At 58.4% G+C, this 91,064-nt stretch carries 77 protein-coding genes, 7 tRNA genes and 1 riboswitch (1 of these 85 running past the window's edge); of the genes, 63 read left to right on the top strand and 21 right to left on the bottom strand.

Features of this window, described 5'->3' with window-relative positions; translation table 11 throughout:
- The 5 genes from EKL15_RS08850 to nagE form a co-directional block, all read right to left on the bottom strand.
- A partial coding sequence (locus tag EKL15_RS08850) for a carbohydate-binding domain-containing protein (protein WP_203089262.1) occupies positions 1-401 on the bottom strand: 401 nt, incomplete at its 3' end.
- Positions 402-414: 13 nt separating this feature from the next.
- Positions 415-741 (bottom strand): ChiQ/YbfN family lipoprotein, encoded by a 327-nt coding sequence (chiQ, locus tag EKL15_RS08845; RefSeq protein ID WP_004939944.1) that lies wholly within the window; start codon positions 739-741, stop codon positions 415-417.
- A 46-nt stretch (positions 742-787) separates the two neighbouring features.
- Entirely contained in the window at positions 788-2,191 is a 1,404-nt protein-coding gene (locus EKL15_RS08840; protein WP_019454060.1) for an OprD family outer membrane porin, read from the bottom strand.
- A 578-nt stretch (positions 2,192-2,769) separates the two neighbouring features.
- Positions 2,770-4,434 (bottom strand): glutamine--tRNA ligase, encoded by a 1,665-nt coding sequence (gene glnS / locus EKL15_RS08835; protein ID WP_060440515.1) that lies wholly within the window; start codon positions 4,432-4,434, stop codon positions 2,770-2,772.
- Positions 4,435-4,674: 240 nt separating this feature from the next.
- Complete coding sequence (gene nagE / locus EKL15_RS08830) at positions 4,675-6,711, bottom strand: N-acetylglucosamine-specific PTS transporter subunit IIBC (RefSeq protein WP_060423598.1); 2,037 nt, start codon at positions 6,709-6,711, stop codon at positions 4,675-4,677.
- Between the two features lie 334 nt (positions 6,712-7,045).
- Here nagE and nagB point away from each other — a divergent pair, with 334 nt between their 5' ends.
- The 12 genes from nagB (at position 7,046) to EKL15_RS08770 (ending at position 15,465) form a co-directional block, all read left to right on the top strand.
- Positions 7,046-7,846 (top strand): glucosamine-6-phosphate deaminase, encoded by an 801-nt coding sequence (nagB, locus tag EKL15_RS08825; RefSeq protein WP_004939952.1) that lies wholly within the window; start codon positions 7,046-7,048, stop codon positions 7,844-7,846.
- A gap of 18 nt (positions 7,847-7,864) precedes the next feature.
- Positions 7,865-9,004: an N-acetylglucosamine-6-phosphate deacetylase gene (gene nagA, locus EKL15_RS08820; protein ID WP_060440516.1), complete on the top strand. Its 1,140-nt coding sequence runs from the start codon at positions 7,865-7,867 to the stop codon at positions 9,002-9,004.
- A gap of 27 nt (positions 9,005-9,031) precedes the next feature.
- On the top strand, positions 9,032-10,252 hold the full coding sequence (locus tag EKL15_RS08815) for an N-acetylglucosamine repressor (protein WP_004939956.1): 1,221 nt from the start codon (positions 9,032-9,034) through the stop codon (positions 10,250-10,252).
- Between the two features lie 67 nt (positions 10,253-10,319).
- Positions 10,320-11,072 carry an HAD-IIA family hydrolase gene (locus tag EKL15_RS08810; RefSeq protein ID WP_004939957.1) on the top strand — a complete coding sequence of 251 codons (753 nt, stop codon included), beginning with the start codon at positions 10,320-10,322 and terminating at the stop codon, positions 11,070-11,072.
- 188 nt (positions 11,073-11,260) lie between these two features.
- Positions 11,261-12,700 carry a glycosyl hydrolase family 18 protein gene (locus tag EKL15_RS08805; protein WP_087763323.1) on the top strand — a complete coding sequence of 480 codons (1,440 nt, stop codon included), beginning with the start codon at positions 11,261-11,263 and terminating at the stop codon, positions 12,698-12,700.
- A 284-nt stretch (positions 12,701-12,984) separates the two neighbouring features.
- Positions 12,985-14,649, top strand: a complete 1,665-nt coding sequence (gene asnB, locus EKL15_RS08800; protein ID WP_004939961.1) for an asparagine synthase B — start codon at positions 12,985-12,987, stop codon at positions 14,647-14,649.
- 218 nt (positions 14,650-14,867) lie between these two features.
- Positions 14,868-14,944, top strand: a tRNA-Met gene (locus EKL15_RS08795).
- Between the two features lie 15 nt (positions 14,945-14,959).
- Positions 14,960-15,044: transfer RNA gene (locus tag EKL15_RS08790), tRNA-Leu, on the top strand.
- A 30-nt stretch (positions 15,045-15,074) separates the two neighbouring features.
- Positions 15,075-15,149, top strand: a tRNA-Gln gene (locus tag EKL15_RS08785).
- 44 nt (positions 15,150-15,193) lie between these two features.
- Positions 15,194-15,268, top strand: a tRNA-Gln gene (locus tag EKL15_RS08780).
- 41 nt (positions 15,269-15,309) lie between these two features.
- Positions 15,310-15,386: transfer RNA gene (locus tag EKL15_RS08775), tRNA-Met, on the top strand.
- 4 nt (positions 15,387-15,390) lie between these two features.
- Positions 15,391-15,465, top strand: a tRNA-Gln gene (locus EKL15_RS08770).
- 87 nt (positions 15,466-15,552) lie between these two features.
- Here EKL15_RS08770 and ubiF read toward each other — a convergent pair.
- The gene (gene ubiF / locus EKL15_RS08765) at positions 15,553-16,734 is read right to left on the bottom strand and encodes a 3-demethoxyubiquinol 3-hydroxylase (protein ID WP_203089260.1); all 1,182 of its coding nucleotides are present in this window, start codon (positions 16,732-16,734) and stop codon (positions 15,553-15,555) included.
- A gap of 197 nt (positions 16,735-16,931) precedes the next feature.
- Between ubiF and miaB the strand changes: the two genes are divergently transcribed.
- The 13 genes from miaB to EKL15_RS08700 all read left to right on the top strand — a co-directional run bounded on the left by miaB (position 16,932) and on the right by EKL15_RS08700 (position 29,253).
- Positions 16,932-18,356, top strand: a complete 1,425-nt coding sequence (gene miaB, locus EKL15_RS08760; RefSeq protein WP_038877474.1) for a tRNA (N6-isopentenyl adenosine(37)-C2)-methylthiotransferase MiaB — start codon at positions 16,932-16,934, stop codon at positions 18,354-18,356.
- Positions 18,357-18,474: 118 nt separating this feature from the next.
- Positions 18,475-18,810 carry a zinc ribbon domain-containing protein YjdM gene (locus EKL15_RS08755; protein ID WP_004939967.1) on the top strand — a complete coding sequence of 112 codons (336 nt, stop codon included), beginning with the start codon at positions 18,475-18,477 and terminating at the stop codon, positions 18,808-18,810.
- Between the two features lie 234 nt (positions 18,811-19,044).
- Positions 19,045-20,100, top strand: a complete 1,056-nt coding sequence (locus EKL15_RS08750; protein WP_004939969.1) for a PhoH family protein — start codon at positions 19,045-19,047, stop codon at positions 20,098-20,100.
- Positions 20,097-20,570, top strand: a complete 474-nt coding sequence (gene ybeY / locus EKL15_RS08745) for an rRNA maturation RNase YbeY (protein WP_033637441.1) — start codon at positions 20,097-20,099, stop codon at positions 20,568-20,570. Before EKL15_RS08750 ends, ybeY begins: the two co-directional genes overlap by 4 nt.
- Positions 20,571-20,655: 85 nt before the next feature.
- Positions 20,656-21,534 (top strand): CNNM family magnesium/cobalt transport protein CorC, encoded by an 879-nt coding sequence (corC, locus tag EKL15_RS08740; protein ID WP_004939973.1) that lies wholly within the window; start codon positions 20,656-20,658, stop codon positions 21,532-21,534.
- A 7-nt stretch (positions 21,535-21,541) separates the two neighbouring features.
- A complete protein-coding gene (lnt, locus tag EKL15_RS08735) occupies positions 21,542-23,071 on the top strand; it encodes an apolipoprotein N-acyltransferase (protein ID WP_060440520.1) in 1,530 nt (509 codons plus the stop codon).
- Positions 23,072-23,463: 392 nt separating this feature from the next.
- On the top strand, positions 23,464-24,360 hold the full coding sequence (locus EKL15_RS08730; RefSeq protein ID WP_038877465.1) for an amino acid ABC transporter substrate-binding protein: 897 nt from the start codon (positions 23,464-23,466) through the stop codon (positions 24,358-24,360).
- Between the two features lie 212 nt (positions 24,361-24,572).
- A complete protein-coding gene (locus EKL15_RS08725; protein ID WP_019454074.1) occupies positions 24,573-25,313 on the top strand; it encodes an amino acid ABC transporter permease in 741 nt (246 codons plus the stop codon).
- Positions 25,313-25,987: a glutamate/aspartate ABC transporter permease GltK gene (gene gltK / locus EKL15_RS08720; RefSeq protein WP_004939982.1), complete on the top strand. Its 675-nt coding sequence runs from the start codon at positions 25,313-25,315 to the stop codon at positions 25,985-25,987. The genes EKL15_RS08725 and gltK overlap by 1 nt, the downstream gene beginning before the upstream one ends.
- Positions 25,987-26,712, top strand: coding sequence for an amino acid ABC transporter ATP-binding protein (locus EKL15_RS08715; protein WP_019454076.1), 726 nt, complete (start codon positions 25,987-25,989; stop codon positions 26,710-26,712). The genes gltK and EKL15_RS08715 overlap by 1 nt, the downstream gene beginning before the upstream one ends.
- 257 nt (positions 26,713-26,969) lie before the next feature.
- Positions 26,970-27,368: a hypothetical protein gene (locus EKL15_RS08710; RefSeq protein WP_238423670.1), complete on the top strand. Its 399-nt coding sequence runs from the start codon at positions 26,970-26,972 to the stop codon at positions 27,366-27,368.
- Positions 27,369-27,467: 99 nt separating this feature from the next.
- Positions 27,468-28,400, top strand: a complete 933-nt coding sequence (rihA, locus tag EKL15_RS08705; RefSeq protein ID WP_038877458.1) for a pyrimidine-specific ribonucleoside hydrolase RihA — start codon at positions 27,468-27,470, stop codon at positions 28,398-28,400.
- Between the two features lie 148 nt (positions 28,401-28,548).
- Positions 28,549-29,253 (top strand): FMN-dependent NADH-azoreductase, encoded by a 705-nt coding sequence (locus EKL15_RS08700; RefSeq protein ID WP_203089258.1) that lies wholly within the window; start codon positions 28,549-28,551, stop codon positions 29,251-29,253.
- A gap of 40 nt (positions 29,254-29,293) precedes the next feature.
- Here EKL15_RS08700 and EKL15_RS08695 read toward each other — a convergent pair whose 3' ends face one another.
- Complete coding sequence (locus EKL15_RS08695) at positions 29,294-29,776, bottom strand: zinc ribbon-containing protein (protein WP_203089256.1); 483 nt, start codon at positions 29,774-29,776, stop codon at positions 29,294-29,296.
- 285 nt (positions 29,777-30,061) lie between these two features.
- Between EKL15_RS08695 and leuS the strand changes: the two genes are divergently transcribed.
- The 13 genes from leuS (at position 30,062) to lipA (ending at position 43,557) form a co-directional block, all read left to right on the top strand.
- Positions 30,062-32,644 (top strand): leucine--tRNA ligase, encoded by a 2,583-nt coding sequence (leuS, locus tag EKL15_RS08690; protein WP_100396180.1) that lies wholly within the window; start codon positions 30,062-30,064, stop codon positions 32,642-32,644.
- Positions 32,645-32,658: 14 nt separating this feature from the next.
- Entirely contained in the window at positions 32,659-33,219 is a 561-nt protein-coding gene (lptE, locus tag EKL15_RS08685) for an LPS assembly lipoprotein LptE (protein ID WP_060423573.1), read from the top strand.
- A complete protein-coding gene (gene holA, locus EKL15_RS08680) occupies positions 33,216-34,250 on the top strand; it encodes a DNA polymerase III subunit delta (RefSeq protein WP_055316089.1) in 1,035 nt (344 codons plus the stop codon). The genes lptE and holA overlap by 4 nt, the downstream gene beginning before the upstream one ends.
- Positions 34,240-34,902: a nicotinate-nucleotide adenylyltransferase gene (gene nadD / locus EKL15_RS08675; protein ID WP_203089254.1), complete on the top strand. Its 663-nt coding sequence runs from the start codon at positions 34,240-34,242 to the stop codon at positions 34,900-34,902. Before holA ends, nadD begins: the two co-directional genes overlap by 11 nt.
- Before the next feature lie 194 nt (positions 34,903-35,096).
- Positions 35,097-35,414, top strand: coding sequence for a ribosome silencing factor (gene rsfS, locus EKL15_RS08670; RefSeq protein WP_016928774.1), 318 nt, complete (start codon positions 35,097-35,099; stop codon positions 35,412-35,414).
- Positions 35,415-35,417: 3 nt separating this feature from the next.
- On the top strand, positions 35,418-35,888 hold the full coding sequence (rlmH, locus tag EKL15_RS08665) for a 23S rRNA (pseudouridine(1915)-N(3))-methyltransferase RlmH (protein ID WP_004940002.1): 471 nt from the start codon (positions 35,418-35,420) through the stop codon (positions 35,886-35,888).
- 38 nt (positions 35,889-35,926) lie between these two features.
- Positions 35,927-37,822 carry a peptidoglycan DD-transpeptidase MrdA gene (gene mrdA / locus EKL15_RS08660; RefSeq protein ID WP_060423566.1) on the top strand — a complete coding sequence of 632 codons (1,896 nt, stop codon included), beginning with the start codon at positions 35,927-35,929 and terminating at the stop codon, positions 37,820-37,822.
- A gap of 8 nt (positions 37,823-37,830) precedes the next feature.
- A complete protein-coding gene (mrdB, locus tag EKL15_RS08655) occupies positions 37,831-38,943 on the top strand; it encodes a peptidoglycan glycosyltransferase MrdB (protein ID WP_004940006.1) in 1,113 nt (370 codons plus the stop codon).
- Between the two features lie 10 nt (positions 38,944-38,953).
- A complete protein-coding gene (gene rlpA / locus EKL15_RS08650; protein ID WP_060423563.1) occupies positions 38,954-40,033 on the top strand; it encodes an endolytic peptidoglycan transglycosylase RlpA in 1,080 nt (359 codons plus the stop codon).
- A 180-nt stretch (positions 40,034-40,213) separates the two neighbouring features.
- Positions 40,214-41,425, top strand: coding sequence for a D-alanyl-D-alanine carboxypeptidase DacA (gene dacA, locus EKL15_RS08645; RefSeq protein ID WP_004940010.1), 1,212 nt, complete (start codon positions 40,214-40,216; stop codon positions 41,423-41,425).
- Positions 41,426-41,529: 104 nt separating this feature from the next.
- Positions 41,530-41,796: a DUF493 family protein YbeD gene (gene ybeD / locus EKL15_RS08640; RefSeq protein ID WP_004940012.1), complete on the top strand. Its 267-nt coding sequence runs from the start codon at positions 41,530-41,532 to the stop codon at positions 41,794-41,796.
- A gap of 134 nt (positions 41,797-41,930) precedes the next feature.
- A complete protein-coding gene (gene lipB / locus EKL15_RS08635) occupies positions 41,931-42,599 on the top strand; it encodes a lipoyl(octanoyl) transferase LipB (RefSeq protein ID WP_049273643.1) in 669 nt (222 codons plus the stop codon).
- The gene (gene lipA, locus EKL15_RS08630; RefSeq protein ID WP_025301835.1) at positions 42,592-43,557 is read left to right on the top strand and encodes a lipoyl synthase; all 966 of its coding nucleotides are present in this window, start codon (positions 42,592-42,594) and stop codon (positions 43,555-43,557) included. The genes lipB and lipA overlap by 8 nt, the downstream gene beginning before the upstream one ends.
- 93 nt (positions 43,558-43,650) lie before the next feature.
- Here the strand turns inward: lipA and tatA are convergent, their stop codons facing one another.
- Complete coding sequence (gene tatA, locus EKL15_RS08625; protein ID WP_038877431.1) at positions 43,651-43,866, bottom strand: Sec-independent protein translocase subunit TatA; 216 nt, start codon at positions 43,864-43,866, stop codon at positions 43,651-43,653.
- 218 nt (positions 43,867-44,084) lie between these two features.
- Here tatA and EKL15_RS08620 point away from each other — a divergent pair, with 218 nt between their 5' ends.
- Positions 44,085-45,152 carry a diguanylate cyclase gene (locus tag EKL15_RS08620; protein WP_060423560.1) on the top strand — a complete coding sequence of 356 codons (1,068 nt, stop codon included), beginning with the start codon at positions 44,085-44,087 and terminating at the stop codon, positions 45,150-45,152.
- Between the two features lies 1 nt (position 45,153).
- Here EKL15_RS08620 and EKL15_RS08615 read toward each other — a convergent pair whose 3' ends face one another.
- On the bottom strand, positions 45,154-45,582 hold the full coding sequence (locus tag EKL15_RS08615) for a GNAT family N-acetyltransferase (RefSeq protein WP_060440525.1): 429 nt from the start codon (positions 45,580-45,582) through the stop codon (positions 45,154-45,156).
- 82 nt (positions 45,583-45,664) lie between these two features.
- A riboswitch (Fluoride riboswitch) is annotated at positions 45,665-45,727 on the top strand.
- Positions 45,728-45,806: 79 nt separating this feature from the next.
- Here EKL15_RS08615 and crcB point away from each other — a divergent pair.
- From crcB to EKL15_RS08600, 3 genes are all read left to right on the top strand, one after another.
- Positions 45,807-46,190: a fluoride efflux transporter CrcB gene (gene crcB / locus EKL15_RS08610; protein WP_004940022.1), complete on the top strand. Its 384-nt coding sequence runs from the start codon at positions 45,807-45,809 to the stop codon at positions 46,188-46,190.
- 289 nt (positions 46,191-46,479) lie between these two features.
- Positions 46,480-47,076, top strand: coding sequence for a TetR/AcrR family transcriptional regulator (locus EKL15_RS08605; RefSeq protein WP_060423553.1), 597 nt, complete (start codon positions 46,480-46,482; stop codon positions 47,074-47,076).
- 6 nt (positions 47,077-47,082) lie between these two features.
- Positions 47,083-48,273, top strand: a complete 1,191-nt coding sequence (locus EKL15_RS08600) for a multidrug effflux MFS transporter (RefSeq protein WP_203089252.1) — start codon at positions 47,083-47,085, stop codon at positions 48,271-48,273.
- Between the two features lie 57 nt (positions 48,274-48,330).
- Here the strand turns inward: EKL15_RS08600 and cspE are convergent, their stop codons facing one another.
- Positions 48,331-48,540, bottom strand: a complete 210-nt coding sequence (gene cspE, locus EKL15_RS08595) for a transcription antiterminator/RNA stability regulator CspE (RefSeq protein ID WP_004940030.1) — start codon at positions 48,538-48,540, stop codon at positions 48,331-48,333.
- Between the two features lie 346 nt (positions 48,541-48,886).
- On the opposite strand from cspE, the gene EKL15_RS08590 reads away from it, so the two are divergent.
- The 6 genes from EKL15_RS08590 (at position 48,887) to EKL15_RS08565 (ending at position 54,804) form a co-directional block, all read left to right on the top strand.
- Positions 48,887-50,050, top strand: coding sequence for a M20 peptidase aminoacylase family protein (locus tag EKL15_RS08590; protein ID WP_060440527.1), 1,164 nt, complete (start codon positions 48,887-48,889; stop codon positions 50,048-50,050).
- A 189-nt stretch (positions 50,051-50,239) separates the two neighbouring features.
- The gene (locus EKL15_RS08585; RefSeq protein WP_049199977.1) at positions 50,240-51,565 is read left to right on the top strand and encodes an LLM class flavin-dependent oxidoreductase; all 1,326 of its coding nucleotides are present in this window, start codon (positions 50,240-50,242) and stop codon (positions 51,563-51,565) included.
- A 26-nt stretch (positions 51,566-51,591) separates the two neighbouring features.
- Entirely contained in the window at positions 51,592-52,512 is a 921-nt protein-coding gene (locus EKL15_RS08580) for an ABC transporter substrate-binding protein (protein ID WP_203089250.1), read from the top strand.
- 9 nt (positions 52,513-52,521) lie between these two features.
- The gene (locus EKL15_RS08575; RefSeq protein WP_015376925.1) at positions 52,522-53,049 is read left to right on the top strand and encodes a GNAT family N-acetyltransferase; all 528 of its coding nucleotides are present in this window, start codon (positions 52,522-52,524) and stop codon (positions 53,047-53,049) included.
- A gap of 30 nt (positions 53,050-53,079) precedes the next feature.
- Complete coding sequence (locus EKL15_RS08570) at positions 53,080-53,967, top strand: amino acid ABC transporter permease (protein WP_049199974.1); 888 nt, start codon at positions 53,080-53,082, stop codon at positions 53,965-53,967.
- A 9-nt stretch (positions 53,968-53,976) separates the two neighbouring features.
- Positions 53,977-54,804 carry an amino acid ABC transporter ATP-binding protein gene (locus tag EKL15_RS08565; protein ID WP_015376924.1) on the top strand — a complete coding sequence of 276 codons (828 nt, stop codon included), beginning with the start codon at positions 53,977-53,979 and terminating at the stop codon, positions 54,802-54,804.
- A gap of 36 nt (positions 54,805-54,840) precedes the next feature.
- On the opposite strand, the gene EKL15_RS08560 is transcribed toward EKL15_RS08565, so the two are convergent.
- Positions 54,841-55,350 carry a VOC family protein gene (locus EKL15_RS08560; protein ID WP_049199972.1) on the bottom strand — a complete coding sequence of 170 codons (510 nt, stop codon included), beginning with the start codon at positions 55,348-55,350 and terminating at the stop codon, positions 54,841-54,843.
- A gap of 166 nt (positions 55,351-55,516) precedes the next feature.
- Here EKL15_RS08560 and EKL15_RS08555 point away from each other — a divergent pair, with 166 nt between their 5' ends.
- Entirely contained in the window at positions 55,517-55,996 is a 480-nt protein-coding gene (locus EKL15_RS08555) for a cold-shock protein (RefSeq protein ID WP_038877408.1), read from the top strand.
- Positions 55,997-56,020: 24 nt separating this feature from the next.
- On the opposite strand, the gene EKL15_RS08550 is transcribed toward EKL15_RS08555, so the two are convergent.
- From EKL15_RS08550 to EKL15_RS08540, 3 genes are all read right to left on the bottom strand, one after another.
- The gene (locus EKL15_RS08550) at positions 56,021-57,469 is read right to left on the bottom strand and encodes a GGDEF domain-containing protein (protein ID WP_038877558.1); all 1,449 of its coding nucleotides are present in this window, start codon (positions 57,467-57,469) and stop codon (positions 56,021-56,023) included.
- Between the two features lie 629 nt (positions 57,470-58,098).
- Positions 58,099-58,650, bottom strand: a complete 552-nt coding sequence (locus tag EKL15_RS08545; protein ID WP_041033835.1) for a flavodoxin family protein — start codon at positions 58,648-58,650, stop codon at positions 58,099-58,101.
- A 118-nt stretch (positions 58,651-58,768) separates the two neighbouring features.
- Positions 58,769-59,674, bottom strand: a complete 906-nt coding sequence (locus EKL15_RS08540) for a LysR family transcriptional regulator (RefSeq protein WP_048322376.1) — start codon at positions 59,672-59,674, stop codon at positions 58,769-58,771.
- 97 nt (positions 59,675-59,771) lie between these two features.
- On the opposite strand from EKL15_RS08540, the gene EKL15_RS08535 reads away from it, so the two are divergent.
- The 11 genes from EKL15_RS08535 to cysE all read left to right on the top strand — a co-directional run bounded on the left by EKL15_RS08535 (position 59,772) and on the right by cysE (position 84,629).
- Entirely contained in the window at positions 59,772-60,836 is a 1,065-nt protein-coding gene (locus EKL15_RS08535) for an aldo/keto reductase (RefSeq protein WP_048322375.1), read from the top strand.
- A gap of 1,045 nt (positions 60,837-61,881) precedes the next feature.
- Positions 61,882-63,105 carry an MFS transporter gene (locus EKL15_RS08530; protein ID WP_060440528.1) on the top strand — a complete coding sequence of 408 codons (1,224 nt, stop codon included), beginning with the start codon at positions 61,882-61,884 and terminating at the stop codon, positions 63,103-63,105.
- 81 nt (positions 63,106-63,186) lie between these two features.
- On the top strand, positions 63,187-63,969 hold the full coding sequence (locus tag EKL15_RS08525; protein WP_072271038.1) for a thioesterase II family protein: 783 nt from the start codon (positions 63,187-63,189) through the stop codon (positions 63,967-63,969).
- Positions 63,962-71,551 (top strand): non-ribosomal peptide synthetase/type I polyketide synthase, encoded by a 7,590-nt coding sequence (locus EKL15_RS08520; RefSeq protein WP_185741768.1) that lies wholly within the window; start codon positions 63,962-63,964, stop codon positions 71,549-71,551. The genes EKL15_RS08525 and EKL15_RS08520 overlap by 8 nt, the downstream gene beginning before the upstream one ends.
- A 13-nt stretch (positions 71,552-71,564) precedes the next feature.
- Positions 71,565-76,586 carry a non-ribosomal peptide synthetase gene (locus tag EKL15_RS08515; protein WP_080440238.1) on the top strand — a complete coding sequence of 1,674 codons (5,022 nt, stop codon included), beginning with the start codon at positions 71,565-71,567 and terminating at the stop codon, positions 76,584-76,586.
- Positions 76,587-76,604: 18 nt separating this feature from the next.
- Positions 76,605-77,183 (top strand): DUF6817 domain-containing protein, encoded by a 579-nt coding sequence (locus EKL15_RS08510; protein ID WP_060440533.1) that lies wholly within the window; start codon positions 76,605-76,607, stop codon positions 77,181-77,183.
- Between the two features lie 6 nt (positions 77,184-77,189).
- Positions 77,190-80,300, top strand: a complete 3,111-nt coding sequence (locus EKL15_RS08505; protein WP_203089248.1) for an amino acid adenylation domain-containing protein — start codon at positions 77,190-77,192, stop codon at positions 80,298-80,300.
- The gene (locus EKL15_RS08500; protein ID WP_060440535.1) at positions 80,297-81,304 is read left to right on the top strand and encodes a TauD/TfdA family dioxygenase; all 1,008 of its coding nucleotides are present in this window, start codon (positions 80,297-80,299) and stop codon (positions 81,302-81,304) included. The genes EKL15_RS08505 and EKL15_RS08500 overlap by 4 nt, the downstream gene beginning before the upstream one ends.
- Entirely contained in the window at positions 81,301-82,584 is a 1,284-nt protein-coding gene (locus tag EKL15_RS08495) for a phenylacetate--CoA ligase family protein (protein WP_060440536.1), read from the top strand. Before EKL15_RS08500 ends, EKL15_RS08495 begins: the two co-directional genes overlap by 4 nt.
- Positions 82,581-83,801, top strand: coding sequence for an aminotransferase class V-fold PLP-dependent enzyme (locus EKL15_RS08490; protein WP_060440537.1), 1,221 nt, complete (start codon positions 82,581-82,583; stop codon positions 83,799-83,801). The genes EKL15_RS08495 and EKL15_RS08490 overlap by 4 nt, the downstream gene beginning before the upstream one ends.
- 60 nt (positions 83,802-83,861) lie before the next feature.
- Entirely contained in the window at positions 83,862-84,629 is a 768-nt protein-coding gene (gene cysE, locus EKL15_RS08485) for a serine O-acetyltransferase (protein WP_197779368.1), read from the top strand.
- A gap of 75 nt (positions 84,630-84,704) precedes the next feature.
- Here the strand turns inward: cysE and EKL15_RS08480 are convergent, their stop codons facing one another.
- The 6 genes from EKL15_RS08480 to EKL15_RS08455 form a co-directional block, all read right to left on the bottom strand.
- The gene (locus EKL15_RS08480) at positions 84,705-86,246 is read right to left on the bottom strand and encodes a glycosyltransferase family 39 protein (RefSeq protein ID WP_197794138.1); all 1,542 of its coding nucleotides are present in this window, start codon (positions 86,244-86,246) and stop codon (positions 84,705-84,707) included.
- Between the two features lie 125 nt (positions 86,247-86,371).
- Positions 86,372-86,515 carry a hypothetical protein gene (locus EKL15_RS08475; RefSeq protein WP_016928795.1) on the bottom strand — a complete coding sequence of 48 codons (144 nt, stop codon included), beginning with the start codon at positions 86,513-86,515 and terminating at the stop codon, positions 86,372-86,374.
- A 108-nt stretch (positions 86,516-86,623) separates the two neighbouring features.
- Positions 86,624-86,950 (bottom strand): gamma-glutamylcyclotransferase family protein, encoded by a 327-nt coding sequence (locus tag EKL15_RS08470; protein WP_048322373.1) that lies wholly within the window; start codon positions 86,948-86,950, stop codon positions 86,624-86,626.
- Positions 86,951-87,082: 132 nt separating this feature from the next.
- Positions 87,083-87,159 (bottom strand) — tRNA-Arg (locus EKL15_RS08465).
- 96 nt (positions 87,160-87,255) lie between these two features.
- Positions 87,256-87,582 (bottom strand): hypothetical protein, encoded by a 327-nt coding sequence (locus tag EKL15_RS08460; RefSeq protein ID WP_194572609.1) that lies wholly within the window; start codon positions 87,580-87,582, stop codon positions 87,256-87,258.
- Positions 87,573-87,782: a hypothetical protein gene (locus tag EKL15_RS08455; protein ID WP_038875103.1), complete on the bottom strand. Its 210-nt coding sequence runs from the start codon at positions 87,780-87,782 to the stop codon at positions 87,573-87,575. The genes EKL15_RS08460 and EKL15_RS08455 overlap by 10 nt, the downstream gene beginning before the upstream one ends.
- Before the next feature lie 205 nt (positions 87,783-87,987).
- Between EKL15_RS08455 and folD the strand changes: the two genes are divergently transcribed.
- Together folD and ybcJ are read left to right on the top strand one after the other, a co-directional pair.
- Positions 87,988-88,854 carry a bifunctional methylenetetrahydrofolate dehydrogenase/methenyltetrahydrofolate cyclohydrolase FolD gene (gene folD, locus EKL15_RS08450; RefSeq protein ID WP_004940177.1) on the top strand — a complete coding sequence of 289 codons (867 nt, stop codon included), beginning with the start codon at positions 87,988-87,990 and terminating at the stop codon, positions 88,852-88,854.
- A gap of 10 nt (positions 88,855-88,864) precedes the next feature.
- Positions 88,865-89,077, top strand: coding sequence for a ribosome-associated protein YbcJ (gene ybcJ, locus EKL15_RS08445; RefSeq protein WP_004940179.1), 213 nt, complete (start codon positions 88,865-88,867; stop codon positions 89,075-89,077).
- 61 nt (positions 89,078-89,138) lie between these two features.
- On the opposite strand, the gene cysS is transcribed toward ybcJ, so the two are convergent.
- Positions 89,139-90,524 (bottom strand): cysteine--tRNA ligase, encoded by a 1,386-nt coding sequence (cysS, locus tag EKL15_RS08440; RefSeq protein ID WP_038875101.1) that lies wholly within the window; start codon positions 90,522-90,524, stop codon positions 89,139-89,141.
- A 309-nt stretch (positions 90,525-90,833) separates the two neighbouring features.
- Between cysS and ppiB the strand changes: the two genes are divergently transcribed.
- On the top strand, positions 90,834-91,064 hold the start of the coding sequence (gene ppiB, locus EKL15_RS08435; protein WP_004940183.1) for a peptidylprolyl isomerase B. Its footprint extends 264 nt past the window's final position; 231 of the gene's 495 nt are visible here — the first part of the coding sequence; the start codon lies at positions 90,834-90,836; its stop codon lies beyond the right edge, outside the window.

The raw sequence follows: 91,064 nt of genomic DNA, 5'->3' as shown, positions 1-91,064 counted from the left end.
ACCGGGATTTCCACCGCCTTACCGGCCGGGAAGCCGCTGAATTTGGCGGTCGGCTCCAGCTTGTACAGATCGCCGGTGAGGTGAGCAATCTTGAACTGGTCGTTGTCTACCCGCAGGGTCTGGCGCGGGCTGTGGAAATAGATGACCCAGTCTTTACCGTCGATCGCCTGGCCGTCGTTGCTGAGGGTGAACAACACCCGGTTGCATGAGGCCCAGTCGGCGCCCAGCGCCGCGCAATCCACGCCGTTTTCGCCGGCGCGGTTATCCAGCATTTTTACGTTCAGCTTCAGCTGGCTCAGCTGATCCACCAGCTGTTGATCGGCCATGGCGTTTCCCATGCCGCCCAGAAATCCCATCGTTGCCGTCAACGCGGCTAATGCGCTCAGTTTGAATGCGTTCATGTTCTTGTCCTTCTTAATTATTGTTATCGCGAATTTCTTGCCACAGCTTGCCGCACTTGGCGTCGTAAGCCTGACCGTTACCGCTGTGCACCGCCATAATGCAGTTCTGATAATCCATCACCCGCACCGTTTCCTGCGCGGCGAACTGCTGGTGCTGCTTCTCTTGTTTCAGCACGTTCAGCACCGCCTTACAGGGTTGCAGACGCTCCGGCGAACCTTCGGCGGTGTTGATGCAGGCGCTGTAAGCCTGCTTCAATTTGGCGTCTTCCGGCGGTGCGGCGGGTTGCGCACAGGCGCTCAAGGCCGCGGCGGCCGCCAACATCAGCATGATTTTTTTCATCGTTGAATTCCCTTAACTGCCCCCGGCGGCGAGGCCGGGGAACGCATCAGAAGATGGTGAATGGCGCGATGACCATGAACTTGACGTCTTTCTCGTCCTGGAAGATGTTGCCGTAACCGCCGCCCCAGCTCGGGATGTTGGTGTGGTTGTCATACTGGGTGTAGTGCAGCTTGATCAGGGTGCCCTTGGCGCGCCCTTCCTGGATGGTGTACATCGCGTCCAGGCTCCAGGCGCTCTCCTTCAGGCGCTGGCTCTGATCGTAGATCGGGTTGGTGCTCGGCTTGGCATCCCAGGCGTAAACGTAGGAGCCGCCAACCGCCATGCCCGGCAGATTCCAGTTGCTGAGGTCATACATCACGCCGGCGTACACCGCTTTCTCGCCGTTGGCGTTAAAGTCGGAGCGGTTATCCCACCACACGTCCAGACGACCGTTGGATGAGGCGTAGGTCGGGGTCATGCGCTGCAGGAAGAAGCCCTGGTTGCCTTCCGCCTTGACCATGGTGCCTTCCAGACGCCAGTTGAACTGCCCGGTGGTGTAACCGAAGGTCAGCGCCTGCAGCCAGGCCAGGCCGTCGTAGATGCTGTTCGGATCGTTCTTGTTACTGATGCGGTCTTCCGCACCGTAGAACTGGTAACTGGTGGTCAGCGGGTTGCCGAGCACATCGAATTTGTAAGACGCCTTGGTGAAGTATTGATTCACATAACCCTGCGCCTGGCCGAAGGCGGCTTCCAGCACCAGATCGTTTTTGAAATCGTACTTGGCGCCCAGCGAGTGCAGGTAGGAGACGCGCGTTTTCTTATCGTTCTGGCGGAAGTCGTCCATCTCGATATGCCACGGCGCCTTGTATTTGTCGGTCCACATGTAGGAGAAGCTCAACGCACCGGCGTCGCCGTAGTCGAACTTGGCGCCGGCTTCGGCCCCCTGATAGGTGCCCGGCATAAAGCTCCAGTGCGGCGCCAGCAGGGTTTGGCCGCTCGGCTGAATATAGCCGGCGCGCGCCCAAACCGGGCCGTATTTGAATTTGGCGGCGGCTTTGTACAGGCTGACGCCGCCTTTGTCACCGGAATAGTCTTCGTCGTAGGTACGGTTTTTCGAGGAGAACGCGATCTCGTTCGGGTGGCCGCTGGCGCTGGATTCCGCCAGCTCGATGGCGGTAAAGGCACCGACGTCCAGACCAAACATGTCCCAGGCGTAGCCCGAAGCGAAATCCAGGCTCAGGTTGGCGGTGGAGTGCGACAGGTTGGTGGTGTATTGGTTGTAATCCTTGCTGTCCGGATTGAGATCTTTACGGTCGCGCTCACGTTGCCAGTAATAAATGCCGCCGGTCAGCGTGGAATCATCGATAAACCCTGCGGCTTTCGCCTCAGGCGCCATGGCAAACCCTGTTCCCAACAGCGCGCCCGCGACTGCGAGCGCCAGCGTTTTACGCTGAGCACCGTGCGTACCCATATTGAAATTCCTCTTTGACTTAACTTAAAAGTTGCAGCCGCCTGTGTTCACCACTGCCCTGCACGACTGCCAATAAAAAACCCGAACGGGTAAAAAATATTGCCGACGAGATGTTATTCCCACAGCACTAATTGCTACAGACAGACTATTTTTCGCGACGCGAATTATCAAATGAAAAATGAGGGAGATTTGTCAAAGTATGACAAGGAGCACATATCAGTGAGAATTTGTTACGCTGGTGATCATAGAGGGTGTCGAATAAAAAATTCAATTAAATCAGAATAAATTGAGATACAAGGTCAACCAGAGACGATTAATGGTTTCAGCCTGGCTAAATTCGTCAGTCAGACGATAAAAATTGAGAGCGCTCTCCAAATGAAATTAATTCGCATCACGAATATATAAGAAAAAATGAAGACTAATAGGACCAATATAAGAGAACTAATGGGTTAATGCGTCGCCATTAATTAAACGCACCCCGGATAAAATGAGAGAGGAATAGATCGCGAGCTGAGCGCAGGCATAAAAAAGCGCGGCTTAAAGCCGCGCTGATTCATTAATTTTCGAGGCGAATAAGATTAGCCTTCGATTTTCGCCCAGGTGTCACGCAGGCCGACGGTGCGGTTAAACACCAGATGCTCGGCCGACGAGTGACGGTTGTCGGCGCAGAAGTAACCTTCTCGCTCGAACTGATAGGCTTTCTCCGGCTGTGCAGCCGCCAGGCTCGGCTCGACGAAGCCGTGCTTGATGACCAGCGATTCCGGGTTGATGGTGGAGAGGAAGTCCTCCGCCGCGCCCGGATTAGGCACGCTGAACAGGCGATCGTACAGGCGAATTTCCGCCGGCAGCGCGTGCGCCGCTGACACCCAGTGGATCACGCCCTTCACCTTGCGGCCGTCGGCAGGATCTTTGCTCAGCGTTTCCGCATCGTAGCTGCAGAAGATGGTGGTGATCTCGCCCGCTTCGTCCTTCTCGACGCGCTCGGCCTTGATCACGTACGCATTGCGCAGACGCACTTCCTTGCCCAGCACCAGACGCTTGTACTGCTTGTTGGCTTCTTCGCGGAAGTCGGCGCGATCGATATAGATCTCGCGGCTGAACGGCACATCGCGGCTGCCCATTTCCGGTTTGTTCGGGTGGTTAGGCATGGTGACCATTTCCACCGCATCGCCCATGTTCTCGATGACGATTTTCACCGGATCCAGCACCGCCATGGCGCGCGGCGCGTTCTCGTTCAGATCGTCGCGGATGCAGGATTCCAGCGCCACCATCTCGACGTTGTTGTCTTGCTTGGTCACGCCGATGCGCAGGCAGAACTCGCGGATAGAGGCGGCGGTATAACCGCGGCGGCGCAGACCGGAGACGGTTGGCATACGCGGATCGTCCCAGCCCTCGACGATCTTCTCGGCCACCAGCTGGTGCAGCTTGCGCTTCGACATGATGGCGTATTCGAGGTTGAGACGCGAAAACTCGTACTGACGCGGGTGGCAAGGAATGGTGATGTTATCCAGCACCCAGTCATACAGACGGCGGTTATCCTGGAATTCCAGGGTGCACAGCGAATGGGTGATCCCTTCCAGCGCATCGGAAATGCAGTGGGTGAAATCGTACATCGGATAGATGCACCATTTATTGCCGGTCTGGTGGTGTTCGGCGAACTTGATGCGGTACAGCACCGGATCGCGCATCACGATAAACGGCGAAGCCATATCGATCTTGGCGCGCAGGCAGGCGGCGCCTTCGGCGAACTCGCCGTTGCGCATCTTCTCGAACAGCGCCAGGTTCTCTTCCACGCTGCGGCCGCGGTACGGGCTGTCTTTGCCCGGCGCGGTCAGGGTGCCGCGATATTCACGGATCTGCTCCGGCGACAGCTCATCGACGTAGGCCAGGCCCTTGGTGATCAGCTCAACCGCATACTGGTGCAGCTGATCGAAATAGTCTGAGGAGTAACGAACGTTGCCGCTCCACTCAAAGCCCAGCCACTCCACGTCGTGCTTGATTGACTCCACGAACTCGATGTCTTCTTTCACCGGGTTGGTGTCATCGAAACGCAGGTTGCACTGGCCCTGATAGTCCTTGGCGATGCCGAAGTTCAGGCAGATGGACTTGGCGTGGCCGATATGCAGATAGCCGTTAGGCTCCGGCGGGAAGCGGGTATGTACCGACGTGTGTTTCCCCGACGCCAGATCTTCATCGACGATCTGACGGATAAAATTGGTTGGGCGGGCTTCAGCCTCACTCATTTCACTGTTCCTCAATGCAAAGCGCTACACATAACCGCCTATGATCCAACAAGCCACGTCTGGAAACAACCGTTTGTTTCACGAAAAATGCGGCGCGTTGCACCGTCGGCGCGCAGCGCACCGCCGTGGGGCGAAACGGAATAAAAAAAGCGGGAAGAGATCGCTCTCTTCCCGCCAAGTCGGGGTAAACTCCGCCATGATGCGTGGCCGGCCCCCGGTACTACTCAGGTAAAAACGGTCTTACTTTTGGATCTCGTACAGCTTGGTCTGACCGGCGACGACAGAGCCGCTGGCCAGCGCCGCCAGGCCGGCGTAGTCGTCAGAGTTGCTGACCACCACCGGGCTTATCATCGAACGCGCGTTGGCGTTCAGATAATCCAGATCCAGTTCCAGAATCGGTTGACCGGCTTTCACTTCCGCGCCCTCTTCCACCAGGCGTTTGAAGCCCTGGCCTTCCAGCGCGACGGTGTCGATCCCCATGTGCACCACGATCTCGGCGCCCTTGTCGGTTTCCAGGCAGAACGCGTGGTTGGTATTGAAGATTTTCACCACGGTGCCGTCCGCCGGCGCCACGACGATGTTGTCGGTCGGGCGAATCGCCAGGCCGTCACCTACCGCCTTGCTGGCGAAAGCTTCGTCCGGCACCTGATCGAGCGCCACGACTTCACCGGTCACCGGCGCCACCAGCGTTTCAAACGCGACTTTCGGTGCGTTCGGTACCGCCTGCGGTTTGGCTTCCGCAGCAGGAGCCGCCGCCGGGGCCGCCGCTGCCGCTACCGGGCCGGCTGCAATCACGTTGCGCATTGCGCTGGCGATAAGTTCAGCACGGGTGCCGACGATCACTTGCACGCTCTGCTTGTTCAGACGGATAACGCCGGATGCGCCGAGGCGTTTCGCCAATGCGTCGTTCACCAGCGCGGAGTCTTTCACGTTCAAACGCAGGCGAGTGATGCAGGCATCGATGCCGGTCAGGTTGTCGGAACCGCCGATCGCGCCGACGTAGCGACGGGCCAGCGTGGTAGTTTCGTTCTCGTCTTTACCGGCGTTGCTGTTGACGTTGACGTCATAACCGTCGGTTTCGTCACCGGCAACCGCCAGCTCGCGGCCTGGGGTCATCAGGTTGAACTTATTGATGGTGAAGCGGAACACCACATAGTAGATAACGAAGAACACCAGACCTTGCGGGATCAGCATGTACCAGTGGGTCGCCAACGGGTTGCGCGACGACAGCACCATATCCACCAAACCGGCGCTGAAGCCGAAACCGGCAATCCAGTGCATGCTGGCGGCGATGAAGACGGAAATCCCGGTCAAGATCGCGTGAAGCACATACAGCACCGGCGCCACAAACATGAAGGAGAATTCCAGCGGTTCGGTGATGCCGGTAAAGAAGGCAGCGAATGCCCCCGCCATCATGATCCCCAGCACTTTCGCCTTATTCTCAGGGCGCGCGCAGTGATAGATAGCCAGCGCTGCGCCCGGCAGACCAAACATCATGATCGGGAAGAAGCCCGCCTGATAACGGCCGGTGATGCCGACGACCGCTTTACCGGCTTCGATCGACTGCTGGCCGCCAAGGAAGTTAGGGATATCGTTGATGCCGGCCACGTCGAACCAGAACACCGAGTTCAGCGCGTGGTGCAGGCCGACCGGGATCAGCAGACGGTTGAAGAAGGCATAGATGCCCGCGCCGACGGAGCCCAATTTCTGGATGTGTTCGCCGAAGCTCACCAGAGCGCCGAACACCACTGGCCAGACATACATCAGGATGTAAGCGACCAGGATCATCAGGAAGGAAATGAGGATCGGCACCAGACGGCGACCGCTGAAGAACGACAGCGCCTTAGGCAGCTCGACGCCGCTGAAGCGGTTGTACACTTCGGCGGAGATGATACCCACCAGAATACCGACGAACTGGTTTTCAATTTTGCCGAACGCGGCAGGCACCTGGTCGAGGGGGATCTTCTGAATCATCGACACGGCGGCCGGTGAACAGAGGGTGGTCAGCACCAGGAAACCGACGAAGCCGGTCAGTGCGGCAGAGCCGTCCTTGTCTTTGGACATGCCGTAGGCCACACCGATGGCGAACAGCACGGCCATATGATCGATAATGGCTGAACCGGATTTGATAAATAATGCGGCAAGCGCGTTGTCGCCGCCCCAACCAACAGGGTCAATCCAGTACCCGACGCCCATCAAGATGGCGGCGGCAGGCAGCGTGGCGACCGGCACCATCAGCGCCCGTCCCACCTTTTGCAAATAACTAAGAATGTTCACCTTTTCCCCCTATGTTGTCCGCGGACGGACCCTATTAGTAGTTTATTTGGATCTCTCACTACCTTTTTAGAAACAATGCTTGGCACGTATCACTCATGCCGAGTGTAAAAAATTTATTTTGTATCGCAAATTAAAACCTCCCTTTTTGTGATAAATATCACCAAAAAGTAGTCTTTACCTCCCAGATTGCTGGCCATCACACAAAACTTATTTTATCATTCAAAAAATCAACCGGACGGACGATTCACGCGAGAATCATAAAGCTGGGTTACGCTTAGGACTCCCGCAGGCCCGTACAGTATAGCTTTAGTTTACTTATCCCAAGAGGTGTTAGATGAGACTTATCCCACTGAAAGATACCGCACAAGTCGGCAAATGGGCCGCGCGTCATATCGTTCAACGCATCAACGCATTCAAGCCAACCGCAGAGCGCCCGTTTGTCCTCGGCCTGCCCACCGGCGGCACGCCGCTGGAAGCCTACAAACATCTGATTGCGATGCACAAAGCAGGTGAAGTAAGCTTTAAGCATGTTGTGACTTTCAACATGGACGAGTACGTTGGCCTGCCGCAGGAACACCCGGAAAGCTACCACACCTTCATGTACCGCAACTTCTTTGACCACGTTGATATCCCTCGTGAAAATATCAACCTGCTGAACGGCAACGCCGCGGATGTCGACGCCGAGTGCCGCCAGTACGAAGAGAAGATCAAGTCTTACGGCAAAATTAACCTGTTCATGGGCGGCGTGGGCATCGACGGCCATATCGCGTTCAACGAGCCGGCTTCGTCCCTGGCTTCACGCACCCGCATCAAAACGCTGACCGAAGACACCCGCATCGCCAACTCGCGCTTCTTCGGCGGCGACGTCAGCCTGGTGCCGAAATATGCGTTGACCGTTGGCGTGGGCACGCTGCTGGACGCGGAAGAAGTGATGATCCTGGTGACCGGCCACGCCAAGGCGCAGGCGCTGGAAGCCGCGGTGGAAGGCAACATTAACCACATGTGGACCATCAGCTGCCTGCAGCTGCACGCCAAAGCGGTCGTGGTGTGCGACGAGCCGGCTACCATGGAGCTGAAAGTCAAAACCGTCAAATATTTCCGCGAGTTAGAAGCGGAAAGCGTGAAAAGTCTTTAATCTTTGCAGGGGGCTACGATGTTCGCTTTAACCCACGGCCGAATCTATACCGGCCACGACGTACTTGATGACCATGCAGTCATTATCGCTGATGGGCTGATCGAGAGAGTCTGCCCGGCGGCTGAATTGCCCGCCGGCATCGAAACGCGCGACCTGGGTGGCGCCATCCTGGCCCCCGGGCTTATCGACGTGCAGCTGAACGGCTGCGGCGGCGTCCAGTTCAACGATTCGCTGGAAGCGATTTCGGAAGAAACGCTGGAGATCATGCAGCGCGCCAACGAGAAATCCGGCTGCACCAGCTATCTGCCGACGCTGATCACCAGCAGCGACGAATTCATGAAGCACAGCGTCGACGTGATGCGCGCTTATCTGAAAAAGCACCAAAACCAGGCGCTGGGCCTGCACCTGGAAGGGCCGTACCTCAGCCCGGTGAAAAAAGGCACCCATAACCCGGCGTTCATTCGCAAGCCAACTCAGGACATGATCGATTACCTGTGCGCCAACGCCGACGTGATCACCAAGGTGACGCTGGCGCCGGAAATGGTTGAGCCGCACGTTATCGAGCAGCTGACCAAGGCCGGCATCGTGGTCTCCGCCGGCCACTCGAACGCCACCTACGATCAGGCGCGCACCGGCTTCGCCGCCGGCATCAGCTTCGCCACCCACCTGTACAACGCCATGCCGTATATCACCGGCCGCGAACCGGGGCTGATGGGGGCGATCTTCGATACGCCGGAGGTCTATACCGGCATCATCGCCGACGGCCATCACGTGGCCTGGGCGAGTATCCGTAACGCCAAACGCCTGAAAGGTGATAAATTGGTATTGGTCACCGACGCGACCGCACCGGCAGGTGCAGATATTGACCAATTTATTTTCGCCGGTAAAACAATATACTATCGGGATGGGCTGTGCGTGGATGAGAACGGTACCCTGAGCGGTTCCGCACTGACCATGATCGAAGCGGTGCAAAACAGCGTCGAGCATATCGGCATCGCGCTGGACGAAGCGCTGCGTATGGCGACGCTGTATCCGGCGCGCGCCATCGGCGTCGAGCAGCGTCTGGGCACCATCGAAGCCGGCAAGGTGGCTAACCTGACCGCCTTCACCCGTGATTTCAAGATCACCAAAACGCTCGTTAACGGTAACGAGGTTTAATTCAATGAACAGCGAGTAACATTATTGATGAGCACTGGCGGACAAGCACAAATAGGGAACGTTGACTTAGTCAAACAGCTTAACGGCGCGGCAGTTTACCGCCTGATCGACCAGCAGGGCCCGATCTCGCGCATTCAAATTGCCGAACTCAGCCAGCTTGCCCCCGCCAGCGTCACCAAAATTACTCGCCAGCTGCTGGAGCGCGGGCTGATCAAAGAAGTCGATCAGCAAGCCTCCACCGGCGGCCGCCGCGCGATCTCCATCGTGTCGGAAACCCGTCATTTCCATACCGTCGCGGTGCGTCTCGGCCGCCACGACGCCACCATCACCCTGTATGACATGAGCGGTAAATCGCTCAGCGAAGAACACTATCCGCTGCCGGAACGCACCCAGGAAACGCTGGAAAATGCACTGTTCGCCGCCATCGCCCAATTCATCGAAGCAAACCAGCGCCGCCTGCGCGAGCTGATCGCCATCGCGGTGATCCTGCCCGGCCTGGTGGATCCGGCGCTGGGCGTGGTGCGCTACATGCCGCACATCAGCGTCAGCAACTGGGCGCTGGTCGACAACCTGCAGCAGCGCTTCAACGTCACCAGCTTCGTCGGCCACGACATCCGCAGCCTGGCGCTGGCGGAGCACTACTTCGGCGCTACCCGCGACTGCGAAGACTCGATTCTGGTGCGCCTGCACCGCGGCACCGGCGCCGGCATCATCGTCAACGGGCAGATTTTTCTCGGCAATAACGGCAACGTCGGCGAAATCGGCCATATCCAAATCGATCCGCTGGGTGAACGCTGCCACTGCGGCAACTTCGGCTGCCTGGAAACCGTAGCCGCCAACGCGGCGATCGAACAGCGCGTGCGCCAGCTGCTGAGCCAGGGCTACCCGAGCAAACTGACGCTGGAAGACTGCGGCATCAACGCCATCTGCAAGGCCGCCAACCGCGGCGATCTGCTGGCCAGCGAAGTGATCGAACACGTCGGCCGCTATCTGGGCAAGGCGGTGGCCATCGCCATCAACCTGTTCAATCCGCAGAAGGTGGTGATCGCCGGTGAGATCACCGAAGCGGACAAGGTGCTGCTGCCGGCGATCCAGAGCTGCATCAATACCCAGGTGCTGAAGGACTTCCGCAAAAATCTGCCGGTGGTGACCTCCGAACTCAATCATCGCTCGGCGATCGGCGCTTTCGCCCTGGCCAAACGCGCGATGCTCAACGGCGTGCTCTTGCAGCGATTGCTGGAAAGCTGATCCGCCGCTTCTGGCAGGTGTGTTATCGTCACCCCTTGCCTGCCGTAATCATGAGAAACAGCGACAAATGAAAATCAAAAACGTTATATGCGATATCGACGGCGTGCTGCTGCATGACAATACGCCGGTGCCCGGCGCCGATCTGTTCCTGGCGCGCATCCAGGAACAAGGCATGCCGCTGGTGGTGCTGACCAACTACCCGTCACAGACCGCGCAGGATCTGGCGAACCGCTTCGCCGCCGCCGGGCTGGAAGTGCCGGAGAGCGCGTTCTATACCTCGGCGATGGCCACCGCCGATTTCCTGCGCCGCCAGGAAGGCAAAAAAGCCTACGTGGTCGGCGAAGGCGCTCTGATCCATGAGCTGTACAAAGCCGGTTTCACCATCACCGACATCAACCCGGATTTCGTGATCGTCGGTGAAACCCGCTCTTACAACTGGGACATGATGCACAAGGCCGCCTACTTCGTCAGTAACGGCGCACGCTTTATCGCCACCAACCCGGATAGCCACGGCCACGGCTTCTCGCCGGCCTGCGGCGCGCTGTGCGCCCCCATCGAGAAGATCACCGGCCGCAAGCCGTTTTACGTCGGCAAGCCCAGCCCGTGGATCATTCGCGCCGCATTGAACAAAATGCAGGCGCACTCGGAAGAGACGGTGATCGTCGGCGACAACCTGCGCACCGACATTCTGGCGGGCTTCCAGGCCGGTCTGGAAACCGTGCTGGTGCTGTCCGGCGTCTCCACGCTGAGCGACATCGAAACCATGCCGTTCCGCCCGAGCTACGTCTACCCTTCCGTTGCCGATATCACCATCTTCTGATGCATTATGGCGGCTGCCCGGCCGCCATTATTTCTCTCTTCCTGACCGCAGTTTGAATTTAATTCGTTCATGGCCGCAAAAGGTTTCAGCCTGCCTGCGCTAAAAATCCTCATTATAACCTTACGCCCCGCCAATAGCTGATATTGCCGGCCAGCGAAAAACCTTTACCCCTAATTAATGAGGCTACCATGAGCACAAATAACATGATTAATGCCGCCGCCGATGACGCAGCCATTATGCCGACTATCGCCAATAAAAAAATCCTGATGGGTTTTTGGCACAACTGGGCCGCCGGTGCCAGTGACGGCTATCGGCAAGGCCAGTTCGCCAATATGAACCTGACCGATATTCCCGCCGAATACAACGTGGTGGCCGTCGCCTTTATGAAAGGCCAGGGCATCCCAACCTTCAAACCGTACAACCTGTCCGACGCCGAGTTCCGCCGCCAGGTAGGCGTGCTGAACAGCCAGGGCCGCGCGGTGCTGATCTCCCTCGGCGGCGCAGACGCGCATATCGAGCTGAAAACCGGCGACGAAGATAAGCTGAAAGACGAGATTATTCGCCTGGTGGAAGTCTATGGCTTCGACGGCCTGGATATCGATTTGGAACAGGCGGCAATCGGCGCCGCCAATAATAAAACCGTCTTGCCTGCGGCATTGAAAAAAGTAAAAGACTATTACGCCGCGCAGGGGAAAAACTTTATTATCAGCATGGCGCCGGAATTCCCATATTTACGTGAGAATGGCACCTACCTGGATTATATCAACGCCCTCGAAGGCTACTACGACTTTATCGCACCACAATATTACAACCAGGGTGGCGATGGCCTTTGGGTTGAAGAAATTAAAACCTGGCTGACCCAAAACGACGACACCAAGAAGGAAGACTTCCTCTACTACCTGACGGAAAGCCTGGTCACCGGCACCCGCGGCTATGCGAAGATCCCGGCGGCGAAATTCGTCATCGGCCTGCCGAGCAACAACGACGCCGCCGCCACCGGCTACGTGATCGATAAACAGGCGGTATATAACGCTTTCTCGCGTCTCGACGCCAAGAACCTATCGATCAAGGGCCTGATGACCTGGTCAATCAACTGGGACAACGGTAAGAGCAAAGCCGGCGTGGCCTACAACTGGGAATTCAAAACCCGCTACGCGCCGCTGATTCAGGGCGGCGTTACCCCACCGCCGGGAAAACCTAATGCACCGACTGCGCTGACGGTCGCCGAGCTGGGCGCCACCTCGCTGAAGCTGAGCTGGGCCGCCGCCACCGGCGCCTTACCGATCGCCAGTTACACCGTCTACCGCAACGGCACCCCGATCGGCCAGACCGCCGGCCTGTCGCTGGCCGACAGCGGCCTGACCCCGGCCACCCAGTACAGCTACTTCGTTACCGCCACCGACAGCCAGGGCAATACCTCGCTGCCGAGCAGCGCGCTGGCGGTTAAAACCGCCAACGACGGCACGCCACCCGATCCGGGGGCGCCCGAGTGGCAAAACAACCACAGCTACAAAGCCGGCGACGTGGTGAGTTATAAAGGCAAAAAATACACCTGTATCCAGGCGCACACCTCCAACGCCGGCTGGACGCCGGACGCCGCCTTCACCCTGTGGCAGCTCATCGCCTAATCGCTAATCGATTGCCGGCCAAACCGGCCGGCAATCCCGTCATCACGCTAAAAATTGCATCATCGTTAAATTTTCCCGCCAATAACTGAAAATCCGTTAAAAATCGCAGCCACGCAAACAACTATTTCTCAGCCTATGGCTAAAACGCTTGCATCACCTGCAGCTTTAGGCGCATTTTCATAACCACAGCGCAGCAAAACCGCGTTATCGCTGATGAATCGGCAATGCTGCCCATAACAGTAAAAAACAACATCACAGTCATGAAAGCCCGTTAGGAGAGTTGTATGTGTTCTATTTTCGGTGTGCTCGATCTGAAGTCCGATCCCGTTGAACTGCGTAAGAAAGCGCTGGAGCTGTCGCGCCTGATGCGCCACCGCGGCCCGGATTGGTCCGGCGTTTATGCCAGCGACAAAGCCATTTTGGCCCACGAACGCCTGTCGATCGTCGACGTCAACAACGGCGCTCAACCGCTGTACAACGCCGCGCACACCCACGTTCTGGCGGTCAACGGCGAAATTTACAACCACCAGGCGCTGCGCCAACAGCTGAGCGACCGCTACGCGTTCCAGACCGGGTCCGACTGTGAAGTGATCCTGGCGCTGTACCAGGAGAAAGGCCCGGATTTCCTCGACGATCTGCAAGGCATGTTCGCCTTCGCCCTGTATGACACCGAAAAAGACGCTTACCTGATCGGCCGCGATCACCTGGGCATCATCCCGCTGTACATGGGCCACGACGAGCACGGCAACCTGTACGTCGCCTCGGAAATGAAAGCGCTGGTGCCGGTGTGCCGCACCATCAAGGAATTCCCGGCCGGCAGCTACCTGTGGAGCCAGGACGGTGAGATCCGCGAATACTATCGACGCGACTGGTTCGATTACGACAGCGTCAAAGACAACGTGACCGACGCCGCCGCCTTGCGCACCGCGCTGGAAGAGTCGGTGAAAAGCCACCTGATGTCCGACGTGCCTTACGGCGTGCTGCTGTCGGGCGGGCTGGATTCCTCGGTCATCTCGGCGATCACCAAGAAGTACGCCGCGCGCCGCGTGGAAGATCAGGAACGCAGCGAAGCCTGGTGGCCGCAGCTGCACTCCTTCGCCGTCGGCCTGGAAGGCTCGCCGGATCTGCGTGCCGCGCAGGAGGTCGCCAACCATCTGGGCACCGTGCACCATGAGATCCACTTCACCGTGCAGGAAGGCCTGGACGCCATCCGCGACGTGATTTACCACATCGAAACCTATGACGTCACCACCATTCGCGCCTCGACGCCAATGTACCTGATGTCGCGCAAAATCAAGGCGATGGGCATCAAGATGGTGCTCTCCGGCGAAGGCGCGGACGAAGTGTTCGGCGGCTACCTTTACTTCCATAAGGCGCCGGACGCCCGCGAATTCCACGAAGAGACCGTGCGCAAGCTGCTGGCGCTGCATATGTTCGACTGCGCGCGCGCCAACAAGGCGATGTCCGCCTGGGGCGTTGAGGCCCGCGTGCCGTTCCTGGACAAGAAATTCCTCGACGTGGCGATGCGCATCAACCCGAAAGATAAAATGTGCGGCAACGGCAAAATGGAAAAACACATCGTCCGCGAATGTTTCGAGTCCTATTTGCCGGCCAGCGTGGCCTGGCGCCAAAAAGAGCAGTTCTCCGACGGCGTCGGCTACAGCTGGATCGACACGCTAAAAGAGGTCGCTGCGCAGCAAATCAGCGATCAACAGCTCGAAACCGCGCGTTTCCGCTTCCCGTACAACACGCCGACCTCGAAAGAAGGCTACCTGTACCGCGAGATCTTCGAAGAGCTGTTCCCGCTGCCGAGCGCCGCCGAATGCGTGCCGGGCGGCCCGTCCGTCGCCTGCTCGTCCGCCAAGGCCATCGAATGGGACGAATCGTTCAAGAAGATGGACGATCCTTCCGGCCGCGCCGTCGGCGTGCACCAGGCCGCCTATAAATAATCGCGCGGCGTTTTCCCCAAGGCGGGCCTTTTGGCCCGCCTTTTTGTTGCCTTTCCCCCCCGCCAACTGCCTGAATTGCCGATTTTATCGCCATAATGTTCACAACCCAGACAAACGGCGCTTCCCGGCACTTTTTCGGGAAAAAACTTGTTGACGCAAATCGGTCATATACGCATAATGCGCCCCGCAACGCCGATGAAGGCAAAGCAAAAAAAGAGGGCTACGTAGCTCAGTTGGTTAGAGCACATCACTCATAATGATGGGGTCACAGGTTCGAATCCCGTCGTAGCCACCATCTCTTTTTTGCATTGCGGGAGTGGCGAAATTGGTAGACGCACCAGATTTAGGTTCTGGCGCCGCAAGGTGTGCGAGTTCAAGTCTCGCCTCCCGCACCATTTCTCTTCATCGTCGGCGCAGTATGTTGATGGGGTATCGCCAAGCGGTAAGGCACCGGTTTTTGATACCGGCATTCCCTGGTTCGAATCCAGGTACCCCAGCCATATTCTTTCGAGAATGGGGTTTCAACATAAGATTTGTTTGCAGGTGGGGTATCGCCAAGCGGTAAGGCACCGGTTTTTGATACCGGCATTCCCTGGTTCGAATCCAGGTACCCCAGCCATAACAAACTGCTTGCAAATCAAAGAAGTAAAAAGTAACATCGGCTACGTAGCTCAGCTGGTTAGAGCACATCACTCATAATGATGGGGTCACAGGTTCAAATCCCGTCGTAGCCACCATAATTGGGGTGTCGCCAAGCGGTAAGGCTCTGGTTTCTGATACCAGCATACCCAGGTTCGAATCCTGGCACCCCAGCCATATTTAGAAAAGCCCGCTTCGGCGGGCTTTTTGCTGTCTGGCGTTCAGCCAATCCTAACGGGCCCAGCCGCAGCTGAGCCCTGTCGGTTACAATCCCAACGCGTACTTCAACGCATGCTCTTTCAGCTTGCCCGCCCGCTGCGCGGCCATCAGCGCCAGATTGCGCGCCACGTTCAGCGGCGCCAGGTTATTGCTGAAAGCGGTATAGAACAGATCCATCCCGCTCTGCATCAGCAGATTGTCGGTACGGCGGCGGCGCTGATAACGCAGCAGTACCGCCTCGCTGCTCCAGTCCTCTCCCTGCTCCCGCGCATCGCTCAATACGTTCAGCAAGGCATCCACGTCGCGATACCCCAGATTGACGCCCTGCCCCGCCAGCGGGTTGATGGTATGTGCCGCATCCCCCAGCAGTGCCAGCCCCGGCATCACGTAGCGCTGCGCATGACGCCGCGTCAGCGGGAACGAACCGGCGGCGTGCACCTTGACCGGGCCCAGTCGCGCCGGGAAAGCGGCGGCGATCTCACGCTCCAGCTGCGCCGGCGGCATCGCCTGCAGCTGGCGAATGCGCTGCGGGCTGTCATACCACACCAGCGACGCCCAGCTGTCGTACAGCGGCAGGAAGGCGCGTGGCCCGGACGGGAAGAAACGCTGCCAGGTCACATCCTGCTGCGGCGCGCCGGTATCGACGGTGATCAACATGCACGCCTGACGATACTGCCAGCCGTTGGTGCCGATCGCCGCCAGCTTGCGCACCTGCGAGTTGGCGCCGTCGGCGCCGACAACCAGGCGCGCCTGCAGCGTCTCGCCGCCGTCCAGCGTCAGCTGCCAGGCATTGTCCGCCCGCTGCAGCGATTGCAGCCTGGCGGGGCACAGCAGCGTCAGGTTGGCGCACTGCGCGAACTGCTGCCACAGCGCCAACTGCAGAATGCGGTTTTCCACCATAAAGCCCAGCTCGGGCAGCCCCAGGGACACCGCGTCGAACGCCACGCGCGACGACGCCCATTCCCAGGTCTCCAGCCGGCGATACGGCGCCGTGCGCATCGCCGTCACGGCCTGCCAGGCGCCGAGCTGTTTCAGCAGCCCCACCGAGGTGCAGCCGATAGCGGAAATGCGCAGATCCGGCGGGCTTTGCGCCTCGAACGCCTGCGGCGCCTGATGTTCCAGCAACGCCACCGACCAGCCCGCCTGCGCCAGCCCCAGGGCCGCCGCCGCGCCGACCATGCCGCCGCCCACCACCACCGCGTCATACCGATTTTGAGATGTCTTCATATTGGCTATGTTTTCTGTGTGAATGCTCGCCATCCCACCCGGCATGGCGTTTTGCGCAGTGTACCGGATTTTCGCTCCGGCTTCAGGTCGCGTGCCATTTTCCCCCGCGCTGGTCACAACGGCGGCAAATGATTACAATACGCGCCCTGCATGTCGCGTAACGCAACTTTCGCTCCGCACTGAGTAATGGCAAGTCAATGACGAAAAAACTACATATCAAAACCTGGGGCTGCCAGATGAATGAGTATGATTCATCGAAAATGGCCGACCTGTTGAACAGCACGCACGGCTTCGAGTGGACCGAAAACGCCGAAGAGGCGGACGTGCTGCTGCTGAACACCTGCTCGATCCGTGAAAAAGCGCAGGAGAAAGTTTTCGCCATGCTGGGGCGCTGGCGCTTGCTGAAAGAAAAGAACCCGTCTGTCATCATCGGCGTCGGCGGTTGCGTGGCCTCGCAAGAAGGCGAACTGATCCGCAGCCGCGCGCCCTGCGTCGACGTGGTATTCGGCCCGCAGACCCTGCACCGCCTGCCGGAAATGATCAATCACGTTCAGGGCACCCGCAGCCCGGTGGTCGACATCAGCTTCCCGGAGATCGAAAAATTCGACCGTCTGCCGGAACCGCGCGCCGAAGGCCCGACCGCATTCGTGTCGATCATGGAAGGCTGCAACAAATACTGCACCTTCTGCGTGGTGCCTTACACCCGCGGTGAAGAAGTGAGCCGCCCGAGCGACGACGTGCTGTTCGAAATCGCCCAACTGGCGGCGCAGGGCGTGCGCGAGGTCAACCTGCTCGGCCAAAACGTCAACGCTTACCGCGGCGCCACGCATGACGGCGAGATCTGTTCGTTCGCCGAACTGCTGCGCCTGGTGGCAGCCATCGACGGCATCGATCGCATTCGCTTCACCACCAGCCACCCTATCGAGTTCACCGATGACATCATCGCGGTGTACGAAGACACGCCGGAGCTGGTCAGCTTCCTGCATCTGCCGGTGCAGAGCGGTTCGGATCGCATCCTGACCATGATGAAACGCGCGCACACCGCGCTGGAGTACAAGGCGATTATCCGCAAGCTGCGCAAGGCGCGGCCGGCCATTCAGCTCAGCTCCGATTTCATCGTCGGTTTCCCGGGCGAAAGCCAGGCCGACTTCGAACAGACCATGAACCTGATCGCCGACGTCAATTTCGACGTCAGCTTCAGCTTCATCTATTCGTCGCGCCCGGGCACCCCGGCGGCGGACATGGTCGACGACGTCAGCGAAGAAGAGAAAAAACAGCGGCTGTATATTCTGCAGGATCGCATCAACCAGCAGGCGCTGCAGTTCAGCCGCCGCATGCTCGGCACCGTCCAGCGCATTCTGGTGGAGGGCACCTCGCGCAAAAGCGTGATGGAGCTGGCCGGGCGCACGGAGTGCAACCGTGTGGTAAACTTCGAGGGCACGCCCGACATGATCGGCCAGTTCGTCGACGTGGAAATTACCGAGGTGCTGACCAACACCCTGCGTGGCGCAGTGGTGCGCACCGAACAGCAGATGGATCTGCGCGTACATGAATCCCCGCAGTCGGTGATCGCCCGTACCCGCAAAGAAAACGCGCTGGGCGTCGGCATTTACCAGCCCTGACGCCGCGGCGGCCGCCTTATCGCCGCCCATTCGCGCTACTCCTTACCGTTTCTCCGCCGGGCGCCCGCGCCCGGTGATTTTCTTTTTTATTTTTTTATTGTTGAAGAGGCGACATAACATGCAACTCCCACACTGCCCGAAGTGCAACTCCGAATACACCTACCAGGACAATGCCCTGTTCATCTGCCCTGAGTGCGCCCACGAGTGGAGCGACAGCGCCCCGGCGGAAGATCAGGACGCGCTGATCGTCAAAGACGCCAACGGCAATCTGCTGGCGGACGGCGATGCGGTCACCGTGATCAAAGACCTGAAGGTCAAAGGCAGCTCCTCGATGCTGAAGATCGGCACCAAGGTGAAAAACATTCGCCTGGTCGAAGGCGATCACAACATCGACTGCAAAATCGACGGCTTCGGCCCGATGAAGCTGAAATCCGAGTTCGTGAAAAAGAACTGATTCACGGCGGCCTTGTTCTGTGATGACGCGGCGGGCTTTGCGCCCCGCCGCGTTTTTTCCTTATCTTCCCTTGAATTCCGCCGATGGCGCACAGATAGATCAGCGGTAAACTTGCGCCGTTGCGGCGCACCATGAATAATTCAAGAAAGAGAGTATTCAGGCTCGTCCTGAACGCGCGCGTCCCGAACGCGCTATGTGACATCAACCAGGCCCGATGTGACCTAGAGGAATAGTTTGAACGTCGCAACACAAGAAATTTTGTTAGAGCCCGCAGACAACCAGCGTTTGCTCAGCCTGTGCGGCCCGTTTGATGACAACATCAAGCAACTCGAGCGCCGATTGGGCATTGAAATCAATCGCCGCGACAACCGTTTCAAGCTGGTCGGCAAAAACCTGTGCGTGGTTGCCGCCGCCGATATCCTGCGCCATCTGTACGTGGATACCGCGCCGATTCGCGGCGTGATCCCGGATATCGACCCAGAGCAAATCCACCTGGCTATCAAAGAGAGCCGGGTGTTGGAACAGGTGGCCGACAGCGTGCCGGATTATGGCAAGGCGGTCACCATTAAAACCAAGCGCGGCATGGTGAAACCGCGTACGCCTAACCAGGCGCAGTACATCGCCAACATTCTCGATCACGACATCACCTTCGGCATCGGCCCGGCGGGCACCGGCAAAACCTACCTGGCGGTCGCCGCCGCGGTGGATGCGCTGGAGCGCCAGGAAATTCGCCGCATTTTGCTGACCCGCCCTGCGGTCGAAGCCGGCGAAAAACTGGGCTTCCTGCCCGGCGATCTGAGCCAGAAGGTCGATCCTTACCTGCGCCCGCTGTACGACGCCCTGTTCGAGATGCTGGGCTTCGAGCGCGTGGAGAAGCTCATCGAGCGCAACGTGATCGAAGTCGCGCCGCTGGCCTATATGCGCGGCCGTACGCTGAACGACGCCTTTATCATTCTGGATGAGAGCCAGAACACCACCATCGAACAGATGAAGATGTTCCTGACGCGCATCGGCTTCAACTCGAAGGCGGTCATCACCGGCGACGTCACCCAGATCGACCTGCCGCGCAACCAGAAATCCGGCCTGCGCCACGCGGTGGAAGTGCTGTCGGACGTGGAAGAACTGAGCTTCAACTTCTTCCACAGCGAAGACGTGGTGCGCCATCCGGTGGTGGCCCGCGTAGTCATCGCCTATGAGGCCTGGGAAGCGGCCGAACAGAAACGCAAAGACGCGATTGCCGAACAACGTAAGCGCGAGGCGCTCGCCGCCTCCGAGCAGGAGACACCATGAGTCAGGTGATTTTGGATCTGCAGATTGCCTGTGAAAGCGGCGACGGCCTGCCGGATGAGGCCACCTTCCAGCGCTGGCTGGAAGGCGTGCTGCCGCAATTTCAGGAAGAGGCCGAGGTGACCGTGCGTCTGGTGGACGAAGCGGAAAGCCACGAGCTGAACCTGACCTACCGCGGCAAAGACAAGCCGACCAACGTGCTCTCTTTCCCGTTCGAGGCCCCGCCGGGCATCGAGCTGCCGCTGCTCGGCGACCTGATTATCTGCCGCCAGGTGGTTGAACAGGAAGCGATTGAGCAAGGCAAGGCGCTGGAGGCCCACTGGGCGCATATGGTTGTCCATGGCAGTCTTCATCTGCTAGGGTATGACCACATCGAAGACGATGAAGCCGAAGAAATGGAGTCTTTGGAAACCGAAATCATGCACGGACTGGGTTATCCTGATCCGTACCTGGCGGAAAAAGACCCCGTCTGACGTCAGCCGTTTACCCTACAGCCCCCATGCGGGGCTGTCGCTGACGCCCCTTAACTCTGACATGAGTGACAGTAACGAAAACGCCATGAGCGACGACCATTCACAAAGCAATGACAGCCCCAGTCCCAAGAAGGGGTTCTTTACTCTTATCCTTAACCAGCTGTTCCACGGCGAACCCAAAAACCGTGGCGATCTGGTCGAGCTGATCCGTGATTCCGAACAAAACGACCTGATCGATCCCGATACCCGCGACATGCTGGAAGGCGTGATGGATATCGCCGAACAGCGCGTGCGCGACATCATGATCCCCCGCTCCCAGATGGTGACGCTCAAGCGCAACCAGACGCTGGAAGAGTGCCTGGACGTGATTATCGACTCCGCCCACTCGCGCTTCCCGGTGATCAGCGAAGACAAAGATCACATCGAAGGCATCCTGATGGCCAAGGATCTGCTGCCGTTCATGCGCGCAGACTCCGAGCCGTTCAGCATCGACAAGGTGCTGCGCACCGCGGTGGTGGTGCCGGAAAGCAAGCGCGTCGACCGGATGTTGAAAGAGTTCCGCTCCCAGCGCTATCACATGGCGATTGTCATTGACGAATTCGGCGGCGTATCCGGCCTGGTCACCATCGAAGACATTCTGGAACTGATCGTCGGCGAGATCGAAGACGAATACGACGACGAAGACGATCTGGATATCCGCCAGCTCAGCCGCCACATGTACACCGTGCGCGCGCTGGCCCCGATCGAAGACTTCAACGAAGCCTTCGGCACCCATTTCAGCGACGACGAGGTCGATACCATCGGCGGTCTGGTGATGCAGGCCTTCGGTCACCTGCCGGCGCGCGGGGAAACCATTGAAATCGAAGGTTACCTATTTAAAGTTGCCATGGCCGACAGTCGACGTATTATCCAGGTTCATGTAAAAATTCCGGACGATTCTCCACCACCGAAACTGGAAGATTAAATCCAACATGGCTAAAGCCTCATTACTTGAACGCCAGCGGGTTCGCGCCCTGCTGGCGCTGTTGTCAGGTGCCGGCGGGACGCTGGCGTTCTCGCCCTACGACTTCTGGCCCGCGGCCATCGTCTCCCTGTTCGGCCTGCTGGCCGTTACCCTCAATCGCACCACCAAACAGTCTGCCCTGCTCGGCTTTGTCTGGGGCTTCGGGCTGTTCGGCAGCGGCATCAACTGGGTGTATGTCAGCATCGCCGATTTCGGCGGCATGCCTTTCGCCGTCAACGTCTTCCTGGTGGTGCTGCTCGCCGCTTACCTGTCGCTGTATACCGGGCTGTTCGCCGGGCTGCTGACGCGCCTGTGGCCGGCCACCCGCTGGTGGCGGCTGGCCATCGCCGCGCCGGCGCTGTGGCAGGTGACCGAATTCCTGCGCGGCTGGGTGCTGACCGGCTTCCCGTGGCTGCAGTTCGGCTATAGCCAGATCAACGGCCCGCTGAAGGGCATCGCGCCGCTGCTGGGCGTCGACGCCATCACCTTTGTGCTGATGGCCATCGCCGGCCTGCTGGTGTACGCCGTCAATCAGCGCCGCCTGTCGGCTGCGGTCATCGCTGCCGCGCTGCTGCTGTTGCCGTGGCCGCTGCGCCAGCTGCAGTGGTTTACACCGCAGCCGGAGAAAGCGGTGAACGTCGCCATGGTGCAAGGCAACATCGCCCAGTCGATGAAATGGGATCCGAAAGCGCTGGTCAGCACGCTGCAAACCTATCTGGACGAAACCCGTCCGTACGTGGGCAAGGCGCCGATCGTCATCTGGCCGGAGTCCGCCATCCCGGATTATGAAGCCAACCAGAACGGCTTCCTGACCATGATGGACGACCTGATGCGGGCGAAGAACAGCAGCCTGATCACCGGCATCGTCGACGTGCGCGCCACGCCACAGGGCCAGCAGATCTACAACAGCGCCATCGTGCTCGGCGAACCGACGCCATACAGCTACCCGGCCAAGGATCGCTACAACAAGCACCACCTGGTGCCGTTCGGCGAGTTCGTGCCGCTGGAAACCCTGCTGCGGCCGCTGGCGCCGTTCTTCGATCTGCCGATGTCCTCCTTCAGCCGCGGCGACTACGTGCAGCCGCAGCTCAGCGTACGCGGGTACAACCTGACGGCGGCCATCTGCTACGAAATCGTCCTGGGCCAGCAGGTACGCGATAACTTCCGCCCGGACACCAATTTCCTGCTGACCATCTCCAACGATGCCTGGTTCGGCCACTCTATCGGCCCGTGGCAGCACTTCCAGATGGCGCGCATGCGGGCGCTGGAGCTCGGCCGGCCGCTGCTGCGCAGCACCAACAACGGCGTTACCGCCGCGGTGGATGCGAACGGCGAGGTGATCGCCGAGATCCCGCAGTTTACCCGTCAGGTGCTCGAAGTGAAGGTCACGCCGACCACCGGCGTCACGCCTTACGCACGCTTCGGCGCCACGCCGCTGTGGGTGATAACCCTGCTGCTGGGCGGCTGGGCGCTGATGTTGGGCCTGCGCCGCAAATAGTCCTTCTCGCCGGGGCGCGCCCGCCGCGCCCCGCGTTCTCGTCACTGTCCCCTCCTTGGTCAGAAAACGCCGTTAAATCAACGCGGCTGGCACACTCCTTGCTTTAACTATGGTGACATCGCGCGCCGATTTACTTTTGCTGACGTTTTGTCGCACCTGTGCACATTTTGGGTGCATTGAGCGCACCACGCGGGGGCGTCAGGGTTTCGTTGCATTGATTTGGTGCGCGCGGCGTCTCAAAAAATGAAACATTTTAGTTTCAAGGTATTCACAATCGGTTATTTTTTAACGGCTATCCGTTCTAAGACTATCTTTATAACTTGAGCAATAAATAGTCGATTTAACCTGACGCTCTTTAGTCAGAGCCACCACAACAGCAAAGGAGTTGGACCATGCAAATGCGTAAATTGGCGTTATCGTTACTGCTGCTCGGTATGGCAGGTAGCGTGGCGCATGCGGAAGACCTGTCCGGTACGCTGAAGAAAATCAAAGACAACGGCGTGATCGTTGTCGGCCACCGCGAATCGTCAGTGCCCTTTTCCTACTACGACAACCAACAAAAAGTTGTGGGCTACTCTCAGGACTACTCCAACCAAATCGTTGAAGCTGTTAAGAAAAAACTTAATGCACCGAATCTGCAGGTGAAAATGCTGCCGATTACCTCGCAGAACCGCATCCCGCTGCTGCAAAACGGCACCTATGACTTCGAGTGCGGCTCCACCACCAATAACCTCGAGCGCCAAAAACAGGCCGCCTTCTCCGACACCATTTTCGTGGTCGGCACCCGTCTGCTGGTGAAAAAAGGCTCCGACATCAAAGACTTTAAAGACCTGGCCGGTAAACCGGTGGTGGTCACCTCCGGCACCACCTCCGAAGTGTTGCTGAACAAGCTGAACGACAGCGACAAAATGAACATGCGCATCATCAGCGCCAAAGACCACGGTGACTCCTTCCGCACCCTGGAAAGCGGCCGCGCGGTGGCCTTCATGATGGACGATGCCCTGCTGGCGGGCGAGCGCGCCAAGGCCAAGAAGCCGGATCAGTGGGAAATCATCGGCACGCCGCAGTCGAAAGAAGCCTACGGCTGCATGCTGCGCAAAGACGATCCTGAGTTCAAAAAGCTGGTCGATGACACCATCGCCCAGGCGCAAACCTCCGGTGAAGCGGCCAAGTGGTTTGACAAATGGTTCAAGCAGCCTATTCCACCGAAAAACCTCAACATGAACTTCGAACTGTCGGACGACATGAAACAGCTGTTCAAAGAGCCTAACGACAAAGCGTTGAACTAAATAGAACAAGAGCCGGGGCGGCCGCAGGCCAAACCGGCCCAGTTGATGACTGGGACAGACAGGTATGAGGGGGGCCGTTCCCCTCCCTCATTTTCCCCAACGCGCATCACCGATCTCCGCACACAACAAGCCAGCCAGACTGGCCGCACGGCGATCGGCGCTCATCAAGTCATCAATCTTCGGCGCCCTGCGCCCGTTTACCGGAGTTTGTTATGTCAATAGATTGGAACTGGGGTATCTTCCTGCAGCAGGCCCCGTTTGGGAACACCACTTACCTCGGCTGGATTTGGTCCGGCTTTCAGGTCACGGTGGCCCTCTCCGTCTGTGCATGGATTATCGCTTTCTTCGTCGGTTCGCTGTTCGGTATCTTGCGTACCGTGCCCAACCGCTTTCTTTCCGCCCTCGGCACCTGTTACGTCGAACTGTTCCGCAACGTGCCGCTGATCGTGCAATTCTTTACCTGGTATCTGGTGATCCCCGAGCTGTTGCCGGCCAATATCGGCACCTGGTTTAAAAGCGAGCTGGATCCCAACGTGCAGTTCTTCGTCTCCTCCATGCTCTGCCTGGGGCTGTTTACCGCCGCCCGCGTATGCGAGCAGGTGCGCGCCGCCATTCAGTCCCTGCCGCGCGGCCAGAAAGCCGCCGGGCTGGCGATGGGCCTGACGCTGCCGCAAACCTACCGCTACGTGCTGCTGCCGAACGCCTATCGGGTGATCGTGCCGCCGATGACCTCGGAAATGCTCAACCTGGTCAAAAACTCCGCCATCGCCTCCACCATCGGGCTGGTGGACATGGCCGCGCAGGCCGGCAAGCTGTTGGATTACTCCGCACACGCCTATGAATCCTTTACCGCCATCACGCTGGCTTATATCGGCATCAACGCCGTTATCATGCTGTTTATGCGTCTGGTCGAAAAGAAAGTGCAGTTGCCTGGCAACCTGGGGAGTAAATAATGTACGAATTTGACTGGGCGTCGATCGTCCCAAGCTTCCCTTATTTGCTGCAGGGCATGGTGATCACGCTGAAGATCACCGTGACCGCCATCGTGGTCGGCATTCTGTGGGGTACCGTGCTGGCGGTGATGCGTTTGTCGCCGTTCAAACCGATCAGCTGGTTCGCCACCCTGTACGTCAACCTGTTCCGCTCGGTGCCGCTGGTGATGGTGCTGCTGTGGTTCTATCTGGTGGTTCCAAGCTTATTACAACAGGTTCTAGGGTTATCGCCGAAAACCGATATTCGCCTGATCTCGGCTATGGTAGCCTTTTCCCTGTTTGAAGCGGCCTATTACTCGGAAATCATCCGCGCCGGCATTATCAGCATCTCGCGCGGCCAATCCTCCGCCGCGCTGGCGCTGGGCATGACCCATTGGCAATCCATGCGGCTGGTGATCCTGCCGCAGGCGTTTCGCGCCATGGTGCCGCTGCTGCTGACCCAGGGCATCGTACTGTTCCAGGATACCTCGCTGGTTTACGTACTGAGCCTGGCCGACTTCTTCCGCACCGCGTCGACCATCGGCGAACGCGACGGCACCCAGGTTGAAATGATCCTGTTCGCCGGCTTTGTCTATTTTGTTATCAGCCTCGCCGCCTCGGCGCTGGTAAGCTATTTGAAGAAAAGGACTGTTTGATGATATCCCTGAAAAATGTTTCTAAGTGGTACGGTCACTTTCAGGTGTTGACCGATTGCACCACCGAAGTGAAAAAAGGCGAAGTGGTCGTCGTCTGCGGTCCTTCAGGTTCCGGCAAGTCCACCCTGATCAAAACCGTCAACGGCCTCGAGCCGATCCAGCAGGGCGACATCCTGGTGAACGGCACGCCGGTCAACGACAAGAAAACCAACCTGGCGCAGCTGCGTGCCAAGGTCGGCATGGTGTTCCAACACTTCGAGCTGTTCCCGCACCTGTCTATCATCGACAACCTGACGCTGGCGCAGGTGAAAGTGCTCAAGCGCGACAAGACCGCCTCGCGCGAGAAGGGCCTGAAGCTGCTGGAGCGCGTCGGCCTCTCCGCCCATGCCAACAAGTTCCCCGGTCAGCTGTCCGGCGGCCAGCAGCAGCGCGTCGCCATCGCCCGCGCGCTGTGCATGGATCCTATCGCCATGCTGTTTGATGAACCGACCTCGGCGCTCGATCCGGAAATGATCAACGAAGTGCTGGACGTCATGGTCGAACTGGCGAACGAAGGCATGACCATGATGGTGGTGACCCACGAAATGGGCTTCGCCCGTAAGGTGGCGAATCGGGTGATATTTATGGACGAAGGCAAAATCGTCGAAGACCGCAACAAAGACGATTTCTTCAACAACCCCGAGTCCGAGCGCGCCAAGGACTTCCTGGCCAAGATCCTGCACTGATCGCGCAGTGCCCTAAACCCAAGCGCCCCAAGGGGCGCTTGTTTTTCGGCACCCATGCGCCTGAATGCCTCTCATTGCCGTCTCAACAAAGTTAGGATTTATCTTAAACTCCCCGTCGCGATGACCGTAAATAACGCGCGATCCTGCAGGCTGTCCTACCTTTGATGATTAACTCACCCACCAGAGAGGCTGGCATGATTCAACTGGTATAAGCGGAGTACAGCATCAAATCCGGTTATCCGATTGTTCGACGCACGTTGGAAGACAAGAAGAAACTGATTGAAAAACCGGGTTTCGGGCCTGAGTCCTGTTGCGCCACCATCGAATACCAGCTGCGCGGCAGCACTCGCTATGCCTTTGGCAATAGCCAGATGAAAATGGAGATGCCGCCGGATATCTACACCCATAACTGGGTCAAGCTACATGCCGAAATGGCCGCGCTGGTTGCGGCGATAAGGCGCATCGAACGCTTTGACGCCGATAAGGAGCAGGTGCCGATCACCAACGTGTATATCGAGCTGCGCCCCTGCGAGGCCAACTGCATGCAGGCACTGCAAAATATCTTGCCCGACGGCACTACCGTCTATTACTCCTTCTTGCACCCAACCGAGGTGGAAGAATGGAAACGTAGCGCTCATGAACTCTGCGGTGTCTGAACGCCTTATCCCGTCGCGCAAACGCCCGGCACTAAAAGCACTTGTTTCTCCCCGGTTTTGATCCGATGCTCGCTGGATAACAAACAGAGGAGAAAGAACATGCCCCGCCCTATTATCATCGATTGCGATCCCGGCCTCGACGACGCCATCGCGCTGGCTATGGCGCTGCGTTCGCCGGAGCTGGACGTCAAAGCCATCACCACCTCCGCCGGCAACCAGACGCCGGAGAAAACCCTGCATAACGCGCTGGGTCTGTTGACCCTGATGCAGCGCGAGGACATACCGGTCGCCGCCGGTGCCGGCGGCCCGCTAATGCGCGAACTGGTGATCGCCGACTATGTCCACGGCAAAACCGGCATGGGCAACACCCACCTGCCGACGCCGACAATCAAACCCGATCCCCGCGGCGCCGTCGAGCTGATCGCCGACCTGCTGCGCGCCAGCCCGCAGCCGATAACCCTGGTGGTGACCGGCCCAATGACCAACATCGCTCTGCTGTTGGCCCAGCATGCCGAGCTGAAAAGCCGCATCGAGCGCATCGTATTTATGGGCGGCGGCATGAACGCCGGCAATACCACGCCGGTCGCGGAGTTCAACATCTTCGTCGATCCCGAAGCCGCCGAAATGGTGCTGAAATCCGGCGTGCCGCTGACCATGGCCGGGCTGAACGTCACCCATCAGGCGCTGGTGTTGCCGCAGGATATTGAGCGCATTCGCCAGATAGACAATCCGGTCGCGCAGGCGGTCGCGGAGATGCTCGATTTTTACCTGCCGCTGTACCTCAGCCATCCGCGTGGCCTGCCCGGCGCGGCGATGCACGATCCCTGCACCATCGCCTGGCTGTTGGCGCCGCAGCTGTTTACCGGCGTAGAACGCTGGGTAGGGGTGGAAACCAAAGGGGAATACACCGTCGGCATGACGGTGGTGGACTATTTCCAGCAAACCGGCAACGCGGCCAACGTGGAAGTGCTGACCGGCATCAACCGCGAAGGCTTTATCGATCTGCTGGCCGAGCGCGTAGCGCGTTATTGATCCCATCGGGGCGCGCTCGCGCCCCTCATTCAAGTTTTTTGATTTAACTCAGCGAATTTTTGCGCTATCACTGTTCCTGGCTTGCCTCTACCATGCGTTTACACCGACTGACATCGTTACCGATTAGACTTCGCCTGGAGATAAGCCAATGAGCCGCGTACTGGTCCTGAAATCAAGCATTCTGGGTGAATATTCCCAGTCTGGAAAATTAGTCGATTTTTTTGTTGAACAATGGCGTGAAACTCACCCTGAAGACACATTCACCGTGCGCGATTTGGCCAACCCGACCCTGCCGGAGCTGGATGGCGAAGTGATGGCCGGTTTTACCGCCGGCGACAAGTCGCTGACGCCGCACCAGCAAAGCACCCTGGCGCTGTCCGATGAGCTGATTGCCGAACTGAAGTCGCACGACACGCTGATCATCAGCGCCCCAATGTACAACTTCAACATCCCGACGCAGCTGAAGATCTACTTCGATCTGATCGCCCGCGCCGGCCAGACGTTCCGCTATACCTCCGCCGGCGCCGAAGGGCTGGTGACGGGCAAGAAAGCGATCGTCATCTCCAGCCGCGGCGGCATCCACGCCGACACGCCGACGGATCTGATCACGCCGTACGTGAAGCTGTTCTTGGGCTTTATCGGCATCACCGACGTTGAGTTCGTGCTGGCGGAAGGCTTCGCCTACGGCCCGGAAGCGGCAGAGAAAGCCGCCCAGGATAGCCGCATCGCGGTCGCGCAGAAAATCCCGGCCGGCATCGCCGTAGCGGCCAGCGCACCAGCGCAGGCGCAAGCCGCCACGGTAGCCGTCAGCGGCGGTTTCCTGAGCAACCTGCTGAAGAAACTGTTCCGTTAAACGCCGGCCTTAGCGTTCCCCGCCGCAGCGGGGAACGTCATCAAGGTTCAAACGGCCGGCGCTGGAACTGGTCGTGACCGCATTTCGGGCAGAGCGGCAACACCTCCGGCGTGTAGAACGCCAGGTGGTAGTGGCACTGCTCGCACACCAGATTGCCCAGCCCCACCACTTCACCGCTGTGGTAAACGCCGTGGTGGCTGACATCCTTGAACACTTCGCGCCACTCCAGCTGGGTTTTGTCGGTGATATCCGCCAGCTCTTGCCACAGGCTCTCTTTGATCACCCGCATAAACACGCTGTCGGTAAACTCATCCCGGCTTTCCTGATAGCTGCGGGCGAACTCTTCCAGATCGCGTCGCACCGCCTGCGTCACCTGCCGCACTTCGTCGCGGGTCAGCTCTTCGGCCTCGTTCAACCGCCGCTCCGCGCTGGCCACCAGTTCGTCGATATCGCGTTCACCGTTTTTCAGGCGTTCGGTCAGCGATGCCACCAATTCGCGGTAATACTGAGCAACCTTGTTCATAGACTCTCCTCGATAAACGCTGCGCCGGACTTGGCTGTAGGGATACCCCTAAGCTACTTGTTCTTATTTTAGCCGTAAATGACTGATGTCACTTGGCAAGACGCGGGATCCGCAGGTTGTGAGCCGCGTCATGGCGGCGTTTTTTTTAAATGCGCCGAGTCAGGCGCTTGGAGTTGTTGCCGGGAGGTCTTATCAGCTATGCTATGCGGATCTACGAATACTAAATGTTCATTGCGTTGCCTCTGACCGGGGCAACGGTTTACACCTACAGGACCACCGGCCGCCATGCAAGAGCAATACCGTCCAGAAGACATAGAATCGAACGTACAGCTTCACTGGCAAGAGAAGCAGACTTTCAAAGTTACCGAAGACGACAGCAAGGAAAAGTACTACTGCCTATCCATGCTGCCTTACCCGTCCGGCCGACTGCACATGGGCCACGTTCGTAACTACACTATCGGCGACGTGATCTCGCGCTATCAGCGCATGCTGGGCAAAAACGTACTGCAGCCGATCGGCTGGGATGCGTTCGGCCTGCCGGCGGAAGGCGCGGCGGTGAAAAACAACACCGCACCGGCCCCGTGGACCTACGACAACATCGAATACATGAAGAACCAGCTGAAACTGCTGGGCTTCGGCTACGACTGGGATCGCGAAATCGCCACCTGCCAGCCGGAATACTACCGCTGGGAACAGTGGTTCTTCACCAAGCTGTATGAAAAAGGCCTGGTCTACAAGAAGACCTCGGCGGTGAACTGGTGCCCGCACGATCTGACCGTGCTGGCCAACGAACAGGTTATCGACGGCTGCTGCTGGCGCTGCGACACCAAGGTCGAGCGTAAAGAGATCCCGCAGTGGTTCATCAAAATCACCGCCTACGCCGATCAGCTGCTGAACGATCTGGACACGCTTGAAAGCTGGCCAGAGCAGGTGAAAACCATGCAGCGCAACTGGATTGGCCGCTCCGAAGGCGTGGAAATCACCTTCGACGTGGCGGACAGCGAAGAGAAGCTGACGGTTTACACTACCCGTCCCGACACCTTCATGGGCGCCACCTACGTGGCAGTCGCCGCGGGCCACCCGCTGGCGCAACAGGGCGCGCGCAATAACCCGGCGCTGACCGACTTCATCGACGAATGCCGCAACACCAAAGTTGCCGAAGCCGAAATGGCGACGATGGAGAAGAAAGGCATGCCGACCGGCCTGTTCGTTGTCCACCCGTTGAGCGGCGAGCAGCTGCCGGTGTGGGTCGCCAACTTCGTGCTGATGGAATACGGCACCGGCGCCGTGATGGCGGTACCGGCGCACGACCAGCGCGACTGGGAATTCGCCACCAAATACGATTTGCCGATCAAACCGGTGATCCTGAACCTCGACGGCAGCCAGCCTGACGTGAGCGCCGAAGCGATGACCGACAAAGGCGCGCTGTTCAACTCCGGCGAATTTGACGGCCTGGACAATGAAGCGGGCTTCAATGCCATCGCCGACAAACTGGTCGCCAAGGGCGTAGGCCAGCGCAAGGTCAACTACCGTCTGCGCGATTGGGGCGTCTCCCGTCAGCGTTACTGGGGCGCGCCAATCCCGATGGTGACGTTGGAAGACGGCACCGTGATGCCGACGCCGGAAGATCAGCTGCCGGTGATCCTGCCGGAAGACGTGGTCATGGACGGCATCACCAGCCCGATCAAGGCCGATCCTGAGTGGGCGAAGACCACCGTCGACGGCCAGCCGGCGCTGCGTGAAACCGACACCTTCGACACCTTTATGGAGTCTTCCTGGTACTACGCGCGCTACACCTGCCCGCAGTATGATCAGGGTATGCTGGATCCGGCCGCCGCCAACTACTGGCTGCCGGTCGATCAATATATCGGCGGTATCGAACACGCCATCATGCACCTGATGTACTTCCGCTTCTTCCACAAGCTGATGCGCGATGCAGGCCTGGTGGATTCCGACGAGCCGGCCAAGCGCCTGCTGTGTCAGGGCATGGTGCTGGCCGACGCCTTCTACTACACCGGCAACAGCGGCGAGCGCGTCTGGGTATCTCCGGTTGACGCCACCGTCGAGCGCGACGACAAGGGCCGCATCATCAAGGCTACCGATCCGCAAGGCCGTGAACTGGTCTATGCTGGCATGAGCAAAATGTCGAAGTCGAAGAACAACGGCATCGACCCGCAGGAGATGGTGGAAAAATACGGCGCGGACACCGTGCGTCTGTTCATGATGTTCGCTTCACCGGCAGAAATGACGCTGGAGTGGCAGGAATCCGGCGTGGAAGGGGCTAACCGCTTCCTGAAACGCGTGTGGAAACTGGCCTACGATCACGTGGAAAAAGGCGCGGTACAGCCGCTGGACGTAGCGGCGCTGACCGAAGATCAGAAAGCGCTGCGCCGCGATCTGCACAAAACCATCGCCAAGGTAACCGACGATATCGGCCGCCGTCAGACCTTCAACACCGCGATCGCCGCCGTGATGGAGCTGATGAACAAACTGGCCCGCGCGCCGCAGGAGAGCGAGCAGGATCGCGCGCTGCTGCAGGAAGCGCTGCTGGCCGTGGTTCGCATGCTGTACCCGTTCACCCCGCACGTGTGCTTCACCCTGTGGCAGGCGCTGGGCGGCGAAGGCGACGTGGACACCGCGCCATGGCCGGTTGCCGACGAACAAGCGATGGTCGAAGACTCCAAGCTGGTGGTGGTGCAGGTGAACGGCAAGGTTCGCGCTAAAATCACCGTATCTGCCGATGCGACCGAAGAGCAGGTGCGCGCGCGCGCTGCCGAAGAGCATCTGGTGGCTAAATATCTGGACGGCGTCACGATTCGCAAAGTGATCTACGTTCCGGGCAAACTGCTTAACCTGGTTGTGGGTTAACACAAGGAGGAGTTGTGCGACAACGTATTCTGACGCTGTTGCTGGGGTTGGCGGTGCTGGTCACCGCCGGCTGCGGTTTTCACCTGCGTGGCACCACGCAGGTGCCGAATGAAATGAAAACGCTGATCCTGGACAGTTCGGATCCTTACGGCCCGTTGACGCGCGCGGTGCGTGAGCAGCTGCGTCTTAACGAAGTGACTATTGTCAGCGATCCGAAACGTAAAGACGTGCCTTCCCTGCGCATCGTCGGCGCAACGGAAAGCCAGGATACCGCTTCTATCTTCCAGGACGGTAAAACCGCCGAGTACCAGCTGGTGCTGACCGTGCAGGCGCAAGTGCTGATCCCGGGCCATGACCTGTATCCGCTGTCGGTGAAAGTGTTCCGTTCCTTCTTCGATAACCCGCTGACCGCGCTGGCCAAGGACTCCGAACAGGATATCATTCGCCAGGAAATGCGTGAGCAGGCGGCGCAACAGCTGGTGCGCAAACTGCTGACCGTGCATGCGGCGGAAGAAGAGAACCGGCAGAAAGCCGCTGCCGCCGGCGAACGAGCGGCAAGCCAAACCGCACAATGATCCGCATTTATCCGGAACAACTTGCCGCGCAGCTCCGAGAGGGGCTGCGCGCTTGTTATTTATTGAGCGGCAATGAACCGCTGTTGCTGCAGGAAAGCCAGGATTTGCTCCGGCAGGCCGCGCAACAGCAGCAGTTCAGTGAGCACTACAGCATTTCCCTTGACGCCCATACCGACTGGGACGCCATCTTCGGCATCTGCCAGGCGATGAGCCTGTTCGCCAGCCGCCAGACGCTGCTGCTGATCTTCCCGGAAAACGGCCCGACGGCGCCGATCGGCGAACAGCTGACCAAACTCGCCACGCTGCTGCACGAGGATATTCTGCTGATCCTGCGCGGCCCTCGCCTCACCAAAGCGCAGGAAAACAGCGCCTGGTTCAAGGCGCTCAGCCCGCACGGTGCCCTCGTCAGTTGCCAGACGCCGGAACAGGCGCAGCTGCCGCGCTGGGTCGCCACGCGCGCCAAGGCGATGAAGCTGGAGCTGGACGATGCCGCCAATCAGCTGCTGTGCTACTGCTACGAAGGCAACCTGCTGGCGCTGTCGCAGGCGCTGGAGCGGCTGTCGCTGCTGCACCCGGACGGCAAGCTCACGCTGCCGCGCGTCGAACAGGCGGTGAACGACGCCGCCCACTTCACGCCGTTCCACTGGCTGGATGCCCTGCTGGCCGGCAAAAGCAAGCGCGCCTGGCATATCTTGCAGCAGCTGCAGCAAGAGGACGTGGAGCCGGTGATCCTGCTGCGCACTCTGCAACGCGAACTGCTGCTGCTGCTGACGCTGCAGCGCCGCATGGCTTCCGCGCCGCTGCGCACGCTGTTCGATCAGCACAAGGTCTGGCAGAATCGCCGCCCGCTGGTGACCCAGGCGTTGCAACGCCTGTCCGGCCCCCAGCTGCAGCAGGCGGTACAGCTGCTGACGCAAATCGAGCTGACCCTCAAGCAGGACTATGGCCAGTCGGTCTGGCCGGAACTGGAAACCCTGTCGATGCTGCTGTGCGGCAAACCCCTGGCCACGAGTTTTAGCGATGCCCACTAATCCGGAACACCCCACCGTTTTGCACGCGCTGTTCGGCGGCACCTTTGACCCGATCCACTACGGCCACCTGCGGCCGGTGGAAGCGTTGGCCGCCGAAGTGGGCCTGAATCGCGTCACGCTGCTGCCTAACCACGTGCCGCCGCACCGCCCGCAGCCGGAGGCCAATGCGCAGCAGCGCCTGAAGATGGTGGAGCTGGCGATCGCCGGCAACCCGCTGTTTGCGGTCGACGATCGCGAACTGCACCGCACCACCCCCTCCTACACCATCGAGACGTTGGAAACGATTCGTAAAGAGCGTGGCGCCGCCCAGCCGCTGGCGTTTATTATTGGCCAGGACTCGCTGCTGACGCTGCATAAATGGCACCGCTGGCAGGCGCTGTTGGACGTCTGCCATCTGCTGGTGCTGGCGCGCCCGGGCTATAACGATCACATGGACACGCCGGAGCTGCAGCAGTGGCTGGAACGCCATCGCACCGCCGACCCGGCGCTGCTCAGCCGTCGCCCACACGGCCATATCTATTTGGCCGATACGCCGGAGCTGGAAATTTCCGCCACCGAGATCCGCCAGCGCCGCCATCAGGGCCTTAACTGCGACGACCTGCTGCCACGCCCGGTGCAGCGCTACATCGAGTTGCAGGGTTTATATCGCTAGCGAAAGGTGCGTGATATACTGCGCCGCTATTTTTCAGGTATCCGCTGAAAACCCCGGAAACCTTAGCTGGCCGGGCAGTCACCAGTTAGCTGGCTTTCAGCGGCAGCCTGCCGAAACCATTATCCGGTTACGCCGCGGCGCGCGCATTTTGCCCGCCGCAGCCGACTGAACAGAACACACCCGAGGGGGAACCTTTGCAAGGTAAAGCGCTCCAAGATTTCGTCATCGATAAAATCGATGACCTGAAAGGCCAAGACATTATCGCTCTGGACGTCCAGGGCAAATCCAGCATCACCGATTGCATGATCATCTGCACCGGCACCTCGACTCGCCACGTGATGTCGATCGCCAGCCACGTGGTGCAGGAATCCCGTGCCGCAGGCATGGAGCTGTACGGTATGAAAGGCCAGGAAGCCTCCGACTGGATCGTGGTCGATCTGGGCGAAGTGATCGTGCACGTGATGCAGGAAGAGAGCCGTCGCCTGTACGAGCTGGAAAAACTCTGGAGCTAAGCGGTGAAACTGCAATTGGTGGCGGTCGGCACCAAAATGCCAGACTGGGTGCAAACCGGCTTTATGGATTACCTGCACCGCTTTCCCAAAGATATGCCGTTTGAGCTGACCGAGATCCCGGCGGGCAAACGCGGCAAAAACGCCGACATCAAGCGCATTCTGGACAAAGAAGGCGAACAGATGCTGGCGGCGGTGGGCAAAGGCAACCGCATCGTTACGCTGGATATCCCAGGCACGCCGTGGGAAACGCCGCAGCTGGCGCAGCAGCTTGAGCGCTGGAAGCAGGATGGCCGTAACGTCAGCTTGCTGATCGGCGGCCCGGAAGGGTTGGCGCCCGCCTGCAAAGCCGCTGCCGAGCAGAGCTGGTCACTTTCTCCGTTGACATTGCCGCATCCTTTGGTGCGCGTCCTGGTGGCCGAAAGCCTCTACCGCGCCTGGAGTATTACTACAAATCATCCTTACCACCGGGAATAGCCGGTGGTGACCGTGACAGAGTGAAATAAAGCAGCGGGATGAAAATAGAACGTAACCCTTTTCGCGACTATACGGCTGAATCCGCCCTGTTTGTACGCCGCGCCCTGGTGGCGTTCTTGGTCATCCTGGTGCTGTCCGGCATCCTGATCGCCAACCTGTATAATCTGCAAGTGGTCCGCGTCGAGGATTACCGCACCCGCTCCAACGAAAACCGCATCAAGCTGGTGCCTATCGCGCCCAGCCGCGGCATTATCTACGATCGCAACGGCACCCCGCTGGCACTCAACCGCACCATTTATCAGCTGGAGCTGATGCCGGAGAAGGTTGACGATCTCAAAGCCACGCTGCAGGCGCTGCGCACGGTGGTCGACCTGACCGACGACGACATCACCAATTTCGAAAAAGAGCGCAAGCGTTCGCGCCGTTTCGTCTCCATTCCGGTGAAAACCGCGCTGACCGAAGTGCAGGTCGCCCGCTTTGCGGTTAATCAGTTCCGCTTCCCCGGCGTGGAAGTGAAAGGCTACCAGCGCCGCTACTACCCTTACGGCTCCGCCCTCACCCACGTCACCGGCTACGTGTCGAAGATCAACGACCGCGACGTCGAACGCCTGGACAAAGACGGCAAGCTGGCCAACTACGCCGCGACCCACGACATTGGCAAGCTGGGCATCGAACGCTATTACGAAGACACGCTGCACGGCAAAACCGGCTACGAAGAGGTCGAGGTCAACAACCGCGGCCGGGTGATCCGCCAATTGCACGAGCAGCCGCCTTCCGCCGGTCAGGACGTCTACCTGACGCTCGATCTCAACCTGCAGCGCTATATCGAGCAGCTGCTGGTAGGCAGCCGCGCCGCGGTGGTGGTGAGCGATCCGCGCACCGGCGCCATTCTGGCGATGGTGTCCAACCCGAGTTACGATCCGAACCTGTTCGTGGACGGCATTTCCAGCAAGGACTATCAGGGGCTGCTGAACGATCCGAATCGCCCACTGATCAACCGCGCCACGCAGGGGGTTTACCCGCCCGCGTCGACGGTGAAGCCTTACATCGCGGTGTCGGCGCTCAGCGCCGGGGTGATCACCAAAAACACCGTGGTGTTCGATCCCGGCTGGTGGCAGCTGCCCGGCTCGGAAAAACGCTTCCGCGACTGGAAAAAATGGGGCCACGGCCGGCTGAACGTCACCAAGGCGCTGGAAGAGTCCGCAGATACCTATTTCTATCAGGTCGCCTATGACATGGGGATCGATCGGCTGTCGACCTGGCTGACCAAATTCGGTTACGGCCAGTACACCGGCATCGATCTGTCCGAAGAGCGCTCCGGCCTGATGCCGACACGCGAATGGAAGCTGAAGCGCTATAAAAAGCCGTGGTATCAGGGCGACACCATTCCGGTGGGCATCGGCCAGGGTTACTGGACCGCCACGCCGATCCAGATGGCCAAGGCGCTGAACACCCTGATCAACGACGGCACCGTCAAAACGCCGCACCTGCTGCAGAGCACCCGCGTCAACGGCGCGCTGGTGCCGTTCAAACAGGAAGAAGACACGCAGATCGGCGATATTCACTCCGGCTTCTGGGAAATCGCCAAAGACGGCATGTACGGGGTGGCCAACCGTCCGAACGGGACGGCGCGCAAATACTTTGCGGACGCCCCTTACAAAGCCGCGGCGAAATCGGGTACCGCACAGGTATTCGGCTACGAAACTTACAACGCCCATAAACTGGCGGAGCACCTGCGCGATCACAAGCTGATGACCGCCTTCGCGCCGTTCAACAATCCGACGGTGTCGGTCGCCATCATTCTGGAAAACGGCGGCGCCGGTCCGGCGGTGGGCACCATCACCCGCCAGATCCTCGACCATATTCTGCTGGGCGACAACAATACGCAATTGCCAAGCGAGGCCCCACTGCCGCCTGGCGTAGAAGGTGACTAAGGTAGAACATGACTGAAAGCCAACAAAAAGGCTCGATCTGGACCAAAATCCACATCGACCCGACGTTCCTGCTGCTGATCCTGGCCCTGCTGGTCTACAGCGCCTTCGTGATGTGGAGCGCCAGCGGCCAGGACATCGGCATGATGGAGCGCAAGATCGGGCAGATCGTCATGGGGCTGATCGTGATGGCCGTCATGGCGCAAATCCCGCCGCGCGTATACGAAAGCTGGGCGCCCTATCTGTATATCTTCTGCGTGATTTTGCTGATCCTGGTGGACGCCTTCGGGCAGATCAGTAAAGGCGCGCAGCGCTGGCTGGATCTCGGCGTGGTGCGCTTCCAGCCGTCGGAAATCGCCAAGATCGCCGTGCCGCTGATGGTAGCGCGCTTTATGAACCGCGACGTCTGCCCGCCTTCGCTGAAAAACACCGCCATCGCCCTGGTGCTGATCTTCCTGCCGACGCTGCTGGTGGCCGCGCAGCCGGATCTGGGCACCTCGATCCTGATCGCCGCCTCCGGCCTGTTCGTGCTGTTCCTTTCGGGCATGAGCTGGAAACTGATCGCCGTCGCCGCCGTCGCGCTGGCGGCCTTTATCCCGGTGCTGTGGTTCTTCCTGATGCACGGTTATCAACGCGACCGCGTGATGATGCTGCTCGATCCGGAAAGCGACCCGCTCGGCGCCGGCTACCATATCATTCAATCCAAGATTGCCATCGGCTCCGGCGGCCTGTCCGGCAAGGGCTGGCTGCACGGCACCCAGTCGCAGCTGGAGTTCCTGCCGGAACGCCATACCGACTTTATCTTCGCCGTGTTGGCCGAAGAGCTGGGGCTGATCGGGGTGTTGGTTCTGCTGGCGCTTTACCTGCTGGTGATCATTCGCGGGCTGATGATCGCCGCCAAGGCGCAAACCACCTTCGGCCGCGTGATGGTCGGCGGCTTGATGCTGATTTTGTTCGTTTATGTCTTTGTTAACATCGGTATGGTCAGTGGCATTTTGCCGGTAGTTGGCGTACCTTTGCCTCTGGTCAGTTACGGGGGTTCGGCGCTGATAGTGTTGATGGCCGGTTTCGGCATCATCATGTCGATCCACACGCATCGGAAAATGCTGTCTAAAAGTTTATAAGAGGTGAGTAATGCGTAAGGAATGGCTTTGGATCGGCGTCGCGGCGGTATTGCTCTCCGCCTGTACCGCCCCGACCACGGAACAGCAGGCGCCACAGCAGCCGTACAACGGCCCGGTGGTGGAAATCGGTGGCGTCGAGCCTCAATATGAACCCTATAACCCTAATAACATGCAGGATTATAAGGTTAATGGCGATACTTACCGCATCGTAAAAGATCCGCAGAACTTCTCGCAGACCGGCCTGGCGGCCTGGTATGGCGAAGAAGCCAACGGCAATACCACCGCCCTGGGCGAGCAGTTCGATCCGAACGGCCTGACCGCGGCGCACCCGACCTTGCCGATCCCTAGCTATGTACGTGTCACCAACCTGGCCAACGGCCGTCAGTTGGTGGTGCGCGTCAACGATCGCGGGCCTTACACCAAGGGCCGCATCATCGATCTGTCGAAAGCCGCCGCCGATCGCCTCAACCTGTCCAACAACACCAAGGTCAAAGTCGATTTCATCAACGTGGCGCCGGACGGTACGCTGAGCGGCCCGGGCACCATCGGCACCATCGTGGCGAAACAGAGCTACGCCCTACCGGCACGCCCGGATCTCGGCTCCAGCGGCATGGGCACCCCGATCCAACAGGACGTGCCGGTCGCCAGCGGCGCGGCGGTGCGCCCGATCGATAACAGCACCCTGCGCACCGACGACAACAACGCGCCAGCCGCCGGCGGCAACGCAACCGGCGGCCGCAGCGGTTTCCTCGGCGCGCCAAGCGCTGTACCGGCCGGCGTGCTGGAAGGATCAGAACCTGAAGCCGTGGCCGCACCGGTCGCGGCCGGCGCCGCGGCTGCCGGCATGGCTGCCGCGTCTTCCTCCGGCGGCTATGTGGTGCAGGTCGGTGCGCTGAGCAGCGCCGAGCGCGCCCAAAGCTGGCAGCAAAGCCTGAGCCAGCAGTTTGGCGTGCCGGGCAAAGTGGCGGCTAACGGCAACGTTTATCGCGTCCAGCTCGGCCCGTTCAGCAGCCGTCAGCAGGCGGCCCAGCTGCAGCAACGCCTGGCCAGCGAAGCGCAACAACAGTCTTTCGTTACTGCTGCACCCTAAGCGTTAAGCCCGGCGGGCATTCGCGGCTGATAAGCGGTTATTTAGCTGAAACATTTTCTTGCAGCTAAAAGTTCTCTAACCGCAATTAGTCAGATGAATGGGTAATGCCTGCCGGGATCGCATCTGCTATAGTGTGGCTCGTTTTTTAACTTTACTTTCACGGATGTTGTAGTCCCGATCATGAAACAAGTAACTTCTTTTCGCTTAATCAAAAGCATCGCACTCGGCACCGTTATCGCAATGAGCGCAGCCTCCGTTGCACATGCCGATGACGTTAACATCAAAACCATGATCCCAGGTGTCCCGCAGATCGATGCGGAAGCGTACATCCTGATTGATTACAACTCCGGCAAGGTGCTGGCCGAGATGAACGCCGACGCGCGTCGCGATCCGGCCAGTCTGACCAAAATGATGACCAGCTACGTCATCGGCCAGGCGCTGAAAGCGGGCAAAATCGGCCAGGACGATCTGGTGACCGTCGGTCAGGACGCTTGGGCGACCGGCAACCCGGTGTTCAAAGGCTCCTCGCTGATGTTCCTGAAGCCGGGCGATCGCGTGCCGGTCTCCAAACTGACCCGCGGCATCAACCTGCAATCCGGTAACGACGCCTGCGTGGCGATGGCCGACTACGTCGCCGGCAGCCAGGACGCGTTCGTTAACCTGATGAACACCTACGTCAGCAAGCTGGGCCTGCAGAACACCCACTTCCAGACGGTACACGGCCTGGATGCCCAGGGCCAGTACAGCTCGGCGCGCGACATGGCGCTGATCGGCCAGGCGCTGATCCGCGACGTGCCGGAAGAGTACGCGATTTACAAAGAAAAAGAGTTCACCTTCAACAACATCCGCCAGATGAACCGCAACGGTCTGCTGTGGGATAACAGCCTGAACGTCGACGGCATCAAAACCGGCCACACCGATGCGGCGGGTTACAACCTGGTGGCTTCGGCGACCGAAGGCCAGATGCGTCTGATCTCCGCCGTGATGGGCGGCCGCACTTACAAAGGCCGCGAAGCCGAGAGCAAGAAACTGCTGACCTGGGGCTTCCGCTTCTTCGAAACCGTAGCGCCGCTGAAGGTCGGTAAAGAGTTCGCCTCCGAGCCGGTCTGGTTCGGCGATGCCGACCGCGTTGAGCTGGGCGTGGACAAAGACGTCTACCTGACCATCCCGCGCGGCCGCATGAAAGATCTGAAGGCCAGTTACGTGCTGAACACCCCTGAAATTCACGCGCCGCTGGCGAAAAACCAGGTGGTCGGCAGCATCAACTTCCAGCTGGACGGCAAAACCATCGACCAGCGTCCGCTGGTGGTGATGAACGAAGTGAAAGAAGGCGGTTTCTTCAGCCGCATCGTGGACTACATCAAACTGATGTTCCACCACTGGTTCGGTTAACGGTTGAATCGGGCGAAATTGCCCCCATATACTGAATAACATTAACTCCCGCCCCGGCGGGAGTTATAATTTATAGATTAGCTAGCACTCTGGAGCGCACGCACATGCAAAAAACTAAACTGAACGAACTGCTCGAATTCCCTTGCTCGTTTACCTACAAGGTGATGGGCCTGGCGCAGCCTGAGCTGGTTGACCAGGTAGTTGAAGTGGTGCAGCGCCATGCACCGGGCGATTACAACCCACAGGTTAAGCCAAGCAGCAAAGGCAACTACCACTCCGTTTCCATCACCATTAACGCTACTCACATCGAGCAGGTCGAAACCCTGTACGAAGAGTTGGGCAACATTGAAATTGTTCGCATGGTGCTGTAATTCCAGCATAAACCCCTGCTTATCAACCCGGGATGGCGCAGCGTCTTCCCGGGTTGCGCATTTTTGGTCAGCGAAAGGCTGGTCGCAGGCCGGAGCGCCCGGTATAATGGCTTTACCACTTCTGTAACCTGACGATGACTCTTTTGCAACCAGACAAGATCATTTTGCGTCAGCTGGGGTTGCAGCCCTACGCGCCTGTATCCCAAGCCATGCATAACTTCACCGACAGTCGTACCGAGACTACGCCGGACGAGCTGTGGCTGGTGCAGCATCACCCGGTCTTCACCCAGGGCCAGGCCGGCAAAGCCGAGCACGTGCTGATGCCCGGCGATATCCCGGTGGTCCAGAGCGATCGCGGCGGCCAGGTGACCTACCACGGGCCGGGCCAGCAGGTGATGTACGTGATGGTCGATCTGAAACGCAGCAAGGTCGGCGTACGCCAATTGGTTACGGCGATAGAAGATACGGTTATCAACACCCTCGCCCACTTCCGCCTCGAATCGCGCGCCCGTCCCGATGCGCCTGGCGTGTACGTGGGGGAGCAGAAAATCTGTTCGTTGGGTTTGCGGATCCGCAAAGGCAGCTCATTCCACGGCCTGGCCCTGAATGTGGCGATGGATCTCAGCCCCTTCCAACGCATCAACCCTTGCGGTTACGCCGGCATGCAAATGACGCAGGTCAGCGCGCTGGCGCCCGGCGTTGGCATTGAAGACATACACCCAATCCTGGTACAGGAATTTGTTCATTTACTCGGCTACCAGACGGTCGAGCTTCGTAACTGGAACCTGCACGATTATGAGTAAACCAATTCAGATGGAACGCGGCGTCAAATACCGCGATGCTGACAAAATGGCGCTGATCCCGGTCAAAACGGTGGTCACCGAACGGCAGGAGCTGTTGCGTAAACCCGAGTGGATGAAGATCAAACTGCCTGCCGACTCAACGCGCATTCAAGGCATCAAAGCCGCCATGCGTAAAAACGGCCTGCACTCCGTCTGTGAGGAAGCCTCGTGCCCTAACCTGTCCGAGTGTTTCAACCACGGTACCGCTACCTTTATGATCCTCGGGGCCATCTGCACCCGTCGCTGCCCGTTCTGCGACGTGGCCCACGGCCGCCCGATCGCGCCGGACGCCAACGAGCCGGAAAAGCTGGCGCAAACCATCGCCGACATGGCGCTGCGTTACGTGGTGATCACCTCGGTTGACCGCGACGATCTGCGCGACGGCGGAGCTCAACACTTTGCCGACTGCATTTCGGCCATCCGCGCCAAGAGCCCGAACATCAAGATTGAAACGCTGGTGCCGGACTTCCGCGGCCGTATGGACCGCGCGCTGGAGATCCTCACCGCCACGCCGCCGGACGTGTTCAACCACAACCTGGAAAACGTGCCGCGCGTTTATCGCCAGGTGCGCCCGGGCGCCAACTACGAGTGGTCGCTGAAGCTGCTGGAGCGCTTTAAAGAAGCGCACCCGGATATCCCGACCAAATCCGGCCTGATGGTCGGCCTGGGCGAAACCAACGCGGAAATCGTCGAAGTGATGCGCGATCTGCGCCGCCACGGCGTGACCATGCTGACGCTGGGCCAGTACCTGCAGCCGAGCCGCCACCACCTGCCGGTGCAGCGCTACGTCAGCCCGGCCGAGTTCGACGAGATGAAAGAAGAAGCGATGGCGATGGGCTTCACCCACGCCGCCTGCGGCCCGTTCGTGCGTTCGTCTTATCACGCCGATCTGCAGGCCAAAGGGATGGAAGTGAAATAACGCGTAATAGTTTGTTACGCTAAAGACGGCGGAAACGCCAAAAAACGGATGTCCGCCAGGCATCCGTTTTTTATTGCTCGCCCTCAGACGGGATTAAACGTCTTTCTTCTCGACGCTCTGCTGAGCGGACTGGCTCTCGGCGGTGTTGCTGCCGGCGGCCGGCGGCGTGCTGTCGTCACCCACGGCTTTTTTAAAGCCTTTCAGCGCCGCGCCAAGATCGGCGCCGAGCGTGCGCAGCTTGCTGGTGCCGAACAGTAAAATCACCAATACCGCAATCACCAGAAGTTTGGTAATACTGATACCTTCCATACTCACCTTCTTATCATAGAGCGCTGCGTGAACAGCGAGAAAAACTGACCTTGCCTGCGAATATTTAGCGACTTTCCCCCCGCTCGCACAACCGCAACATGTAACAGAGTGAGATCCGTCGCAGGAATGCCACGCCGCCTCACGACGTGAATCCCAGACTATTCTTAGTTTATCACCCGCATGATACGCTGCCGTGATACTTATCAGGGAGATGCCGGATGTATATTGCCCCACCCATTTTCGATGCCCGAAAATCCGGCCTCAGCTTCGCCAAACGCACCTATCTGCCCCGCGTCGCCGGTCTGGGGCTCGGCTTTATCTGCGTTTGCGCCGCACTCTATCCCTTGGCTCCGCCCACGGCGGTCTGGCTATTGCTGGCCTTTCACGGTTTTCTCTGGCCGCATCTCGCCTACCGCCTGGCCTGCCGCGCCAAAGATCCGTTCAAAGCCGAGATCCGCAACCTGCTGATCGACTCCGCCTTCGGCGGTTTCTGGGCGGCGATGATGGCGTTCAACGCGCTGCCGGCGATCGTCATCCTGTCGATGATGAGCATGAACAACATCGCTTCGGCCGGTAAGGCACTGTTTGTCAAAGGGTTGGCGATTCAATTGGCCGCGGCGGCGCTGACCGGCGCGCTGCTCGGTTTCCCGTTCCACCCGCACAGCACGCCGCTGCAAATCTATCTGTGCCTGCCGATGATCTACCTTTACCCGACGCTGCTCGGCCTGGTGACCTACCGCACCGCCAAACGGCTGGCGGAAAAAAAACAGGAGCTGCAACGCATCAGCACCCGCGATGGGCTGACCGGCTTGTACAACCGCCGCCATTGGGAGCATCTGCTGCATCGTCAGTTCGACAGCTGCCGCCGCTACCAGGACAACGCCACGCTGATCCTGATGGATATCGATCGTTTCAAAACCATCAACGATACTTTCGGCCATGCGCTGGGGGATGAGGCCCTGGCGGCGCTGGCGGAAGAGCTGCTGATTGGCTTGCGCAACGTGGATATCGTCGGGCGCTACGGCGGCGACGAGTTTGGCGCGGTGCTGCCGAACACCAGCGCCGAACAGGCGGAAACCGTCCTGCGGCGCATCCAGCAGCGGTTGGATGCCGTTATCTTCAAAGAGGCGCCACAGCTGCGGCTGCAGATCAGCGCCGGCATCGCCAACTACCACCCCGCGCTGGGCGGTTATCTGGACTGGCTGAAAGCGGCCGACGGCGCGCTTTACCGGGCGAAGCAAAATGGCCGCAACCGCCTGGAAACGGCGGTGCCGACGGGCGACTAACTTACTGGTTTAATAACTTGGCAAAATACTTCGGCGCTTCGACAAAGCCTTCTCGCCGGTAAAACGCATGCGCCCGCTCGCGGCGGCTGTGGCAATGGACTTCAAGCCGATCGCAGCCGCGACGGCGCGCCAGCGCCTCGCCCTCTGCCAACAGCCGCCGCCCTACGCCCGCGCCGCGCGCTCGGTCGTCGACGCAAAAATAACTGATGCGGCCAATGTCGCCGGCCAACGCCAGCTGCGGCAGAAAATGCAGCGACAGCACGCCCAGCACCCGCTCGCCCTCCAGGGCCACCAGCAGCGCCTCGTCCGGATGCGCCAGCAGCTGGCGCATTCGCTGCGTCAGAAACGCCTCGGTGCCGGGATAATCCAACGCCGTCATTAATTCGGCGATAGCCTGGCGATCGCTCAGGCGCGCCGTTCTGATTTCCATAGGGTGACCTCGCAGATTGTCGATACTACAAAATAGGCAGCGTTAGGTGTAACATCCACCGGGTACGGCAAAAAAGGCCGTGCGGCACGCTGGAGATGACATTCCTCCCTAACCGCCTTCACAGGCTGATGATGTCTACGTAACCTCTCGGAGAGAGGCTCGTAGCGTTACGCCTGTCTCTTTCCGAGTCCCGTGAATTTCTCTGATTGAAAGGTAGTTGCCCCATGTTGAGCTCTTTACTGGCCGTTTTTATCGGCGGCGGCGTCGGCAGCGTTTTGCGCTGGGCGGTAAGCATGAAAATGAATCCGCTGAACGCCCACATTCCGCTCGGTACGCTGATGGTCAATCTGATCGGCGGTTTTATCATCGGCCTGGCGATGGCGATTTTCACCCGCATGACGCATCTGGACCCCACCTGGAAATTACTGATCACCACCGGGTTCTGCGGCGGCCTGACCACCTTCTCCACCTTTTCGCTGGAGGTGGTGTACCTGATGCAGGATGGCCGCTTCGGCTGGGCGCTGGCCAACATGCTGCTCAACCTGGCCGGCTCGCTGGCGATGACGCTGCTGGCTTTCATGCTGGTGATGTGGGTCAACGGGCGCTAAGCCCTTAATGTTTCCTTAATCTTGCATGCGCATAATCTCATCCAGTACTCCTGACTGGATGAGAAACCGCTATGTTTAGCCTGCCGAAAACCGCCACCGAAGCGATTGCCGTTGCGCTGTGCGTGCTGATCGTCGCCGCCTTTATCAAATCCTACCTGTTCGCTTAAGCGCCTTTTCCCCACCGCACGCGTTCATCTTGCGCCTTTCCGGCCGATTGCACTACAATTGAGAATGAACGTTCACACCCAAAAATGTGAACCCGGCTCACGCGTAGCAAAGGATCGGGCAAATGCTCCCCCCCAACGACAGTAAACAGGCCAAGGTGCAGGCCCGCCGCGATCAGATCGTCGAAGCGGCGAAAACCAGCTTCCGCCGCCACGGCTTCCACGCCGCCAGCATGGCGGAAATCGCCCAGGGCTCGCAGCTCAGCGTCGGGCAAATCTATCGCTATTTCGCCAACAAAGACGCGATTATCGAGGAAATCGTCAACCGCATCATCGCCAGCAAGATGCAGCGGCTGGAAAACCTTGGCGATCACATCAACCTGATCGCCGGCACGCTGGCGGCGCGCACGCTGTTTCAGCAGCCGGGCGAGAGCGAAACCGATCACATGCTGATGCTTGAAGTGACCGCCGAGGCCACGCGCAACCCGGTGGTGGCCAAAATGCTCAGCGATGCGGAAGCGCGGCTGTTTCGCCACGTGTGCCACAACCTGCAGCGGCTGTATCCCCATTTCAGCGCGGAAGAGATCGCCGCGCGGGTGGAGTTTATCGCCGTCATGAGCGAAGGCACCGGTTACCGCATCCTTACCACGCAAAAAGCCGATGCGTCCCTGCTGCGCGATCTGTATCAGCAGGCCATTTCTCACCTGTTCAGGAAACTCTAATCTCCCATGACCAAACACTTAGCCAGACAACGTCTGGTGTACGCCGTCGTGCTTGGCCTGTTGGCCGCGCTAGGGCCGCTGTGCACCGATCTCTATCTGCCCGCCCTGCCGGAAATGGCGGGCGAACTGAATACCTCTACCGCCGCCGCGCAGCTCAGCCTGACCGCCGGGCTGCTCGGCCTGGGCGTCGGCCAGCTGATTTTCGGTCCTTACAGCGACAAACTGGGCCGCATGCGCCCGCTGTTGCTGTCGCTGATCCTGCTGCTGGGCGCTTCGCTGTGGTGCGCGCTGGCGCCCACCATCGACCAGTTGCTGATCGCCCGCCTGCTGCAGGGCATCGCCGGCGCCGGTGGCGCGGTGATTTCCCGCGCCATTGCCCGCGATCTGTATGCCGGTCATGAGCTGACCCGCTTCTTCGCCCTGCTGATGCTGGTCAACGGTCTGGCGCCGATCGTCGCGCCGGTGCTGGGCGGCGTTATGCTGCAGGTGATGAACTGGCGCGGCATCTTCGGCGTGCTGGCGGCCATCGCCGTGCTGCTGTTCAGCCTGTCGGCGCTGAAGCTGCGCGAGTCCCTGCCGGCCGAGCGCCGCAGCCAGGGCGGCATTCTGGCGATGCTGATGTCGCTGGGCAGTCTGTTGACCCAACGCTATTTCATGGGCCTGTGTCTGACGCAGGGCTTCGTGATGGCCGGCATGTTCGCCTATATCGGCGCCTCGCCTTTCGTCCTGCAGCAGATCTACGGCCTCAGCCCGCAGATGTTCAGCCTGTGCTTCGCCATTAACGGCGTCGGGCTGATCATTGCGGCGCAGCTGGCCAGCCGCCTCAGTTCGCGTTGGGGGGAGCGTCGCGTGTTGAAGAGCGGGCTAACGCTGGCGGCCGTCGCATCGCTGTTGCTGCTGTTGGCCGCCGCGCTGCATGCGCCACTGGTGTTGTTGCTGGTGCCGCTGTTCTTTTCGGTGGCGGTGATCGGCATCGTCGGCCCAACCGCCTCTTCGCTGGCCATGCAAAGCCAGGGTGACAAAGCGGGCAGCGCGTCGGCCTTGATCGGCGTGTGCATGTTCGCGCTCGGTGCCTGCGCCGTGCCGCTCACCGGGCTGGGCGGCACGTCCAGCCTGTCGATGGCGCTGACCATCATCGGCTGCTACGCCGTCGCCATCCTGCTGTTCAGCCTGTTAGGCCGCCGCAGCGAGGCATAACGCGCCCAATAAAAAACCCGCTCAATGAGCGGGTTTTAAGAAATTCAGCTACGCAGCTTAGATAGCAGTAACGTTAGCGGCAGATGGGCCTTTGGCACCGTTCGTGATTTCAAATTCTACACGCTGGCCTTCAGCAAGCGTTTTGAAACCGTTGCTAACGATGGCAGAGAAGTGAACGAAAACGTCCTTGCTACCATCTTCCGGAGTAATGAAACCGAAGCCTTTGGATTCATTAAACCACTTAACGCTACCTTTAATCTTAGACATCAAACTTACCTTTAACGTGAATGAAAGACACAAAACCTGTGTCTATTACAGTACAGCAAGCAGGCAGGATTTTGTCCACCACCGCGATCACAGAAATCCGATAAAGAGTGAAAAAATCCGTGTTGTCCGGTGTAAATTGATTGCACCGGTTGCGATAAGTTACCGTGCCAGGTCAATCCTCTCCACCCGCCGGCGAACAACGAGCGAACGCCCAAACTCGCCCGCTTCCCCCAGCGTTGACGCTCCCGTGCAGACGCAATCGCTATGAAATATAACCAGATGGTCTTTTTGCTTCGGCGGCCGCTGCACTAGGGTTAGGGTTTATTTCCCACTGTGAGCCAAGCCTATGACCAGCCAGTTGGCAGACAAAATCATCGCCTATCGGCGTGAGCTGCACCAAAACCCGGAGCTTTCCAATCACGAATTCGCCACCACCGCCCGGCTGACGCGCTGGCTGCAAGAAGCGGGCATTCGCCTGCTGCCGCTGGCGCTGAAAACCGGCGTCGTGGCGGAGATCGGCAGCGGCAAGGGGCCGATCATCGCGCTGCGCGGCGACATTGACGCTCTCCCGATCGACGAAATCGCCGACGTGCCCTTCAGCTCGCAAAACCGCGGCGTGATGCACGCCTGCGGCCACGACTTTCATACCTCGGTGATGCTCGGCGCCGCACACCTGTTGAAAGCGCGTGAGGCCGACCTGCCCGGCACGGTACGCCTCTTCTTCCAGCCGGCGGAAGAGACCTTCAACGGCGCCCGACACCTGATCGACGCCGGCGCGCTGGATAACGTCGCCGCGGTGTTTGGCCTGCATAATGCGCCGGAGCTGCCCACCGGCACCTTCGCCACCCGCGCCGGGCCGTTCTACGCCAACGTCGATCGCTTCCAGATCCTCATCACCGGCAAGGGCGCGCACGCCGCCAAACCGGAACAGGGCGTCGACACCATCGTCACCGCCAGCCAGATCGTCGGCGCGCTGCAGACGCTGCCCAGCCGCAGCTTCAGCTCGCTGGAATCGCTGGTGGTAAGCGTAACGCGCATCGAAGGCGGCAATACCTGGAACGTGCTGCCGCAAACCGTGGAGCTGGAAGGCACGGTGCGCACCCACAGCGACGCGGTGCGCCGCCAGGTGCCGGACAAGATTCGCCAGGTGATCGACGGCATAGCCGCCGCGCTGGGTGCGCAGGCCGAACTGCGCTGGCAACCGGGGCCGCCGGCGGTGATCAATGACCCGCATTGGGCGGCGTTCAGCAAAACCGTTGCCGCCGAGGCCGGCTACCGGGTCGAAGAAGCGGAGTTGCAGATGGGGGGCGAAGATTTCGCGCTATATCTGCATCACGTACCGGGGGTATTTGTCAGCATCGGCTCCGCCAGCGAGTTCGGCCTGCATCATCCGCGTTTCAATCCCGATGAACGGGCCCTGTTCCCGGCGGCGCAATATTTCACGCTGCTGGCGGAACGCACCCTGCAACAATTAACCACCGCGCCAGAAAAAGCCCTCAGCAACGCCTGAATAACGGAACATATTATTTCCCCGACGCCGCACATGCCGCGTCGGGCCCTATTATTTTTACCCGCCGTGATATTTGCAGTTTTCAACATTTGAATATGCTGTTTTGTTGTTTTACATCCCGCCGCCGCTCATCAATAGTGAACCCATCAGACACCGCGCGCCTCTGCGGCGCATGACAGGATAATCACGATGAGCGACAACGCGAATAATCAACGGCAATTGCGCCTGGGCGCCATTCTGCATGGCGCATCGGGAAATATGTCCGCCTGGCGCCACCCGGACGCCACCGCCGACGCCAGCATTAACCTCGAATTTAATATCGCCTCGGCGAAAAAAGCCGAACAGGGAAAATTCGATTTCGTCTTCGTCGCCGATGGGTTATATATCAACGAAAAATCCATTCCGCATTTTCTTAATCGTTTCGAACCGCTCACCCTGCTGGCCGCGCTGTCCGCCGCCACCGACAAAATCGGCCTGGTGGGCACCCTCTCCACCTCCTACAGCGATCCGTTCACCGTCGCCCGCCAGTTCGCCAGCCTCGATCACCTGAGCAACGGCCGTGCCGGCTGGAACGTGGTGACGTCGCCGCTGGAAGGCTCGGCCAAAAACTTCTCGCGCACAGAACACCCGGAACACAGCCTGCGTTACCGCATCGCCGGCGAGTTTCTCGACGTCGCCAAAGGGCTTTGGGACTCCTGGGAAGACGATGCCTTCGTGCGTAATAAAGCCAGTGGCGAATTCTTCCGCACCGGCAAACTGCACACTCTCAATCACCAGGGGGAGTTCTTCTCGGTACAGGGGCCGCTGAACATCGGCCGCACGCCGCAGGGGCGCCCGATCCTGTTCCAGGCCGGCGCCTCTGAAGACGGCAAACGGCTGGCGGCCCAACACGCCGATGCGATCTTCACCCATCACGACACGCTGGAACAGGCGCAGGATTTCTATCAGGACGTGAAGCGGCAGCTGGTGGAACAGGGGCGCGAACCGGACGATCTTCGCATCTTCCAAGGCGTCAGCGTGATCGTCGGCGACGACGACGCGGACGTCGAGCGCCAGTACCAGGAAACCGCCCGACTGGTCAGCATCGAGAACGCCCTCAACTACCTCGGCCGCTACTTCGAGCATTACGACTTCGCCCGCCATCCGCTGGACGCGCCCTTCCCGGACATCGGCGATCTGGGGCAAAACAGCTTCCGCAGCACCACCGACGCCATCAAGCGCAGCGCCCGCGAGCGCAACCTCACGCTGCGCCAGGTGGCGCTGGAAGCCGCCTCGCCGCGCCCGGTGTTCAGCGGCACGCCGGAAGCGGTGGCGGACGGTCTGCAGCGCTGGTTCGACGGCGAAGCCGCCGACGGTTTCATCATCAGCGGCGGTACGCCCAACGCCTTCGGCCACTTCGTCGATCGGGTGGTGCCCGTCCTGCAACAACGTGGCCTGTTCCGCCAGGCGTACCACGGCGACACGCTGCGCGAGCACCTGGGCCTGAAGCGCCCGTTGAACAGATTCACCCAATAATAAGATCGCTTTCAGGGATACCCGCTATGCAGAAAACCGTTACCGCAGCCCTCGTGGCGGCCTTGCTGAGCCTGACCGGCGCCGCACTGGCGGGCACCGGCATCGATTTGCAGGCCAATGAAACCCCGATCCACGCGCCGAAAAACCCGCAGGCGATCGCCAAACTGCCGGCCGATTTCCACTTCGTGAAGCCGGGCCAATTCACCGTCGCGATCGCCGCACTCAACACGCCGCCGCTGGCGCTGTTCGCCGCCGACAACCGGCGACTGATCGGCAGCGAAGTGGATATCGCACAGCTGGTGGCCGACAGCCTGGGCCTAACGCTTAACGTGGTGCAAACCTCGTGGGAAGACTGGCCGCTGGGGGTGGTTTCCGGCAAGTATGACGCGGCCATCACTAACGTCACCGTGACCAAAGAGCGCAAAACCCGCTTCGACTTCGCCACCTACCGCATCGACTCGCTCGGCTTTTATGTCAAAACCGGCGGCAAGATCGCGACGATCAAACAGCCTGCCGATATCGCCGGATTAAAAATTATCGTCGGCTCCGGCACCAATCAGGAAGCCATCTTGCTGGCATGGGACAAGCAGAATCGGCAGCAGGGGCTTAAACCCTTCCAGCCGATCTACGTGACCGACGATGCGGCCGCCACGCTGGCGATCCAATCCGGCCGGGCCGACGCCTACTTCGGGCCGAACGTGCTGGGCGCCTATAAAGCGGCGCTGAACGGCTGCACCCGGCTGGCGGGCACGGTGGAAGGCGGTTGGCCCAAGGCGGCGCACATCGCCGTCACCACCCGTAAAGGCAACGGCCTGGTGCAGGCGGTGAACGAAGCGCTGAACGGCGCGATCCGCGGCGGGCAGTACGATCAGGTGCTCAACCGCTGGGGCGAGAGCGTCGAACGCCTTGCGCAGTCGGAAATCAACCCGCCCGGCCTGGGCGACTAGGAGCGCGCGATGACGCAAGACACCTTCATTCAGACGCTGCCGACCGACCCGCTGATCGCCCCGGTAATCGAGGGGCTGTTCGGCGAATATCGCCAGCGTTACGGCGACTATTTTGGTGACCAGGAACCGGAACCGCTGGATCTGTACGCGCCGCCGCAGGGGGCCTTCATCGTGCTGCTGCGCGCCGGTGCACCGATCGCCATGGGCGCCTTCAAACGCTATGACGCACAAACCGCCGAGCTGAAGCGCATCTGGACGCGGGGCGATCTGCGGCGCCAGGGCCTGGCGCAGCGGGTGTTGCAGCAGCTCGAAACGCTGGCGCTGGCGCAGGGATATCGCCGGCTCTATCTGACCACCGGTTTTCGCCAGCCCGAAGCGGTGGGCCTGTATCTGAGCAACGGGTATCAGCCGCAGTTCGATCCCACCGTCGACAGCGAGGTTTACAGCCGCCCACCCTACGATGGCCGCCTGCCGTTCCGCAAAAGCCTGATTGCAGAGGACGCATGTTGTTGCGCGTCGGAAAGGAAAATCGCCTAAGGCCCCTTTATCTGTATCAGGAGACATGACATGTCCAAACAAGACGTCTTGAAAGTGGTACCCGCCCGCTATCCGCTGCGGCTGATCGGCGCGCTGTTTTCGCTGTTTATTCTGGCCGCCATCGTGCAATCGGTGGCGGGCAACGCGCGCTGGGAATGGGGCGTGTTCGCCGAGTGGTTCTTCGCGCCGGCGGTGCTGGCGGGGCTGGGGCAAACCCTGCTGCTGACGCTGCTCGGCACGCTGTTCAGCATCCTGTTCGGCACCTTGCTGGCGCTGGCGCGACTGTCGCGCTCTTACCTGTTGGCGTCGCTGGCCTGGGGTTATATCTGGCTGTTTCGCTCGCTGCCGCTGATTCTGGTGCTGATCATCCTGTACAACTTTTCCTACCTGTACGACGCCATCTCGCTGGGCATTCCCTTCACCTCGGTGGTGTTCGCCAGCTATCCGACCATCGACATTCTCGGCCAATTCGCCGTGGCGGTGCTGGGCCTGACGCTGGTGCAGTCCGCCTACACCGCCGAGATCATCCGCGGCGGCATTTTGGGCGTGGATTACGGCCAGCACGAAGCGGCGGCGGCGCTGGGCCTGCCGGGCTATCGCCGCACCTTCCGCATCATTCTGCCGCAGGCGCTGCGCTCCATCATTCCGACCGGCTTCAACGAGATCATCAGCCTGGCGAAAGGCACCTCGATCGTTTACGTGCTGGCGCTGCCGGAGCTGTTTTATACCATTCAGGTTATCTATAACCGCACCCAGCAGGTGATACCGCTGCTGATGGTCGCCACCGTCTGGTATCTGTTCATCACCACCGCGCTGTCGGTGATCCAATACTACATCGAGCGCTATTTCGCCCGAGGCGCGGTGCGCGAACTGCCGCCGACGCCCTGGCAGAAACTGGCCGGCTGGCTAAAACGTTAGGAGACCCGCATGTCTGAAGCCATTGATTATTACGCCTTGCCCGAGCAGCCGGCGCGCAACCTCACCCCGGTGCCGGCGCGCGGCCTAATCGAAATCAGCAACGTCAGCAAGTTCTTCGGCAAACACAAGGCGCTGGACGACGTCAGCCTGACGCTGCAGCCGGGCACCGTCACCGTGATCCTCGGCCCTTCCGGCTCCGGCAAATCGACGCTGCTGCGGGCGATCAACCACCTGGAACGCGTGGACGAAGGCTTTATCCGCATCGACGGCGACTACGTCGGCTATCGCCGCAAGGGCAACCGGCTGTATGAGCTGAAGGAAAAGGCCATCCTTCGGCAACGCATCAACGTCGGCTACGTGTTCCAGAATTTCAACCTGTTCCCGCACCTGACGGTGCTGGAAAACATCATCGAAGCGCCGGTGGTACACAAGATTCACTCCCGCGAACGGGCGAAAGCGGTAGCCTATGAGCTGCTGGATACCGTCGGGCTGCGCCACAAGGCGGACGCCTACCCGCGCCACCTCTCCGGCGGCCAACAGCAACGCATCGCCATCGCGCGCGCGCTGGCGCTGAATCCGAAGGTGATCCTGTTCGATGAACCGACCTCCGCGCTCGATCCCGAGCTGGTCGGCGAAGTGCTGGACGTAATTAAGGGGTTGGCGGATCTGGGCGTCACGCTGGTGGTGGTCACGCATGAAATCGGCTTTGCGCGCGAAGCGGCGGATCGGGTGGTGTTTATGGTCGACGGGCAGATCGTCGAACAGGGCGACGCCAGGCAAGTGCTGGCTCAGCCGCAGCACCCGCGCACCGTCAATTTCCTCAACAAAGTGCTGTGATCGTCGGGGCGCCACGGCGCCCCGTACCCGAGCCGCTTACCGGCCGGCGAAACGCCGCTTTTCGGCGGCGAAATCCAACGGGCGGATCCCCTGCTGGTTTTTATCCTCTTCGGTCAGCAACGCCGGCGGAATAAACCAGGTCACCTCGAACAGCAGCCCGTCCGGATCGTGGCCATAAATGCTTTTGTGCACGCCGTGATCCTCTTCCAGCCCGAGAATGCCGCGTTCGGCCAGCTGGTGACGAATGCGCTCCAGCTCCTCCAGGCTGTCCACTTCCCAGGCCAGATGGTACAGCCCGGCCGGTGGCTCATGCTCCGCCGGCGGCTCGTTGTTGGCGCGAAAGACCCCGGCACGCTGCTGGCCCAGGTTCTTGCTGAACAGCGCCAAATCGTGATCGTTGTCCGAATCGGCGGCCTGGGTAAACACCGCCCGATCGGGGCTGTCGGACGGCTTGAGCTTGAACCCCAACACCTGATGATAAAAGTCGGCGCTCTGCCGCACGTCGCTGACATACAGCACGGCGTGATTGAGACGTTTGATGCCCATCGCTATTCCTTTTTCGCATTGAATGAAGTCAGCATGAACATAGCATGTGGGGAGAAAGCCGCTAAATGCCGTTATCGCATGACTAAATGCCGCCCGCGCAATCTGTCGCTGCAAGGCATTCCGCGCTATCATAAGCGCTGTATAGAACCCTTTTGTGAGAATAGCGATGAACGGCAAGATAACGACTTTTTTTGAAGACAAAGGCTTCGGCTTTATTACCGACGAGAACGGAGAAAATCGTTATTTTCACGTGATTAAAGTGCAGAACCCGGAGCTGATTAAGAAAAATGCGGCGGTGACCTTCGAACCGACCAACAACACCAAAGGCCCGTCGGCTTATGCGGTCAAAGTGTTGGCGCCCAGCAAATACATCATCATCGCCAACGAAAGAATCAAGATCGCCAGCATCAAGTCTTTCAACACTTTCACCAAGGAAGTGCCGGTCAAAGCCGACGTGGATAAAGAGAACACCGTGCTGTCGGTCGGCCTGCTGATGAACCGCATTCGCCCGCAGTCCGAAGACCAGGCGCAGACCATGCAAACGCTGCGCATGCTGACCATTACCACTTTCCAGAACACCACCCATACCTTCTCCGAGCACGAGATCGATATGGATGAGACCATCAAGGCGCTGAAAAGCCTGTAAGCGCCGGTTGCCCAGCGTCGAGCCCTAGCGGAACAGGATATGCTCGACGCTGTTGCCGTTCACCACGTTGAACGACTCCACCCGATTACGCCCCTGCGATTTGGCGCGATACAGCGCGATATCCGCCATATTCATCAGCTGCTCCAGCGATTTCACCTCGTTCATCGCCAGGCTGGCGACGCCGACGCTGATGGTGATTTTCAACGTTTGCTTGCCTTCCGCCTGCAGTTCCGCCTGCTCCACCAGCCGGCGTAGATGTTCCCCCAGCGCCACGCCCTGTGCCGCCAGCGCGCGCGGCAACATGATGGCGAACTCTTCCCCGCCCAAGCGGCCGAACAGCTGATCGTGGCGCAGCTCGCGCCGCACGATGTGCGCGAACGACGCCAAAACCTGATCGCCGGCGCTGTGGCCATGCGTATCGTTGATCTGCTTGAAATGGTCGATGTCGATCAGCAGGAGCGACACCGCCTCTTTGGAGCGGTGCTTGTGCTCCAGCAGCTCGCCCGCTTTGCGCGTCATCGCGCTGCGCGCCAGCACCCCGGTCAGAAAATCGTGGTTGGCGCTGTGCTCCAGACGCCGCATCAGCTTGCGGTTGGCGGCGATAGAGCTGGCGAGGATCAGCGGCCCCATCACCAGCATGGCGATGCCCAAGCGGGCGGACATCAGCGTGTCGAGGAAGGCGTTGTGGTTGTTCGGCGTTTCGTACAGCACCAGGTTGGCGGAAATGCTGCTGATCTCGGTCATGCCGGTCAACAACGTCAGCAACGTCACGGGGAACAGCTGATAACGCACCGCGCACCACAGCAGCGCCGGGATCGGGAAGGCGATAGCGCCCGGCCCGCCGATATAGACGCTGAATATCAGCGACAGCAGCAGCGCCAGCAGCGGCAGACAGCCTTTCAAACGCCAACGCACCTGTATGCGCAACAGCTGCTTCAGCCGCGGTGCCGCCATCAGCACCGGCAACAGCAGCAAGGTCGTCGAGAACTGCTCGCTGAACCAGGCCAGCCACGCGACCACCACCGTGTTGTTGTACAGGCTGTCGTTGCGCAGCACCGACAGCGTCGACGCCACCGCCGCACCGGCCAGACTGGCGCTGAACATATAGAGTATCGCCTGGGGTTTGCCCATGCGCCGTTGCGACTGGGGCAGCATCAGCATGATGCCGTAACCGACGGCGATCAGCGACATGTTGCAGGCATTCAGCCACAGCGCCAGGGACCAGCCTTCGCCGGTGCTGAGATCGGCGGCAACCATGCCCAGATAGGTGGTAAGCCAGCCGAGCGGCGTGGCGTAAACGGGTTTGCGCAGCAGCAGGCCGAGCAGAATCGCATTCACCGGCCAAAATAAAGAAAGCGAACCAATTGGCCGGCTAAGAATACCCACCAGAGAAAGTAAAAAGGCCAGCATGAAAAGATTGATCAGCTGAACCGTCAGAGGCAGGCCATGCCTGGCGTTTATTCTGACGTTCATCGCATCGCCCATATTTCGCTAATAACCAGAATAATAATGTGCATACTCTCTCGCCCGGCCAGTGAGGGATAGTCAACTCGGATTTCAACCAAAAAAGCCAGACAAATCAATAATAAAAAACATTAACATTTAATTAACAGACTTTTCTTAGCCTGATGCGACCGCGGCGGGCTCACCCGCATAGCGTCAGCAAATAATGCCGACTCTGCTGTCAGCATAGCGCATAGCGTAATAGGCCGCCGACGGCGTTAATTACATTAATAAGTTTGTGGTTATTGGTCGTTGAATGATGTTTGAATAACTACGCGATTATTTTCCTGCAACTGGGCCGCCCGTGCAATAACAACCCAAAAAAAGCCCGCATAGCGCGGGCTTGCTTGAACAACAGCAAATCGACAGTTACGACACAGCCATACGTTGCATGCCTGTGCTGCCGCGCAGTATAGCGGTGAAAGCTTAAGCAGACCTTAGCAACAAAAAACCCGGCCTAGGAACCGGGAATATTTGTACGAAATGCAGTGTTAGCCCAAGCAGGCTAATAACATTTCGCAGCTTACACGCCAATTGTGCAGAGAAAATGAACGCGGCGTCCGTTCAGTCGCGTCACTGCCCTCTCCGCACGGAAGACCTTACGCCAGTTTGGCGGCAAAACCCGCTACGCGCTGGCCATAGAGCTTGGCGGTCGCCAGATCGCCCGACAGCATCTCATCCACGCCGGCATCCGCCGGGGTCTGCACCAGCAGCCCCACCGAACCGCCCAGGTTATTGACGTCGGTGCGCTGCGCCGATTTGGTGTTGGCCGGCAGCAGCCCCAGGCTGACCCACAGGCCGCCATGTTGCGAAGCCAGCGTCTGCAGCGCGATCAACGTGACCTGCTTGTCGCCGTTCAGGCTGGCGCTGTTGGTAAAGCCGCCAAACACTTTGTCCTGCCACTTGCGGCCGAACCAGGCCTTGGAGCTGGCGTCGGCGAATTTCTTGAACTGCCAGGATGGGCCGCCCATATAGGTCGGCGAACCAAAGATGATGGCGTCCGCCTCATCCAGCGTCTGCCAGGCTTCGTCGCTGATATCACCGTTCTGGTCGATGGCGATCAGTGCCGCCCCGGCGCCTTCCGCCACCACTTTCGCCAAACGCTCGGTATGGCCGTAGCCGGAATGAAACACCACTACTGTCTTCGCCATAGAAATTCTCCACTCATTGCACAAAGGCGCCGACGGCGTCCCTCTCGCGTTCAATCTAATCAAGCGCGCAGCGGCTGAATACCGAATAAAACTGACGGTGTTATTCAAAAAAATCGCGTTATGCGCCCTGCTCTGCCTGTTGACGGGCGAAGTCGATAAAAGCACGCAGCGGGCGCGGCATTTGGCGGTTTGCCGGATAGTACAGATAGAAACCGGGGAACGGCGGCGTCCAGGCATCGAGCAGCGGCAACAACCGGCCATCGGCCAAACCGGCGGCAATTTGTTGCTCAAACAGGTAGGCAATGCCTGCCCCATCCATCGCAGCCCGCACCAAGACTTCCGGCTCATCGACTATCACCGGCCCTTCCACGGCGATCTCCTGCTTTTCACCGTCGCACTCAAACTCCCAGCGATACAAACTGCCGTTGGTCGGCCAGCGGTAATTCAAACAGCGATGTCGATGCAGATCGCCTGGTGTTGACGGCCGGCCGTGACGCGCCAAATACGCCGGTGAAGCAACGACGCGCATCCGCACCTCCCCGCCCAGCTTGACCGCCACCATATCTTTCGCCAGTTTCTCGTGCAGCCGCACGCCGGCGTCAAAACCGCCGGCAACGATATCCACCAACCGCTCCTCAACATTGAGATCGAGCGTAATATCAGGATATTGATGATGAAACGGCGCGATCAAAGGCGCCAGAAAATGTAACGCCGCCACGCGGGTTACATTAAGCCGCAAAAGACCCGAGGGGTTCTGGCGTTGCTCGACCGCCTGCGCCACCGCCGCGTCAATCTCGGCCATCGCGGGCGTCAGGCGCGCCAACATCTGTCTTCCGGCTTCAGTCAGCGCCACACTGCGAGTGGTGCGATTCAGTAAACGCACACCCAAACGCGCCTCCAGGTTGCGCAGCGTTTGGCTGAGCGCCGAAGCGGACATGCCCAAATGTGCAGCGGCGCGAGCGAAACCGCCGTGCTCAACAATCGCGGCAAAGGCGCGCAACTCGGCGAAATCACTGCCCCTCATTATGCTCTCCCTCCTTAATAATTCATGAAGATTATAGCGCATTCCTTAAACAACCTGCGGGCGCTACCGTAGACGCTACCTACACGGGAGAATGCCTATGAACACGTCACTATCGCTGGATCACTATCGTTTATTGGGCCGTTCCGGCCTGCGCGTTTCACCGCTGGCGCTGGGCACCATGACCTTCGGTGCCGACTGGGGCTGGGGCGCCGAACTGGCCGAAGCCCGCCGTCTGTTTGACGTTTATGTCGAACGCGGCGGCAACTTTATCGATACCGCCAACCGCTATACCGAGGGCAGCGCCGAACGTTTCGTGGGGGAATTCGCCGCCGGGCGCCGCGATCGGTTGGTGATCGCCACCAAATACACCCTGCCGATGCAGCCGGACGATCCCAATTCCGGCGGCAATCACCGCAAAAGCATGCTGCGATCGGTGGAGGGAAGCCTGCAACGGCTCAATACCGATTACATCGACCTGCTCTATCTGCACGCCTGGGATTTCACCACGTCGGTGGAAGAGATCATGCGCGCCATGGACGATTTGGTACGCGCCGGAAAAGTGCTGTATGTGGCAGTATCGGACCTTCCCGCCTGGCAGGCGTCGAGAATGCAAATGCTGGCGGACCTGCGTGGCTGGTCGCCGCTGATCGCTCTGCAAATCGAGTACAGTCTGCTGGAGCGCACCGTCGAACGCGAGCTGATGCCGATGGCGCAAGAATTGGGGATGGGCGTGATCCCTTGGTCGCCGCTGGCCGGCGGCGTATTAAGCGGCAAATACCGGCGGCAGGATCTGCAACCGTCGCCCGATGAAGCGGGCTCTCGGCGTGAAGCCGTGCGCGCCAAGGGGACATTGAACGCACACAATCTTGATATCGCCGACGCCGTCAACCAGATAGCTGATGAGACTGGATATTCCCCATCACAAATCGCGCTGGCCTGGACACTGCGTCACCCGATGGTCACCGCGCCGATCGTCGGCGCCCGAACCCTGGCGCAATTGGAAGATAACCTCGGCGCATTGAAGGTGGCGCTGGCGGAAGATCATTGGCGACGATTGGACGATCTCAGCGCCATCGAGCTGGGATTCCCGCACGATTTTCTCGCCCTGCCAGCCACCCGCAACATCATGACCGGCGGCGTGCATCTCGCCCGGCGCAGATAAAAAAAATCCCGCGCAAGGCGGGATAAACTTAACAGGGATGGGGTAATACACTACAGGGAATGGATAACACACAACATCATCGGGTAGAGCTACAGTACCAATCCCAATGTATAGAACTGTCATCCCCGCGTAAGTTTGCTCGGCCAGATGTAACGCCGAATGGGGAGATGAAACAACCGATAAACTCATCCACGGCCATATAGCCGAGAGTGACGCGCCCCCTTAAACCCGTTTGAATGTGAAGATGTCACTAAGCCCTCGTCATACCATGCAAACATTTACTGAATTCGTTGTTCAATCATTCATCCTTGCGCAAACAATAGCATTAAACATCAGCACAAATAATTAACAATCACAATAATCACAAAAAGTATTAATCACCCAATTCGTGAACCAGAGTCCGCCCTATCAGACCGCCATTTTTTCTTTCGCCCCCGGAAACATGGACGACAGGAAGGGCTCGGGAGAGAAACCCCATTATCGCAGTCGATTAAAATAGCCAAATAGCAACAACAAGGCAGTTTTTAAAACCAACACTATGCGAATTTAACAATACAAAAAACCAAAACATCAATTTTTTCTATTTTCATAAGCTATAAAAATAGCTCTTTTTTTCATCCTTTTTATTCTGTGACCGCCCACTCATTATTAAAAAATCAAGGAATACTCAACGACAGCCTGATTGCAGACTTATCAAGGCCTGCAGCGACACTCACCTTAAATCAGCAGAAAAAACATTAAAATAAATTAACCTTACTGATTGACTTGGATATAGCTTATAGATAAATAATATTTGCATATATTTACCTTTGATTAACAAAAGAGGACTTAACCTTACATAACATCACAATCCCTACCAGCAGCAGCGTGATGATAAAAGTCTTTTAAAAACAACAAAAAAAACCTAATCACTTCGCCAAACACAGGCATAAATGGTTAGCAAGGTAATTAAATAGATTCTAATAATTTGTTTTTGGCAGTGAATGCCCATTGCGGTATGTCGCGGGTATTTAGCTGTCTCTCACACTCAATACAGGAAGAAGCAATGAACGGAAGACAGATGTCCTCTGATAACGCCAGCGAGCAAACGCACGTCAATCACGCCCTATTGCAATTCATTCTCATCCTATTGTCAGGTTTGGGGCCAACCTCATTCCAAATTTTCCTGCCTTCAGTGCCTAGCCTGGTTAAATACTTTGAAACAACACCTGCGACCGCCAACCTGACAGTCTCTCTATCGATGATCAGTTTTGCCCTTGCTTGTCTGGTATATGGAAGATTGGCTGATCGACTGGGACGCAGAACAATATTACTGTTAGGCATGGCGATCCTGATTATTGGTAGCTTCATTTGTTTATCGGCGCAGTCCATTGAAGCCGTAATTTTGGGCCGTATTATTCAACCGGCGGGCGGGGCGGCCGGCGTTATTGCGGCGCGAATTATCGTCATGGATATCTATCACAGCGAAAAAGCGGCAAATGTCATGTCGAAACTGGTCGCTTCTATGATGATATCGCCTCTACTGGGCGTGCCATTGGGTGGTTTATTAACGGATAACTTTGGTTGGCGTTCCAATTTCATTCTGATCGGCGCTATTGCAGTCATCGTGTTTATTATCATCTTGTTCAGTCTCCCCGAAACCCGCAAAGCGCAAACTGGCGTAGAAGCAGGCAAAAGCAATCTGTTCCATGACTATGGGCAGTTGGCGAAAAACGCCACCTTTCTCGGCAATGCCTTTCAATTTGGTTTCGCTCAGTCGGCCTTTATGGCCTTTATGGCTGCCGCACCCATCGTGCTGACGCAGACCTTCCAACTTTCCGCCTCTGGCGCCAGTTTACTGCTATTGATGGTGTCTGGCAGCGCCATTATCGGTAACTTGTCGGCCAGCCGTTTACCGCAAAGTCTGTCGCTACGGCGCCGTTTGCTGTTGGGCAGCATCATCGGCTTTATTTTCAGCTTGCTCGCTCTGACGCTAAGCCTGATAAACATCTGGTCGATTCCCGCACTGGTCATCCCAACGATGGTATTCAGTATTTTCTACGGCATCACCAGCCCGGCAGCGCAGGCCGGTGCCATTGGTGCGATCAAGCCTCTGGCGGGCACCGCGGCAGGATTGAGCATGTTCATCAGTATGCTTCTCGCAAGCGTTGCCACGCAGTTTATTGCCGAGTTTAATAGCGGAACTCCCCTGGTTATTACTTTTAGCCTGGCCTTATTGGCGTTGCTCTCGTTAATTGCCGCAATTGTCACGCTAAAAAAATCTGAATAAAAATAGGAAAAATGGCATCACGGCGGGAATACAGCCCGCCAGCTATTTCCCCTTTTCACATAAAATAATTAAGGACTTAGCATGGGTAATCATTTTATCCGTGAGCTGTCTGCATCACGGCCGTCGGCCATAAATTTAATTTGCTTTGCTCATGCCGGTGGGGGTACCAGCCGATATCGTACCTGGCATGCCGAATTACAGGAATATGCCAATATTCTTATTCCCGTTATTCCCGGCAGAGAAGAACGTTTTATTGAACCTGCCTTTTCCACGCTGGAGCAAGTGGTCGATGACGTATTCGCTCGTATTAAACCCTATCTCGATGCGCCGCTGGTGTTGGCTGGCATCAGCTACGGCGGCCTGCTGGCCTATGAGATGGCAACGCGGCTGGAACAGCATGGTGCCTGCGTTCACGCGCTATTGATCGCCAGCCAGAGGTCTCCCCACTATCACAAAACTCGACAAAACTGGCATCAGATGTCGGCGGAAAAGCTGATCGATTGCCTGGTCAAACTAGGTGGCATCAACGCACAGGATGCCGCGACACCGGAATTTTATGAGCTTTTTCTGTCAACCATCCGCGCAGATTTGGAGGCGAGTGACGGCTATGCACCAACGGGTAAAGCCCCGTTGACATGTCCAATACACGTTTGCCACGGCTTGCACGACCAGGTGATCGATCGCCAGGCAACTCGCGGCTGGCTAGACGTTACCGCCAATACCGTCGAATGGCGCGAATTTAATGCTGGCCATTTCTTATTTGACGAACAAAAAGATATTTGGTTGCAAGACGTGAAAAACGTACTCGCCAGATTATCTCGGCACATGCCGCCGACATCCCAGGGGAATCATGCTCATGCCTGAATTAGAAAAAACTCTCGACAATGAATTTACCGGCATCGAACTGGCCGTCATAGGAATGGCCGGGCGTTTTCCCGGGGCAGGAGACATCGACGCTTACTGGAATAATCTCTGTCAGGAGATCGATTCCGTTACTTGGCACGCTGATTTTGCGCCGCAAGCCTCCACGGACGGTTCCTGGCACGTCCCCGCAGGCTACCTGCTAACCGATGTCGATCAATTCGACGCAAAATTTTTCGCTATGTCGCCAAAAGAGGCGGCGATCACTGACCCACAGCAACGCCTGCTACTTGAGTGCGCGTGGGAAGCGTTGGAAAACGCCGGCTATGCCGCCACATGTCACCAACAAAACGTCGGTGTCTATGTCAGCAGCGGTCCCAGCGGGTATTGGTTGCATAATCTCGCGAACAATAGGCAGCTTTGCGCCACCACCAGCAAAATGCAATTGCTGATTGGCAATGACAAGGATTACGCGGCCAACCGCATCTCCTACAAACTCGATTTGAAAGGCCCGAGCATCGTCGTTCAATCTGCCTGTTCCAGTTCATTGCTGGCCGTACACACTGCAGGCCAGTCCCTGCTGGCAGGAGAGTGTGATATCGCCCTGGCCGGTGGTATCTCACTGGAATACCCGGCTGAAGAAGGCTATCGGTATGAACCGGGCAGCATTCTCTCACAGGACGGGCATTGCAAACCGTTCAGCGAACATGCCAGCGGCACAGTGCGCGGGAATGGCGGAGGGATCGTGGTATTAAAACGCCTGGATGATGCGATCAACGATCGGGATCATATTTATGCCATCGTCCGCGGCTCTGCAACCAACAATGACGGCGCACAAAAAGTGGGATATGCCGCCCCCAGCGTCGAAGGCCAAACCCGTGTTATCCAAATGGCGCACGCTGTTGCTAACGTGACGCCCGACGCTATCGGATACGTTGAAACCCATGGCACGGCCACCAGCTTGGGCGATCCGATAGAAATCGCCGCGCTGGCGGCCGCTTTTGGCGACGACTGTCCAGCCGCAAGCTGTAAGATCGGTTCGGTCAAATCCAATATAGGCCATCTTGACGCCGGTGCCGGTATTGCCGGATTTATCAAGACCGCGCTAAGCCTTTATCACGATTATATTCCCGCTACGCTGCATTACCGGACGCCCAACCCCGCCATCCATTTCGCCGGTACCCCGTTTACCGTGACGAGTAAAGGAACTTCCTGGGAAGGAAGCTCGCCACGCAGGGCGGGAGTCAGCGCCTTCGGCATCGGCGGCTCTAATGTCCATGTCGTCATGGAGCAACCCCCGATTTCCACCGTCTCCCCTGCCGCAGAACCCGCCACCTGCGCATTACGCTTCTCGGCCAAAAACCAGGTCGCCTTGCGCGCGACAATGCAGCAACTAGCCCATTATTTACGCAACCATACCGAGGCATCTCTCGCCGATGTCGCCTATTCGTTGGCGACAGGTCGAAAAGCGTTTCCCGTGCGCGCCGCCATAACGGCCGACAGTGTGGAAGAGGCCATCGCGCAGCTGGAAACCGAGCGAGCCAAAACCATGTGCTTCGGAGAAGCCTGCGACGCGCCGATGAAAATAGCGTTTATGTTTCCTGGCCAGGGAACACAATATCAGGGTATGGGAGCCAACCTGTATCACACCGGCGACATCTTCACCCAAGAGTTCGATCGGCTGGCGCAGCTGTTCCAACCGTTTATCGACCACGACTTACGCTCACTGTTGTTCAACAAGGCGCAGGACAATGACGAATTGCTGGCGCAAACCCGGCTTTCGCAACCGGCGATTTTCGCCGTCGAATATGCGCTGGCGAAACATTGGCTGGCTTCCGGCCTGATCCCCGAAGGCATGATAGGACACAGCATCGGCGAATATGTCGCAGCCTGCCTCGCCGGCGTTTTTACGCTTGAAGATGCCGTCAAGGTCGTTTCGGCACGCGGCCGCTTGATGCAAAGCATGGATCACGGCGAGATGTTGGCCGTCATGTCTGACGAGGCAAGCCTGCACTCTCGGCTACCCTCCGCCCTATCCATCGCGGCCGTCAATCGGCCGGCGTTGACCGTCATCTCTGGCCCCGCCCATGTTATGGACACGTTTCGCCGGTCATTGGAGCGCGAGGGCATCAGTTGCCGAGCCCTTGAAACCTCTCATGCTTTCCATTCGGCCATGATGGAACCTTGCTTGCAGGCTTTTGGTGACGTGCTGGCTCAGGTCACCCTGACACCGCCGCGTCAGCGCTTTATCTCCAATCTCAGCGGAACATGGATCACTGATGAAGAGGCGACGGCCCCTGATTATTGGGTGCGTCATCTGCGTGGCACCGTGCGTTTTGCCGATGGGTTGGCAACGCTTATCGATCAACACGCCTTCCTGTTGTTCGAGTGCGGGCCAGGCACCTCATTGAGCCAAGCTGCGCGCGCCATTGGCGCCGGCCGCAAAGATGTCAACGCCATCCCGTTGCTATCGCCCGAGCACACGGGATTAAGTGGCCCGGCGTCACTTCTGCGCATCCAGGAGCAGCGCTGGTGTTACGGCCAGACGATACCCCACTCATCGCGGGGCAACAAAATTCCGCTGCCGACTTACCGCTTTGATCGCGCCCGTCACTGGGTCGACCCTGAACCGCAAACCACTAACGCGGTGCCGGCCATCAGCGCCGTCGACAACGAAAATGCGCCTGAACAGGCGAAACCGGCGAACACCCTGGCGGAAAAACTGACGCAGCTGTGGAGCGAAGCGCTGGGAGTCGCGCATATTGAGCCGAAAGAAAACTTCTTCGACCTCGGTGGCGATTCCATTCTCAGCATCCAGATTGCTAACCGCGCGCGTACGCTGGGGTTGCATTTTGGCCCCGGAGACATCCTCGAATTTCCGACGGTGGAAAGCTTGCTCGCCGCTTTGGAGAGCCGTGCAGGGCAACGCGACGCAGCGGCGCAACCGGAAGAAGATCTGGCCAGCATTTATGCAAGCGCCTTGGAAATCCGTCCGGACGAGGCGTTCTTGCCGTTCCCACTTACCGATATTCAACACGCATATTGGGTTGGACGTAACGCGGGCAATAACTCGGGCAATGTTGCAGCGCATGCCTATGAAGAGTTTGAATGCGCCGATCTGGATCTTGCACGTCTAGAACAGGCACTCAACGCCTTGATCGCTCAACACGATATGCTTAGAGCCGTCATGACGCACGACGGCATGCAGCGCGTTCTCCCCCACGTCCCCCGATATATCATTGACACTAACGATTTTAGTCAGTTGAAACCTAAGGACGCCGTGGCTCAGTTAACGGCGCTCAGGGAGCAGAAATCTCATCAGCTGATGCCCTGTGATCAATGGCCGCTGTTTGATATTTCCGCCTCGCGATTGCCCGATGGCACCGTACGGCTGCACGTCAGCTTCGATCTGCTGATTATGGACGCCTGGAGCATTACGTTATTCTGGCGCGAACTGGAGGAGCGTTATTACCACGCCGATTACCAGCCCGAATCGGTGGCCATCACATTCAGAGATTACGTGCTGGCCGAACAGCGCCTGGAGCAGAGCGCCGCCTATCAGCGCGCTCGCGACTATTGGCTTAAACGCGTCGACACTTTCCCTTCTGCCCCGTCCCTGCCGCAGCGAATCGCTCCGCAAAGCCTGGAGCATCGCCGCTTCATTCGCCGGGAAACGACGATACCTAACGCCGTCTGGCGCAAACTGAAAGACGCCGCCGCACGCCAGGGCCTCACGCCGTCCACCATATTGCTCACCGCCTATACGGAGATATTGGCTAACTGGAGCGAAACACCACATTTTTGCCTGAATCTGCCGGCTTTCAATCGTCTGGAGGTGCATCCACAGGTCGATCAGGTGATGGGGGATTTCACCTCGGTTCTGCTGTTCGAAGCCGATCTGCGGCAGGAGGAGACCTTTACTCAACGCGCAAAAAAAACGCAAAAACGCCTCTGGGACGATCTTTCTGCCTTGCAGTACAGCGGCGTAAAAATGTTGCGAGACATTGCGGAAAAAAGCGCCGAACGGCCAACCATGCCCTATGTCTTTACCAGCCTGATCTTCCCGTCCGCCGATGATAAACCGATTGTGAGCCGGCTCGGTAAATTGGTGGAAGGGATATCGCAAACGCCACACGTATGGCTCGACTGCCAGGTTTACGAAGAAAAAGGCAATCTCCTCATCAACTGGGATGCGGTCGACGGCCTTTTCGATCCTGACATGCTTGACACCATGTTTATGGACTATCGCGCATTGCTGATGCGTTTGCCCAAAGAAGAAGCCATCTGGCATGAAAACAATTGGCGCGATGCTCTGGCTCAACGCGTCAACAGCGGCGCCATCGCCGAAGCCAATCGTACGGCCGTCGCCTTTGACGAAAGTTGCTTGCATCAGGGTTTCTTGGCCTATGCAAACAAGAAGCCGTCGGCGCCCGCTATCCTGGGGGAAACCGTCCTCACCTATGCGGATTTGGCGAATATCTCCGCCCATGTGGCGCTGTCGCTGACCAAGCAGGCGCTCCAGCCCGGTGCACGCGTAGCCGTAGTCGCAGAAAAAGGCTGGCAGCAAGTCGCCGCTGTGTTAGGTATTTTGCGCGCCGGTTGCGTCTATGTTCCACTTGATCCAACCCTACCGAAGGGGCGTATGCAGGCGCTTTTGAGCGAGGCCGACATTCGAGTCGCACTAACGACGCCCGCCAGCGACGGGCGCGTTGAGTGGCCGGCAACCGTCGCGCATCTGCCCATCACTGAAGCGATGAATGCATTCACGGACGAATGGCGCGATGGCGAGATCGACGCGGCATCGCCGGCTTACATTATCTTTACTTCAGGCACGACCGGTAAGCCCAAAGGGGTCATTGTCACCCATGCCGCCGCCGCTAACACCGTTATCGATATCAATTCGCGTTTCGCTATCGGCGAGGACGATCGCGTGTTGGCACTTTCCTCACTCTCTTTCGATCTGTCGGTTTACGACATTTTCGGGCCACTGACGCGCGGCGCGGCCATCGTGATGCCGAAAGATGAGCTTGCCAAAGATCCTGCGCACTGGGAAACCTGCGTGCAGAAATACCGGGTCACCGTCTGGAACTCGGTGCCGGCCTTGGTTGAACTCTTGGTCAATCATCTGTCCGCCAATCAAAGCGAAACGCTGAGGAGCATCAGGCTGGTCATGATGAGCGGCGATTGGATCAACGTTGCTTTACCGGAGAAAATTCACCGCGCAATGCCAAACGCCCTGCGCGTCAGCCTTGGCGGCGCCACCGAAGCCGCCATTTGGTCCATTTTCCACCTCATCCAGGATATCGATCCGACGATGACCAGCATTCCTTATGGCAAGGCTTTGGCAAACCAACGTTTCTATGTTTTGGACACCCATCTTCGCCACCGGCCCGAAGGCGTTGCGGGCGAGCTTTATATCGCCGGCAAAGGGCTGGCCGCCGGCTACCTGAACAATCCCGCAGAAACGGCAGCGCGCTTTATCACCCATCCGCAAAGCGACGAGCGATTATACAAAACCGGCGATCTGGGACGCTGGTTGCCTGACGGCACCATCGAATTTTTGGGGCGCAGAGACAATCAACTAAAGATCAATGGATTCCGTATTGAAACCGGTGAAATAGAGCGCGCCGCCGGTAAACACCCGGGAGTCGATCGCTGTGTGGTTCGTCTTCACCGCCAGGACGGCTCAGCGCTGCTACTCGCCTATCTTTGCCCGAGGCAAGATGCCACGCTCGACGAAATGCAGCTTCATCGTCATTTTGCCGAACAACTGCCGGACTACATGGTGCCAAGCGTCATTATAATCCTGCCGACGTTGCCGCTGTCAGCCAATGGCAAAGTCGATATTTCACAGCTGCCGACGCCGCAACTGTCACGCCATAGCGGTGAATTTATCGCTCCGGCGGACGATATCGAGCGTCGTCTCTGCCGGCTTGGCCAGAATATTTTGGGTGGCGAGGCGTTGAGCGTTACCCAAGATCTGTTTAAATCCGGGATTGACTCACGCCGTCTCACCGATTTGGTGACCCAAATTCGCCGAGAATTTACCCCGGCATTCCCGCTTCGCGCCGCCTTTGAAACGCCCAACATGCGGGGCATTGCTGAAGCCGTCAGGAATGCGCTGGATGTGGAGCGCACCGAGGACGAACTGCCGCCTATCGTCAAGGTACCGGCCATGTCCCGCTGGCCGCTTTCCTCCGCCCAACAGCGGCTGTGGTTCCATGATCAGCTTCATCCGGGAAACTGCACCTACAACCTGGTGGAACCTTTCGAACTGAACGGCTTGCTTAATGTGGATGCCTTGTCCCAGGCCCTGCGAATCTTTGTCGCCAGACATTCGGTGCTGACATGCCGCATTCTCGACGATAGGGCTGACGCCTATATGTCCCCGTCGCTGGAGACCTCATTTCAGCTGCAGTTGGAAGAGGCGTTCGACATCCCCTCTCACGAGCGAGAGGGCTACATGCAGCGCGCACTTGCGGCCGCGGCGACACGCCCGTTCGATACCCGTTGCGGCGATATGTTCAGAGCCAGCCTCATCGCATTCTCCGCACAGTGTCACCTCCTGATCATCGCCGTGCATCACATCGTATGGGATGGCTGGTCCACTGCCATTATGGCGGGTGAGATCAGCGAGATATATAACGCTCTCGTCGCAGGGAGGACACCTGCCGAATCGTCCGACAGGCTCAATTTCCTTGACGTCGCGCAATGGGAGCAAACGCAATGCGCATCCCGGACCTTTAACACCCAATTGGATTACTGGGTCAATCAGCTCGGCGATAATCTGCCGGTGCTGGCTTTGCCGACAACGCCTGTCGATACCGGCCGTCTGACCGCTACCGGCGCGCGTCATCCTTTCCATTTAAGCGCGACGCTCACCGCACGCTTCGATGCACTCTGCGCCAAACTGGGTGTCACGCCTTTCATGGGGTATATGACCGCCTGGCAGTTGCTGCTGCATTGGTGGTGTCAACAAGACGACATCGTGGTGGGAACGGCGGCAGGCCATCGTTCCCGTCCCGAACTCGCCGGCGTCATCGGATTTATGGTGAACAGCCTCGCCATCCGCACTCGCTTCCAACGCCATGACGTCTTTGCAGATCTGTGCCTGCGCGTCAAACAAACCTGTCTGGATGCCTACCGGCATCAGGATCTGCCGTTCGATCAAATCGTCAACGCGCTGCGACCGAAGCGAAAAATGTCGCAGTCGGCGCCGATTTACCGCTCGTGGTTCGTCTTGCATGACGTAGCGACCCCGCCATGGACGTTATCAGGCATTAAGGCCACCTTGCTCGATGCGGAATTTCTGCTGGACGTGCACGACATAAAACTGTCGCTGGTTACCATACAGGGTGCAATGGAAGGCGGGCTGGATTACCGCACAGCCTTGTTTACACCCGACGTAATCGCAAATCTTGCCGTCGCCTTTACGCAGTTAATCGAGAAGGTTTCTGAGGACATGACGATCGCCTTGCCGGAAATAAAAGGCTATCTCGATGCACAACAACCAAAAGTCGATAACGCATCAGCCTGTTCAGACGAACTGCCCTCTTGGGACTTTTCGGTTAATCGCCGCAAATAAATAAGGGTTAACAATGCAAAGCATGAAAGGTATTGGACCGGAAAACCAGACGCAATCCCATACGCTGCACGCAGCCGTCTTCACTCAGGCGATGGCAACGCCACTACGCCCGGCCGTGATCGACGAAAGCGGCATAATGGACTATCAATGCTTACGGCATGCTGCGTTGAGTATCGCACAGCAATTGTCCGCGCTTAATCTGGCGAAAGAAACGGCCGTCGGCGTCTATCTTCCGCGCGATCGCTATATCCCCGCCAGCTTATTGGGCATCATGGCGGCGGATTGCGCTTATCTGCCGCTCGATCCCAAGCATCCCCAGGCACGCACCGAACTGTTGCTGGAGATCGCCCAGGCCAAATACGTCATTACAACAGCGGCGCTAGCGAGCAGGCTGCCCGACGCCATTACGCCCGTTTTCATCGACGAAAGCGTGCGCCCCGAGGCAGCCATACTGCAGCGAAACGCCTGCGCCACCCAACTGGCTTACTTTATCTTTACTTCCGGTTCCACCGGCGTTCCCAAAGGGGTGATGATCGAACACGGCAACGCCCTGTCGCTTATCGATTGGGCCCACCAAACCTATACTGACGAACAACTGTCGCAGGTCGCTTGTGGCACGTCGATCACCTTCGATCTCTCCGTCTTTGAAATCTTTGCTCCGCTTACTCAGGGCGGGTGCGTGCATATGCTGGCAGATCCCCTAGCGTTATTACAGTGGCACAAGCGTGACGATATTACGCTGTTCAATACCGTACCTTCGGTCATCAACGAGATAGTTAAAATCGGCGAGTTGCCATCCCATTTGCCGATTATCAACTTAGCCGGGGAACCGCTGCCGATGCACCTGGTGCATACGCTCAGGCGGCAATGCCCGACGGCAAAAATCTTTAATCTCTATGGTCCCTCGGAAGATACGACCTACTCCACCGGCGGTGAAGTTTTGGCCTCAGACCCGCATCCCACCATAGGCACGCCACTGACGGGCCGACGCTGTTACCTGCTTGACGCGGAAGGCAACGCCGTAGCGCCAGGAGAAACGGGGGAAATCTACGTGGCCGGCCCTGGCGTCGCTCGCGGTTACTACCATCGCCCAGAACTCAACGACGCCTTCCTGCCCGACCCCGCCGGCCCCAAAGGGGCGCGAATGTACCGTACAGGCGATTATGGCAAGCAGCTTGAAGATGGGCGCCTGCTCTACCTCGGCCGTCGCGACGACCAGGTCAAGATCCGCGGCCATCGTATCGAAATCGGTGAGATTGACGCCCTGCTCCGTCGGCATCCCGGTGTGCGAGAAGTGGCGGTGGTGGTGGTCGAATCAGCGAACAAGGGCAAATCTTTACGCTGCGCGCTGGAACTGCACTCTCCGGCGGATCGTCATGCCATTATCGCCTGGACTGCAACCCAACTGCCGGTCTACATGCTACCGGCGGAGTGGATGACCTTCGATGAACTTCCCCGTTTGCCTAACGGAAAAATTGACAGAGGCGCCTTAAGACACTGCCGAATGCAACATGAAAATCGTGCGGGCCAAGCGCCTGAAGGCGCCACAGAGCTATCGTTGGCTGGACTTTGGCGCCAGCTGCTGGACTGTGCTGACGTCTATCGCGCCGATACGTTCTTCGGTCTCGGCGGGCATTCTTTACTGCTCGCCCGACTGGCTCATGAGATCAAAAAGCAGTTTTCTGCTGACCTTGCGATAGAACAGCTCCTGGCTGCCGATACGCTCTCACATCAGGCACGGCTTATTGAACAATGGACGAAAAACGCCGATGCGCCGCCGTGCGTCGGCCATACGCGACAAATCACTCTCGAAGCACCCTGTTCGCCCTCGCAATCGAGAATGTGGATGCTGGAAAAACTGTTGCCCGGCTCGCCTCGCTACAACATTCCCACCGCTTTTCAAATCGTGGGGCCACTGGATCTGAGCCGTCTTTCCAACGCGGCGGAACAAGTCGTGACGCAACATGCCATCTTGCGTACGCGCTATGCAGAAGGCGCGCAGGGCCTGCGGCAATGCATCGCCCAAACCTACCCGCCGGTGGTCCATCATGAAAACCTGTGTGAGTGGGATGAAAAAGCAGCCTGGGAACAGGCCTGGAACCGCGCGAATGCCTTCGCTCGCACGGCGTTCGATCTGACCGGAGAAATCCCGTTCAAGGTGCTGGCCCTCAAGATCAAGCAAGACCTGCATCTGGTGGTGGTGCTGACGCACCACATCGCCGTTGACGGCTCCATGGACATCTTGCTGGCCGAACTCTCCGCGGCCTATGAGAATACGACCTCGGATACCTCTCCAGCGCCCCTCAGTTACCAAGACTATTGCCACTGGCTGACACACTGTGAAAGCCGGCAAACCGAGGCTCTGGCTTATTGGCAACGACAGCTGGCCGAACCACCGGCCGCCCCGCAACTTCCCTGCGATCGACCGCTGCCGCGCCAGGAGCGGGGGCAAGGTCGCCAGTTAAGCGTCTCCATTCCAGAAGATAAATTCATCGCGATCTCTCAGCTTTGCCGCCGACACGAAGTCTCTCTGTTCCACGGGTTACTGGCGCTGACCTGGGCTTATTTGGGGCGCCTGGCGGATACCGACGATGTCCTGTTGACCGCACCGCTACATACGCGAAACAACCACGATTTTGCCGCAACTATCGGCAATTTCGTCAATACGGTTATTTTGCGCGGCGATATGCGGCACCAGCCGCGCGTCGGTGAATTATTGCGTCAGGCCAGGCAATGTACCCAGGAAGCCATGCAGTTCGGCCAGGTTCCTTATGAAACGGTGATCGATAACGTCAAAGGACTACGCACCGCCAATGGCGCGCCGGCGCTCAACGTCATGCTATCACTGCAGCAAGAACAGCCACTGTGGACGATGAGGGATACCGGCTCCAGCCACCTGCCCATCGACTTGTTGACCAGCCGTTTCAGCCTGGGCTTCTTTTTCCGTCTCAGCAACGGCGGCCTTGAGCTGAATCTCGAATACGACACGGAACGCTTTACCGATGCCGCGGTTCAGCGCCTGATCGGCCATTGGTTCACGCTGATGAGTGCAGCGCTCGCAAACGATGAGGCCGTCGTCAATACCCTGCCTTTGCTCTCTGACGATGAGCGCCGCAACATGCTCGACGGCTGGAATGCCACGCAATGCGATTATGCCGGCGATCGGCTGGTTCATCAGCTGTTCGAAGCGCAAGTCAGTCAGGTACCTCACCACATCGCGCTATGCAATGCGCGGAACCAGATGAGTTACGCTGAGTTGGATGCGCGTGCCAATCGTTTGGCCCATTATTTGCTGGCCCAGGGATTCGACGCCGGCGCACGCATCGCTATCCTGTGCGATCGCAGCCCGGCGATGGTCATCACCATGTTGGCTATTCTGAAAGCGGGCTGTGTTTATGTGCCTTTCGATCCCGCCAGCCCTCCCGCTCGTTTTCAAGCGATGATCCGTATCGCCGGCATCACCGGTATCGCAACTGACGCGCTGTTTGCCGATACCGCCGCCGCCTTGATTGCACAAGCGCCTACCTCGTTGGCGCACGTGCACGTCGCAATAAGCGAGGACCTCTCCTGGCCTTCGATTCCCGTGGAGAGCCGCATCACATCGGATGCGCTGGCTTACATCATCTTTACATCAGGAACGACCGGCGATCCCAAGGCGGTCGCCGTCAGGCATAAACCGGTAATCAATCTGATCGAGTGGGTAAACAAGACCTTCACCGTGAACGCCAGCGACAAGTCGCTGTTCGTCACGTCACTGGCCTTCGACCTGTCCGTCTACGATCTGCTGGGCATGCTTGCCGCAGGCGGAACGATTCGCCTCGCCGACCGAGATGAAACCAGAGATCCGAGTACACTGGCCAACATCGTCTGTGCAGAGGGCATCACCTTCTGGAACTCAGCGCCCATCGCGCTCGATCAATGCGAGTCCTATTTCCCGTCGTACCCGATTCCCACATTACGCCTGGCCTTCTTGTCCGGTGACTGGATCCCCGTATCGCTGCCGGACAAGCTGCGTAAAACGTTCCCCAACCTGCAGCTGGTCGGCTTGGGCGGCGCCACTGAAGCCGTCATTTGGTCCAACTTCTTTATCATCGAGCGGGTAGCGCCGGAGCAGAGCAGCATCCCTTACGGCAAACCGATTCAAAATGCTCGCTACTACATACTGGATAAGCAACTGCAGCCCGTTCCTATCGCGGTCGAGGGCGACCTGTTTATCGGCGGCGAGGTATTGGCCGAAGGTTACTTCGGCGATCAAGAGAAAACGGTGCGCAGTTATCTGCCCGATCCATATGGCCTGACGCCAACCGCCAGAATGTATCGAACCGGCGATAGAGCCCGATTCTCTCCGGATGGCACCATCGAATTCCTGGGACGGCAAGATACGCAGATAAAAATCAATGGATACCGCATTGAAACGGGCGAAATCGAAGCTGCGCTACTCACACAACCCGGCGTAAACGGCGCTTGCGTCGTGATTAAAGGTGAGCGTCATCGCCTCTGGCTGTGCGCCTATATCGTCAGCGAGGAACACAATCAGGAGGCGATTGCACGGCTACGCGCCAATCTGCGCACCAAATTACCCGAATACATGATCCCCGCCGTATTCACCTGTCTGTCAGCATTTCCTTTAACTGCCAATGGCAAATTGGATAAACAGCGGCTCCCGGAGCCAACAACGATGAACGGTGCCGGCGATCGGCACGCCCCCCCGTCAGGACGCTATGAGATGACGATTGCCGATATCTGGAAGGACGAACTTAACTGCGAGGCACTGAACGCTACGGATAACTTTTTTGATCTCGGCGGCAACTCCGCCAGCTTGATAAGGACACACAAAACGCTGGAGAACGCGCTGAATCGCACGATCCCCATCGTCACGCTCTTTCAGTACACCACTTTGCGCAGCCTCGCCGAGTGGCTGGCCGGTCACATAGAGAACGATGCAGCGGGCGCGTCTCAGGCAACCGCACAGCGGCTCTCCGGCCGACAACGTCTAATGCAACAAAGAAAACAACGAATCACCGCCAACGACTGATCTTATTCACAGGAAAAAATGATGGATGCAGATGCCAAGCTTATCGCGCAATACCAGCCGCAGCTGGTGAAGTTGGGCGCACATAAAGTGGCTCATTTAGATGAGCCACTAATGAATCATTTAATACGAACACACCATCTTCTCAGGGAAATGGAATGTGACGAGACGATATGCTTATCCGGATTATTTCACGGCGCATACGGCACACAGGGATTACATACTGATGAGATTGGTGACATTCCGTCATCTCAAAGGGAAATTGTCAGAGCCAGTATCGGCGAAAGCGCCGAACAGCTGGTTTATCACTTCTCTGTCATGAGTTACGAATCATTGAGTAAAAGCTTCCGTAATATCCTCAAACCGGAAGGACAACCTTGTCTGAAGGATCGTAGGAACGGCCGAACACTCAACGTTTCATTAGGTCATTTCCAAGCATTGTTAGCCTTAAAACTGGCGGACGTGCTGGCACACACCCCTACGCAGAAATATCACACCTGCCTAAATCTGCCGGCGGAATACGGCATGTTTTGGGAGTTAGTCGCGGAATATCTAGGTGAAAAACCCTTGTCCATTTGGAACAAAACCATTAACGGGTAATAAAAAATGAAAACTGCAGAAAACATGGTATTACCAGAGAATAACTGGGAAGGGTTTCCCCTGTCTTTTCAACAGCAACAGCTGATTAAGCAAAATACTCGAAATAGCCCGAAATATTTCACCGCAACGTATTCTCTGTCAGGATCTTTGGACCCTAACCGTTTAATCACGGCCTTGTCCACGCTGATTACTGAACATGAGATTTTGCGAACGTCCTTCAGAAACGTGTTGGGAGAACACAGCGATGTGCTGATGGTCATCAATGAACCCTATCAGCCCGAGCTGATTATGGCGGACGGTGAGCCTTCTGACGTTAACCCGTTCAACGAGGGAGAAGCGGCATCGGCATGCGTAAGCCCCGTAGCTACAGCACGGCCACTCAAAGCCGCGCTTTACCGCATGACAGCCGACCGACATACGCTGGTGATTTCACTGCCCGCCGCCAGCCTGGACTATGTTTCCGCCGACGCGATGATGGCGGTGCTGAGCCGCCTCTATGCCGGTGAGGCTGGCGCGTCGTCCCCCATCGTACAATACGTCGATTTTGCCCAATGGCAGCGTGAGGATTTCATCCCGCAAACCGCCATTGCTCATGTCGAGCCCAACTCTTCTTTGCGCCTGCCGCTCGAGTTCAAGTCCGACAGCCAGGATAGGCAATGCCGCCCCATAACGCTGGCGAGGGAAACACAATCTCAGCTACAAGCGCTGGCAACAGGTAACGCATTGTCCCTTCGCGCTCTGCTTTACGCTTGTTGGAGCGCTGCGTTATGGCGCATAGCGGAATATCCCGACCGTGTTGCGCTCAGCACAAACCTTGCCGGCCGCCCTTTTGCGGAACTTCAGCAGGCTTTGGGTCGCTTCGAATATGCAGTGCATACGATCGTGCAGCCCAACGCTGACATGACGTTGCTGCAGTTCGCTGAACATTGTCAGCAAGCGCTGCGACTGAGCGAGCAACAAGACGGCCGCCAGCCGGGTGATGCGCATTCAGCCGGCGAGATCGGCTATCAATTCTTCAATGCGGCGTCGGCAATCGAAACGCCCCTGCTACATTGGGAAAACCGTACCGCCATCCCTGTACCGGAACACTGCAAATTATCTCTGCAGGTGAATGCCGGTGAACGCCTCCACCTTGAGTTGCAGATACAGCAAGGCGTCTTCGATGCGGCAGGGATCGCAACGATTGAACAAGCGTTCCGCGCCACGCTGCAGGCGCTGCTCAAGACACCGCAGGCCATGCTCGATCGCTTTCCGCTTATGACTGACGATGAAACACGCATTCTGATTGAAAGCACTCATAACGCGCTGTCGTCATCGCCAGCCCTCGGTTGTTGGTACCATACTTTCAGCCGCCAGGCGGCGCAGACTCCCGATGCGCCGGCGTTAAAGTACAACTCGCGAATTTGGCGCTACGCCGAGCTGGATGCCTTCACCAATCAGTTGGCTCGCCATTTGCTGAACAATGGGGTGGAACAGGGCGCAGCGGTCGGCCTGATGCTTGAACGCAGCGATCTGGCGCTGGCAGCTATCATCGCCATCCACAAAGCCGGAGCCTGCTATGTCCCTTTCGACCCTCAACTGCCCCAGCAGCGGGTGGAGACCATTCTGAAGCAAACCAGGCCGGCACTGATGCTTGTCGCTCAAACGCAACATCGCCAGGCAAAGCTCACCCTCCCCGTGATGGCGCTGGATGCACAGTGGAATGACATTGGCGTGCTGGATGACTCCGCGCTGCCATTCACCGCGTCTGCCGACAGCCTCGCTTATGTGCTCTACACCTCCGGCTCTACCGGAGAGCCAAAAGGCGTCAAGATCGCTCATCATCAATTGCAGAACTATGTGTCCGGCATTATTGAGCGTGCGGAACTGGGTGCAGCGCTCACCTATCTCTCCATTGGCCCCATCACCACCGACTTGGGCAATACCACCCTGTTCCCCGCACTGGTCACCGGTGGCTGCATCGACATCTCACCGTTCACACACGCCGAGGATATTCAGGAGCAAATTCGCTATATGGAGCAAAGCGAGTATGACGTCCTCAAATTGACCCCTTCTCATATGGCATCTCTATTCGCGCTGGCGGACGCGCCAGCGCGCCTGATGCCTGGCAAGGCCTTATTGCTGGGGGGCGAAGTGTTGAGCTGGGGGATGTGGCGCCTGTTCAACGATTTTGCGAACGGTTGTCGCATCTACAACCATTATGGGCCAACCGAAACCTGCGTGGGCGCCATTGCGCAGCAGGTAGCGTCGGATAAATACGCCAGGCTGGCTTCCACCGTTCCCCTCGGTACCCCCTTGCCGCATGCCCGCTGCTATGTCGTCGACCCGCATGGCGCATTGCTTCCCATCGGCGTCGCGGGTGAGTTATATATTGGCGGCGAAACGGTCGCTTGTGGCTACGTGCAGAGCGCTGAAGATCAGCGTCCCCGTTTTATCGCCGATCCCTGGAGCCCGCGCTCCAATGCCCGGCTTTACCGTTCAGGGGATAAAGTTCGCCGGCTTCCCGATGGCAGCCTGGAGTTCCTTGGCCGTATCGACCGTCAGTTGAAAATCCGCGGATTCCGGGTAGAACCGGCCGAAATAGAAAGAACGCTGCGCAAACATGCGGAAGTTTTGGACAGCTGCGTCGTTGAACAAGGCGAATCCGGCAGCGCGCATCTGTTGGCTTACGTGGTCCTACAAAGCGGCGACAACGGCAATGCCGATTGGTTGCGTGAGCATCTCGCCGCTTACCTGCCGGATTTCATGATCCCCTCACAAATCGTGTCGCTCTCCCGCTTCCCGTTAAACCACAACGGCAAAGTCGATCACCGCATGCTACCGGCACCGGATACACTTATCGCCGCCAACGCCGATGACTATGTCGCGCCGCAAAGCGAAACGGAAAAAAGTGTCGCGGCCATTTTCCAGGAGTTGCTGCTGGCCAACCGTGTAGGCATACACGACGACTTCTTCGACATCGGTGGGCATTCGCTTATCGCCACAAAGTTGGTCGCTCAAATCCGTTCCACCTTCGATATTCCGTTCAATCTGCGCAGCGTGTTTATGGATGCGACCGTAGCCGGCCTCAGCCGCAACATTGATAAGCAACGTCACTCTCAGGAACTGGCAATATGAACGAAACAACAAGCGGTTTATTCGCCCGACGGCGCCAGAGCCAAGGCGTATCCATCACCAGTCTGGTCACCGCGTCACCACTGACCCATGCCGGCGCTAAAGGTGTCATGTTGCGCCCGGTGCTAGCCAACCTATCCGCCCCCGAGTGGGGACAAAACAGCTGGGATTATATCGCCAGTCTGTTAGCCGAATCTGGCGCCGTTTTGCTTCGTGGCTTCAAGGTCGCGGATGTCGCGGCTTTTCGCGCTTTTGTGCAAACGTCGGCAGGCGCATTGTTGGGATACACCCACCGCTCCACGCCGCGGAGCAATATCAGCGAAGGGATATACACTTCGACCGAGTATCCGGCCGACCAACATATTCCCCAACACAATGAGATGTCCTACACCCGCAGTTGGCCCAAGCGGCTGTTCTTCCACTGCGCCGTCAAACCAGGCGCTCAGGGGCAGACTCCGCTTGCCGACAGTCAGGGTGTCTATGCGCGCCTGCCGGAAGACCTGCGCGCGCGTTTTGAAGCCCATGGCGTGATGTACGTGCGCAATTTTGGACAGGGTTTGGATCTCAGCTGGCAGCAGGTATTCCAAACGGAAAATCAGGCGGAGGTTGAGGCTTATTGCCAAGCGAACGACATCCAATGCCAATGGTTGGGGGAAGGACGCCTGCGCACACGCCAAATTTGTCAGGCGACCCTTGCCCACCCGCGAACGGGGGCGGGGATCTGGTTTAATCAGGCGCATCTGTTCCATATCAGCAATCTGCCGGCGGAAGCAGAACGTGAGTTAAGACGCGAATTCGCCGAGCATGAGCTGCCGCGCAATGCTCTGTTTGGCGACGGCAGTCCCATCCCGTCAACCGACCTGACGCTGATTCGACAAGCCTATCAACAAGAAGAAATCCTGTTCGACTGGGAACAGGGCGACATTCTAATTTTGGATAACGAAACCATTTCCCACGGCCGGCGACCATTTACGCCGCCGCGTAACATCATGGTGGCAATGACATGAGCGAATCAGGTTCATTTAAAGATGTACGTCGTGAAGTGGCGTACGCTTATGAAAAGGTGAAGTTTTTTAAAACTCACATGGAAATGTCGGGCCTACGGCCCGACGACATTAAAACCCTGGCGGACTTTAAACGCATCCCCGTCACACGCAAACTGCACTATCGGCGCAACTATCCGTCAGGGGTGTTAGCTGCCGGATTTACGCTGACCGGGCCGCATGTGATGCGCTTTCAAAGTTCTGGGACCTCAGGAGAGCGCTTGAACAGCGCGATCCTTTCCTATGACCTGGCGCGGCGACAGGCAACCAGCATGGGCGTTAATGCAAACTTCAACGCGCTGTGGCGCCCTGGTGCCCGGCCGCGCATTTGCCGCTATGCCCCGCCTAACTGCTCCGACGTAGAGTGCGGCATCGGTCTGACGACCATGGAGGAACGCACGCTGGCCGACGGCACGCTGGTCTTGCCTGTCGCTCACGACTTATTGGCGACCCCAGCCAGGATGATCAAGCAAGCGCTGGACGAAATCGCCGCCTACGATCCGGAAATTTTGGTGGTGGACCCGACGCATTTAGCCTTTTTAACTCGAGAGGCCGCCAAATTGGGACGCACTATCGTCACCACTAACAAGCTGCATATCGTTTGTGGCTATACCCATTTGACGCAGGTTGCACGACGTCAAATTCGGCACTTCTTCGGTGACGGAACACCAATCGGCAACATGCTGGGCATGTCGGAACTGGGTTACCTCGGTTTCGAATGCCACCACGGCTGTTTGCACATCAACAACCAAGACTTTTTCCTGGAGTTTTTAAGCGGGGAGCTGGAATCGGCCTTGGATGAAGTCGGTGAGTTGGTCATTTCCACCATTGATGACAGCTTGCTACCGCGCATTCGTTACGCCACCGGCGACCTGTACCGCCTGTCGTCAGAACCCTGCACCTGTGGCGCCACTTTGCCGGTAGTCAACATCGAAGGGCGCGCCACCCACAACGTCATCGGTAAAAACGGGGCGATAGTGACGCCTGCCGAGGTCGATCTGGCGGTGACCGATTGCCCAAGAATAGATTTATATAAGTTGGAACAAGACGAGCTCGGGAATCTTCGTTTTCGCTATATCCTCAATCAAGCATCATCGTCTGAGCTATTCGCATTGCAACAGCGCATCAGCGCACTTTGCCAAACCCGCGACATCATTTTCGAAGCCGTGGATTACATCGCCTGCGAACGCAGCGGAAAATTCCAATCCTGCATTTCCAGATATAACGGGGCATCTCATCCATGACGAATCATTTTATTGACCGCAGTCAGTTCCCTGCGCTGATGCAGGAAATAGACGGACGGCCTCTCAACTATCTCGACAGCGCCGCGACGACCCTAAAGCCGCGCGTCATGATTGATGCCGTAACGGAGTATTACAGCCAGAACGGCGCCAATATCCATCGCGGCAAACACCGTCTCTCCGACGAAGCCTCCAATGCCTATGAAGCCGCGCGCCTCTCAGTAGCGGACTACATCAGCGCACAGGCCAACGAAGTCGTGTTTACCCACAATACGACCCATGCGCTGAACATCGTGGCGCAAGGATTGGCGCTGAGAAAATCGGATCTGGTTATCGCTGGCATCGATTCACATCATTCCCAACTATTGCCCTGGCGGCAAGTAGCCACCCTGAGGTTCATCCAAACCGATGATCAGGGCAGGATCGATTTGGATCATTTCCAGACGCTGCTCGCGCAACGACCGAAAGTGGTCGCCCTGACGCACTGCTCCAATGTCACCGGCGTTGTGCATCCCATTGAGCAGATGATCGCGATGATCCGCACACAAAGCGATGCCGTTATTGTGCTGGACGCCGCACAGTCTCTCCCGCACGGCCGTCTCAACCTCCATACGCTGGGCGCCGACTTTGTCGCCTTCTCCGCACACAAAATGCTGGGCCCAACCGGGTTGGGCTTTTTGTACGCGAACCAGCATCGCCTCGATGCACTTAAACCACTGCAATTCGGTGGCGGTACGGTTGACTGGGTGGATGCCGATAGCCAGGTCAATCGTCGGGCGCCCTATCATCTCGAGGCCGGCACGCCGGCGATTGCCTCCGTCATCGGCGCCGGCGCGACTTTTCGTCTGTTAGCCGGCTTCGATGAGACGACACGGCGTGAACACGACAAAGGTTTGGTCAACGCGCTGCTTTCCGGGGCGGCCTCTCGCCCTTATCTCAAACTTGTCGGCCCCGCTGACGGTGAAAACCGCCATGCCATAGGCGCTTTCAAGTTCTCGAGCTGCGTTTCGGTCGGAGAAATCGCCCGCTTGCTCAGCGACGCCTACGGCATCATGTGCCGCAGCGGTTACCTGTGCGCGCAACCTTTCGTCGGCACTCTGGCCGGTGGAGAGATCCTGCGCGCATCCGCCTATTTATACAACACGACGGCTGATATCGATGCCCTGTATCAGGCCCTTGATGACCTGGCGGAGTGCATGGGGCTGCCCACGGTAAACTGATGAAAAACGGCCCGGCGTTTGCCGGGCGTTTTATCGCTATAACGCGACGAGGAAAAAAAGATGCGATTGATGAACTATGCCATTTTTCCGAACCTGACGTTCTCTGACCCCTTCTGGGTACAGCTCCGGCAAGAGGCAAAAGCCTTGGCCGAAAGAGAAGGGGTGATGAGCAAACTCCTGCAGCAAGGAGTATTGCAGCATGCCACCTTCAACGAGGCGCTCGCAAACCGCCTGGCCTTGAAACTGGCCAATGACGATATCGATGCAACGAGCCTGAGAAACGTTGTTGAACAAACGCTGCAACGCGCGCCCGACATTGTCGACGCCGCATTGGCGGATATGCGCGCGGTTTACGAACGCGATCCCGCCTGCCACAGTACGATACAGATATTTTTTTTCTTCAAGGGATTCATCGCATTGCAAGCCTATCGTGTCTCACATGCGCTGTATCAGCACCAGCACCGTGAAATGGCCTATCACATCCAAAGCCGGGTATCAGAACTCTTCTGTATCGATATCCATCCGGCCGCCAAGCTGGGCAAAGGCATCATGCTCGACCATGCTCACGCGATTGTCATCGGTGAAACGGCGACGGTGGGCGACAACGTCTCCCTGCTGCATTCGGTGACGCTGGGAGGAACAGGAAAAGCCGGCGGCGATCGCCATCCCAAGGTGGGTAATGGCGCCGTTATCGGCGCCGGAGCCAAAATATTGGGTAATGTGCGGATCGGCGACAGTTGCTGTGTTGCCGCCGGCGCCGTTGTGCTCAAGGACATTCCGCCATCGGCCACGGCAGTGGGCATTCCCGCCCGGATTGTCGGCCTCTAAGCGCCTCCCACACTCCGGTAGCGGCGAAAAACTATCGGTGTGTGGGGGCTTCCGAGACATTAGGCATTTATCCGGCTATCTGAGGTCGCGCACCACGAACAGACGCGATTCGAAACCGCCGCTCTTGAAGGTGCCGGTATTGACCCACCCCGGCGGCGAACGGCCGAAGTCCTGATTGAAATCCCCGCCGCTGACCAGCCAGACCCGGCGATGGCCTTTCGATAAAACGCTGAGCTTATCGACATAGGTCTGCGCCGCCCGATCGTGGAAAAAGGTGCCGAAGCCATAGGCATTGGGCTTGCCCGAAATGCCGTTGGGCCTGGCCGGGGTATACAGCAAGGCGCGATAGCCCTTCTTGTTGTAATACACGTAGCTCAGGTAGTTGAACATGTTGCTGACCACTACCGCATCGTTAGGCTGATAGTGGCTGTTGATATAATGCACCATCACCTTGAACTCATCTTTCTCGACCGGATAGTCGTTACGCACGCCGCAGCCGAACAGCAGGCTGAAAAACAACAGCAAAGAGATCCCGCGCACCCGGCTTTTCGTTCCGGCGATCAGCACGCCCAACACCAGCGGAATGCCGAGCGCGGCGGAATAGAGGTAGCGATCGACAAACAGCGGCGTGCGCCAGGAAATGGCGAATACCAGCGTCACCGGGATCAGAATGCCACCAAGCAGCAGCAGCGAGAATATCCTTGGCATCGCGCGCCGTTTCAGCAGCAGCGCGCACAACGCGATAAACATCGCCGGCAGCAGCCAGAGAATCGCCGTGGGATAGTTGCTGCCGTCATGGCCGGTGAGAAAACGCCAATACATTGCCGGCAGATCGCCCCAAGAAACCTGAGGGATCCAACCGACGTCGCCGCCGACCCGCAGTTCGGCGATATGCGCCAGCAGATTGAACAACACCAGCAGCCAGGGAATGTAGGCCACCCCAATCGCCACATTGGCCAGCCACCACGCCGGCTGCTTGATGTAACGTACGCCTTCTCGGCGGCATGACAGCGCCAATACCACCAGCCAGTGGGCGATCAGCGTGAAAATGGTGAAGTAATGGGTATAAAAGCTCAGCGTCATCAACAGCGCATACAGCGCCAGATAGCGGCGGTTATCCGGCGTTTTCAGCCACTTAGCCAGCACCATGGCGGCGGCGATCGCCAGCATCCCCATCAGCGCGTACATGCGCGCCTCCTGACTGTAACGCACCGCCATCGGCATGATTGCCATCAACCATCCCGCTATCAGCGCCGCCCGCTCGCTGGCCAACCAACGGGTAAAGCGCATCGCCAGCGCTACCGTCGCCACGCCAAACACCAGGCTCAGCGAACGGGCGGCCATGATGCCGTCGCCAAACAGTACCATCCAGGCATGCAGCAACAGATAATAAAGCGGCGGGTGAACATCGAAGGAAGCGTGGTACAGCAAAGCGCCCACATCATAGCGACTGGTCAGCACGCTGGAGGCTTCATCACACCAAAAGTACCGATCCGTTAAGGAAATAAACCGCACGATCGCCGAAAACGCCACGATCGCCAACGCGTAATGTTTGTAACTGATGCCCTTTAAGCCGTTGTTGCTCAAAGAGACATTCGAAACCTGTTGCAGTGACATAACCGCATTCCGCCCAAGAGAACCACACAGTGTGGAGACGCAGCGTCATCATTGCCGACGGCGGGTAAATGGCGGGTAAATCAGTACGAAAAAGTCGGCACAGTCACCGCGGCGCCGCACGACTCTCAGCGGATTTCAACGCTGATATCCGGGTAGGCCTTCTCGCCGTCGCTGAGGTAATGCCCCAGCGCCCGGTAAGCCATCACGTACAGCACGGCGGCGGCGCACAGGCACAGCAAGGTCACAAGCAGGAATCTGGATTTGCGCACGATAGGCTCCATGGGGAAATTTTCGCCTATTGTAGCGCGGCAAAATAAACGAAAGTTCAATTGCCGGCGGGTCGAGCGCCTCGCACTCATTCGGCGAGGCGGCTCGTATCATTTCTTCAACATGTAGATAAACGAATCGACGGTTTCGCCGCCGGCGGTGGTGACGCTCACCGCTACCCGTTCATACCCCTCGCCTTCGAACGCATCGAGAGTCGGCCAGTGGTTGACGAGATTCGCTGAACGGAACAGAAAACCTTTCACCCGATTGCCGCTGTTATCCAACACGATGCCTGGATAGCCCATCTCGGCGCCCCAGCCTTCGTTAAGCAGCGATCCGCCAACGCTGCCTTCTTCCCAGCTGCCGCCGATGGCTTCCATGATGTGCGCGTTGGGTCTGCCCGGCCCCAGGGTGCCGTATACGAATAAGCTTTGCATTTTTCACTCTGCCACTGACTGAAAGTTAGCGCATGAACATAACATGGCGCTCAATGGCAAGCCAACGGGCGTATGGGTTACGTAATCGAGTTTTCAAGGGAACAAGTAGGGGGAAGAAAATCAAGGGAGTAATGGCACGCCCTATAGGATTCGAACCTATGACCTACGGCTTAGAAGGCCGTTGCTCTATCCAACTGAGCTAAGGGCGCATTGATATGCGGCAACCTGCGGTTGCGGGTTGGGATTATACGGTCAGAGGTTAGCGAGTCAATGCCTTTTCATGACGTTACGGCGGCGGCCGTGCTTTATGGCGTTTTTTCCGCCAGCGCCCGCGCGGCGAGGGTTCCCGTCAACCGGGCGCCGCCATGCTGAACCAGGCCGACGCCTACGTAAATCGGCGCGCGTTCAGACCACCGCCGCCCGTCACCCCACCACCGGCAAAGGCGAGCGGACTGCACTACTGCGGCGATGTCGCCCCAATCGGCGTGCTCAACCACCCGCGCGTTGCAGGTCACCGCCACCCTTTCCTCCAGTGTGGCGTCGGGGCGGGCGCTGTTTAAAGAAGCCTGGCTCCCCGATGCCCAAACCAGCAACAGCGTGCAGCCTGCCCAGGCGCAACCCTTCATACGCATAACTTCCGCCACAGCGCATTCAATCGTGCCCGCCACGACGGCGCCGCCTCATGCTTGCCGAGCTGGTGCAACGCGGTGAGCTGTGCGCTGTCCGCCGGATGCAGTGAAGAATCGAACACCGTTTCCCCCACGTGTTTAGGCTCCGCCGGTTGCTCGTCAGGCTGATGATGCAACGGGTAAAGCCGGGTTATCGCTCTCATGATCCTGCCCTCTTTCGCCCTGTGAACGGCCCCAGCGTATCCAAATACAGGTAAAAATGACGTAGAGGATCCTGAGGCCGGCATAAAAAAAGCGTAAATCGGCGTCGGCAACGGCCGCGAGGGTGATTCTGCGCCTGACAGCGCGCTCAGCTTCTGCCAGAATAGCGGCATCCCCGCTTTTCTTAATTGATGGATTTCCACACTGATGTCAGCAAAGATTATTGATGGTAAAACGATTGCGCAGCAGGTTAGAAACGAAGTGGCTGAGCAAGTGAAACAACGTCTGGCGGCCGGCAAACGCGCCCCAGGGCTGGCGGTTGTGCTGGTCGGCGAGAATCCGGCTTCGCAAATTTACGTCGCCAGCAAGCGCCGCGCCTGCGATGAAGTCGGCTTCCTTTCCCGCTCCTACGACCTGCCCGCTGCCACCAGTGAAGCCGAGCTGCTGGCGTTAATCGACCAGCTGAACGCCGATGAGGAAATCGACGGTATTCTGGTGCAGTTGCCGCTGCCGGCCGGCATCGATAACGTCAAGGTGCTGGAACGCATCCACCCGGACAAAGACGTCGACGGCTTCCACCCGTACAACGTCGGCCGCCTGTGCCAACGCGCGCCTAAACTGCGCCCGTGCACGCCGCGCGGCATCGTCACCCTGCTGGAGCGTTATAACATCGATACCTACGGCCTGAACGCCGTGGTGGTCGGCGCTTCCAACATCGTCGGCCGCCCGATGAGCATGGAGCTGCTGCTGGCCGGCTGCACCACCACCGTCACCCACCGCTTCACCAAGAATCTGCGTCATCACGTCGAGAACGCCGATCTGCTGGTGGTGGCGGTCGGTAAGCCGGGCTTCATTCCGGGCGACTGGATCAAACCGGGCGCCATCGTGGTGGACGTCGGCATCAACCGTCTGGAAAGCGGTAAAGTGGTGGGCGATGTCGATTTCGACGCCGCCAGCGAGCGCGCCGCCTACATCACCCCAGTGCCGGGTGGCGTCGGCCCGATGACCGTTGCTACACTGATCCAAAATACCTTGCAGGCCTGCGAGGAATATCACGACGTTCAACCTAAATAAGTAAGGCAGTATGGAAATTTTCAATCTGGACAATCATCCCCACGTCGAACTGTGCGATCTGCTGAAGTTCCAGGGCTGGTGTGAAAGCGGCGGCGCCGCCAAAGAAGTCATCGCCGAAGGGCGGGTGAAAGTCGACGGCAAGGTCGAAACCCGCAAGCGCTGCAAGATCGTCGCCGATCAGGTGGTGGAATTCAACGGCGGCAAGGTCATGGTTAAACCCTAACCCGCAGCCATAGAAAAAGGCGCTGAATTCAGCGCCTTTTTTGTTTTTCCCTGCGGCCGGATTACTTGCGGCGCCAGGTGGTGCCCTGCGGGCCGTCTTCCAGCACGATGTTCATCTCGTTCAACCGATCGCGAGCGGCATCTGCCAGCGCCCAGTCCTTGGCAGCACGCGCTTCGTTACGCTGTTTGATCAGCGCTTCGATCTCCGCCACTTCGCCGTCGTCAACCTGAGCGCCCCCTTGCAGGAACTGCTCCGGCTCCTGCTGCAGCAGGCCGAGTACGTTCGCCAGCTTACGCAGTTCCGCCGCCATACCGTTGGCCGCCGCCATGTCTTCCCCCTTGAGGCGGTTAACCTCGCGCGCCAGATCGAACAGCGCCGAGTAGGCTTCCGGGGTGTTGAAGTCGTCGTCCATCGCTTCGCGGAAGCGGGCTTCGAACGCTTCGCCGCCGGCCGGCGCGGCGTCGGCATCGGTGCCGCGCAGCGCGGTATAGAGGCGCTCCAGCGCGGTGCGCGCCTGCTTGAGGTTCTCTTCGCTGTAGTTCAGCTGGCTGCGATAGTGGCCGGACATCAGGAAGTAACGCACCGTCTCCGCATCGTAATGGCCGAGCACGTCGCGAATGGTGAAGAAGTTATCCAGCGATTTGGACATCTTTTCTTTGTCGATCATCACCATGCCGGAGTGCATCCAGTAATTGACGTACGGGCCGTCGTGGGCGCAGCTCGACTGTGCGATCTCGTTCTCGTGATGCGGGAACATCAGATCGGAACCGCCGCCGTGGATATCGAAGTGGGTGCCCAGTTGCTTGCAGTTCATGGCGGAGCATTCGATATGCCAGCCCGGACGGCCCGGCCCCCACGGCGACTGCCAGCTCGGCTCGCCCGGCTTGGACATCTTCCACAGCACGAAGTCCATCGGGTTGCGTTTCACGTCGTCGATCTCTACGCGCGCGCCGGCCTGCAGCTGATCCAGATCCTGGCGCGACAGCAGCCCGTATTGCGGATCGCTGTCGATGGAGAACATCACGTCGCCGTTGCTAGCCACATAGGCGTGATCGCGATCGATCAGGCGCTGGGTGATCTCGATGATCTCGGCGATGTGCTGGGTCGCGCGCGGCTCTTGATCCGGGCGGTCGATCAGCAGCGCGTCGAAGTCGGCGTGCATTTCCGCCAGCATGCGTTCGGTCAGCTGGTCGCAGGTTTCATGATTTTCCGCCGCGCGGCGGATGATTTTGTCGTCCACGTCGGTGACGTTGCGCACGTAGTTCAGCGAATAGCCGAGGTAGCGCAGGTAACGCGCCACCACGTCGAAAGCGACAAAGGTACGACCGTGGCCGATGTGACACAGGTCATAGATGGTTACCCCGCACACGTACATGCCCACTTTCCCGGCATGAATGGGTTTGAATTCCTCTTTTTGACGACTCAGGGTATTAAAAATCTTTAGCATCGGGAGATTCCGTGGTGTGCGTGATAACAAAAAAGATAACCGGGCTTCAGGTTTTCCGCCCGGTAGCGTATTGAAACCTGAAGCCTGATCTATTGCAAGGTTAAGGCCATGCTTTGCTGATTTCACGCGAATAAAATGCGCGAAATTCGGCGGTCGGCGAAATTGTTATAATATAACACAAATGCAATTACCACAGACAGTGCGCGGTTGAGCCGCTGCTGACTCACTGGGGCGGATATGTTATAAGGGCGGTCTGAATGTTCACTCGCTTTACGTGACGTCTCACTTCACCTTGTTAGGATTAAAACTATGGTTACTTTCCACACCAATCACGGCGATATCGTTATCAAGACCTTTGCTGACAAAGCGCCGGTTACCGTTGAAAACTTCCTGAACTACTGCCGCGCCGGTTTCTACGACAACACCATCTTCCACCGAGTGATCAACGGCTTCATGATCCAGGGCGGCGGTTTCGAGCCGGGCATGAACCAGAAAGCGACCAACGCGACCATTAAGAACGAAGCCAACAACGGTCTGAAA

The organism is Serratia sp. 4542, assembly GCF_016805595.1.
Taxonomy (GTDB): Bacteria; Pseudomonadota; Gammaproteobacteria; order Enterobacterales; family Enterobacteriaceae; genus Serratia; species Serratia nevei.
Note: the sequence above shows the minus strand (reverse complement) of the source record. Positions and strands in the feature narration are given on the sequence as shown.

Bases quoted from the DNA above. Each gene is read 5' to 3' on its own strand.
- chiQ (WP_004939944.1), bottom strand. From the start codon at position 741: ATGAAAAAAATCATGCTGATGTTGGCGGCCGCCGCGGCCTTGAGCGCC.
- EKL15_RS08840 (WP_019454060.1), bottom strand. From the start codon at position 2,191: ATGGGTACGCACGGTGCTCAGCGTAAAACGCTGGCGCTCGCAGTCGCG.
- glnS (WP_060440515.1), bottom strand. From the start codon at position 4,434: ATGAGTGAGGCTGAAGCCCGCCCAACCAATTTTATCCGTCAGATCGTC.
- nagB (WP_004939952.1), top strand. From the start codon at position 7,046: ATGAGACTTATCCCACTGAAAGATACCGCACAAGTCGGCAAATGGGCC.
- nagA (WP_060440516.1), top strand. From the start codon at position 7,865: ATGTTCGCTTTAACCCACGGCCGAATCTATACCGGCCACGACGTACTT.
- EKL15_RS08815 (WP_004939956.1), top strand. From the start codon at position 9,032: ATGAGCACTGGCGGACAAGCACAAATAGGGAACGTTGACTTAGTCAAA.
- EKL15_RS08810 (WP_004939957.1), top strand. From the start codon at position 10,320: ATGAAAATCAAAAACGTTATATGCGATATCGACGGCGTGCTGCTGCAT.
- EKL15_RS08805 (WP_087763323.1), top strand. From the start codon at position 11,261: ATGAGCACAAATAACATGATTAATGCCGCCGCCGATGACGCAGCCATT.
- asnB (WP_004939961.1), top strand. From the start codon at position 12,985: ATGTGTTCTATTTTCGGTGTGCTCGATCTGAAGTCCGATCCCGTTGAA.
- ubiF (WP_203089260.1), bottom strand. From the start codon at position 16,734: ATGAAGACATCTCAAAATCGGTATGACGCGGTGGTGGTGGGCGGCGGC.
- miaB (WP_038877474.1), top strand. From the start codon at position 16,932: ATGACGAAAAAACTACATATCAAAACCTGGGGCTGCCAGATGAATGAG.
- EKL15_RS08755 (WP_004939967.1), top strand. From the start codon at position 18,475: ATGCAACTCCCACACTGCCCGAAGTGCAACTCCGAATACACCTACCAG.
- ybeY (WP_033637441.1), top strand. From the start codon at position 20,097: ATGAGTCAGGTGATTTTGGATCTGCAGATTGCCTGTGAAAGCGGCGAC.
- corC (WP_004939973.1), top strand. From the start codon at position 20,656: ATGAGCGACGACCATTCACAAAGCAATGACAGCCCCAGTCCCAAGAAG.
- lnt (WP_060440520.1), top strand. From the start codon at position 21,542: ATGGCTAAAGCCTCATTACTTGAACGCCAGCGGGTTCGCGCCCTGCTG.
- EKL15_RS08730 (WP_038877465.1), top strand. From the start codon at position 23,464: ATGCAAATGCGTAAATTGGCGTTATCGTTACTGCTGCTCGGTATGGCA.
- EKL15_RS08725 (WP_019454074.1), top strand. From the start codon at position 24,573: ATGTCAATAGATTGGAACTGGGGTATCTTCCTGCAGCAGGCCCCGTTT.
- gltK (WP_004939982.1), top strand. From the start codon at position 25,313: ATGTACGAATTTGACTGGGCGTCGATCGTCCCAAGCTTCCCTTATTTG.
- EKL15_RS08715 (WP_019454076.1), top strand. From the start codon at position 25,987: ATGATATCCCTGAAAAATGTTTCTAAGTGGTACGGTCACTTTCAGGTG.
- rihA (WP_038877458.1), top strand. From the start codon at position 27,468: ATGCCCCGCCCTATTATCATCGATTGCGATCCCGGCCTCGACGACGCC.
- EKL15_RS08700 (WP_203089258.1), top strand. From the start codon at position 28,549: ATGAGCCGCGTACTGGTCCTGAAATCAAGCATTCTGGGTGAATATTCC.
- EKL15_RS08695 (WP_203089256.1), bottom strand. From the start codon at position 29,776: ATGAACAAGGTTGCTCAGTATTACCGCGAATTGGTGGCATCGCTGACC.
- leuS (WP_100396180.1), top strand. From the start codon at position 30,062: ATGCAAGAGCAATACCGTCCAGAAGACATAGAATCGAACGTACAGCTT.
- holA (WP_055316089.1), top strand. From the start codon at position 33,216: ATGATCCGCATTTATCCGGAACAACTTGCCGCGCAGCTCCGAGAGGGG.
- nadD (WP_203089254.1), top strand. From the start codon at position 34,240: ATGCCCACTAATCCGGAACACCCCACCGTTTTGCACGCGCTGTTCGGC.
- mrdA (WP_060423566.1), top strand. From the start codon at position 35,927: ATGAAAATAGAACGTAACCCTTTTCGCGACTATACGGCTGAATCCGCC.
- mrdB (WP_004940006.1), top strand. From the start codon at position 37,831: ATGACTGAAAGCCAACAAAAAGGCTCGATCTGGACCAAAATCCACATC.
- rlpA (WP_060423563.1), top strand. From the start codon at position 38,954: ATGCGTAAGGAATGGCTTTGGATCGGCGTCGCGGCGGTATTGCTCTCC.
- dacA (WP_004940010.1), top strand. From the start codon at position 40,214: ATGAAACAAGTAACTTCTTTTCGCTTAATCAAAAGCATCGCACTCGGC.
- ybeD (WP_004940012.1), top strand. From the start codon at position 41,530: ATGCAAAAAACTAAACTGAACGAACTGCTCGAATTCCCTTGCTCGTTT.
- lipB (WP_049273643.1), top strand. From the start codon at position 41,931: ATGACTCTTTTGCAACCAGACAAGATCATTTTGCGTCAGCTGGGGTTG.
- lipA (WP_025301835.1), top strand. From the start codon at position 42,592: ATGAGTAAACCAATTCAGATGGAACGCGGCGTCAAATACCGCGATGCT.
- tatA (WP_038877431.1), bottom strand. From the start codon at position 43,866: ATGGAAGGTATCAGTATTACCAAACTTCTGGTGATTGCGGTATTGGTG.
- EKL15_RS08620 (WP_060423560.1), top strand. From the start codon at position 44,085: ATGTATATTGCCCCACCCATTTTCGATGCCCGAAAATCCGGCCTCAGC.
- EKL15_RS08615 (WP_060440525.1), bottom strand. From the start codon at position 45,582: ATGGAAATCAGAACGGCGCGCCTGAGCGATCGCCAGGCTATCGCCGAA.
- crcB (WP_004940022.1), top strand. From the start codon at position 45,807: ATGTTGAGCTCTTTACTGGCCGTTTTTATCGGCGGCGGCGTCGGCAGC.
- EKL15_RS08605 (WP_060423553.1), top strand. From the start codon at position 46,480: ATGCTCCCCCCCAACGACAGTAAACAGGCCAAGGTGCAGGCCCGCCGC.
- EKL15_RS08600 (WP_203089252.1), top strand. From the start codon at position 47,083: ATGACCAAACACTTAGCCAGACAACGTCTGGTGTACGCCGTCGTGCTT.
- cspE (WP_004940030.1), bottom strand. From the start codon at position 48,540: ATGTCTAAGATTAAAGGTAGCGTTAAGTGGTTTAATGAATCCAAAGGC.
- EKL15_RS08590 (WP_060440527.1), top strand. From the start codon at position 48,887: ATGACCAGCCAGTTGGCAGACAAAATCATCGCCTATCGGCGTGAGCTG.
- EKL15_RS08585 (WP_049199977.1), top strand. From the start codon at position 50,240: ATGAGCGACAACGCGAATAATCAACGGCAATTGCGCCTGGGCGCCATT.
- EKL15_RS08580 (WP_203089250.1), top strand. From the start codon at position 51,592: ATGCAGAAAACCGTTACCGCAGCCCTCGTGGCGGCCTTGCTGAGCCTG.
- EKL15_RS08575 (WP_015376925.1), top strand. From the start codon at position 52,522: ATGACGCAAGACACCTTCATTCAGACGCTGCCGACCGACCCGCTGATC.
- EKL15_RS08570 (WP_049199974.1), top strand. From the start codon at position 53,080: ATGTCCAAACAAGACGTCTTGAAAGTGGTACCCGCCCGCTATCCGCTG.
- EKL15_RS08565 (WP_015376924.1), top strand. From the start codon at position 53,977: ATGTCTGAAGCCATTGATTATTACGCCTTGCCCGAGCAGCCGGCGCGC.
- EKL15_RS08560 (WP_049199972.1), bottom strand. From the start codon at position 55,350: ATGGGCATCAAACGTCTCAATCACGCCGTGCTGTATGTCAGCGACGTG.
- EKL15_RS08555 (WP_038877408.1), top strand. From the start codon at position 55,517: ATGAACGGCAAGATAACGACTTTTTTTGAAGACAAAGGCTTCGGCTTT.
- EKL15_RS08550 (WP_038877558.1), bottom strand. From the start codon at position 57,469: ATGAACGTCAGAATAAACGCCAGGCATGGCCTGCCTCTGACGGTTCAG.
- EKL15_RS08545 (WP_041033835.1), bottom strand. From the start codon at position 58,650: ATGGCGAAGACAGTAGTGGTGTTTCATTCCGGCTACGGCCATACCGAG.
- EKL15_RS08540 (WP_048322376.1), bottom strand. From the start codon at position 59,674: ATGAGGGGCAGTGATTTCGCCGAGTTGCGCGCCTTTGCCGCGATTGTT.
- EKL15_RS08535 (WP_048322375.1), top strand. From the start codon at position 59,772: ATGAACACGTCACTATCGCTGGATCACTATCGTTTATTGGGCCGTTCC.
- EKL15_RS08530 (WP_060440528.1), top strand. From the start codon at position 61,882: ATGAACGGAAGACAGATGTCCTCTGATAACGCCAGCGAGCAAACGCAC.
- EKL15_RS08525 (WP_072271038.1), top strand. From the start codon at position 63,187: ATGGGTAATCATTTTATCCGTGAGCTGTCTGCATCACGGCCGTCGGCC.
- EKL15_RS08520 (WP_185741768.1), top strand. From the start codon at position 63,962: ATGCCTGAATTAGAAAAAACTCTCGACAATGAATTTACCGGCATCGAA.
- EKL15_RS08515 (WP_080440238.1), top strand. From the start codon at position 71,565: ATGCAAAGCATGAAAGGTATTGGACCGGAAAACCAGACGCAATCCCAT.
- EKL15_RS08510 (WP_060440533.1), top strand. From the start codon at position 76,605: ATGATGGATGCAGATGCCAAGCTTATCGCGCAATACCAGCCGCAGCTG.
- EKL15_RS08505 (WP_203089248.1), top strand. From the start codon at position 77,190: ATGAAAACTGCAGAAAACATGGTATTACCAGAGAATAACTGGGAAGGG.
- EKL15_RS08500 (WP_060440535.1), top strand. From the start codon at position 80,297: ATGAACGAAACAACAAGCGGTTTATTCGCCCGACGGCGCCAGAGCCAA.
- EKL15_RS08495 (WP_060440536.1), top strand. From the start codon at position 81,301: ATGAGCGAATCAGGTTCATTTAAAGATGTACGTCGTGAAGTGGCGTAC.
- EKL15_RS08490 (WP_060440537.1), top strand. From the start codon at position 82,581: ATGACGAATCATTTTATTGACCGCAGTCAGTTCCCTGCGCTGATGCAG.
- cysE (WP_197779368.1), top strand. From the start codon at position 83,862: ATGCGATTGATGAACTATGCCATTTTTCCGAACCTGACGTTCTCTGAC.
- EKL15_RS08480 (WP_197794138.1), bottom strand. From the start codon at position 86,246: ATGTCACTGCAACAGGTTTCGAATGTCTCTTTGAGCAACAACGGCTTA.
- EKL15_RS08470 (WP_048322373.1), bottom strand. From the start codon at position 86,950: ATGCAAAGCTTATTCGTATACGGCACCCTGGGGCCGGGCAGACCCAAC.
- EKL15_RS08460 (WP_194572609.1), bottom strand. From the start codon at position 87,582: ATGCGTATGAAGGGTTGCGCCTGGGCAGGCTGCACGCTGTTGCTGGTT.
- EKL15_RS08455 (WP_038875103.1), bottom strand. From the start codon at position 87,782: ATGAGAGCGATAACCCGGCTTTACCCGTTGCATCATCAGCCTGACGAG.
- folD (WP_004940177.1), top strand. From the start codon at position 87,988: ATGTCAGCAAAGATTATTGATGGTAAAACGATTGCGCAGCAGGTTAGA.
- ybcJ (WP_004940179.1), top strand. From the start codon at position 88,865: ATGGAAATTTTCAATCTGGACAATCATCCCCACGTCGAACTGTGCGAT.
- cysS (WP_038875101.1), bottom strand. From the start codon at position 90,524: ATGCTAAAGATTTTTAATACCCTGAGTCGTCAAAAAGAGGAATTCAAA.